Origin of the sequence: Dorea ammoniilytica (assembly GCF_025567415.1) — a bacterium.
Classification (GTDB): Bacteria; Bacillota; Clostridia; order Lachnospirales; family Lachnospiraceae; genus Claveliimonas; species Claveliimonas ammoniilytica.
Genome location: NZ_JAOQJV010000004.1, coordinates 115344 through 199909, shown reverse-complemented (window position 1 = coordinate 199909; position 84566 = coordinate 115344). Strand labels below are relative to the sequence as shown.

The window sequence follows — 84566 nt, the reverse complement described above, 5'->3', positions numbered from 1 at the left end:
CTGGGAATTCCAGAACACTATGCGGCAACAATAGCAAATAGTCGCAGAAAGTATTGGTACATCAGTAATAACAAAGCTGTGATTTGGGCGCTGAATAAAGAAAGACTGATAAACAGTGGCTTTTATGATCTAGCCACAGCCTATCAGTCTGTGCACATCAACTATTGAAAGCGCCGTATACCGAACGGTACGTACGGTGCTGTGAGAGGACGGCGGTTAGTCACCGCCTCCTACTCGATTTAAATAATTGGTGTATTTGTTTTAATTATTTGTGGTTTTGCGCGCTTCACGCTTTGCCTCCAGATTGGAGACAATGACGGTACAGGCTGCATCACCGGTGATGTTGACGGTTGTACGTCCCATATCAAAGATACGGTCTACTCCGGCTACCAAAGCAATGCCATCAACAGGAAGACCAACAGAAGTAAGTACCATAGCCAGCATGACCATACCTGCACCCGGTACTCCGGCGGTTCCGATAGATGCCAGTGTAGCGGTAAGAACGATGGTCAACATCTGTGGAAGAGTGAGCTGGATGCCGTAGCAGGAAGCAATGAAGATAGCACAGACACCCTGGTAAATGGCTGTACCGTCCATGTTGATCGTCGCTCCCAGAGGCAGTACGAAAGAAGCAACTTCTCGTCTGGCACCGAGCTTTTCAGTGCACTCCATGTTGATCGGCAGAGTTCCTACAGAAGATGCACTGGAAAATGCAAACATGATTGCCGGAAGCATGCCTTTAAAGAATTTCAGTGGACTTAAACCGCCCATAGTTTTTACCGTCAGTGAGTACACGAATACTGCATGTACAATGTAACAAATATATGCTGCCAGAAGCACCATTGCAAGAGAACCGATAATAGCAGGTCCGTTGGATGCGATGACCGGGCACAGTAAACAGAAGACACCGATCGGTGACAGCTTCAGAATCATTTCCATACATTTCATAAAAATGTCATTTAGATCGTTGAATGCATTTACGACACGGATATTTTTCTCACCTACAAGGATAATCGCAAATCCAAGAAGAACAGCCATGACGATGATCTGCAGCATGTTAGCTTCTACCATAGGAGATACGAAGTTGGATGGGAACATATTCACAAGTGTATCCATAAAGGATGTGGCTTCGGTTGCTTCATAAGTCAGATCCGTAGTAGCAACTACCGGGAACAGACTTTTAAAAAGATTACCGCCGGTCAGACCGATCGTAACAGCAAATGCAGTCGTGCAAAGATAGAAAATAACCGTTTTCAGACCAATGGCGCCCACCTTTTTGATATCACTCATAGAAATGATACCGCACATGATGGAGAATAATACAATAGGAACGACGATGAATTTAACAAGGTTCAAGAATATCGTTCCGAAGGGTTTGATGTAGGATTCGGCAAAGTCTGCGTGACTCTGCAAGAGTAATCCTGCAATGATGGCCAGTACAAGTGCAATAAATATCTGCATGGCCAAAGACATTTTTTTCTTTTCTTTCATTTTATCAATTCCTCTCTTTGAAAAAGAGACACTGCGCCTACTGCAATGTCTCCGTTGACGATTAATTATACCATGATACATTTATAAAAACAATTCCTTTCAAAAATTTCAAAATATTCCAAAAAATTCAAAAAAATAAATAATATTTACAGCTGTGTCAGAAAAGTATATAATAAATCTCAGCAGATAATGTTACTGCAATTACAACTCGATATAGAATCAATAAGTCTTTGTGGCAGGGTGAGAGTCCCTACCGATGGTATAGTCCATGACCCGCGAGAGCGGCTGATCTGGTGACCTTTATGGAATTCCAGAACCGACGGTATAGTCCGGATGAGAAAAGACATTTTCTGCAAAAATAAAGCCCGGAGCGTAGATGTTCCGGGTTATTTTTATAGGAGGATCCGATATGAACGGAAATGAACAAGAAGTAACAACAGTAAGTAATCAGGTACACAGCGCATCGAGGATGAAGGTGAAAAAGATTGCATTTATAGGTCTTATGGGAGCTGTCAGTGCAGTACTTATGCTTATGCGATTCCCGATTCCATTTATGCCGCCATTTCTTTCGTTTGATCTGTCTGGTGTGATGGAGATTATGGGAGGCCTAATGTTTGGACCGGTAGAAGCACTGTGCATTATCGTTGTGAAGATATTGCTTCAGCTTGTGATGCAGGGAACGATGTCGCTTGGTACCGGAGAACTGCAGAATTTTCTGTTAAGTTCTGCTTATGTGTTGCCGGCAGTGTTTATTTATCACAGAAAGAAGACAAGAAAAAGTGCTGCTCTCGGAATGGCTGTCAGCTGCTGTGTGGTAGCTGTAGTTGCAGTTCTTACTAATTTATATCTTATTATACCGTTTTATGTGAAATTATTCGGTATGTCCATGGGTGATATTATTGCAATGTGTAATGCTGTCAATCCAGCCATGAAGGATACGGTAAGCCTTGTTATTTTTGGACTGCTTCCATTTAATCTGATCAAATATGGGGCAACATCGGTGGTTACATTTATTATTTATAAGAGATTAAGTGGTGTGATAAGAGGAATCATTAACAGATAAAGAGGAGATTAGGGATGAAATTTACATTAGATAAAGACATTATATACGAACAGGCTGTTGAAAGAATGTTTGAAATGCTGGGAGACTGGAAGATTATGGCTTTGGCTTCCAGCGTGAATGACTATGTAATGGTAAGAAACGTAAGCTGCCTGTTTTATGATGAGAAAATCTGGTTTAAGACAGACAAGAATTTCCGGAAAACAAAACAGCTTCTGGAAAATCCGCATGTAGCATTGTGCTGGAGTGGAGTACAGGTGGAAGGAATTGCGATTAATAAAGGATTGGTGGTAGATGAGCCAGACAGACGTTTTGAAAAAGGATATAAAGAACATCTGTGGGAAAGTTATAACAAATACAGTCATGAAGATACAGAAATCCTGATTGAAATAGAGCCAAAGTATGTGGAAATCTGGGATACCAGTGATGAGGGTTACGCATTCCAGCTGTTTATAGATTTTGAAAACAAAACGGTAGAACCTAAAATTTACGATCAAAAATAAATCAAAAATAATAATAAATTTCAAAAAAAGCTTGCATATTTTAAAACAGTATGCTAACATTAAATGCGGTCACCATGGAAGTGGTGATAGCATAAGGCTCCATGGTCAAGCGGTCAAGACATCGCCCTTTCACGGCGGTAACCCGGGTTCGATTCCCGGTGGAGTCATTTGATTGAAGAATTCAATCTTGCAACACATCATGCCGATGTGGCTCAATTCGGTAAGATTGACCACGTCAATCGCAGGCAGAGCTGATGATTACAAATCAGCTGCTTGCAACACATCATGCCGATGTGGCTCAATTGGCAGAGCAGCTGATTTGTAATCAGCAGGTTATCGGTTCGAGTCCGATCATCGGCTTAGTCCTTTAAGGGACGTCATATGGACCTTTAGCTCAGCTGGTTAGAGCAATCGGCTCATAACCGATCGGTCCTGGGTTCGAGTCCCCGAAGGTCCACTAATCCAGCACAAGAGCGTCTGGTATAGACGCTGGGTGCATGGTGATTTAATTTAATATTTGGCCCAGTGGCTCAGTTGGTTAGAGCGCCGCCCTGTCACGGCGGAGGTCGAGAGTTCGAGTCTCTTCTGGGTCGTTTTGGGATCTTAGCTCAGCTGGGAGAGCATCTGCCTTACAAGCAGAGGGTCACAGGTTCGAGCCCTGTAGGTCCCATTCGCAACAAAGTTGCGAATCACAATTGAATGCCGCAGTGGCGGAACTGGCAGACGCACAGGACTTAAAATCCTGCGGGACTAACCTCTCGTACCGGTTCGATTCCGGTCTGCGGCATTAAGTAAAAATAAGAGAACCGTTGAAATTACAGCGTTTCTCTTATTTTTTATAATAAGAAGCAAAGTTTGGAGAGTCGAGCATTTGCCTATAACGGAAAGATTGGACCATATCAAGAATATGAATGGGCTTCGCCGATTGGTCGAGAACAGTGGTAGTTGGAGGATTTATTTAAATGGGGAAACATGAAAAGGAAAGAGATGGATTCAAGAGCAGGACAGGGTTTGTCCTGGCCTGCATCGGGTCTGCGGTTGGTATGGGAAATATCTGGCGATTCCCATATATGGTGTCAGACTGGGGCGGCATGACATTTCTGCTGCCATATATTTTGTTTGTAATATTGATTGCGTCTACCGGAGTGATTGAAGAGATGGCGCTGGGACGGGCAGCGAAAGGTGGTCCGATTATAGCATTTGGCAATTGCACGGAGATGCGAACTGGTAATGCGAAAGTGGGAAACACAATCGGCTGGATTCCGGTGTTGGGATCGCTTGCCATGGCAATCGGATATACAGTGATAGTCGGATGGATTTTTAAATATACATTTCTTGCGATCACGGGTCAGATTGCAGACATGGGTCAGGATATGGATGTGATCGGAGGAGTGTTCGGAAGAACCGCAGCAGCATTTGGAAATAATTTCTGGCTGGTTATTGCTGTACTTATAACAGCTGTTATTATGGCAATGGGAATTGCCGGGGGAATCGAACGTGCCAATGGTGTCATGATGCCGCTGCTGTTTGTGTTGTTTGTCGGTCTGGGAATTTATATTTTTACATTGCCGGGAGCGGTCGGTGGATATCGCTATATATTTACGATTAATCCAAGTGGACTTTTGGATCCTAAACTTTGGATCTACGCGTTTGGACAGGCGTTTTTTTCATTGTCTATTGCCGGTAACGGAACTGTGATTTATGGATCGTATCTGAGTGAGTCGGAAGATCTTGTGAGTTCAGCACGTAATGTGGCGATTTTTGATACGATTGCAGCGATGCTTGCGGCGTTGGTGATCATACCTGGTATGGCAGTTGGCGGTGCGGAATTGTCGTCGGGTGGTCCGGGACTAATGTTTATTTATTTGATCAATGTATTTAATGGTATGGCAGGTGGCAAAATAGTAGGAATTGTATTCTATATTTGTGTGCTGTTTGCTGGTTTAAGTTCTCTTGTGAATCTGTATGAAGCGCCAATTGCTGCTATGCAGGAGATATTTGGAATGAAGCGTGCGACTGCAGTGGGAAGTATTGCAGGATTCGGATGTATCAGTGCGCTTATGATCCAGGGGATCGTTTCGGGGTGGATGGACGCGGTATCAATCTATGTCTGCCCGCTGGGTGCGATGCTTGCAGCAATCATGTTTTTCTGGGTGGCTGACAGAGAGTTTGCACTGAAAGCTGTGAATACCGGACGAGAGAAAAAGATTGGAGCGTGGTTTCTGGTGCTCGGAAAGTACGTGCTTGTTCCGCTGGCATTTGTGGCATTAGTTGCAGGGGCACTGCTTGGTGGTATAGGATAAAGTGGTGGAAATAAACCCACAGGGGAATGCAGATATTTTATGCGGCAAGAAAGGTGTAATACCTGAATTGGTGTATTGGATTGAAAAAGAAAATAATGAAATAAATTGGAATCTCATACTGCGATGATGTGGTATGAGATTTTTTTGCTTTACAGGAAATTGCTTTCCTGTAAAGTAAAAAACGCTCCGCGAGAATGTGCCAAGGCACATTCTTTGTTATTGTGAAGAGGTAGTTGTGTTAAAAAAGGAAAATAGTAAATAAAAACTGTGCAAAACAACTAAAAAATATGTAATTACACATGAAGTATTGACAAAATGACGGTAAAAGCTGTAGTATTGTAGTACAGATTTAAGGGAAACGGAATAAAACTAGAAGATGGTTTTATCCAAAAGTCATGCAAAAGGAGGAAAGGACATGAAAAAAATGAAGAGAGTTGTAGCAATGTTACTGGCTGTAGTGATGGTGTTTGGTCTGGCTGCTTGTGGAAGTAAGAAGAGCGGTGATGACAGTGGTAAGGAGGAAAAGAGTAACTATCCAGAAAAACAGATCACACTTATTTGTCCATTGGCAGCAGGTGGCGGATCAGATACGATCAGCAGATTGTTTGCAGCAGCTATGGAGAAAGAATTAGGTGTATCAGTTGTTGTTGAGAATAAGCCGGGTGCAGGAGCAGGTGTTGGATTGGAAGCAATTGCATCTTCGAATCCGGACGGATATACAATTGGATATATCCCAGCGGAAGTTACGACTGTAGAGGCAATGGGTAATGCGACTGTTACACCAGAAGATTTTGAGTACATTTGTACAGCAATGAAGATTAGTGCATTAATCTGTGTTCCGGCTGACAGTGAATGGGATAGCCTTGATGACTTGATTGCAGCTGCAAAAGAGAATCCAGGTTCAATTACAATTGGAACAGCAGGTGTTGGTAATGCATATGAGTTAGGCCTTAGATCTATGCTCGAAGCAGCAGGTATTGAATTAAATATTGTCAATTTCAGTGGCGGAACAGCTGAGGCAATTACAGCTATGATGGGTGGTAATGTCCAGTGCTGTACAGCTGGAACAGCAGAAGCAATTTCATATGTTAATTCTGGAGAATTTAAGGTTTTGTGTAACCTTTCTTCTGAGCCGTCAGAATTACTTCCGGATGTACCAACAGCTACAGAGCTTGGTTATGAATGCAATGGTGGATCATGGGGAGCATTTGCGGTACCGGCAGGAACACCGGATGATGTGATTGAAGTTCTTCGCAAGGCTGGTGAAAAGGTTATGAATGCAGATGACTTCAAAAAAACATTATCAGAAAAAGGATTTGATGAATATCATGTAGATGGCGCAGAATTTAAAAAAGATGCTATGGAAATGTATAAGACAAATTCTGATATTATTAAGGAATTTAATTTGTCTGCGAATTAATAACTATTGAATTAAGTAGAAAAGAGATTGTTTTTTGTAGGAACAGAGACTGTTTGAACTTGAAGAAGAGGGGCAGGGGCTTATAATAAGTGCCTGCCCGATGCGGCAAAATAAAGGGGGTTCTTACTGTGATTAAAAAAGGTGATACGATTCCTGGAATATTTTCGTTGATCATAGGTGGATTTACATTGATTTATATTCACCAGAATCCAAAGATGGTTGTTCTTGGTGGAACAGATGGTGCGGGTGTAGGACCGGGATTCTTTCCGTTCATTTGTGCGGTTGCGTTGATCATATGTGGCGTATTGCTCACAATACGTGGAATACGTCAGCACGGAGAAGTTGATTATTTTATGCTTACGGAAGAAAAAAAGAATAATTTGAAAATAGGTGCATTGTTGACGGGATTTATTTTAATCTTCTTGATTGCATGGAAGATAAGTGAAATGTTTTTCCTGATTCTTCCGGTCTATGTGTTTGCAGTAAATAAATTATTTAGACGTAGCATGATTTTTTCATTACTTTTTACAATAGGCATGACTCTTTTTGTCTATGGTTTGTTTGCTAAAGGTTTTACGATTCGTTTTATGCCGTAAAGGAGGTGAGAGAATGTCCGCACATATATTAGCATCAGCTTTTGTGGAATTATTAACGCCATCGGTAGTTCTTTATCTGGCAATTGGAGTACTTCTTGGAACGATGATAGGTGCGCTACCGGGTTTGTCAGCAACAATGGGGGTGGCACTTATTACGCCGATTACATTTTGGCTGGATAAGGTAGATGGATTTGCAATGTTAATGGGGCTTTGGAATGCTGCAATTTTTGCGGGTGGAATTACTGCAATTTTGATTAATACACCGGGAACACCGGCTTCCATTACGCAGGCATGGGATGGCTATCCTTTGTACAAAGAAGGAAAAGGTGGTTTGGCACTTGGGATCAACGTAGTGTTCTCTTTTATAGGTGGTATGATCTCCATTATTTTACTGATTTTGTTAGCAGATCCGATCGCAAAGATAACAATTAAGTTTGGACCGGCGGAATATGCGATGGTTGCCCTGTTTGGAATGACTATGATGATCGCAGTTTCTAACGGAAAAGTGTTGAAAGGCATTATGTTAGGCTTCTTAGGACTGCTGTTATCCACAGTAGGACTTTGCCCGATATCTGGTCTGCAAAGATTTACGTTTGGTTCAATTCAATTGCAGTCAGGTATTAATTTTATCCCGGTTATGATAGGATTGCTTGGTCTCGGAGAAGTGTTTTTCCAGGTTTATGAATACAATGAGGAAAAAGCGAAGGCCGAGATGGAGGCGCGTAAGGTCAGCCAGTCATTAGGGCGTGTGCTTCCATCTCTTAGCGAAATGAAAAAATGGACACCACGCTGTGTCCTTGCAGGTATTGCAGCTACGATTATCGGTGCTATTCCGGCAGCCGGCGGAGATATTTCAGCTATTATCTGTTGGGGTAATTCGAAGAGATTCAGTAAAGAAGGAGAAAAATACGGTCACGGTTCAGCTGAAGGACTGGCGGTATCGTCAAGTGCCAATAATGGTGTAATTGGTGGGGCAATGTGTACAATGCTGACGCTTGGAATTCCGGGAGATGCAGTTACGGCGGTATTACTGGGTTCTCTGATGATGTATGGAATGACTCCAGGTCATGCGATGTTTAATGAGCAGATTGGTTTTACGGCACAGATTATGGTGTTGATGATTTTGGCTAATCTGGCATTTCTTGTCATAGGTCTTGGAACGGCTAAGATTTCAGCGAAGCTTTTAAATATGAGCCAGCCGACCGTGTGGGCAGCAGTTGGAGTATTGTGCATTGTGGGCTCTTACTGCATTAACAATAGCTTTTTGGATGTTGTTGTTATGTTTATTATGGGAATTTTGGGCTTCTTTTTGAAAGTTTATGATTTTCCGTCGGGACCTCTTGTGTTGGGATTGCTGTTGGGCAGTACGGTAGAGAAAAATGTTCGAACGGCATTAGTGATATCACGGGGAGATGTGAGCTGTTTTGTGACTCGTCCGATTAGTCTGATCTTATTAATTTTAATTATTGCTTCTTTCTTAGTACCTATTATTCAAACGACGATTAAGAAGAATAAAGCAAGAAAGGCATGATGGTGATTTGACATGAAATATGTAAATAAATTAAGAGAAAAAATAGCGAAAGGACAGTTGAATTTTGGTACACACTGTTCCTGTACAGATTTGTCTTTTTATGAATTATGTGGACAATTGGATTATGATTATGTTTGGATTGATGCGGAACATGGTGCTATGAGTAATCCGATGATAATCAATGCAATCCTGGCTACGAATGCTGGTGGAAATGCAGCTATTGTGCGAGTGGTAGATCATTCCGTTGGGAATATAAAACCAGTATTGGAAAATGGGCCGGATGGTATAATATTTCCGTTAGTGAATACAGCAGAAGATGCCAGAAAATGTATTGAAGTATGTAAGTATCCGCCAGAAGGAATTCGTGGGTATGGACCTAGACGTTCTCAGTGGTATGGTGGCATGAGTGATGCGGAATATTTTAAGCAGGCCAATGATAGTATTATGCTTTTGATGCAGTGTGAACGAAAAGAAGCAGTGGATAATCTGGATGAAATTCTGGCAGTGCCAGGAGTGGATGGAGTAATCTGTGGATTGAATGATCTTTCAGCATCTATAGGAAAATTTGGTCAGGTGAATGATCCGGAGATGATAGATTTGATGGAACAGATGATTGCAAAATGTAAAAAGGCCGGAAAACCATTTGGTGCTTCTATCGGAGTGAATTATGATGTGGCAAGATTTTGGATGGAAAGAGGAGCTTCTTTCCTTTCAATAGGATTTCCGCAAGATTATTATATGACATTGGGTAAGGAAGTGATTCAAAATATCCGTACAATTGAGAATGAACGGATGGTATAGAAAGGATGATATTTTTTGATCTATGCAAATATTAAGGATGCGATGCGGTATCAGGGGATTCATCCAGGATTGGATATAGCATTAAAATATGTGAATGACGAGTTCTTGTCAACATTAGGACGCGAACGGGTATCAATAAAGGGTGATGATGTCTATGCGTTTAAAGTTGATCTGCGAACGAAGTCAGAAACGGAAACATTTTTTGAAAATCATCATGAGTATATAGATATTCATGTTGTGTTAGAAGGAGCAGAGAGAATGGATATTGAGATTCCGGATAAACTTAAATTGTATGAAGAACATCCGGAAACAGATGCTTACTTTTTTCATGGACAAGGAGGACAATCGGTGATTCTGACGCCAGGCAAATTTCTGGTTGCATTCCCGGAGGATGCACATAAGACTTGCGGCATGATTGAAATACCTCAGAAGTTCATAAAAGCGGTATATAAAATACGTTTATAATAGGTTTGCTGACAGGCTGTGGCACTAAAATTAGTGTGACAGCCTGTTGATTATAACAACACATTTGCGAGAGAGTGTGATATAATAAAACAAGTGTGAACTGTTTGGTAGTTTTTGGAAAATAGTTAATGATATGAGGAGAAACAGTATGAATGGAATGCCGGTTGGAAATGTTCTACAGAAAGACCATTTGTATGAACAGGTGGCAGATCTGTTGGAACAACAGATATTGAATAATTATGAGGATGGAGCAAGATTGCCATCGGAACAACATCTTGCAGAGGAATATAGTGTCAGTAGAACAATTATTCGGGAATCTTTAAAACTTTTAAAAGAAAGAGGTTTAATTGATTCTAAGACCGGTAGCGGATCGTATGTAACCAGACCGGAGGCGCAGAATATTGCAGATGTAGTATATCGGATTATTCAAATGGATCAGATTGATTATGTAAGTGTGTTCGATATGCGAATGATTTTAGAAATGGAATCCATAAGTCGTGCGGTTAATCATGTGACGACTGCGGAAATGAAAGAGATGGAGCATTTGCTGGAACTTCTGAAGGATCCGAAACTGTCTAATGAAAAACGTTCAAAATATGACTTTTCATTTCATTATATGATTGCAAAAGCATCTGGAAATCCATTGCTTGCATTGATGACGGAAGCAATTGGAACGATTTGTCAGGAAATGATTCATAAAGCTTTTTTATTGCAGGATAGTTTGCAGGACAGTATCGCAAGACATAATTTGATTATGAATGCAATTAAGGCAAGAGATGAAAAGGCAGCGAAAGAGGCAATGCGTGGACATCTGGAGCGTTCAAAACGTAATTATGAAGAATATCTGCAGAGACAGCAGGAAGGATAAAAGGAGATAGCGTAGAACGACTGAGGATAAAGTAATGGGATTACTTTTGTGTATAAAATAAAAGACATGGAATTACTTGACACTTTAATCTGAATATACTATATTAGGAAATGAGTTAGGAATAGCCAACTCATTTCTTTTAATCAACGGTTAGATAAAACTAATCCAAATGTGTCAAAACTAACTTATGGGTTTAAAGAAAAAGAATAATTCATGCAGAATGGGTGACACTAAAAGAACTGAAAAGTGTCTGACAGGCTGAAAGGAGACCTCGGAATGGAAAGATATCTGGTGGAGAACTGTTCTCCAACGCTTGCTTCGCTGAAAACCGGGAATTTATTTTCATATAAATACGATTCGCTGGAAGAAGTAGAATTCTATGTGGAATTCTGGAATCAGTGTATGGCAGAGAAAGGGGTATCCGTATGTATTCTGAAGATCCGAAAGCAGACGGCATTGATCTACGTATTCAGAAAAAACTTTCTTGAGCGTGATATGAAGCGTCCGGGAGTGGCGGAACTTCTGAAAAAATGTGGATACGAAAGTACTGATGCAGACTATGCGCTCAGACATTTGCGAGGACGTCTGGAAAATAATGAGGATTTTCCACACGAAATCGGTCTGTTTCTTGGTTATCCGCTTGGAGATGTGATTGGATTCGTGGAGAATGAAGGACGTAATTCTTTGTGCTGTGGGTGCTGGAAGGTGTATTGCAATGAATGTGAAGCGTTGCAGACGTTTCAGAAATTCAAAAAGTGTACAGAGGTTTATACTCAGCTGTGGAATCAGGGAAAGAGTGTTTTGCAGCTCACGGTAGCTGCTTGACATAAGTTCAAATTTTAAGGAGGATATCATTATGAGCAAAATTGCAGTTGTATATTGGAGTGGAACAGGTAATACAGAGGCTATGGCAAATGCTGTGCTGGAAGGTGTGAAAGAAGCAGGAGCGGAAGGAGAACTTCTGAATTGTGGAGAATTTGATGCGACGAAAGTGGCTGACTATGATGCAATCGCATTTGGATGCCCGGCTATGGGAGATGAAGTGCTGGAAGAAGGCGAATTTGAGCCAATGTTTGAGGGATGCGTGTCAGCACTGAAGGATAAGAAAATCGCACTGTTTGGTTCTTACGGATGGGGAGACGGCGAGTGGATGAGAAACTGGGAAGATGAATGCCGTAATGCAGGAGCTGTACTTGCGTGTGACAGTGTAACATGCAATGATGCACCGGATTCTGATTGTGAATCTGCTTGTAGAACACTTGGGAAACGGTTGGCATAATTGAAGTGAAAAATGTATTCAAAAATATACATTTTTAAATGCGTTGGAGATTGACAAGAGAGTTGATTTGACGTTAGAATGATTGAAGCAGAACAGGGGACTGCGGGAAATATACTTTTAGGAGGAAGTTATGGAACAGGAATGGAATTCATTTGTTGGAGGAGTTTGGCAGAAAGAAATTAATGTCCGTGATTTTATTCAAAAGAATTATACACCATATGAAGGTGATGATTCTTTCCTGGCTGGTCCGACACAGGCTACAAAGGATCTGTGGGATCAGGTAATGGAACTGTCGGCTGAAGAGCGTGCTAAGGGCGGAGTTCTTGACATGGACACTAAGATTATCTCAGGTATTACATCTCATGGACCTGGATATCTGAATAAGGATAAAGAGAAGATCGTAGGTTTTCAGACAGATAAGCCGTTTAAACGTTCACTTCAGCCGTATGGTGGTATCCGTATGGCAGTTAAGGCCTGCGAAGATAATGGTTATCATGTGGATCCACAGATCGTTGATTTTTTCCAGAAACACAGAAAGACTCATAACGATGGAGTGTTTGACGCATATACACCGGAGATGCGTGCATGCCGTTCCAGCCACATTATTACCGGCCTTCCGGATGCTTACGGACGTGGACGAATCATTGGCGATTACAGACGAGTAGCTCTGTACGGAGTGGATCGCCTGATCGAGGATAAGCAGAGACAGAAAGACGGTACCAGAGTGATCATGTATTCTGATGTTACCAGACAGAGAGAAGAGCTTTCAGAGCAGATCAAAGCACTGAAAGAGCTGAAAGAGTTGGGTAATATTTATGGATACGACATTTCAAAGCCGGCTTCTAATGTAAAAGAAGCAATCCAGTGGCTGTATTTCGGTTACCTTGCTGCTGTTAAGGAGCAGAATGGTGCAGCAATGTCACTGGGAAGAACTTCTACATTTATTGATATTTATGCAGAAAGAGACCTGAAGAATGGCACATTCACAGAGGAAGAGATTCAGGAATTTGTTGATCACTTCATTATGAAGCTTCGCCTGGTTAAATTTGCCAGAACACCGGAGTATAATGCACTGTTCTCAGGTGATCCGACATGGGTAACAGAGTCTATCGGTGGTATGGGTATCGATGGTCGTACAATGGTAACTAAGATGTCATTCCGTTACCTGCATACACTGGAGAATCTTGGAACAGCACCGGAGCCGAATATGACCGTACTGTGGTCAACAAGACTGCCGAAGAACTTCAAGAGATTCTGTGCTAAGACATCCATTGCATCATCATCTATCCAGTATGAGAATGATGATCTGATGCGAGTAACACACGGAGACGATTATGCAATTGCTTGTTGTGTATCTTCTATGCGTGTCGGTAAAGAAATGCAGTTCTTTGGCGCTCGTGCGAACCTGGCTAAGTGCCTGCTCTACGCTATCAACGGTGGTGTGGATGAGGTGTCTAAGAAACAGGTTGGACCAAAATACCGCCCGATTACTTCAGAGTATCTGGATTACGATGAGGTTATGGATCGTTTCCAGGATATGATGAAATGGCTGGCACAGGTATATGTTAATGCACTGAATATCATTCACTATATGCATGACAAATACTGCTATGAGCGTATTCAGATGGCACTTCATGATAAGCAGGTAAAACGCTGGTTTGCAACCGGTATCGCAGGTCTTTCAGTTGTTGCCGATTCGCTGTCAGCGATCAAATATGCAAAGGTTAAGACGATCCGCGATGAAAATGGAATCGTTGTTGACTATAAAGTAGAGGGAGATTTCCCGAAATATGGTAACGATGATGACCGTGTAGATGACATCGCTTACACTGTAGTAAAAGAGTTCATGCATTATATTAAGAGTAATCATACTTACCGTGGAAGTATTCCTACAACATCAATCCTTACGATTACATCCAATGTTGTATATGGTAAAAATACAGGATCCACACCAGACGGAAGAAAAGCAGGTGAGGCATTTGCTCCGGGAGCTAACCCGATGCACAAGAGAGACAGCCACGGTGCAGTAGCATCTCTGAGCTCTGTATCTAAGCTTCCATTTAAAGATGCACAGGATGGTATTTCTAATACATTTTCTATCATTCCTGGAGCGCTTGGTAAAGAAGATGCAGTATATATGAGCGATATCAGCCTGGATGACTTGAGTTTCTCTATGGAGCCAGACTGCGCTTGTGAGGAACCGAACCTTACAGATGACAGAGAGGAGGAAATGTAATATGAATATCAGCGAATCACAGATTGATAATTTGGTAAACCTTCTGGATGGCTATGCAGAAAAAGGTGGACACCATCTCAATGTTAATGTATTTACGAGAGAGAAACTCCTGGATGCACAGGCACATCCGGAAAAATATCCGCAGCTTACCGTCAGAGTATCCGGTTATGCAGTAAACTTTAATAAACTGACGAAAGAGCAGCAGGATGAGATCATCGCAAGAACTTTCCATGAGAGCATGTAAGGTTCTGGCGGGGAGAATCAATTGACAGGATATATTCATTCCACAGAGAGCTTCGGGACCGTAGATGGTCCCGGAGTTCGTTTTGTAATATTCTTTCAGGGATGTCCTATGCGTTGTAAGTACTGCCACAATCCGGATACGTGGGAGATCAATGCGGGCACGGAAGTGACCGTAGAAGAACTCTTGGAGCGCTATGAAAGAAATAAAGAATTCTACCGCAAGGGTGGGATTACAGCTACAGGCGGAGAACCGCTGCTGCAGATTGGATTTCTGACGGAGCTTTTTACAGAAGCGAAGAAGCGTGGAATCCATACCTGTCTGGATACATCTGGCATTATGTACAGTAAGGAAAAGCAGGGCGAATTCGAGCGGTTATTCCATGTGACAGATCTGGTGCTGTTGGATATTAAACACAGCGATCCGGCAGGACATGTGGAACTTACCGGAAGAAAGCAGGAAGCGGTACTTCAGTTCATGAAAGCTCTTGAAAGGTCAGAGATACCGGTGGTAATTCGACATGTGGTAGTGCCGGGGATTACTGACGGTGAAAAGGAACTGACAGATACCGGACATCTGATCGGAGGTCTGCGTAATCTGGTGGGATTAGAGATCCTGCCATACCATACGATGGGAATTAATAAGTATAAAAATATGGGCAAAGAATACCCTCTGGAAGGTGTGCCAGAGATGAAACCGGAGCAGGCAAAGAAAGCGCGTATGACCATATTGAGAGCAATACAGGAAGTGAGGAGAAATTTGTAGGAATTTCTCCTTTCTCTTTATGTTATAATAAGATGTCAGGAAAAATACGAGGCAATCCACAGGCATCATAATAAGAAAAGAAAAAGGATGGAATAAGTATGAATACAGAGGCACAATTAAGAGAGCAGTTGAACAGGATTAATCGCAGAAGCTATCCTGCGTATAAAGATCTGAGAGGAAGTTATCAGTTTCCGGGATACATTCTGCATATTGACCATGTGCAGGGAGATCCATTTGCAGCTCCATCTAAAGTGAGTGTTGAAGTTATGCAGAAAATGGCAGAGTTTCCAAAGGCACTTTTTAGTGAACCACATAGGAGAATAGCGTTACAAGATCATCTGATTCGTGAATTTGGAAAGGTAATGAGCGGATATATGTTTCAGGCAAAAGGTTCCGGCAAAAGTGGTCTGATGAGTATATCAAAATGCGGTCAGCAGGTGCTGGAACGAACCGCTTTGACAATGGATGACAGGCGGATTCTGGTGAGATTTGAAGTGGGCTTTCCGGCAAATGGACGTACGATCAATGCGCCGGAACTGGAGAAGATACTTTTTCGTTTTGTCCCGGAATGTGTGAAACGGGCATTATACTATAGTAATATGGATGCGAAGAAGATTCAGGAAATCGTGGAATTGGCAGATGATCAGCAGGCAATCAGGGAACAGCTTCCAGAGCGCGGGCTTGTGGCGTTTGTGGCAAATGGTGCGATGCTCCCACGAGAAAGTGGTGTGTCAGATCGACCAATGCGAGGAGCAGTGCCATTTGAATCGCCGGAATCAATGGAAGTAGAACTTACACTTCCGCATAAAGGTAAAATCAAAGGCATGGGAATTCCCGAAGGGATCACCTTGATCGTTGGCGGTGGCTATCATGGTAAATCTACTCTTTTGAAAGCACTGGAACTTGGAGTATATAATCACATTAAGGGAGACGGAAGAGAATATGTGATTACTGATCACACGGCGATGAAGATACGTGCGGAAGATGGACGGGCTGTGTCTCATGTTAATATATCTCCATTTATTAATAATCTTCCAAATGGAAAAGATACGGTGGATTTCTCGACAGAAGATGCCAGTGGATCAACTTCGCAGGCTGCGAATGTAGTGGAGGCAGTAAATGCAGGCGCAAAAGCATTATTGATTGATGAAGATACTTCTGCAACTAACTTTATGGTGAGAGATGAATTGATGCAGTCAGTGATCGCTAAGGATAAAGAGCCAATCACGCCATTTATCGATCAGGCAAGGAATCTTTATAAAAATCAGGGCGTATCAGTTATTTTGGTTGCCGGAAGTTCCGGGGCGTATTTTCATATCGCAGATAAGGTCATACAGATGGATACATATCGTACATTGGATATTACAGAAAAAGTCAGAGCCATCTGTGAGAGAACACCGGAAAAGGAGGGCGGTGTTCATGAACTGGCGTTGAGTATGCTGGGCAATAATCTCTGGAAACAGAATGACAGAGTTCTTACAGCGTATAAGGTGGAAAAGAAACATGATCAGATTAAGGTGAAACAGTTTGGAAAAGACAGTTTTTCCATCGGTAAAAGTGCAGTAGAATTAAAGTATGTAGAGCAGATCTCAGATGTAGAGCAGACTACAACTTTGAGTTATGTGATGAAATACGTATTGGAACAACTGGAAAAGAACCCGAACACAGAGATTCACGAATTGTTGGAAACCATATGTGACAGGATCAATGAGAAGGGACCTGGAGCAGTGTGTGGCAGAAATGTGCCGGGAAATCTGGCAGAAGTGCGCAGACAGGAAATCTATGCCTGTGTGAATCGATACCGTGGATTCAGAATATAGAACCCATAGGAGCTATGTAGAAAAAAGTTTGAAAAAAGTGTTGACAAAACAGATGCTTTGCTATAAAATAAATTTTGTTGTGAGCGAGATAATTACTCACAACAATGTGTGGGCGTAGCTCAGCTGGATAGAGCGTTTGGCTACGGACCAAAAGGTCGGGAGTTCGAATCTTCTCGCCCACGTACTTGAGCCTGTAGGTGTTTGCCTACAGGTTTTTTTGTGCAATAAGCCGTCGTGCAGAAATCGTGCTTGCACGAATTTCTATAGGACGGCCAATGTTCATCGAGCCGATAGGCGAGATGGCATTGATTGCACGTTTGAGCAGACGATAGGATGCTCAAGTATTGCTTAGAGTTTGCTTGGAAGTGGCTTTGAACGATTGCAGAATAAGAAGGAGGAAGGTAGTATGGAGCAGAAGTTAACAGATATTATGAAACAGGCGTTTCAAAGAGAACAGGAGACGATTCTGGCGACAGGCGAGTGGATGGATCCGGAAGCTTTTGAGCGGCCGGATTTATGCAGTCTGGTGATGTATTAGTATGGGCATCCAGAGGCGGTAAGACTGATGAATTATTTCCGATATTAGACATTTGCCATAAGAAATCTGTGACCGTAATTGGTATTACAGAGAGGCCGGAATCAGAACTTGCCAAAGAGTCAGATATTATACTTCCGATTCGTGTAACGGAAGAGACGGATAAATATAATTGTCAGGGGACATCAAGCTTTGTGGCTGTAACAGCAGTGTTTGGCGCGCTTCAGGCAGCGGTGATTGAAGAGACGGGATATCAGAATGAACAGTTTGCTTTGATTCATCCAGGCGGAGCAGTAGGAAAAAGATTAGCGGAAAAACGGTAAATTCGGGAATAAAAATAAGGTAAAAAAATAGAAACAGCACTATATACATAATAATGTGTATAGTGCTGTTATTTTTTCTCAAAATAAAATAAATGAAAATAGATATTGACATAACAAACAAAACGAGTTAGCATAATAATAAACTTATGTAAAATTAAAAAAGGAGATGGGGAATTGGAAGAAAAAAGGAACTATGAGATTCTGAAATTTGTAATGCATGGTGACAAATGTTATATGAGTACGGATATTGTGAAGGGAAAACCGTTGATCGTATGGCTGAAATATCATGCGCACATTACAAAAGAACAGTTTTATGAATGGGCTCGGCAGATTATTGCTGATCTGGATCACTTTCACAGATGTCGTGGTAATCCTTGCTATCAGTATGTGAATCCATATAGCGTAATCGTTGGGGAGGATAGGAAGGTATATTTGTTGGATCTTGCAAGCAAAGAGCAGGAAGACATGATGCATCTTATGCAGCGGCGCTATGTGAGGGAGAATTTCCTGTCGCCAGAGAACCAGTATTATCAGAAGTCAGAAGAGAAGGAAGATATCTATGGTTTTGGCAAGATGATACAGTATGTTTTATCGTCAGTTGAGCTGGAACCTGAACTCAAATTTCTGGAAAGCGTACGTATTCAGAAGATTATAACCAGATGTCTGGATAAGCAGGGCAAGAAGAGGTATCAGAAATTATCAGATCTTTCAGGACAGTTTTCTTTGTCAGAAAAAAGAAATGGAAGTAAAAAGATAATGTATGTGATGATTGCGTTGGCAGTAATAGGACTGCTGGTCTTGTCAGGAAACAGGATTGTTTCATGCATATCCGGACAGAGCCGCCGACAGGGCGGACAGGATACAAAACTTGCTGATACAGAACGGAAAGAGGACATGAAGGCGCAGGCGTATCAGGAACAGTTTCAGGAGTTAAAGGAACAGTGGGAGACGGAAAGAAAAGAATTGCAGGATGAAAGTAGCAAGCGGGAGCAGGAATTGCTGTATGATCTGGCATTTGTGTATTTCAGTCAGATGAAAGATTATGAAGTGTGCAGCAGATACCTGGAAGAGATGAAAGAGCCGGATGCATTTGCGAAGGATATGGTCAGATTATGCGGGATGATGAGCAGGGCAGACGGAGAAGACGATAATACAGAGAAGCGGACTGAGGATGAAGAAGAGTCGGTGGAAATGTTATTGGAGCGTATGCGTCAGGAAATTCCGGATGAAGAGGATGAAAGGTATGCGGAGTGTATTGAATTCGCAAAAGAGCAGCTGCAGAAGGAGGATGTTGTGGAAAAACAGACATCCGGGGAAGAAAGTTAAGTACGAGGAGGCAGGAGTATGTATATAAAATCTAGCATCGAAGAAATGAAGAACCGAAAGAGAGAACTAGGATGGACGAACCAGAAGCTTGCAGATCAGGCCGGGATACCGGTGGGGACACTGAATAAGATTTTCAGCGGTATGACAAGATATCCAAGAGACAAGACGATGAATGCGCTGATTCAGGCACTGGGTATGGACTATTACACCATGGGAGGTGGTATAGAATTGTCCATGGCAAGAGAACAAGGCGTCTATCAGTCTGGAAAGCCGGAACGAAGAATTCCGAGAAGTGCTTATGACGCACTTCCGGATGAATTGAAGGCAGAATTGATTGATGGAAAACTTTATTACCGCAGGTCTCCGTCTGTGAGACATCAGGAACTTCTGGTAATGCTTGCATCAGAGCTTATGTATTATATGCATAGCCATGGAGGAGGCAGAAAAGTACTGGCAGCTCCGTGTAACGTATGCCTGGAAGGAGATGATTATACGGTTCTGCAGCCAGACATTTTTGTGGCACAGCGTAAGGAAATGCTTCGGGATGGCAAGAACTGTATGGGTGCGCCGGAACTGATCATGGAGATTGTATCAGCAGAAGATTCCAATCATGAGTATGAACTGAAGCGCCACAAATATCAGAGTGCAGGAGTGAACGAATACTGGATCATTGATCCGGCGAAAATGAGGATTGTAGTGTACGCAGAGGAACGGGACGCCCTGCCGGCAATTTATACGTTTGATGAATGTGTAGAATCTGTTTTGTATGAAGGATTTCAGGTGGATTTTTCAAAAATGAAATACTGCTAGAAAATTTGTGATATAGGATTGGCATTAACAGGTTGACTTGCGTGTTATTAGTTTATTATACTCAAAGTAAGATTATGAGAGAAGAGGGCATGTTTATGTTTGGAATCTACTATTATTATCGCAATTTAATTCTTCTTGCAGTTGTACCGGCAATCATTCTTTTGGTAAAAGTATATCAAAAGGACAAAGTTGAAAAAGAGTCTCCCAAGATGTTAGTGACACTGATTATGTGTGGAATATTCTCTGCGTTTCCGGCATTGCTGGTGGAGATGGCAGGGGATTGGGTGTTACAGAGCTTTCTGTCTGAAAACAGTCTGGTCTATCATCTGATTACCTGTATGATAATTGTGGCATATGCAGAAGAGGGTTCAAAATACATAATGTTAAAATTAAGAACCTGGAAATCAATAGAGTTTAACTGCCTGTATGATGGAATGTTGTATGCTGTGTACATTTCTCTTGGCTTTGCAGTGTTGGAGAATATTAGTTATTCCATCGGTTATGGATGGGGGACAGCGTTAATCCGTGCTGTGACAGCTGTTCCGGGACATGCATGCTTTGGCGTGTTTATGGGTGCGTTTTATGGATTTGCAAAGCAATATGAACGCATAGGACGAATAGATCTTTCCAGACGGTATCGAAAGTTTGCTGTTGTAGTGTCGGCATTTATCCATGGCTGCTATGATCTGATTCTTACGGTGGAACTTCCGACGATTGCATTCTATACATATACAATCGCAATGTTTGTGTTGGCATTTCGGTTACTTCGAAAGATGTCAGATATGGATCGGTACATATAGAATGAAAAAGAGTCCTAAAAGGGAGGATGCCGGGTCACCGCTTTCGCGGGCCCGGCACGTATTATGAAAAAGTTTTATCTATGTTAATTTACTTATCGTCTATCTTCTATCTCCTGTTGATGATTATAGTATAGCCGTTATCTGTGAAAAAATAAGGTTTAATAAGTGAAGTATTTTTGAAAGAAAAATGAACAAACTGTGAACAACTGGAGTTATGACGGCATATTTACGACCTTTTCGGACATTTTTTGGTAAAAAAGGCGAATTGGAAAAAGTGATAAAATGGGATATACTATTATGGTATCTATTGAATGAAGTGAAAGGATAGATTTATGAAGTATATTTCATTTGCAATTCCCTGTTATAATTCGCAGGAATACATGGCGCATGCGATTGAGACCATTCTTACCGGCGGGGAAGATGTAGAGATTATTATTGTGAATGATGGATCAAAAGATAATACATCTAAGATTGGACATGAGTATGCAGAAAAGTATCCAGATATTATCCGCGTGATTGACAAAGAGAATGGTGGACATGGTGACGCAGTTAATTATGGACTTGCCAATGCCGAGGGAAAATATTTTAAAGTTGTAGACAGTGATGACTGGGTTAATACAGAATCATTACAGAATATTTTGAATGTACTGAAGAAGATGGAAGAACATGGCGAAGAAGTAGATATGCTTATAGCCAATTATGTATATGAAAAAGAGGGAGTATCGCATAAGAAAGTGATCCATTACCGTAATGTACTGCCTCAGAACCAGATTTTTAAATGGTCAGATGTGGGCAGATTCCACATTGATCAGTATATTTTGATGCATTCGGTTATTTATCGTACTGATATGCTGAAACTGTGTCAGCTTACATTACCGAAGCATACGTTCTATGTGGATAATATCTATGTATATTATCCGCTTCCACATGTACGTAAGATGTATTATATGGATGAGGATTTCTACAGATATTATATTGGACGAGAAGATCAGTCGGTCAATGAAAAGGTCATGATCAAGCGTGTTGACCAGCAGATATTTGTAACCAGAACGATGATCGATATGTACCAGATGCGTCAGATTTCTAATAAAAAACTGCGCGCATATATGGAGAAATATCTGGCAATCATGATGACCGTTTCTTCTATTTTGTGCATTCGCTCCAAAGATCCGGAGAATATGGAGAAGAAGAAGGAGCTCTGGAAATATCTGAGACAGAAGGATAAGAAGACATTTGTGCGTATTCGATATGGCATTCTTGGTCAGAGTATGAATCTTCCGGGCAAGTCCGGACGTAAGATTTCTTCACTGGCATATCTGCTTGCAAGAAAGATTATTGGATTTAATTAAAATATTTGAAGAGTGTGTGTATTTATGGTAAAATACGTGAGGAACCGAATGGGTTAATTAATAAACATTATAATAAAGGAGAAATGATTATGAAAATTTCACCACTTCAGAAGGCAAGATATGAGTATACTCCAAAACTTCCTGGAATGCTCAGAAATGGTATCGCAGAGATCAGCGTAAAAGAAGGAGAAGCAACTCAGAGCGTTGCTGATCAGGAGAAGATCGCAGAGCTTTTCCCTAACACATATGGAAAGCCGGAGATCACATTTATAAAAGGACAGAACACAGCTGCAGATAAGAAGCAGGTTGTAGGTGTTATCCTGTCAGGTGGACAGGCTCCTGGCGGACACAACGTAGTAAGTGGTCTGTATGATGCACTGAAGGCTACTAACAAGGACAATGTCCTTCTTGGATTCAAGGGTGGTCCGAGCGGACTTCTGGAAGATAAATACATTGAGATGACAGACGAGTACATCGATCAGTACAGAAATACTGGTGGATTTGATATCATCGGTTCAGGAAGAACGAAACTTGAGACTCCGGAGCAGTTTGCAGTAGCAGCAGAGGTATGCAAGAAGCACGGAATCACAGCTATCGTTATCATCGGTGGAGACGATTCTAATACAAATGCATGTACACTTGCTGAGTATATGGCAGCTAATAACACAGGTGTTCAGGTAATCGGATGCCCTAAGACAATCGACGGAGACCTTAAGAATGAAGACATCGAGTGCTCATTTGGTTTTGATACAGCAACTAAGACATACAGTGAGTTGATCGGTAACATTGAGAGAGATGCTAATTCAGCTAAGAAATACTGGCATTTCATTAAGGTTATGGGACGTTCAGCTTCTCACGTAGCACTGGAGTGTGCACTTGAGACTCAGCCGAACATCTGCCTGATCGGTGAGGAAGTAGCAGCTAAGAAGATGTCACTGTCTGAGATCGCTGATTATATTGCAGATTCTGTAGAGAAGAGAGCAGCTAACGGAGATAACTTTGGTGTAGCTATTATCCCAGAGGGTATCGTAGAGTTCGTTCCTGAATTTTCTGTACTGATCGCTGAGATCAATGAGCTTCTTGCGGGTGAGAAGACAGAAGAGTTCAATGCACTTCCATCATGGGATGCTAAATATGAATTCATCAAGGCTGGACTTACAAAAGAGTCTATGTCTGTATTTGAGATTCTGCCACAGGGAATCCAGCAGCAGCTGTTCCTTGAGAGAGATCCGCACGGTAACGTACAGGTATCTCTGATTGAGTCTGAGAAGTTATTTGCAGCATTGGTAGCTGACAAGCTTGCTGAGAGAAAAGCAGCAGGAACATACACAGGTAAATTCGCTACACAGCATCACTTCTTCGGATACGAAGGAAGATGTGCATTCCCATCTAACTTCGATGCTGACTACTGCTATTCACTTGGATACAATGCATTCATGCTGATCCAGTATGGCTTCAATGGATATCTTTCTAAGGTATCTAACCTGTCTAAGCCAGCTGAAGAGTGGGTTGCAGGTGGTATGCCGATCACTAAGATGATGAACATGGAAAGAAGAAATGGTAAAGATAAGCCGGTTATCAGAAAAGCACTTACAGAGCTTGATGGAGCTCCATTCAAGTACTTTGAGGCACACAGAGATCAGTGGGCTGTTGAGACTGCATTCTTATTCCCAGGTGCTATCCAGTACTACGGACCAGCTTCTGTATGTGATATCACAACAAGAACACTTGCACTTGAAAAAGGCGAAGAGATCTAATTAGATTTGAATAATGATATATTATTGTAAGGCGCACGGATTGACCGTGCGCCTTATTTTATGCAATAAAGCATCATTAACAGGTTATTCATTTCATAGATATGAGAATAAAAGCGTGAACGTGTGGAGCGAAGTGTGAATAATCAGAAGCTGGAGAATTTATTAAACTTAGCATTAGATGCAGACGAGAATGAAAGAGAACGGTCTGAGATTCTGGATGTGGGCTATGATCCCATTGAAAAAGAGTGGGAGCTGATCGTAAAATATTCCGGAGATATAGATATGATCCGTCCACTGGTTGTGGACATGACAGTGCTTTTGAATGAGTATATGATTGTGACAGTGCGAGAGTCTGTGATTGATCAATTGTCTGCGATTCCACAGGTAGAATATATAGAAAAGCCGAAACGATTATATTTTCAGATCGCAAATGGAAAGAGAGTGTCTTGTATTGATTCAGTACAAGGTTCCCGGTTTGGGTTATCCGGAAAGGGAGTGCTGATCGGTATGATAGATTCCGGGATTGATTATAGTTTGGATGCATTTCTCAAAGCGGATGGAAGCACAAGAATCCGTTACCTGTGGGATCAGACAAATGGAAAAGAATATATTTCGGAAGAAATTAATCAAGCACTAAGCGCAGGAAATTTAGCAGAACGATATCGTATAGTACCAAGCGTTGACAGTTCCGGACACGGAACAGCAGTTGCTGGAATTGCAGCAGAGGTAGCATCGGAGAGTGAACTAATCGTGGTGAAAATGGGACTGCCAAGGCAAGAAGGATTCCCAAGGACAACGGAACTGATGCGAGGTGTAGACTATGTGATTCGGAAAAGTATAGAACTTGGCATGCCTGTGGCAGTGAATATCAGTTTCGGCAATTCATACGGTGCACACAACGGACAGTCGCTGGTTGAGCGTTATCTGGACAGCGTGGCGGGACTGGGACGATGCTGCATCTGTGTGGGAGCAGGCAATGAAGGCGTCGGAGCAGGGCATGCTTCCGGCATAGTAAGAACCGGTGAGGAACAACGGACAGAACTGGCGGTACAGGAAAAAGAAGCAGGATTAAATGTACAGATCTGGAAGAATTACACGGATGAAATGAGCATTACGCTTGTGAATCCGTCAGGTGTACAGATCGGACCATTGCAGGAAGTGCTTGGACCACAGCGATTTCGTGTAGGACAGACAGAACTGTTTTTATACTATGGCATGCCAGCTCCTTACAGCACAAGACAGGAAATCTTTATTGATTTTCTGGCAGTAAACGATTATATTGCTTCTGGGCTGTGGCAGATCATTCTGACTGGCAATCGAGTGGTAGATGGAAGATATGACCTTTGGCTTCCGGGAGGTAGTGTGCTAAATAGTGGAACCGGATTTATCAGGCCAAGTGCACAGGCAACCATGACCATACCGGCAACGGCAAGTCGGGTGATCACCATTGGTGCATATGATGCAAGAACATTTACCTATGCGGATTTCTCCGGACGTGGTCCGGCGGACGAAAACACCTTTTGGGAAACTGCAAAGCCAGATCTTGTGGCACCGGGAGTAGCAGTGAGAAGTATAGAGGCAGGCGGCGGATATGGAGAGTATACTGGTACTTCGTTTGCAGTGCCTTTCGCAACAGGAAGCGCAGCACTACTGATGGAATGGGGAATCATAAAAGAAAATGATCCCTATCTGTATGGGGAGAAAGTAAAGGCATATCTTAGAAGAGGGGCGAGAGAGCTGCCGGGATTTGCAGAATATCCCAATAATCAGGTGGGGTATGGGAGATTGTGTTTGGAGAGAAGCCTGCCAGATTAAAATATTGTATTTATAGGAAAGGAACGGCACAGAAGCTGAAAGAGAAGATTTTTACATATTTTACATAGATTTAACCTAAATCTGCAAAGATAATCATATTTCTCTGATAATGTTTACTTGATAAAGAAAGAGGAAACACATAGGAAATGAGGAGAATGTGATGAATGAAGTATGTAAGGTAGTATTTGGACTGGCTGGCGGTCTGGCACTGTTTTTGTATGGGATGAACAGTATGAGTGATGCGCTGCAGAAGGCTGCCGGAGAGAAAATGAAGAAGATTTTGGAGTTCCTGACTAAGAATCCGATTATGGGAGTGCTGGCAGGAGCGCTGGTTACAGCGGTGCTGCAGAGCAGTTCTGCAACTACAGTTATGGTGATTGGCTTTGTCAGCGCCGGACTGATGAGTTTGCCACAGGCAATTTCTGTTATTTTTGGTGCCAATATTGGTACAACAATGACTGCGCAGCTTATGGCATTTAAGATTACAGACTATATATATCCGATTATTTTTGTTGGCTTTATGCTTTACTTTGCTTCTAAGAAAGAAAAGGTAAAGAATGTTGGTCTGGTTATTTTTTCTTTTGGTCTGTTGTTTGAAGGCATTGAGATCATGGGAAGTGTTATGAAGCCGCTTGCAAACAGCCCGATTTTTGTGGAACTTATGGCGAAAGTATCAGATATTCCAGTGCTTGGTGTTCTGCTTGGTGCAGTGATGACGTTGGTTGTACAGAGCAGTTCAGCTACGATTGCGGTGCTGCAGAATTTTGCGTCACAGCCTGGACCGGATGGAGTAACCAGTGTGATTGGTCTGGCAGGAGCAATTCCAATCCTGTTTGGTGATAACATTGGTACAACGATCACAGCATTGTTAGCATCCATCGGACAGTCTAAGAATGCCAAGAGAACTGCGCTTGCACACAGTATTTTTAATATTACAGGAAGCATAGTATTTCTGTTCCTGATTCCGGTGCTGGCGAAGTTTGTACAGTTCATTTCGCCAAAAGGACCGGAAGTGGAGGTGATATCCAGACAGATTGCCAATGCACATACCACATTTAATGTAGTTTGTACATTAGTATGGCTTCCGTTGATTCCGGTGATGGTGAAGATTGTAACAACGATCGTACGCGGAGATGATACGAAGAAAGTACATTCTTACGAACCACAGTATCTGGATGATAAGATGATTAATCAGCCGATTCCGGCAATGTATATGGTTTCTAATGAGATCAACCGTATTGCAACATCTACAGAAAAGATGTTGAAGATTTTGAAAGAAATCGTATCAGGAGATAATAAGGAAGAAATAAAATCGTTATTTAAAAAACATCACGATGCAGTCAAGACGTTGCAGGATGCAATCGTGACGTACATCTCAAAGCTGTTTACTGGTGGTGCACTGACGGAAGTGCAGGCAGAGCGGGTTGCAGGATATCTTGCGATTGCCAATAACATCGATCGTATTGCAGACCGATGTGGAGATGTGGTAGATATTTATGAGCGTATCGGTACATCAGAGAAGATTTTGTCAGATCAGGCAAAAGAAGAACTGGCACAGTGTGTGACTATTGCAGAAGAATTGTTTGAACAGGCAATTACAGCGGTGGCAACAGACAATGTGGATCAGGCTGAACAGGTGATTCAGGATAAGAAGCGTATGCGCAAGGCACAGAAGAAGAGCACCAAGAAGCATCTGGAACGTCTGCAGGAGAAGCAGTGTGATCCGGAGCTTACCAGAGCATATTCAGGTATCCTGCTGAATCTTGACCGTGTGGCAGATAACTGTACCGGTATTGCAGAAGAAGCATTGGATCGTGTGACTTATGTGAGATTTGATACAGAAGAAAATGCACAGCAGAATGCAATAGCAGCAAATGCATAAACAATTGACATTTCGGATGCGACTCCATATAATAGTTACTGGAGTTCATAAGTAATGAATGAAGACAGGGGAGCTTGTGAGACAGGCTGAGAGGAAACAGGAGTTTCGACCCTTTGACCTGATGCGGATAATGCCGCCGTAGGAATCAATATGTGATTTTTTTCGGAGACACCTGCATGGGGGTCTCCTTTTTGTGCAGTAAATTGTTGTGCTAAAATCGTGCTTGCACAAATTTCTATAATCATTTAATGAAAGAAGGAAAATGTATGGTAGGAAAATACCTGGAACAAGTCAGAACGAAAGCACCGCTGATCCACAATATTACTAATTACGTTACGGTTAATGATGTGGCGAATGTGCTTCTGGCATGTGGCGGAAGCCCGATCATGTCTGACGAACCGGCGGATATTATTGATATTACTTCTATATGTAATGGGTTGAATATTAATATTGGTACGCTGAATGTGAGAACGATTGAGGCAATGTATGCTGCCGGTGAGAAATCGAATGAATTGAACCATGCAGTGCTGCTTGACCCAGTGGGTGCCGGAGCGAGTAAGCTGCGGACCGATACTGCGCTTGGTTTGATTGAAAAGATTCATTTTGATGTGATCCGTGGAAATATTTCAGAGATTAAGACACTGGCACTCGGCAATGGAACAACGAAGGGCGTAGATGCTGATATGGCAGATGCAGTTACAGATGAGAATCTGGATCAGGCAGTAGCATTTGTGAAAGGCTACGCGGCTCAGAGTGGCAGTGTGATTGCAATCACCGGAGCAATCGATCTGATCAGTGACGGCAAGATCTGCTATGTAGTACACAATGGACGTCCGGAAATGGGACGGATCACAGGTACGGGATGCCAGTTGTCCGGCATGATGACTGCATTTCTGGCAGCCAATCCAGATGATATATGTGGTGCGGCAACAGCAGCAGTGTGTACGATGGGTCTTGCAGGTGAGATCGCATATGACTATATGCAGCAGGGAGACGGGAATGCGACATATCGCAACCGGATCATTGATGCTATTTATAATATGACTCCGGAGATGTTGGAGAAAGGAGCAAAATATGAAGTTCGATAGAGAAGATCTGTTGCTTTATGCAGTAACAGACAGCAGATGGCTGAATGGGGAACGCCTGTATGAACAGGTGGAGAAAGCACTGAAAGGCGGGGCAACATTTATTCAGCTTCGTGAAAAAGAACTGGATCAGGAGCATTTCTTTGAGGAAGCAGTAGAGATCAAAGAACTGTGTGCCAGATATCACGTTCCGTTTGTGATCAATGATAATGTAGAGATCGCACTGAAAATGGATGCAGATGGCGTGCATGTGGGACAGGATGATATGGAAGCCGGAGATGTAAGAGCGAAGCTTGGCCCGAATAAGATCATCGGCGTGTCTGCACATACCGTAGAGGAGGCACTTCTTGCAGAAGAGCGCGGAGCCGATTATCTGGGAGTAGGAGCTGTATTCCCGACCGGGTCGAAGACGGATGTAGATGTATTGGACGGAGGGATGATCCGCGAGATCACAGAGGCGGTACATATTCCGGTCATTGCCATTGGCGGGATTGGCAAAGACAATGTAGAAAAACTTGCCGGAAATGGGCTGGACGGTGTGGCTGTGATCAGTGCCATTTTTGCTCAGAAAGATATTACTGAGGCTACGAGGGAATTGAAGGAAGCGGTATTCAGGATGGTGAATGCATGATCCGCGGGGCAATCTTTGACGTAGATGGAACACTTTTGGATTCTATGGGAATCTGGGAAGTGGCAGGTGTCCGGTATCTGGAGAATATTCAGGTAGAACCGGAACCGGGACTGAGTAAGATTCTGTATCCGATGACGATAGAAGAGGGCGTGGCATATACGAAAGAGCATTATAATTTACCACAGTCCGCAGAAGAGATTACACAGGGGCTTCTGATGGTAGTCAGAGACTTCTATTACAAAGAAGTACAGGCAAAAGAAGATGCGATAAAGTTTCTTGAGAAACTATATACGAATAAAATTCCTATGATAATTGCTACGGCGGGTCATAAGGAATATGCAGAGGCAGCATTGAAGCGACTTGGCATGGATCATTATTTTCAGGAAATCCTGACCTGCTCTGAACTTGGCAGGGGTAAGCATGAGCCGGAGATTTATCTGCAGTGTGCATCTGTACTGGGCAGAAAGCCGGAAGAAATAATGGTATTTGAGGATGCCGGATATGCGATTGAGACTGCAAAGAATGCAGGTTTTATTACGGTTGGTATCCGGGATATGAGCAATGGAGATGACTGGAAGCAGATCCGGGAAACGGCAGATTATGTGTTGGAAGACTGGTCTGAGGCAGGAAAACTGCCGCTATAAGACGATATAGTTACGGGAGTAATCCGACGGCTGATTGGGGGCACCACCTTCAGTCGTCCCGCAGTAAGCGGAAAAATTAATGCATAGATAGATACAGAAGAAAGGAAGAATGAGGTATGAGAACAGCATTAACAATCGCTGGAAGTGATTCCAGTGGAGGCGCCGGAATTCAGGCAGATATTAAGACAATGATCAGCAATGGCGTATACGCTATGAGTGCGATCACAGCTCTGACTGCACAGAATACAACCGGAGTCACAGGTATTATGGAAGTAACGCCAGAATTTCTGGAAGATCAGATGGATAATATATTTACCGATATTTATCCGAATGCAGTGAAGATTGGTATGGTATCTTCGGATGCATTGATCAATAAGATTGCAGATAAGCTGGAAGAATATAAAGCAAAGAACATCGTAGTAGATCCGGTTATGGTAGCTACCAGTGGAGCAAAACTGATCTGTGATGAAGCAGTTGATGCATTGAAAAAGCGTTTGCTTCCGATCGCAACCGTGTTGACTCCGAATATTCCGGAGGCAGAAGTGTTGTCTGGTATGGAGATCCATACAGAAGAAGACATGATCAAGGCAGCAGAGAAGATTGGAACAGAATATCACTGTGCAGTACTCTGCAAAGGAGGACATCAGTTAAACGATGCCAATGACCTGCTGTGGAGAGACGGCGAATATAAATGGTTCTACGGAGAGCGTATTGATAATCCGAATACGCATGGAACCGGCTGTACACTGTCCAGCGCGATTGCATCGAATCTGGCAAAAGGATATGATCTGGATACTTCAGTTGAGCGTGCAAAGAAATACATTTCCGGTGCGCTGGCAGCAATGCTTGATCTGGGTAAAGGCAGTGGTCCGATGAATCACGGATTTGCAATTAAAAATGAATATACTGAATGCGCAAAGGAGGAAGCCTAAGATGAAGGAAAAGAGAACCTCAATCTTTGAGAATGGTCTGATCTGGTTTGGCGCAGGCGTATCGCTGGCAGAGATCCTTACCGGTACAGCATTTGCACCGCTTGGATTCCAGAAAGGTATTCTGGCAATCATTATCGGTCACATTATCGGATGTACCATGTTATTCCTGGCAGGTGTGATCGGCGGTAAGACCAGAAGAAGTGCAATGGAAACGGTTAAAATGAGTTTTGGACAGAACGGCGGAGTATTCTTTTCTTTTTTAAATGTCCTTCAGCTGGTTGGCTGGACGGCGATCATGATCTATGATGGTGCGTTGGCAGCAGATGGCGTATTGAATACCGGAAGATGGGTGTGGTGTCTGGTAATCGGAGCATTGATCATTGTGTGGATTCTGGTAGGGATTACCAATCTTGGCAAGATCAATACCATTGCAATGGCAGCTTTGTTTATCCTGACACTGGTACTTTGCAAGGTAATCTTCTTCAGTGGAGCGGCAGGAAATGTGGATACAAGTGAGGCAATGTCCTTTGGCGCAGCTGTAGAGCTGGCGGTAGCGATGCCGTTATCATGGCTTCCGCTGAGCAGTGACTATACAAGAGAAGCAGAGGAGCCGGTGAAAGCAACAGCAGTCAGTGCTGTTGTTTATGGTATCATCAGCTGCTGGATGTACGTGATCGGTATGGGTGCGGCGATTTACACCGGAGAGTATGATATTGCTCAGATCATGGTGAAAGCAGGACTTGGAATCGCAGGACTGTTGATCATTGTATTTTCAACAGTAACTACTACATTCCTGGATGCGTATTCCGCAGGCATTTCTGCTGAATCTGTATTTTCCAAACTGAATGGAAAATATGCAGCCGTAGCAGTGACCGTGATCGGTACTGTTGGGGCGATCGTATATCCGATGGATAATATTACGGATTTCCTGTATCTGATCGGTTCTGTGTTTGCACCGATGATCGCAATCCAGATCGCAGACTTCTTTATCCTGAAACGTGCAGACAGTCTGTCAGATGCGATTGATGTGACAAACATTGTGATCTGGATTGTAGGATTTGTATTATATCGATACTTAATGGGTGTGGATATTCCGGTAGGAAATACACTTCCGGATATGGCGGTGACCATTGTGATCTGTGTCATTATCCGGAAATGCATGGGAAGCAAGAAAGCTTAATCGGCATCCAGCGCTTCCTGCATGTCATCTGGGAGAGGAGCGGTGAAAGACATTATTTCTCCAGTGATCGGATGACAAAATGAAAGTTTATGAGAATGAAGAGCCTGACGACCAATGTGGCGCATGTCCGGATTGTAGAGATAATCTCCGATCAGTGGATATCCCAGATGCTTCATATGAATGCGGATCTGGTGTGTGCGTCCGGTCTCAAGCTTCAATGCGACCAGACTGTAATGTCTGGTCGTTTTTACAACATGATAATGGGTGATAGCGGTTTCGCCGTTATCCCAGTCCACCATACGCTCGATGATGGTGCCGGGTTTTCTGCCGAGTGGGGCAGAGATGGTGCCAGCTTCGGGCGTTACGTGTCCAGAGGCAATGGCAAGGTATTCCCTGTGGACTTCCCTGCGTCCGGTCATCGAAGAGAGAATTCCGGCACTGACCAGATGCTTTGCCACGACAGTAAGTCCGGAGGTATCCCGATCCAGTCTGTTACAGCACCGGAAGATAAATGGCTTGTCCTGCTCTTGGTAGTACCACGCCAGTGCATTGGCCATTGTATTATAGTAATTATTCAGGGAAGGATGGATTGGCATGCCGGCCGGTTTGTTCAGGACAATGATATCCTCGTCTTCATAGACAATATTTAAAGGTAATTCTACCGGTGGGATTTTGTCAGAGCATTTGGTCTCACTGATGCGGACACTTAAACAGTCCCCTTCGGCAAGTTCCTGCCGCATATAATAATGGACGCCGTTCACCAGAATGCTTTCTGGCATATGCTTAATGGAAGAGATATTCTGGGAAGAATATCCCTTACGTTTCAAAAACTGTTCCACGCGGAGTCCGGCGGCAGTCTTATCTATCTGATAATTTATCGTTCGATTCATTGCATTTCCTCCTAAATTCCGATAAACTAATCATAGCACATTTGAAAAGCTTTGGAAAACAGGAGAAAAGCATGGAATCCTTAAGTACACTTTGTTATATTGAAAATGATGGAAAATATCTGATGCTTCACCGCAATGTGAAGGAGAACGATGTCAATGAAGGTAAGTGGATCGGCGTAGGCGGTCATTTTGAAGCGGATGAAAGTCCGGAGGAATGCCTGCTCAGGGAAGTAAAAGAAGAGACCGGGTATACACTGACATCTTATCGGTTCCGGGGCATCGTGACCTTTGTATCAGGAAGCGGTGTGACGGAATATATGTCGTTGTTTACGGCCGATGGATTTAAAGGCGAAGAGATTCCGTGTGATGAGGGAGATCTGGAATGGGTAGAGATCGACCGGATCGGAGAATTGAATCTATGGGAAGGTGATCGCATTTTTCTGAGACTTCTGGTGGAAAGGGAGTCATTTTTCTCACTGAAGCTGGTCTATGATGGACACGACCGATTAGTCAGTGCGGCTCTGGACGGGAAACCGATGGAGTTATAAGAAAGATATAGAAGGAGATAAGAACATGAAAGATGGAGTAATTGCAGTTGTTGCAGGAAAAGAGATTAAACAGGAAGAATTTGATTTATTTGTAGAGAATCTGCCGCAGGACAAAAAGGCATATCTGCAGTATCCGGGATTCAGGGAGAGACTGCTGGATCAGTATCTGGCGTTGTATACTTTTTCAGTGGATGCAGTTGAGCAGGGACTGGATAAGACTGAGGAATTTGCACGTATTCTGGAGAATACCAGACGCGATATTCTGGCACAGCTTGCCATGCGCGAGGCAGTGAAGAATGTAAAGGTGACGGAAGAGGAAGCCAAAGAGTATTACGAAGCGAATCCGAATAAATTTAAGAAAGAAGAGACCGTGCAGGCGAAGCATATTCTGGTAGAGGATGAGGATAAATGCACCGACATCCTGAATAGTATTGTAAGTGGAGAGATTTCTTTTGAAGAAGCAGCAAAGCAGCATTCTACCTGTCCATCCGGACAGCAGGGGGGAGACCTTGGAGAATTCGGGCATGGTCAGATGGTCAAAGAGTTTGATGAGGCAGCATTCGCGGCAGAACCGGGCAAGGTTGTAGGACCGGTAAAGACACAGTTTGGATATCACCTGATCCGTGTGGAGAAGAAAAATGAAGCTGAGGTACAGCCATTTGAAGCTGTGAAAGCAACCATCGTGAACACACTTTTTCAGAAGAAACAGAATGACGCATACGAAGCAAAAGAAAAAGAGTTGAAAGAAAAATATGTCGAAATGTAAGTTGACGGCAGGAATTCTGGCGCACGTGGATTCCGGTAAGACGACACTGGCAGAGAGCATACTTTTTCAGACGGGAAAGATCCGTAAGCTCGGAAGAGTCGATCATGGGGATGCCTATCTGGATAATTATGAACTGGAGCAGAGCCGTGGCATTACGATATTTTCCAAACAGGCGGAGATCATGCTGGGTGACCGTCCGGTGACACTTCTTGATACGCCGGGACATGTAGATTTTGCGGCAGAAATGGAACGTACATTACAGGTGTTGGATTATGCAATTCTGGTGGTAAATGGAGCTGATGGTGTGCAGGGACACACGGAGACTCTGTGGCGGTTGCTCGCCAGATATCAGATTCCGACCTTCATCTTTGTAAATAAGATGGATCAGGCAGGAACGGATCCGGAAAAAGTGTTGACAGAATTACAGGACAGGCTGTCAGAAGGCTGCACAGCATTTCCAGGATCAGCCGGTCTGACTGAAGGCAATGCAAGGGTAGCGGTGTCAGAGAGTGAATGGCTGGAGAGCATGGCGATGTTAGAAGAAACTGCTATGGAAGAATATCTGGAAACAGATACGTTGTCGGCAGATACGATACGACGCCTGATACGCAGCAGACGTCTGTTTCCATGTTATTTTGGTTCTGCTTTAAAACAGGAAGGAATCGAAGCTTTTCTTCAGGGACTGGAAGCGTATACGGAATCACCGGTTTATTCGAATGTGTTTGGCGCGAGAGTCTATAAGATATCCAGAGATCCGTCAGGCAACCGGCTGACACATATGAAGATTACCGGAGGCAGTCTGAAAGTAAAAGAAGCACTGTTTGCTGAAGAAACAAATGAAGAACAAAAGAAAGAAAAAGTTAACCAGATTCGTATTTATTCGGGAGAAAAGTACGAGCTTGTGCAGGAAGCGGAAGCTGGCACTGTCTGCGCAGTGACTGGTCTCGCATTTACCAGACCAGGCATGACACTTGGTGATGAGAAGGCTGTTTCGGCACCAATGCTGGAACCGGTACTCAGCTACCGTGTGCAGTATCCACGAGAAGTGGATGCGCATACCATGCTTGGTTATCTGAAGCAGTTGGAAGAAGAAGATCCGATGCTGCGGATTGTATGGAAGGAAGAAAATGGTGAGATCGGTGTTCAACTCATGGGCGAGATCCAGATTGAGATCTTAAGAAGCCTGATCGAAGAGCGATTTGGTATTGCGGTTACATTTGATGCAGGAAGTATCGTGTATAAAGAAACAATCCGCAATACGGTAGAAGGAGTGGGACATTATGAACCGCTCCGCCATTATTCGGAAGTACATCTGATCATGGAACCGGGTGAACCAGGCAGTGGTGTGGTGTGTGACACGGAGTGCAGTGAAGATATCCTGGATAAGAACTGGCAGAGACTGATTCTGACACATCTGTATGAGAAGCAGCACCGGGGCGTGCTGACAGGCTCTGTGATTACGGATGTTCATATTACACTGGCAGCAGGAAGAGCACATCTCAAGCATACGGAGGGCGGAGATTTCCGGCAGGCAGTATACCGTGCAGTGCGGCAGGGACTGATGCAGGCAGATAATGTGCTGTTGGAACCGTATTATTCATTTGCTATGGAGATCCCGGCAGAGAATGTGGGAAGAGCTCTGAATGACATTCAGAAGATGCATGGCGAATTTGAACCGCCGGAAACGGACGGTGATATGACAGTAATCACAGGAATGGCGCCGGTATCTGCTATGCGGGATTATCAGATGGAAGTGACGACCTATACTAGAGGTAGGGGACGGCTGTTTTGTACATTAGACGGTTATCGTCCGTGTGCAGATCAGGATACTGTGATAGAAGAAATTGGCTATGATCCGGAAGCAGATATGGAGAATCCGGCTGGTTCTGTATTCTGTTCCCATGGAGCAGGATATTATGTGCCATGGAATGAAGTGTTCTCGCATATGCATATCGAGAGTCAACTGAAAAAGCGGCAGGAGATTCAGAAGAACATGACAACTGATATGGCTTCTGCACGCCGTAAGGACCGTATGACCGGAAAGAAAGCACCGTCTTCGGCTGATATAGGATGGAATGCCAAAGAAGAAAAAGAGCTGGAAGATATCTTTATCCGTACGTATGGCAAGATCGAGCGAAGGAATGCACCTGTCGGCCAGACGGTAGTGACGGTGGACAGTAAGCCGAAAAAGCATCGTGATGACGGAATAGAGTATCTGCTGGTAGATGGTTATAATGTAATCTTTGCCTGGGATGAGTTAAAAGAACTGGCAAAAGATAACATTGAGGCGGCGAGAAATAAATTGATGGATGTGCTGAGCAATTATCAGGGCTTCCGCAGATGTGTGCTCATTCTGGTATTCGATGCCTATAAGGTAGACGGTGAGGCACTGGAAATCCAACGTTATCACAATATTCATGTGGTGTTTACCAAGGAAGCTGAGACTGCCGATCAGTATATCGAAAAAGTAGTCCATGAGATTGGAAGAAAACGACATGTGACGGTTGTGACCTCAGATGGAGTGGAGCAGGTGATCACAACCAGCCAGGGGGCACATCTGATCTCAGCCAGAGAATTTCGTGAAGAGATCGCATTTACAGAGAGGCAGATCCGGGAAGAATGGGACAGACACAGAGAATCTGATCGCAACTATCTGTTTGACCATATGGATGAAAATCTGATGCGCCATATGGAAGAAGTGAGGCTTGGAAGGAAGAATTTGAAGTGAGATATTCATTAGATCTTAAATAGGGTTAATGAGATTTTTTTGTGAGGATATATTGGGGAAAAACAGTGATATTTTTTCAGGTATCGTGTATAATCTGATCAGGAACTTACAAACTATCTAAAAAAGAAAAGAGGATAAATATATGGCAGCAATACATGTAACAGCAGAACATTTTAAAGATGTAGTATTAAAGGCAGATAAGCCGGTATTGGTAGATTTCTGGGCACAGTGGTGCGGACCGTGTCAGAATATGGGACCGATCGTAGAAGAAATCGCAGATGAGTATCCGGATATTAGGGTGTGCAAGCTGGATATTGACAGTGCCATGGATATTGCCAGAGAATACCGCGTTATGTCTATTCCTACTTTTCTCATTTTTGAGAATGGAGAGGTTGTGAAACGTACAGTTGGAGAGCAGACAAAGCAGGAATTGTTGACTTTTGTCGGTAAATAAAATAGTTACGCTGTAATCTTTAATTGAAATATCTTCCAGAAGTGCTATAATAATTTCTGTTACATCAGAGGTCAGACAGAATGGGACAGCACATAAGTGTAGATAGAATATAGTATTTGGAGGATTTGTCATGGCAAGAACTAAGAAGACGGCTGGTAAGAATGTTGCAGCAGAGGCACAGGCAGCAGCAAGAAAGGCTGTGTCTGAAGCACAGGCAGTAGCAAGAAAGGTTGCAGCAGTTGAAAAGGCTGCTGAGACTTCAAAAAAGGCTGAGCCGGGTACAGAAGAAAAAGAAACCAAGACAGCAGCGGCAGTGAAGAATGCAGCAGCAGAAGTTAAGCCGGCAGCCAAGAAAGCGGTAAAAGAGACAAAAGCGGCAGCTAAGACAGCAGCAAAAGAGACAAAAGCAGCAGCTAAGACAGTTGTAGAAGAAACTAAAAAAGCTGCAAAGAAAGCAACTACAAGAAGAAGCAAAAAAGACATGAAGGTAAATGCTTACGTAGAATACTATGGCAAGCAGGTACATGAGAATACAATGATTGCTGATGTAAAGAAAGCATGGAAAAAGTCCGGTCACAAGATCGGTGAGATCAAGACTATGGATCTTTATATTAAACCGGAAGAAAGCAAAGTATACTATGTGATCAACGAAACAGAGAGTGGATCAGTAGAATTCTAATCGGCTCACCGGAAGATGCAGTCATGAAGGAGTAACACAAAGGAGAAGTAGTATGAGTGATATGATGACCCAGGTAAATCAGATAGTGGGCAATGGTTTGTCCTTTCTGCAGAGTACGGTTATACTGGCGGTTACGATTTGTATCGGATTGATCATCGGTCTGTTTGGATTGAAACTGGCACGTGTGTGGGCAGCATTGGTAGGACTGGTTCTGGGAGTGGCAGCAGGGGGCATCGTTTCTGTTGTGGCAGGACTGAATGGAATGGCTTCTGTGGGAGCTATGGCAGGAGGCGCAGTGATACTGGCGATTCTTGTATGTGTATTTTACAGAGTTGGTATATTTTTCTTTGTATGGCTGGCAATATTCAGCATGGGAGTATCGGCTATCAATCAGCAGGTTATACCGGTGATTGCTGTATGTGGCGTGTTAGGATTGGTTCTCGCGATCGTTACGATGAAGATGTTTGATCCATTGGTAATTATTATCACATCCATTTATGGTGGTTACATGGCAGGTAATGCAGCTGTTTCCATGTTGGGGTTAGGTAATTATCTGGCAGCAGTGATTGGAGTGCCGGTAGTGCTTATTGCAATCTGTGTGGCAGTACAGTTCATCATGCGATCCAGACAGGTTGGCAGGAAGCAGGTCAAGAAAGCCGGAGAGCACAGAGAAAAAGAATCCAGAGAAGCAGAAGTAGAGCAGGCACGAATGTTGCTTGACGATGATAATATGGATGATACAGAAGCAACCGATCTGGAAGATGACGATGATCTGGAGACAGATTACGACGATGTTCTAGACAGCGAGGACAGTCTGGATGGAGATTATGATGAGGATGAAGGATATCTTGATGATGATCTGGAATCCGGATATGATAATCTTGACTTTGATGATGATTTTAAGATCATAGAGTGATTTAAATGAAGTAGAAGGCAGTTTGTCAGTGACAGCAGAGACTGTGGCGGGCAGACTGCCTTTGTTGTATTTTGGCAGTAACGTGGTATAATAAAGAAAAAATGACAAAGGAGGCTTACACATGAAGATAGATATGCATTGTCATGTGCATGAAGGCTCGATTGACAGCCGGGTAAGCCTGGATGAATATATTACTGTTCTGAAAGAAAAAGGCTTTGATGGAATGCTGATCACGGACCACGACAGTTATCATGGTTACAGGCATTGGAAATACGAAATGAAAGGGAAAGCTCACCAGGATTTCGTAGTTTTGAAAGGCATTGAGTATGATACACTGGATGCAGGACATATGCTCTGCATTATGCCGGAGGGCGTTCGTATGAGGCTGTTGGAGTTAAAAGGTCTTCCGGTATCGATGCTGATTGAATTCGTACACAGGCATGGAGGTATCCTTGGCCCGGCGCATCCGTATGGAGCTAAATATATGAGTATGACCAATACAAAAAGGTATCGGAAGTCACAGGAATTTGTGAAAAGATTTGATTTTATAGAGGTGTTTAACGCATGCGAATCACAGGAGTCTAATGACAGTGCAGCCAGACTTGCGGCTGAATACGGGAAACCTGGAGTTGGTGGAAGTGATGCCCACAAGACAGACTGTATCGGGACAGGCTATACGATACTTCCGGAGATGGTTACCTGTGAGACGGAGCTTATTAATCTGATTCGGGAAAAGGCAGCAATTCAGGCCGGAGGTGTTCTGTATGGCAGAACTACCAAGGAGAAAATGGGAGCATTTCACAAGATACTGGCAGATCTGTTCTGGTTCTATAACCGGGGAGGAGCTATGCTGAAGTATTTCAAACGGAGAAGAAAAGATAAGATTGAGAACCCGGTGACTCCGGTAGATCCGATCGAGATCCCATATCTTAAAAAAGCAAAAAAATTCCGCTCAAAGAAATAGGTGTACGGATTATTGGACACCTTGCTTGCTATATTGATTACAGGAAGTGAGGTGTTCTTTTATGAGAAAATTAGGAAAGAAATTAGTAGCAGTGGCAGGTGTGATTGCGATGCTCATGATTATTCTGGTATATGGATTTGCAGAGACAAGGATACCGGGCATTGTATATCTGGCGATGTGGTGTGTGTGCGCAGCAGCAATCTGTTATGGCACCGACACACAGCTTGCCATCTGAGATAGTTGAAATAGGAGAACATTATGATGGAGTATAAGAGTATGCTGCATACGCAGAGAGCGTATTTTCAAACAGGTGATACTAAGGATGTGGAGTTTCGTATCCGCCAGTTAAAGAAGCTGTATCAGTGGATCACAGTACATGAACAGGAGATTATGGATGCACTTTATATGGATCTGAATAAATCAAATTTTGAAGCTTATGCTACTGAGATTGGTATAGTAAAAGAAGAGATTCGATATACATTAAAGCATCTTCGAAAATGGGCAGCACCGAAGAGAGTGCCTACACCGATCACGCAATTTCCATCGAAGTCTTTTATATATCCGGAACCGTATGGCATCGTGTTAATCATGTCACCTTGGAATTATCCGTTCCAGCTTACGATCGCACCACTTGTGGGGGCAATTTGTGCAGGTAATTGTGCAGTAGTGAAGCCATCTGCGTATTCACCACATACTACAAAGGTTATTGCAGATATGTTGAGAGAATTGTTTCAGGAGAAATATATCGCTGTAGTAGAAGGTGGCAGACAGGAGAATCAGGCACTTTTGAATGAAAAGTTTGACTATATCTTCTTTACAGGAAGTGTAAATGTTGGTAAATACGTCATGGAGAAGGCATCTGCACATCTGACACCGGTGAGTCTGGAACTTGGCGGCAAGAGTCCTTGTATTGTAGACGAGACTGCAGATCTGAAGCTGGCGGCAAAGCGTATTGTCTGGGGTAAGTTCCTGAATAGTGGGCAGACCTGTGTGGCACCAGATTATATTCTGGTACAGAACAGTGTGAAAGACAAGCTCGTTCGTTATATGGAAAAATATATTCGTAAGATGTTTGGAAAGGATCCGATGCAGAATCCGGATTATCCGAAGATGATCAATGAAAAGCATTTTAACCGTGTACTGGGGCTGACGGAGCGGGCACATATAGTATGTGGTGGTGGATCTGATGTGGACATGCTTAAGATTGAGCCGACCGTGTTGGATCAGGTGACCTGGGAGAGCCCGGTAATGCAGGAGGAGATTTTCGGACCGCTGCTTCCGGTTCTTACATTTTATGATATTGAAGAGGCGATTCAAATGGTCAATGCCAGACCGAGGCCGTTAGCATTGTATTACTTCACGAAAGATAAGCAAAGAGAAGCCATGATGCTCAAACAGGTGTCTTATGGCGGTGGCTGCATCAATGATACGATTGTACATCTGGCAACGTCCCATATGCCATTCGGCGGCGTGGGCAACAGTGGAATGGGTGGCTATCATGGAAAGGACAGCTTTGACACATTTACACATAAAAAGAGCATCATGAAGAAATCGGTACTTCTGGATATTCCAATCCGATATGCACCGTTCAAGAACAAATTGAATATATTAAAGAAGCTGATGTAGGCCATTATGGATAGATACGGAAAGATATAAAGAAAAAGAAAGGCAGCGGGAGCAATCCCGATGCCTTTCCTGTTTCACTTTGTATTTATCCTATTAACAGAAAGATATGATAGAACAGAAAACTCATGATCCAGGCAACACAGAGCTGGAACAGTACAAAGAGAATGGTAAGCTTTCTGCTTTCGGTTTCACGACGGATCGTAGCAATTGTTGCAGTACATGGAACATACAGCAGACAGAATACCATCAGCGCCAGAGCATTGGCAGTACCGAATCCAATACTGTTTAAGGCAACCAGCGCAGTGCTCATGCCATGTGCAGTAGCAATGTTTGAGATACCGAAGAGAACTCCACAGCTGGAGACTACTACTTCCTTGGCAGCGATTCCTGCGATCAGCGCAACGATGATCTGCCAGTATCCAAGACCTGCCGGTGCGAAGACAGGTACGATGGCTCTGCCGATATAGGAACCGAAGCTCTGGCTGATGTCTGTTACATACCCATTCGGGCCAAAGTTTAAAAGTACCCACATAACAACGGACGCCAGGAAAATGACGGTTCCTGCACGTGTCAGGTAATCCTTGACCTTTTCCCACACATAGATGGCTATGGTTCTGGCATTTGGTGTCTTGTATTCCGGAAGCTCGATCAACAGCGCATGTTCTGCTTTGCTGTTGTCAATCCGGGACAGGATGAATGCAGTTAAGATTGCCACGATGATACCCAGAAGATACATGCCATAGCAGACCAACATCGCATATTTTCCAAAAAACATAGAGGAAAATAATACATAGATCGGAAGTCTGGCACTGCAGGACATAAATGGTGTGATCAGGATAGTCTTTAACCGGTCTTTCCTGTGTTCCAGAGCCCTGGAGGCCATGACTGCTGGAACGGAACATCCGAATCCGAGCAGAAGTGGGATAAATGCGCGTCCGGAGAGCCCAAGCCCGCTCATGATGTCATCCATGACAAAGGCAACTCTGGACATATATCCGCTGTCTTCCAGAAATGCGAGGGCAAGGAACAGAATGAATATATTGGGCAGGAAGGTGAGAATACCACCTACACCTGCGATGATACCATCCACCACAAGGGACTGAAGCATCGGATAGGTATGTATGGAAGCCAGACCATTGGCTACCGCCGAAGAAAACAGATCCAATGCGATCTCAAAATATCCTTTCAGGAAATCGCCTACCGTAAAGGTCAGGAAAAATACCATTGCCATAATAAGTAAGAAGATTGGAAGACCGGTGTATTTGCCGGTGAGCCATCGATCAATCCGGTCTGTACGCTCTTCACGGCTGGATTTATTGACCAGTGTTTCGCCTATGATTTCTTCAATAAAATCATATTTTTGATTAATTAAATCTTTTTCATAGCTGCAATCCAGAATATCAGAGGTGTCAAGTGGCCATTGTTCGGAAGCACTGGTATCCTTTTCCAGGTACTTAATGGCTAACCATCTTTTGTTCGGAAAGTCCGGATATGTATGCGTGATTCGTTCAATCAGAATATCAATTTTATCTTCAATATCATCTGTGTACACCATCGTATACTCCGCATGATGGTCATGGCGGTGCTTGCTGTGCAGTCCCGGATGATGATGAATCAGAGGATCCTGATGTAATACATCTTTGTGATGTGCAACGGCGTGCATTAATATGGAAAGCCCGGTTTTCTTTCTGGCAGATACCGGAATCACCGGGATGCCCAGCATTTCCGGGAGCCGGTGCAGGTCAATCTCCATGCCGCGTTCCTCTACAATATCCATCATATTCAGAGCAAGAATCACCGGTTTGCCAAGTTCGATCAACTGCAGTGTCAGATACAGGTTTCGCTCCAGGCTGGATGCGTCAGCTACATCGATGATCACATCGACTTCGTCGCTCAGGATACATTCGCGGGAGACTTTCTCTTCCATAGTATAGGAAGTCAGGCTATAGATACCCGGAAGATCGATCAGCGTATAATCCTGTCCTTCGTAGGTAGTATGTCCTTCTTTCTTTTCTACTGTAACGCCCGGCCAGTTGGCAACCTTGAGGTTGGCGCCGGTATAAGCGTTAAACAGTGTGGTTTTACCGCAGTTAGGATTGCCGATAAAACCGACGGTAACAGAGTTATTCATGTGTGTGCACCTCCTCAATCTCAATGTGATCAGCAATACGTCTGCCAAGAGCAAAGCGTGTGCCGCGGAACTTGACAGTAAGTGCACCGTGCTTGTCATTATTTAATATAGTAATCAGACTGCCGTCTGTCAGACCGAGTGCTTCCAGCCGACGCTCCAATTGGAGCTCGATCTGTATGGACAGCACACGATAAGTGTGTCCATTTAAGCCTTCTTTTAAAACCATAGTAATCCTCACTTTAATCTTATTGATAATTATTATCTATTATTTGAAAAAGTATAGCACCAATTGACGAAATTTACAACTTCACATATAATAGTCGATAAGACTTAAATGGGAAATTAGATTGCTGGGAAAGGAATAAAATATGGGAATCTATGAAATACTGGCGTACTTTTTTGTGTACGGTGTACTTGGATGGTGCGTGGAGGTCGCATTTGCGGCAGTAAAAGAAGGAAGGTTTGTCAACAGAGGATTTTTGAATGGTCCGATCTGTCCGATTTATGGAGTCGGAGTTGTATCGGTAATATTTTCATTACAGGGATTTTCAGAAAGTCTGTTAATATTATATTTGGCATCGGCTGTACTTGTAACATTTATCGAATGGCTGACAGGATATGTAATGGACCGGATCTTTCATCAGAAATGGTGGGATTATTCCGGACAGCCGCTTAATATCGGCGGTTATGTGTGCCTGCCATTTTCGCTGATCTGGGGTGTGTTCTGTGTGTTCATTGTTAAGTGTTTTCAACCGCTTGTTGCACATCTGATCGGGTACATCCCTCATATTGCAGGGATCGTAATACTGGTAATATTAAGTATTGCGATGCTCGCAGATCTCTATGTAACTGCATCTGCAATCCTGAAACTGAACAAACGTCTTGAAGCAATGGAAAAGATTGCTGCGGAGCTGCGGGAATTCTCTGACCGCATGGGTGAGAACATCTATGAAAATGTCAAAGACGGGATGGAGAAAGAAGAACAGCTTAAGAGTAAAGTGGCTAGTATGAAAGAAGTCAGAAAAGAATTGCGTGCTGAATACAGTGCCGGTAAGGAAGAATGGTACAAGAGTCAGCAGCAGAAGCTGGATGAACTGAAAGGACGTTATGACAGTCTGGTTAATGGACTTGGAAGTGTCGGCGAACGTCTGGTAAAGGCATTCCCGAATATGGAATCACGTATCCATAAGGATGCATTGAGAGAAGTCAAGAAACGGGTGGCAATGCGTCGGAATAAAAGGAAATAAATGGTAAAAAAGAGGCTTTACGGTCTCTTTTTTTTACCGAAAAACGGGTTGAAATAAAACTTTAAAAATGTGTTGACAAAGATACTCCGGAAGAGTTATTATGTCGATACTCGAAGCGGAGAGATATTAAAAATTGGAGGAAAGGATACATGAAGAAGATAAGAGATAATAAGGGCAGAGCAGGTAGAATCATGCCACTTGCGGTTGCTGTTGTTGTATTTATCCTGTCATTCTGGGGGTGTGTGGGAGCGATATCAGTACGGGCAGAAGAACGCGAAGAAGAGAGCGATATAGAAGATGTTGCAGAACAGAACAGTGTGACACAGCGCCAGGCGGGCGGCACACATGTACTGACTTACTATGACACCAGGTACAACGACGGATTACTAAGAGTGGGATATTTTGAAATCGATGGTGGAACAACAGCAATGTGTGTGTGTCATGAGATGGAACCACCGACACAGACAGGAAGTACATTAACTACAGTAGCGGAGTATACGGCAGAAAATCGGGGGAACGAGCAGCTCCGGAAGATATATTACTATGGCTGGAAAGGCCCTGGAGATGTTGGAGCCAGCTATGTGGAAACATGTCTTGCCGGATCGGTAGCTAATGGTCATGATGATAATTATTATGGCTATGGACAGGCATTTATCAACCGGATCGCCGGACTTCCGGCAGCGCCGAAAGGATTTACGGTATATCTGCTGTCAGACGGAGCGGCGGCACATCAGAACCTGGGATATTGGGAATATCACCCGACAGGGTATGCAAGACTTAAAAAGACAGCGGAGGATAACGAATTGACGGAGGACAATCGCTGTTACACCCTTCAGGGGGCAGAATATGGTGTGTATGCAGACGAAAGCTGTACGGATCAGAAGGCGGTGCTTAAGACGGATGCGAATGGAGAAACGACGGCAGTAGAACTTGCACCGGGCAATTATTACGTAAAAGAAAAGCAGGCACCTTTTGGGTATCGGCTGAATACGAATGTATATCCTGTGACAGTGGAAGCGGAGAAGACTGCTGTGGCAGAAGTAAAGGATATACCGGTGTGGAATAAGGCAGAAGTGTCAATCTGCAAAGTAGATGCCGAAACTGGTGAAAGTCAGGCACTTGGTGGAGCGGATCTTGCCGGTGCGAAAATGCGTGTGAATTATTATGCAGGATATTATGAGACAGATAATCTTCCGGAGGTTCCGGAACGGAGCTGGGTATTGGAGACAAAGGAAGAAAAGGGAGAGTCCGATAGCGCATATGTATGTCGGCTGGATGAAGTACATCTTATAGAGGGTGATGCCTTCTATATGATGAATGATCAGGTGATACTGCCACTTGGAACGATCACGGTGGAAGAGATTGAGGCACCGAAAGGATATCTGCTGGATGGAATGCAGTTTCAGGATGAATCCGGGGAAGTACAGGAAGGCAGATATCTGACACAGATACGGCCGGACGGAGATACGGCTGTACTCACCGGGGGCAATGCGCATAAAGCATCAGATCATGTGATCCGTGGGGATCTGGAACTTATCAAGATTGCAGACGGCACCCATAAGAGACTTTCGAAAGTACCATTTAAGATTACCAGTAATACAACCGGGGAATCCCATGTGATCGTGACAGATGAGAACGGCTATGCATCAACGTCGGCAGAGTGGAATCTGCATACGTCAAATACGAATTGCGGAGAGAACATGGAGGATGGAGTCTGGTTTGGAATCGATACAGAGGGAACTCTGATTGCACCGGATGACTGCAAAGGTGCACTTCCGTATGATACTTATACGATTGAAGAGCTGAGGTGTGAGGCAAATCAGAATCATGAACTGATTCCACCTTTCGAAGTGACGATTAAAAAGGATCATGTGACGGTGGATCTTGGTACGATGACGGATGATAAGCCAGAGGTCCCGGAAGAACTGAATAAACCGGAGAAGGAGAAACAGGAAACTCCCGGACAGACTGTAAAAGCTCAGACAGTAAGAACCGGAGATGGAGCGAATTTATCAAATTGGATGCTTGTATGCATTCTTTCTTGCGTGGCTGTTATTGTGTGTGTTATGATTACACGTATGAAGAAAAGATAAAGGAGGCACATTCATCATGGGAATGACGATGACACAGAAGATTCTGGCTGCACATGCAGGTCTGGATCATGTGGAAGCAGGACAGCTTATTATGGCGAAGCTTGATATCGTTATGGCGAATGACATCACCGGACCAATGGCGCTGCCGATCTTCAGACAGATGGCAGATAAAGTGTTTGATAAAGATAAGGTTGTTCTGGTACCAGATCATTTTACACCGAATAAAGATATTAAGTCAGCAGAGAACTCCAAGGCAATTCGTGAGTTTGCGAAGGATCAAGGTCTCAGCTGGTATTTTGAACAGGGCAAATCAGGAGTAGAGCATGCGATTCTTCCGGAGGCAGGAGTGGTTACAGCAGGAGAATGCATCATTGGTGCAGATTCGCATACCTGTACATACGGAGCATTGGGAGCGTTCTCTACAGGCGTAGGTACGACCGACATTTCTACCGGTATGGCTACCGGAGAACTTTGGTTCAAGGTGCCGAGTGCGATCAAGTTTGTACTGAAGGGAGAACCGTCTGAGTTTGTAAGCGGTAAGGATATCATTATCCATATCATTGGTAAGATCGGCGTAGATGGAGCTCTGTATAAATCAATGGAATTTACAGGAGAAGGTGTGTCACATCTTTCCATGGATGACAGATTTACGATTGCTAACATGGCAATCGAAGCAGGTGCCAAGAATGGTATCTTCCCGGTAGATGAGCAGACAAAGGCTTATCTGGCAGAGCACTGCAAGAAGGAATACCATGTATATGAAGCAGATGAGGATGCTGTATACGAGGATGTGATCGAGATTGATCTTTCAGAAGTCCGTCCGACCGTTGCATTCCCACATCTTCCGGGCAATGCTAAGACAATCGACGAAGTAGAGGCTATGGAGCCTATTAAGATCGACCAGGTAGTGATCGGTTCCTGTACAAATGGACGTATGTCTGACCTGAGAAAGGCGGCAGCTATCCTCAAAGGACATACCGTACATCCGGATGTACGTGTTATGGTAGTTCCTGCTACACAGAAGATCTACAAGCAGTGTATCGCAGAAGGACTTCTGGACATCTTTGTAGATGCAGGATGTGCAGTTAATACACCAAGCTGCGGACCATGTATGGGAGGTCATATGGGTGTTATGGCAGCAGGTGAGAAATGTGTATCTACCACCAACCGTAACTTCGTTGGCCGTATGGGACATGTAGATTCTCTGATCTATCTTGCATCTCCGGAAGTGGCAGCAGCAAGTGCGATCGCCGGATGCATTGCGAATCCGGAAAAAGTAGGGGGTGACAGATAATGAAAGCATTAGGACATGTGTTTAAATATGGAGATAACGTAGATACAGACGTTATTATACCGGCCAGATATCTGAACTCTTTTGATCCACAGGAGCTGGCGAGCCATGCGATGGTAGATATTGATCCGGAATTTGCCGGGAAGGTACAGCCGGGAGATATTATCGTAGCGAGAAAGAACTTTGGCTGCGGATCTTCCAGAGAGCATGCACCGCTGTGTCTGAAGACTGCAGGCGTAAGCTGTGTTATCGCAGATACATTTGCACGAATCTTCTATCGTAATGCGATCAATATCGGACTTCCGATCATCGAATGTCCGGAAGCGGCAGAAGGAATTGACGCCGGAGATCAGGTTGAGATTGATTTTGACAGTGGACGTATATATAATCGTACCAAGGGTACTGAGTTCCAGGGACAGGCATTTCCTCCATTTATGCAGGAACTGATCTCTGCAGGTGGCCTGGTTAATTACATCAACAGCAAAAAGAACAAATAGTATATAACAGGAGAAATGATGATGGATGTACGATACAGAAGCACAAGAAATTCAGAGGTAACAGTAACAGCATCGCAGGCAATCTTAAAAGGTCTTGCGGATGATGGCGGTCTGTTTGTGCCGGATCATCTTCCAAAGTTATCTGTGTCTATGGAAGAATTAAAGGGAATGACATATCAGGAGACAGCTTATGCTGTAATGAAGGAATTCCTTACCGATTTTACTGAAGAAGAGCTGAAGAATTGTATTCAGAAGGCTTATGACAGTAAATTTGACACGGAAGAGATCGCACCATTAGTAAAAGTAGATGGCACATATTTTATTGAACTGTTTCACGGAGCAACGATCGCATTTAAAGATATGGCACTTTCCATTCTTCCACATCTTCTTACTACATCAGCTAAGAAGAATCACGTGAAGAATGAGATCGTGATCCTGACAGCAACTTCGGGAGATACCGGTAAGGCTGCTATGGCAGGTTTTGCCAATGTAGAAGGTACACGGATCATTGTGTTCTATCCGAAGAACGGAGTCAGCAAGGTACAGGAGATGCAGATGGTGACTCAGACCGGAGATAACGTAGACGTTGTAGCAATTCACGGCAACTTTGACAATGCGCAGAGCGGCGTGAAAGCAATGTTTGAAGATAAGAAGCTTGCAGAAGAGCTGGATAAGCATGGCTATCAGTTTTCATCTGCCAATTCAATCAACATCGGACGTCTGGTGCCGCAGGTGGTGTACTATGTATATGCCTATGCGAAGCTTTTGGATAATGAAGAAATACAGCCGGGAGAACAGATCAATGTTGTAGTTCCTACCGGTAACTTTGGCAATATTCTTGCTGCATACTATGCAAAGAATATGGGCGTTCCGATCGCAAAGCTGATCTGTGCATCCAATGAAAATAAAGTGCTGTTTGATTTCTTCCAGACTGGTGTGTATGACCGCAAGGACAGAGAGTTCAAACTGACTACATCACCATCTATGGATATTCTGATTTCCAGCAATCTTGAGAGACTGATCTATCAGATCGCAGGATGTGATGATAAGAAGAATGCAGAGTTGATGCAGGCATTGAAGAGTGAAGGTGTGTATGAGATTACTGACGCAATGAAAGCAGGATTGAAAGACTTTGCAGCGGGGTATGCAACAGAAGCGCAGACGGCAGAGACTATTCATGATGTTTATAAAAAGACAGGGTATGTAATGGATACACATACTGCAGTAGCGGCACATGTGTGTCAGGAATATCAGGAGAACTCAGGAGACAAGACAAAGTGTGTAGTTGCCTCCACAGCCAGCCCATACAAATTTGCAGGCAGCGTTATGGCAGCAATCGATGAGAAGTATGCATCTGTAGATGAATTCGATTTATTGAAAGAATTGAGTCAGGTATCTAACACAGAGATGCCGAATGCGATCAAGGAGATTCTGAATGCGAACATTCTTCACACACTGGAATGTGATGTTGATAAGATGGAAGATACTGTAAAGGCGATTCTCGAGTTATAGAAGAATATTTGTAATTTTATATATTTTTTACTAAAATAGTGGAAAAAAATATATGATTGGGTTATAATAACTACAGTGACCTGGGATGAGCGACAACTTCTGTTGTTTTGAACCTACATTACTTTAAACGGGACTCTTATATCTCCGTAATATGTCAGGCCTCCAGATACGCAGGGGAAGGCAGAAAAGCGGATGCGGACACCCACCTAGCAGCAGCTAGGAGTCAAGAGACAGAAACCGGCATTTCGGGATATACAAAAGATAAAAGAACGGCTGCAAAGCCGTTCTTTTTATGCCCAAAGGGGTATTATTTCTCGTCCGTGAGGCGGCTCGAATAGAGACGCCGCCCATGCATGAGCAAAATTAGCTGCGTAGCAGCGGAAAAGCACGAAGCATCGTGCGGTTTTGCGAATGCATGGGCGGGGTTCAAAAATGGGGTGGGGTTCTAAACCCACTACGAAGTTTCATACATTAGAGAAAGTAGTCTTGGAAAGAGATAAGAATACAAATATGAGAAGACAGAATCGATATATTTTATACATCATCAGTTTTATGGCGGTGCTTAGTCTGGTACTAGCGGGAATGCGTCTGGTACATCCGGAACGGATCGGAAATGGCAGATCCGGAGAGCAGACGGAGAGTAAATTGAAAGGACAGAGTGGAGAAACGGATCAGAATACCGGAATGGTGGAGAATCAGAATATCCGCGTGGCATTGATGATAAGCGGTTATGGAAGCGTGCTACACAGTTCGGTCAGTCTGGCAGCAGACAGTGGCCTGAGGCTAAAATATGATGGGCGGGAAGAAGATTGGACAGGAGGCGTGCTGACGCTTCTGGCAGATGATGTGCGGCTAAAGAATGGACATCTTTCGGCAGAACCGCTGAATCCGGATGAAGAGATCCGGGTGGAAAGTATTGAACGTGGCCGGGGAATACCATCTTATCAGGGAAAGATTGAAGTGTGGTCCGGTGAAGAAGGTATGACTGTGATTAATGAACTGCCGATGGAAAGCTATCTGTGCAGAGTTGTGCCGAGTGAGATGCCGGCGTCTTATGAAATGGAAGCATTGAAGGCGCAGGCGGTGTGTGCCAGAAGCTATGCAGTGCGACAGATGCAGGATTATGCATATCCGGAATATCAGGCACATGTCAATGACAGTGTAGAGTATCAGGTGTACAATAACAGTTATCCGGCAGATACAGCTACGCAGGCGGTAAAAGATACAACAGGGCAGGTGGTCTGGTATCAGGGAAACGTGGCTTCTACATATTATTTTTCGACTTCATGTGGAGAGACAACGGATATGACAGCCTGGGGCGGTGAGGTCAATGAAAGTAATGCATATCTTCAAAGTATATCTGTGTGTGGAGATGTCGGAGATTATGAAAAAGATCTGCCCTGGTATCAGTGGACGGCGGAGATATCATCAGAGCGAATGGCAGCACTTCTCAGTAATTATGCCGGTAAGGATCTGGGAACACTGGAGAGTGTGGAAGTAACCAGGCGAGGTGACGGCGATGTGGCAGCAGAATTGACGGCGGTTGGAACCGGAGGGAGTATTACGGTGGAGACAGAGAATAAGATTCGGACAGCCCTGGGAGGAAGCGGATATTCGATTGTAAGAAATGATGGACAGACCGTAGATAGTCAGAGATTACTTCCAAGTGCATTTATTTCTATAGAGAAGAAAGCGAATAGCTATGTGATCAGAGGCGGCGGCTATGGGCATGGTATCGGTATGAGCCAGAATGGAGCCAATGAAATGGCTAAGAATGGTAAAAATTACATGGAGATACTGAAATTATTTTATCAAAATGTAGAAATCCGATAGCGGAGAAACGGCTATTTGATATTTTTACTTGAAATAATTAAATGAAAATGGTATGATGCACATACTGATTTACGGAGGTTAGTATGAAAAGAGAGACCATAGAGAGGGTAATGAGAATTCCCAAGGATATGGGGAGACATCATGTTGGGGCATATGCAGCTCAGGCTGCATATTTCTTTATGTTATCGCTGATTCCGATTATATTGCTTTTGCTTACTATGGTAAGATATACGCCGGTTACGAAAGCAGATGTAATGACAGCAGTAGTGCAGGTATTTCCTACCAGTGTAGATTCCTTGATCACGTCAATTGTGAATCAGGTATATAACCAGTCAAGTACTATCATCCCGATTACAGTTATTGTGGCACTGTGGTCTGCCGGCAAGGGTGTATTATCAATTTCTACCGGATTTAATACAATTTATGGATGCCCAGAGACACGTAACTATATTTATCTGCGTTTTAGAGCGACATTTTATACAGTGCTGTTCCTGATTGCAATCATATTATTGCTGGTTATGTCGGTATTCGGTAATTCGCTGAATATATTTATCACGTCTCATATACCTGCCATTAAGCATGTGGCAAATAAATTGATGGAATTGAGGATGGCGATTACGCCGGTTGTGGTAATCGGTTTTTTACTTCTTATATATAAGTTTTTACCAAACCGAAAAGATCTGTTCCGCAAGCAGATTCCGGGAGCGATATTTACAGCGATTGGCTGGTTGGTCATATCTTGGGTATTTTCTGTATACCTGGATATTTTCAAAGGATTTTCGGATATGTACGGTAGTCTGACTACAATCGTGCTGATCATGCTCTGGCTGTATTTCTGTATGTACTGTGTGTTGTTTGGAGCACAACTTAATATCTATATGAAAGATGTACTCTTTACCGGAGCAGATAAAAAGGAAACTGCTGAAGAGAAGGCAGATATTACAGAAGGAGCTTCGGAAACAGCTTCAGAAACAGATTCAGAAACGTAAGAATCGGCTTGACATTAAAAAAGTCAGTGAGTATAATGGCTTTGTATTGTTTAAATCAAAGATAAAAGTGATGACCGTGTCAGTAGAGAACTGTTTTCCATCAGAGAGGGGCATACCACAGGCTGAAAGTAGCTCCGGGTTCAGGCAGGGATCGAATTTCCCACGTTAGCTGCATGTTTGAATATTTCGATATATGATGATTCGATAGTAGGACATGCCGTATTCGTACGTTACACGAACATGAGTGCCTGTCGTAAGATAGGAATCAGGGTGGTACCGCGAGTTAACCTCGTCCCTTTTGGGATGAGGTTTTTTTTACTTTACAGGAAATTGTTTTCCTGTAAAGTAAAAACCGCTCCGCGAGGATGCGCACTGCGGCGGATAAGGTAGATGTCGCAAGCGACCGCCGCAGGCGCGAGAATGTGCCTTGGCACATTCTTTGTTCTATTCGTTCAGTGACTCTGAACGATATAGATATTTAAGGAAGAGGAAACATAGTCATTTAATTATTTATGAAAGAGAAAGGAAGAGAAGGATGAAAGAAAGATTGGAAAGCATCCGCAGAGAAGCCATTGAAGCAATTCAGTCTGCTGATGTACCGGAGAAATTGAACGAAGCCCGCGTCAGATTCCTTGGTAAAAAAGGAGAACTGACTGCTGTTCTTAAAGGAATGAAAGATGTAGCACCGGAAGAAAGACCGAAAGTAGGTCAGATGGTTAATGAGACACGTGCAGCCATCGAAGAGATTCTGGAAGAAAGCAAGCAGAAAATGGAGCGTGCGATCCGCGAAGAAAAGATGAAACAGGAAGTTATCGACGTTACACTGCCGGCTAAGAAGAACATGGTAGGACACCGTCATCCGAATACGATCGCACTGGAAGAAGTAGAACGTATTTTCATCGGTATGGGATACGAAGTAGTAGAAGGACCGGAAGTAGAATACGATCTGTATAACTTTGAGAAACTGAATATTCCGGCAGATCATCCGGCAAAGGATGAGCAGGATACTTTCTATATCAATGATGATATTGTGCTGAGAACACAGACATCACCGGTACAGGCCCGTGTAATGGAACAGGGCAAGCTGCCAATCCGTATGATCGCACCTGGACGAGTATTCCGTTCAGATGAAGTGGATGCAACACATTCACCATCCTTCCATCAGATCGAAGGACTGGTTATCGATAAGAACATTTCATTCGCAGACCTGAAAGGAACACTGGAAGTATTTGCAAAGGAACTGTTCGGTGAAGATACCAAGACAAAGTTCCGCCCACATCATTTCCCATTCACAGAGCCAAGCGCTGAGGTAGATGTAAGCTGCTTCAAGTGCGGCGGTAAGGGATGCCGTTTCTGTAAAGGATCCGGATGGATCGAGATTCTGGGATGCGGAATGGTACATCCACACGTACTCGAAATGTGCGGAATTGATCCGGAAGAATACACAGGATTCGCATTTGGTGTAGGACTGGAAAGAATCGCACTTCTGAAATACGAAATCGACGACATGAGATTACTGTACGAAAACGATATCAGATTCTTGAAACAGTTCTAGTGAGCACACAACAGAAGGAAGCACGAATAAGTGTTACATTGAAAGGAGATTATAATGGATACTTCATTATCATGGATAAAAGCATATGTGCCGGATCTGGATGTGACAGCGCAGGAATATACCGATGCGATGACACTTTCCGGTACAAAAGTAGAAGGATTTGAAAAAATGGATGCAGATCTGGACCGCATCGTAGTAGGTCAGATCGACAAGATTGAGAAGCATCCGGATGCAGATAAACTGATCATTTGTCAGGTAAATATCGGAACTGAGACGATTCAGATCGTTACAGGTGCTCCGAATGTAAAAGAAGGAGACAAAGTGCCGGTTGTTCTGGACGGCGGACGTGTAGCCGGAGGTCACGAGCCTGGACAGCGCGTTGCCGGCGGCATCAAGATTAAGAAAGGCAAGCTTCGCGGTGTGCCGAGTAACGGTATGATGTGTTCCATCGAAGAATTGGGATCTAACCGTGATATGTACCCGGAGGCACCAGAATACGGTATCTACATTTTCCAGAAAGATGTAGAAGTAGGAAGCAGTGCGATCAGCGCGCTGGGACTGGATGATGTGGTATTTGAATATGAGATTACATCCAACCGTGTAGACTGCTACAGCGTGATCGGTATTGCAAGAGAAGCAGCAGCTACATTCCGCAAGGAATTCCATCCGCCGGTTGTAACACCGACTGGCAATGACGAGGATGTCAATGACTATGTAAAGGTTACAGTCAAGGATCAGGAACTCTGCCCGAGATATACAGCAAGAGTTGTAAAAAATATTAAGATCGGACCGTCACCGGAGTGGATGCAGAGAAGACTGGCATCTGTTGGAATCCGCCCGATTAACAATCTGGTAGATATTACCAACTATGTAATGGAAGAATATGGACAGCCGATGCATGCGTATGATCTGGATACGATCGCAGGCCGCGAGATCGTAGTGCGCCGTGCAGAAGATGGTGAGAAATTCGTAACTCTGGATGGACAGGAAAGAGAGATGGACAGCTCTGTACTGATGATCTGTGATGGCGAAAAATCGATCGGTGTAGCAGGTATCATGGGTGGCGAGAACTCTATGATTACAGATAATGTTAAGACAATGCTGTTCGAAGCTGCATGCTTCAACGGAACCAACATCCGTAAATCAGCTAAGAAGATCGGACTTCGTACCGATGCATCCGGAAAATTCGAGAAAGGTCTGGATCCGGAAAATGCACAGGCAGCCATCGACCGCGCATGCCAGTTAGTAGAAGAAATGGGTGCCGGAGAAGTTGTAGGCGGAATGGTAGACGTCTATGCGGAGAAGAGAGAGCCGTCAAGAGTTACATTTGACGCAGAGAAGATCAATGCACTTCTCGGAACAGATCTGACGAAAGAACAGATGCTTGGCTATCTGAAGTTAGTAGAACTGGAATATGATGAGACTACGAATGAGATCGTAGCTCCGACCTTCCGTCAGGATATCCACCGTCTGGCAGACGTGGCAGAGGAAGTGGCAAGATTCTTCGGATATGACAATATTCCGACCACACTTCCAAGCGGAGAAGCTACGACAGGTAAACTGTCTTACAAGCTGCGTATTGAAGAGGTGGCAAGAAATATCGCAGAATTCTGCGGATTCAGCCAGGGTATGTCATACTCCTTCGAGAGCCCGAAGGTATTTGATAAATTATTACTGCCGGAGGATTCCAAGCTTCGTCAGGCAATTGAGATCCGTAACCCGCTGGGTGAGGATTACAGCGTGATGAGAACGACATCCCTGAACGGTATGCTGACATCACTTGCTACCAACTACAACCGTAGAAATAAAAATGTAAAATTATACGAACTTGGAAATGTATATCTGCCAAAGGCACTTCCATTGACAGAACTTCCGGATGAGCGTATGCAGTTCACTCTGGGTATGTACGGAGAAGGCGATTTCTTCAGCATGAAGGGTGTCGTAGAAGAGTTCTTTGACAAGATCGGACTGCGAGGGAAAGAGACTTACGATCCAAACGCAGGCAAGACATTCCTGCATCCGGGACGTCAGGCTAATATCATTTACGATGGAACCGTAGTCGGATATCTGGGAGAAGTACATCCGGACGTTGCAGATATCTACGGAATCGGAGAGAGAGCATACATCGCAGTAATTGATATGCCGGAGATCGTAGCGCGTGCTACATTTGACCGTAAGTACGAGGGAATTGCCAAGTTCCCGGCTGTAAACCGTGACCTTAGTATGGTAGTGCCGAAGAACATCATGGTAGGACAGATTGAAGAAGTAATTGAGAAAAATGGCGGAGCTCATCTGGAGAGCTACTCACTGTTTGACCTGTACGAAGGAGCTCAGATCAAACCGGGATTCAAGTCTGTAGCTTACTCTATTACATTCCGTGCAAAAGACAGAACACTGGAAGAGTCAGATATATCTAAAGCAATGGATAAGATTCTTGCTGGTCTGGAAGCAATGGGAATTGAGCTTCGTAAATAGAACGGAGAGATAAGATAATATGAAACGACAGGATTTTTATTTTGATTTGCCGGAAGAATTGATCGCACAGGATCCGCTGGAGGACCGCTCCAGCTCCAGGCTCCTGGTGTTAGATAAAGAGACTGGCGAGACCTCTCATCACATTTTTAAAGAAATCGTGGATTATCTGAACCCGGGAGACTGTCTGGTGATCAATGACACCAAGGTAATTCCGGCCAGACTGATCGGTGCCCGTGAGGGAACCGGAGCCAAGATTGAAGTGCTTCTGCTGAAGCGTAAAGAGAACAATGTGTGGGAGACGCTGGTAAAACCTGGCAAGAAAGCAAGACCAGGCACACGGATCGTGTTCGGCGAAGGTCTGCTGGTTGGTGAAGTCATCGATGTCGTAGAGGAAGGCAACCGCCTGATCAAGTTTGAGTACGAAGGAATCTTTGAGGAGATTCTGGATCAGCTCGGACAGATGCCATTACCGCCGTATATCACGCATCAGCTTGAGGACAAGAATCGTTACCAGACCGTATATGCCAAGCATACCGGATCTGCGGCTGCACCGACAGCGGGACTGCATTTTACACCGGAACTGCTGAAGCAGATCGAGGAAAAAGGTATAGATATTGCCAGAGTTACACTGCATGTAGGACTTGGAACCTTCCGCCCGGTTAAGGTAGATGACATTCTGGAGCATCACATGCATTCAGAATTTTACCATATTGATGCCGAAGCGGCTGAGAAGATTAACCGTGCCAAGGACAATGGCGGACGCGTGATCTGCGTGGGAACCACAAGCTGCAGAACCGTAGAGTCAGCAGCAGATGAGAACGGACGCCTCAGAGAATGCAGCGGATGGACAGAGATCTTCATTTATCCGGGATACAAGTTCAAGATTCTGGATGCACTGATCACGAATTTCCATCTGCCGGAGTCTACACTGATCATGCTGGTATCCGCACTGGCAGGCAGAGAGCATGTGCTGAATGCATATCAGGAAGCAATCCAGAAGAGATATCGATTCTTCTCCTTTGGGGATGCGATGTTTATAAAGTAGAATATAAACAGAAAAGGATCTGTTGCTTTACGATTGAGAAATCGTGAAGTGGCAGATTTTTTTGTATTGCGATGAGTAAAAGTTTGAGTTGGATCAGGACCTTGACAATCGCATACAATCTTGGAATGTGTTTTTTGATACTTACGAAGATTATTTTTTGATGATGATTTATGTTTTGGGAATTTGTCTGCCAGAAAATATTCATGGGCAGAAAATATATAATTCATGGTCAATATTTCGAAGCGATGATAAAATTATGTTATAATTTGTAACAAAAAATCTCCTTTTATTGTATTATTATATCAGAATGGCAAGCAGTATACATTTGTATGGAGGGAGAATATTGATAAATATCGCAATAGTGGATAATGAGAAAAGCGTCTTGGAAAATATCCGTGGAATTTTGTTAAATCTGTCGGGGGAATTCAAAGATGTACATATAGACACGTATGAGAAAGCGGAGGATTTCCTAGTGGCATTTGAAACAATCAGATACCAGATTTTGATTTCTGATGTGGATATGCCGGAGATAAACGGTATTGAAATGGGCAAAAAAGCGCGCGATCGTGATCCGAATATTTATATTATTTTTCTTACGGCTTATGTGGAATATGCAATTGAAAGCTATCGTATGGAAGCATACCAGTATATTCTAAAAGAGGATGTTGAAGAAAGACTGCCGGAAATAATGGAGAGACTGATTGAGATTGTGCGGAATCATTCGATAAAGTATTGCTATATAGGTTCGGAGACACAGAGAGTGAAAATGTGTCAGGATGATATTATCTATATACAAAAAGCGAAAGGAACAAAGTATACGAGCTTTTTTACCGTGAAAGGTGAAGTACGTGAACGAATCAGTATTGAGAATGTTTTGGAAAAATTAATGAGTGATGAATTTGTAATAGTCGATAGGAGCAGTGTGGTTAATTTAAGGCATATTATGAAAGTCAGGGATAATGTGATTTATCTGAGCAATGGAGATGCTGTTGAAGCAAGTCATGCAAGGATCAAAAAAGTAAAAGAAAATATTCGGAAATACTGGGAGGAGCGATAGCTGTGGGGAGTGTATGTTTTATCCTGTTGTTCGTAGTTTCTTTGGTGGAAGTTATAACAGGCTATTATTTGATGTTATATACCATTTTTGACAGAAAAAAGATGAACAGATGTTATAAAGGTATTCTAGTAGTGAGTTCTCTGTTTATTTCTGTTTTACTGACTGCAAACAGGCGTTTATGGTTCTTTTCGAGAACTATGTTCCTGGTGGAGGTCATTTTATTTTGTCTTGTTATATTTGTCATAAGGAAAAAAGGATATTTGTTTATATTCAGCTATGTTTGGCTGTATTATGGAGTGCTTACATTGTTGGATTTCATAATAGCTTTTTTTAGTATGACATTGTTGGGAGAGAAGTTTTTGCCAAGAGTTTTTTTGAATGCAGTATCTTTGGAACAAATTGTTATCTTTACATTATCACGAATAATTCTTATATGGTTAGCGATATTGATCATAAAATATAAGTGGAAGATTAATGAAGAGTATACAGGATATTTTGTGTTGATTGACATGATTATATCTCTTTTGATACTTAGGTATCAGAAAAAACTGGTTGAAATGGCTATAGGAGAAATATCCATGAACGGGTTGGATAGTGGCTTTTCGCTCCTTGTTGTATTGGCGATTATTACAATAATCGTGCTCATCTTCCTGAAAAATCGCCTTATGGCAAAAGACCAGAAGATACTGGAATTACATGATAGTATTTTGGAACAAAGATACCAAGCTTTGTTAGAGAGTACAGAAAATAGCTGGCGTGCAGTACATGATATAAGACATCACCTGCTGGGGCTGCGTATGATGGTTCGAAAGGGGGAATGGCAGCGAATAGAAGATTATTTGAATGAACTTGATCAGGAATATCTTGAGGTGAAAGGTGTAGTATGGACCGGAAATTACTTTCTTGATTTTATATTGACACAGAAGAAACAAAAAGCGGAAGAAAAAGGAATACGTTTTGATATAGAAACGGAGATGGTGACGATCGGTGGTCTGACAGAAGCAGAACAAAGCATACTGTTTGGAAATCTGATTGATCATGCGATTGAGAACTGTGAAGAAGCAGATGAACAAGGCAACTGGATACGTGTTGAAATAAAAAAGCGGATGGATATGACTTTAATAAAAATCAGTAATAATGTTGTGAAACGACCGTTATTTTTGAAAAAAAGACTAATCAGCGGTGCGGCAAATTCGTCTGTGCATGGATATGGAATGAAAAGCGTAGAACGAATCGTGGATCGTCATGACGGGGAACTGGTTCAGGAGACCTTAGAAGATCGATATTGTGTAATGGTCAGTTTTTTTGATAATATATGAAGGAGGGAGAAAATGAAGGAGCAAGAAATGATGAACTATGGCGGTGATATTTTAAAAGAACTACAGGAATATAATATGCTAATGGATGAAGCGGAACAAGTAGTTGTGTATGCTACACAGTCAGGCAATTGTTCGGGATTTTTGACAATCATATGTTGTTAGGGAATGAGCGGAATGAGAAACATTCCGCTTTTGTTATATAAAACGCTTAATATGGAATTAAGAGGATAAGAAAAGAAATGAGAAAAAATATAGAGAAAGAAGAAATATTGTTTGATGAATTTTATAGATTTTTTTTAAGAAAAACAATGGATCAATTAAATGAGAAAATAGAGTGTTATAGAGAATATACATCTGATCGGGTAATTGAAAGATTTAGACAATATGCCAAGATGTGTTTACAGGGAATCGCGGTTAGGACTTTGATTGTCGAAATGCATATATGTAAAGAAAAAGGTTTGTTAGGAAATGGAAATGCAGAAGAACAATATAAAGTGTTTTGTAAAGCTATAGTAGGAAAAGCAGAATTCATCACATATATGAAAAAGAAGTATCCAGTGTTATTTGAATGTATAGAAGCTAGATTAGAAATGGCAAGAGATTGTTACATAGAAATAATTATGCATTTTAAGAAAGACATCCTTCAGCTTCAAAAGGCAATAAAGGATGATACTGTGTGGCGTATAGAAGATATCTGCAGTAGTGACTCAGATTTTCACAATTGCGGAAAGCAAGTATTTGTAATTGAATTAGATAATGGAAAGAAAATAATATACAAACCCCATTCTATGGAAAATGAAATGGAATATATGACTTTATTACGGTGGATTTCAGAAGGTATCGGAATAGAACAATATCAATATTCAATTATAAGTCGTGAAAACTATAGCTGGTGTGAAGTAGTTTCTTATGAAAATTGCGTGCAGGAATGGGAGTTACAACAATATTATAAAAGATTAGGAATACAGTTATTTTTAGTATACTTATTAGGAACAAAAGATCTTCATTCTGAAAATTTGATAGCTCATGGAGAATATCCTGTTTTTGTGGATTTAGAAACATTGGTAAATATCCAATACAATCAAAAGCGTGAAACGGCTTTTCAAGAGATTTGCTATCAATTGTCAAATTCAGTGTTGTATACAGGAATATTGCCATTTTATCATTTTAATCAAAAAGGAAAAGGAATTAATGCCAGTGGAATTAATGGTACGGAGAATCAAAAATATCCAATACAAGTACCTGTGGTTATGGATCCATATACTTCAGATATGAAGATTGGTTATATACATCCCCGCAGCAAACGAACACACAACTTAGCTTTATTAAGAGGAGAATTTGTTGCACCGATACAGTATATAGAAAATATGAAAGAAGGATTTAGTCTTGCATATAAGTATGCTTTAAGAAAAAAGAACGAGTTTGCAAAAAAAATGCAAAAACTTAAATATTTGCAGAGTCGATATTTACTTCAAGATACACAGAGATATAGCATGTTGGTGTCAGCTTCGTATCATCCAAGCTTATTGCTGAATAGAAGCAAAAGAGAGAAATTTTTAAGTCAAATCAAAAACGGAAGAAATTGTGAACGAAAAGAAATTCTCAAAGTGGAAGAAAAAGCGTTATGGAGAGGTGATATTCCATATTTTAGTTATTTATTAAATGATACAGCATTAGTTTCAGCAGATGGAGAGAGAATAGAAAATTACTTTGAAAAAACTCCATTAGATCTTGTCTATGAGAAACTGGATAAGTTAGGTGAGGCGGATTTAGAAAAACAATGTGAATTTATCCAATATTCAATGAGATTAACGGTGGAGAACAGAGGGAATGTAGAAAATAGTTATTACGAGGTGGATTGTATCAAAAATCATGACGTAAAGAATCAAAAATATATACAGAAAATAATTGAAGAATTATCCAAGAGGCTTCAGGGTTACGCGGTGTGGAATGATAAACATACAGAGGTTAGCTGGTTTACAGTACAAATGTTTTCATTTGGTAAACCGACATGGGACATTCAACCGATGAATATGTATCTGTATGATGGATTGTCTGGAATGCTTCTAATTATGTATGAGATGCAAAAGAAAAATAAACAGAAATTTTATGAGTATTATGACACGCTTCGAAACATGTTGTGGAAATATACTGACTATATGTATGAGAATCTCGGTAGCGGGAATGTAAGAAATACAGGATTATATGATGGCGAAGGCTCAGTATTGTATACGTATTGTCTTTTGTGCAAACGAGGGGAAAGAGAATATCTATGGTATGCAAAAAAACATGCTATGGTTGTGAGAAAAATGCTAAAATATGATCAAAAATGTGACTTATTAAACGGAAATGCAGGAGGAGCACTGGCATTAATAAACTTATATGAGTTGACTGGTGATCATATATATCTGTCATATGCAGAAGAAGCAGTTGTGTTATTAGAGGATAATGCAATAGAGATGGAACAAGGAATAGGATGGATTGTAGAAAGTGAATATCCACCTTTTACAGGTATGGCACATGGGAATAGTGGATTTATATTGCCGGTCGCCTCACTATTGCAGTATACAGGAAAAGAAAAATATAATCTTTTATGCCACAAAATATTAAATTATGAAAATTCATTATATGATGAAAGATTAGGAAATTGGCGTGATGTACGAGGTGGTACAATGGAGAATACAATTGATTCAGTGTCATGGTGCCATGGAGCTGGTGGAATTCTTTTATCTAGGGTATATTGCTATGAAAAAATACAAAACGAAGAGATAAGAAAAATACTGGAAAGAGATATTGTTCGATCATATCAGAAGCTGCGGGGATATGGAAGACGTGAAAGCTGGATTCTTTGTCATGGAATTTGCGGTAATACATGGATTTTGAAAAGAACTCGAAAAATTGTAGAGCAGATTGTCGGAAAAGAAGAAGTTATAGATATAACTGAAAGGCGAGAAAAAATATCACTTTTACCACAGGAAAGTTTGAATCCTGGATTAATGAATGGGTATGGAGGTATTTTATTGTATTTACTAGTAAACGAATAAAGAGAATGATTTGTTTATGGTCACAAACTAAATTACTGAAGGTCAAAGCATTTGTATTTCAATGAATATCTGGTATCTAATGATAGTGGAGGAATCACTTATATTGATGGAAGTGAGAAGAATTAATAAAGGGCTAAATAGAAACTGTTCATGGACAAACGGTTGAGAAATAAAAAGAGTTTTCGTATGATCGAGATATATTTAGATACTTAAATGAATAATAATTGAGGAAAGGGAGGAAAATTGAATGAAACGAATGATAAGCGGAATAGTGGCATGGTTGTTAGTGTTATGTGTGATGTTGGACATGCCAGTAAATGCAAAAGACAATGTGGATGATGATTTGATTAAATTTACTGAGGCGGATGCTGTAGAAGCTGCTGAAATTTTTGTGAAAAATAATTGCATAGACGGAGAAATTGTTGGAATGAATCCAATTAAATTCTATAATATAGAGAATCGACCAATCGGATATATTATAGAAATATATAACGAAAATATATTATATGGATATGTTATTTTTGATTCAACATGTGAAGGACTTATAAGTGAATATAGTATTGGAGAAAATGTTAAATCTCCATATGCAAATGCTTTGGAGGAAAGTGAAATTTCTTCATATGCACTTCGAGAAACAAAAGTATATAAGCTGGATGCACTTACATATGGAATATATGATACAGATAAGGATGATATAGAAACGAATACAGGAGAGAGTATTGAGGCAGAATCTATTATTCCTAGAGAAAGTGCGAGAAGTGGTGCAACACATGAGTGGGATGATATTTTTATAAATAAGGATTCTATAAGCTTATATTATATATTAGAGGCAGCAAATTATACTGATATTTTTTGTGCGTTTACGGAATCATACGTAGAAAATATGACAGGTAAATATGCCTGTGGGGTATCTGCGATGGGAGCTTGTGCAGATTATTTTGGCGTTTGGGATTGGAGTGATTTCGCTGGAGATTATCAAAGATTATGGGATTTATCTGGAACATATGCTATAAAAAATGAGAATGGAATAATATATGGATCAACTTCTTATTACAATATAGGTCCAGCATTTAAAACATTTTGCGCAGAAAATGGGTTAAGTATTAGTGTGAATGCAACATATGCACCAACATATTCTTTTTTTAAAAACTGTATTGATAATGGAGGAATTGGAGTTTTTGGATGCAATATCAACACTACAAGTGGAAATCTTGGACACATTATGGCAATGGAAGGATATTATCAATATATAAGCAAGGAAACGAATACTCGTTTACATTTATTAAAAGTAGCAGATGGATGGGGGACATCACCGAGATATGTGAATTTTGATTTTTCTGATTATACATATGTTGCGGGAGTTTCTTTTGTGGAATAATTGAAGTGCGGAGTAATGGAAAATGAAAAAAGAGTGGAAAGTTACAATTCTTGTGATACTAGTAGAAGTATTGTTTGCTTGGATTTGTTATACAGCACCAGGAACAGGAAGAAGAAATCCACTGCTTTTAGAGGAAAAAGGTGAGATAATAAATGTTGATTTATACAAACAACAAATCACTGTTCAACTAGATGGTTTGAATAATTATTATGATGGATTGAAATTGCAACCATATGATAACAATCCAATAGTTTTGAATTGTAGGTGGATGGAAGATAGTGCATCAGTTTTAAAAGAAATAAAAAATGGCGATGAAGTGATATATATGCATTATGATAATAAGCCGGATAGAGTTGAAAGATTAGAAGTTTTATATGAAGAACAAGCTGTTGTAACAGGAGTTTTTTTGTACCGTAATGAAATTAAAGTAAAACTTAGACCGCATAAATCTATATATGATTTTTATGCAAAAGAGGAGGTGCTATTGGATTGTAAATATATATATCAAGAGAACAATGTTTTAAATTCTTTGGAGGTGTCAGATGAAATTAGATTTACACATTTTTATAACGAACCATATGAAATAAAAACTATAGAACGGGAGGAGTGATATTTGTGAAAAAAATTATAAGAATGTTAATTTGTGTACAATTATTGTTAGTATTAATAGCACAGACGGTTTTTGCTCAAGATACTGGAAAAGGAGCAGATATACAAAGTAAAAAGAATTATTTGATTGAAAAAGGATATGATGAAGAAATATTATCTTATTTATCAGATGACAATATAAATTCTGTATATCACAAATTAAAATATGATTTTCATGGAAAAGCAAAAGTATCTGCGCAGATTAATCGTTCAGGTGAAATGATAAGCAATTATGCAACAAGAGCTGCTATAAATAAAACACAATTAGAAATAAAAAGCATTGTTAATAATTATATGTATGACTCAGGAGAAATATTGGGATGTGAATTGATTCTCTCTTATGAATGGTTAGTAACTCCAACAACTAATGGAAAAGATGCAATTACTGTAAATTGGGATCCTACATATTTTTCTCTTGCAGAAATGGGAGGGTTTAATGGTTCTTCTTCTATAATTAATTCGGCAACAGAGAATGAAGAATTTTTCAATTTTGGAATGACAGTTAATGCTTTAAATACTGGAGGAGCCGGATGGAATATTGATGTTTTTAAATCGGATACAGAAAAAACACTACAAACGAATCCGAAAGGTCAGATGACACTTTTCTTTGAACCAAATTATTCATTTAACGCTTCTGATGATGTGGTAATGCGATTTACTACAATGTATTATCAAAATAAAGCAACAGATGATTCGTTGATTAATTTTTCTACGAATGGAACTGGAGTGCAGGCTGTAGGAACATCAACAGACACTATGAGAAATATTGTACAATATATTTCTAACATGGTTGATGTGACTGGCTAAAATGCATAATTTAAGTAGTTACTGACTGAAAGCTGTTAAAAAACTGACCTGCCGCATCTTTTTACAAATGCGGCAGGTCTTTTGTCGTTCGGTTCATAATCGTAATAACGAATGCATATGTCCCTTACAGAAAGTATATTACATATCAATCAGAAACGAGCTCGGTCCTATTCAGAACTATTTAGCGATTATGGTCGACCTGATCCATGTACTGGATAAGGCGCATTACCTGACTGGTATAGCCCCATTCATTGTCATAGAAACAGATCACCTTGAAAAAGTGGGAATTCACCTGAATGCCCTGTCGTGCGTCGAAGATGGAAGCATGAGAATCTCCGATGAAATCAGAAGATACTACTTCATCATCCACATAATCCAGAATACCGGACAAATATGTCATAGAGGCTTCCTGAACTTTTTTGCAGATTTCTTCGTAAGATGCCGATTTCTTCAAAGCTACGTTTAAGTCAACAACAGATACATCTGAAGTAGGTACGCGATAAGAGATGCCACTCATTTTGTCCTTCAATGAAGGAATTACGAGGGAGATCGCTTTAGCTGCTCCGGTGGTAGATGGGATTAGATTGCCAAATGCAGAACGGCCGGTTCTCCAGTCCTTCTGAGAACGGCTGTCAACAACCTTCTGCTTAGCAGTAGCTGCGTGGATCGTGGACATGAGTCCGTATTCAATACCGTAATTGTCTTCTAGAATCTTGCAGATCGGTGCCAGACAGTTCGTCGTGCAGGATGCGTTAGAAACTACGGGCATATCACTGTTGTATTCGGTATGGTTTACACCCATGATAAAAGTAGGTGTCTCTTCATCTTTTGCAGGAGCAGATATAATAACCTTTTTAGCCCCGCCTTGCAGATGATCCATAGCTTTCTGCGTTGTGCAGTAGGCACCGGTTGCATCAATGATATATTCAGCACCACAGCTGTCCCATGGGATCAGAGAAGCGTCCGATTCAGAGAACACAGGAATCTTCTGACCATTGATGATCAGACCCTGCTCATATGTGTCAAGCTCCCCCTGGAAACGTCCGAATGTTGAATCATAGCGGACCATATATTTCATGTAGTCCAGATCAGCATTACGCACGTTGATCCCACAAAGTTTAAAAGTATCTGGTTGACTGATGGCAATACGGAGAGCGACGCGTCCGATGCGTCCAAATCCGTTGATGCCAATTGAAATTGCCATTTTACAATTACCTCCTATAAGTCATATTAAATGCATAGAGCACCCGCAGATATCCTGGGTGCGGTTATTCTGACCGAGCAATGTAACTGGCTTTTTCTGATTTGATGTAATTTACTGTCAGTGTAACATAGAATAATGAAAAATACTATATATAGAAGAGTAATTAAAATATTAACGAAAATACATACAAGATAGCTGACTGATTGAAAACTTTGTGAAGAAATGTTATGATTTTAAGCAGAAATAATACATATGGGAGGCTGTTATGAGAGAGGAACGTTTTAAGATGGAGCGCCCGGGTTTGGTAGAAGAAGGACAGGAAGTTGTGATTAGCGAACGAAGTCCGAGCACCGGGAGATATACTTATCTGGTAGAACCATCCATTGCCATGTCGGGAATATACCGCACAGCGGAGCGGATCCGGGACAGGAAAGGCGTGATCAGGAAGATTGAGGAGACTGACCGGGGATTTTATCTGATTGTGGAGATAGAGCAGTAATAAGAGAGCTTTTGCAGGGAGAATATACTTGCGAAAGTTCTCTTTTTTTACTTTACAGGAAATTGCTTTCCTGTAAAGTAAAAAACGCTCCGCGAGGATGCGCACTGCGGCGGATGAGGTAGATGTCGCAAGCGACCGCCGCAGGCGCGAGAATGTGCCAAGGCACATTCTTTGTTCTATTTATGGTTTGACAAAAAATGCACAAGTTAATTGATAATAATTCAAACAAACTATAAATAGCAACGAAAAAATAGAAAATTAATGAGAAAAATTATAGATATTAGACAATTTGTGTGCTAATATAATAAATAACTTGTGTGAAAATCGATAAATTCAAATGGAGGTAAAGCTATGCTTTCAAAAAAATCTGCAGTTCCGTTTAGAGGAACGAAGGAGCAGGAAGAAGAACTGCTTAAGGTGATCGAAGAATTGAAAGATGAAAAAGGCGCTTTGATGCCGATCATGCAGAGAGCGCAGGACATCTATGGATATCTGCCGATCGAGGTCCAGAAGATTATCTCAGACCAGACGGGAATCCCGTTAGAGAAGATTTATGGAGTGGCAACATTTTATGCACAGTTTAATCTGAGTCCGAAGGGACGATATCAGATATCTGTCTGTCTTGGCACGGCATGCTATGTAAAGGGATCCGGCGATATTTATAACAAGCTGATGGAAAAGCTTGGTATCGTGGGCGGAGAGTGTACGCCGGATGGAAGATTTTCGCTGGATGCGTGCCGTTGTATCGGGGCCTGTGGGCTGGCGCCGGTCATGACGATCAATGAAGAAGTATACGGACGCCTGAAGGTGGAGGATATAGATGATATCCTTGCGAAATACGAGTAGTGGTTAACTTGATTAGAAGTGGAGGGACAGAATGAAATCTCTGGAAGAATTACGGGTAATTAGAGAGCGTATGCAGGGAACAGTGGCATACCGCTCAGAACACGAATCTCTGGAAGAGGCTGTAGCTTCTGAGCACGGCAAGTACCGCACTCATGTGCTGGTATGCGGAGGAACAGGATGTACATCATCCGGCAGCCAGAAGATCAGAGAACGTCTGGATGAAGAGATTCGGAAGAACGGACTGGAAGAGGAAGTATGTGTGATCAAGACAGGCTGTTTTGGCCTGTGTGCGCTGGGACCGATTATGATCGTGTATCCGGAGGGCGCGTTTTATTCTATGATTAAGGAAGAAGACATTCCTGAGATTGTAGAAGAGCATTTGGCAAAGGGCAATGTAGTGAAGAGACTGCTTTATGATGAGACGGTGAAGGGAGAAGATGTACTTCCGCTGCAGGAGACGAATTTCTATAAGAAGCAGCACCGTGTGGCACTGCGTAACTGTGGCGTGATCAGTCCGGAGAATATTGACGAATACATAGGTACAAGAGGATATGAGGCGTTAGGTAAGGTGCTGACCGAGATGACACCTGCAGAAGTTATTCAGGTGATGCTTGACAGCGGACTCAGAGGAAGAGGCGGTGCAGGTTTCCCAACCGGTATGAAATGGAAATTCGCGGCAGCGAATGAAGCAGATCAGAAATACGTCTGTTGTAACGCCGATGAGGGTGACCCGGGTGCATTTATGGATAGATCCGTACTGGAAGGTGATCCGCACGTTGTACTGGAAGCCATGGCGATCGCAGGCTATGCCATTGGGGCGTCACAGGGATATATCTACGTGCGTGCAGAGTATCCAATCGCAGTAGAACGTCTGAATATTGCGATTAAGCAGGCAAGAGAATACGGACTGCTTGGCGAAGATATATTTGGATCAGGATTTGATTTTGATATTGAGCTTCGTCTGGGAGCAGGAGCATTTGTCTGCGGAGAAGAGACCGCACTGATGACTTCGATCGAGGGTAACCGAGGAGAACCGAGACCGCGTCCGCCATTCCCAGCATTAAAGGGACTGTTCCAGAAGCCGACAATTCTGAATAACGTAGAGACGCTGGCGAATATCCCACAGATTATCCTGAACGGACCGGAATGGTTTGCATCGATGGGAACAGAGAAGTCCAAAGGAACCAAGGTATTTGCTCTGGGAGGCAAGGTCAATAATACCGGTCTGGTAGAGATTCCGATGGGAACGACTCTGCGGGAGATTGTAGAAGAGATCGGCGGAGGCATTCCGAAGGGCAAGAAGTTCAAGGCTGCGCAGACCGGAGGTCCGTCCGGCGGATGTATTCCGACAGAGAATTTTGATGTACCGATCGACTATGATAACCTGATCGCGATTGGTTCCATGATGGGTTCCGGTGGTCTGATTGTTATGGATGAAGATACCTGTATGGTAGATATTGCCAAATTCTTCCTGGAATTTACTGTGGATGAATCCTGTGGCAAATGTGCACCGTGCCGTATTGGTACCAGACGTATGCTGGAGATCTTAGAGAAGATCACCAAGGGACAGGGAACGATGGAAGATCTGGACCGTCTGGAAGAACTGGCAGCGCATCTGAAGTCGAATTCACTGTGTGCGCTTGGTCAGACAGCACCGAATCCGGTACTCTCCACCTTGCGTTATTTTAAAGATGAATACATTGCCCATATTGTGGATAAGAAATGTCCGGCAGGTGTCTGTAAGGATCTGCTGCAGTACAAGATCAATGCGGACAAATGTAAGGGTTGTACGCTTTGTGCACGTATCTGTCCGAATGGTGCGATCAGCGGTAAAGTAAAAGAACCACATGCGATCAATCCGGAGAAATGTTTGAAATGTGGTGCATGTATGGAAAAATGTCGCTTCGGTGCGATTTATAAGGAATAAGGGAGGATAGAGAATATGGAAACGGTTAATCTTACAATCAATGGACTGAAAGTATCTGCACCGGCCGGCTCTACGATCCTTGAGGCAGCACATGCAGCCGGAATCAGAATTCCTACTCTCTGCTATTTGAAGGAGATCAATGAGATCGGTGCATGTCGTATGTGTGTAGTAGAAGTAAAAGGAGCCCGTAATCTGGTAGCTGCCTGTGTACATCCGGTCAGTGAAGGGATGGAAGTGTATACGAATACACCGAAGCTGATTTCATCCAGAAAGAAGACATTACAGCTTCTGCTGTCGAATCACGATAAGAAATGTCTGTCCTGTGTGCGCAGCGGTAACTGTGAATTACAGCAGCTCTGCAGGGAATATGGCGTGGATGATGAGAATTATTTTGCAGGTGAGAGTAATCACTATGAGTTGGATGATTCCGCAGCGCATATGATCCGTGACAATAACAAATGTATCTTGTGCCGCAGATGCGTGGCTGTCTGTGAGAAAGTTCAGGGAGTCGGCGTGATCGGAACCAATAACCGTGGATTTGCGACCTTTATCGGTTCTGCATTTGACATGGGACTTGGAGAGACCAGTTGTGTATCCTGTGGACAGTGTATCGCAGTCTGTCCGACCGGTGCATTATATGAAAAAGATTATACAGATAAGATTATAGAAGCAATCGCTGATCCGGAGAAATACGTGGTCGTTCAGACTGCACCATCTGTCAGAGCCGCGCTTGGCGAAGAATTCGGTTATCCGATGGGAACGGATGTGGAAGGCAAGATGGTAGCAGCGCTCAGAAGAATCGGATTTGACCGTGTATTTGATACGGACTGGGCAGCAGACCTGACGATTATGGAAGAGGCACATGAGCTTCTGGATCGTGTACAGAATGGTGGAAAGCTTCCGCTGATCACATCCTGCTCGCCTGGATGGATCAAATACTGCGAGCACTATTTCCCGGATATGACAGAGAATCTGTCCAGCTGCAAATCGCCGCAGCAGATGTTTGGGGCGATGGTGAAGACTTACTTTGCCGAGAAGCAGGGTATCGATCCGAAGAATATCGTATCGGTCAGCGTGATGCCATGTACGGCCAAGAAGTTCGAGATCGGAAGAGATCATCAGAATGCAGCCGGAGTACCGGATGTGGATATTGCCATCACTACCAGGGAACTGGCACGACTGATCCGTCGTTGTGGTATAGAATTTACTGCACTTCCGGAGGAAGGCTTTGATGATCCGATGGGTGAGTCTACGGGAGCGGCAGTAATCTTTGGAGCGACCGGCGGTGTTATGGAAGCAGCTCTTCGTACTGCGGTGGAGACATTGACGGGAGAAGAACTTGCTAATCTGGAATTTACAGATGTGCGTGGCACAAAGGGCATCAAAGAGGCTGAATATCAGGTGGCAGGCATGGATATTCGTGTGGCAGTTGCTTCGGGACTTGGCAATGCAAGAGAACTTCTGGAGCAGGTGAAATCTGGTGAGAAACAGTATCACTTTATCGAGATCATGGGATGTCCGGGCGGATGTGTCAACGGAGGCGGTCAGCCGCAGGTATCCGGTGATGTGCGTAATTTCACTGATGTACGTAGTATTCGTGCAAGCGTACTGTATCGCAATGATCAGGCGAAGGTAATCCGTAAATCGCATGAGAATCCGGCAATCAAGAAACTGTATGAAGAGTATCTGGGAGAACCGGGAAGCAAGAAAGCACATGAGACATTGCATACAACCTATGTAAAACGCACAGTTAATTAAGGATAGCCCATAATATTTTAGAAGGGTGGAAATGCATTGCATTTCTGCCCTTTCTTCTATACAATAAAAGCAGAATATCTTTGATGTCTGACATCAATGAGGGAGGCTGTAATGGGAAACTATCAATATTATTTATTCGATCTGGATGGTACGCTGACGGATTCAGGAGAAGGAATTATGAATTCAATCCGTCATGCTTTGCATAAATTTGGAATTACAGAGTATGAGGAAACGACATTGCGTAAGTTTATCGGACCACCGCTTGCAGAGTGCTTTCAGAAGTATTTTGATCTGTCACCGGAGGAAGCACGCAAGGGAATCGATTATTACCGGGAATATTATACTGACGGGGGAATGTTTGAAAATGAGGTCTATCATGGCGTAAAAGAGCTGTTAGAGGGCTTGAATGCGAAAGGAAAGACATTGATTGTTGCTACGTCAAAGCCTGAGTTATTTGCGGAGCAGATTCTGGAACATTTTGATCTGGCGAAGTATTTTGCCTGTATTGCCGGAGCGTCTATGGACGAGACCAGAGTGCATAAAGATGATGTGATTGCTTATGCATTGCAGAAGTATAAAGGAATTGATCATAAAAAAGCGGTGATGATCGGCGATCGTTCGCATGATATTATGGGCGGTAAAGCGAATGGCATGGATACGATCGGAGTGCTTTATGGATTTGGAAACCGGGAAGAATTAGAAGAAGCCGGAGCTGATATTATTGTGGAGACACCAGAAGAAATATTGAGATATTAAGGTATGTGAGGAGGGCTTTGCATGAAGGTCATTGATTTTAAGGATGCCAAATGCAGACATTGTTACAAATGTGTCCGTTATTGTGAGGTAAAGGCAATTTCAGTACAGAATGAACAGGCGCATATTATGGAGGATCACTGTATTCACTGTGGACAGTGCCTGGAAGTCTGTCCGCAGAATGCCAAGACATTTGCCAGCGATATGGAACGGGTGAAGGGATATCTTCAGAGAGGTGTGCGTACGGTGCTTTCACTTGCACCGTCATATCTCAGTGTACTTGACTTTGATCAGCCCGGACAGGTGGTAGATGCACTTATGAGGCTTGGGTTTGATGAAGTGCGGGAAACAGCAGAAGGTGCAGCATTAGTCACAGAAGAGTATCAAAAGCTACTTAAAAGTGGACAGATGACGAACATCATCTCTACTTGTTGTCCAAGTATTAATGATTTGATCGAGAAATATTATCCATCATTAGTCCCGATGATGGCTCCTGTTGTATCTCCGATGATTGCACATGGACGTCTGATTAAGCAGATGTATGGACCAGATGTGAAAGTCGTCTTTCTGGGACCTTGTATTGCTAAAAAAGCAGAAGCAGTTGGAGATGAGCGGGTAGAGGGAGCAATTAATGCCATTTTGACATTTGAAGAGGTTATTCGTTGGTGGAGAGAAGAAGGTATCAGGGTTAAGGAATGCGAAGACAAGCCGATGGGTAATCCGGATCCGGGGGTGAACCGGTTGTATCCAATAGGCGGAGGTGTGATTACCTCCGTGTTGACAGAAGGACCGGAAGATCATTATGAGAAATTTCATGCAGAGGGAATTAAGACATGTATGGAATTGCTGGATGAACTGACACGTGGAGAGGTAAAAGGCGGATTTTTTGAACTAAATGTATGTAAAGGTGGATGTGTAAAAGGACCGGCTGCTGAGCGGTGGAAGCGTTCTATGCTAAAAGCAAGGCTGGATCTGGAGCATCAGGTGAAATATACGGAAGAAGCTGTGCATATAGAACATGAGCCAATTCTTCTGGATAAGGTATTTGAAGATCGTTACATCCAGGATAATCAGCCAACAGAACGAGAGCTTACAGAAGTGCTTCGCGCCATGGGAAAATATACAAGACAGGATGAACTGAATTGCGGAGCGTGTGGATATGCTACCTGCAGAGCCAAAGCAGAAGCTGTATATCAGGGCAAGGCAGAGATCAGTATGTGTCTGCCACACGCAGTGGCACAGGCTGAATCCATGTCGAATCTGGTGATGGACGCGACACCGAACATGGTCTTGATTGTTGATCGGGATATGCATATAAGGGAATGTAATAAAAGAATGCTGGATAAGCTGGGAATTTCCCGAGAAGAGGCACTGGAGCGATATATTTTTGAATTTATTGAGGTTGAAGATATTGAACAGGTGCTGGAAGATAAAAAATCCATTTTAAGGAAACGAATTCAGTTAGAAACACTTGATGTTATTGCTAAAGAAACGATTGTGTATATAGAGTCGGTGGATTCGGCATTGGTTGTCTATCAGGATGTGAGCAAAGAGGAAAAGGCGAGAGAACAGCACATGAATCTGAAGATGGAGACGATTGATATCGCGCAGAAGGTCATTGATAAGCAGATGATGGTAGCACAGGAAATTGCCGGACTGCTGGGAGAGACTACAGCAGAGACCAAAGTGACGCTTTCTAAGTTGAGAGATTCGATTCTGGATGACGGAGAGGATTAAGATGAGTGTAAGTGTAGATATTTGCTGGAAAAGTTTTAACAAGAATCGTGAAGAATTGTGTGGAGATAAAGTCGAAGTACTGAAAACAGAAGATTCCAGTATTATTATTCTTGCAGATGGTATGGGAAGTGGAGTAAAAGCGAATATTCTTGCAACGCTGACGTCTAAGATTCTGGGAACTATGTTTCGGGAAGGGGCTGCAATTGATGCCTGTGTTGAGACAATTGCCCGTACACTGCCTATCTGTAAAGAACGGGAAGTAGCATATGCAACCTTTAGTATCCTGCAGATTTTTCGAGACGGAGAAGCCTATCTGGTAGAATATGATAATCCAAAATGCGTGTTTATACGCAACAAAGAAATAATAAACTATCCTTACCAGGAACGCGTAATTGAAGGAAAGAAGATTCGTGAGTATCGTTTTCATGTAGAACTCAATGATTGTTTCGTACTGATGAGTGATGGGGCAATCTGGGCCGGCGAAGAAGAAACTATGAACTATAACTGGGAGTGGGATGACATGGCAGCTTATACGCTAAAATGTACGAACGAGACATTGTCGGCAGCAAGACTGGCAGCTATGCTCAGCCAGGTGTGTTACGACCTGTATGGACAGAAGCCGGGAGATGATACAACCGTTGCAGTAACCAGAGTTATCCGCAGACAGGTGGTCAATATCTTCACAGGTCCACCGTCCAGAAAGGAAGATGATGAGCGGGTTGTACATGATTTTATGAAGCAGGAAGGCAAGAAAGTTATTTGTGGCGGTACCAGTGCCAATGTGGCATCTCGTGTATTAAAACGGGAGATCGTAACGCTGGTCAAGCATGCAGATCCAAAGATTCCGCCAATGGCAACAATGGAAGGTCTGGATCTGGTAACGGAAGGCGTATTGACCATAGGAAGTGCGCTGGATCTCCTGCACCGCTATGAAAATGATGATTTTGATGAAGCATTTTTTGATACACTGGATGCAGAGAACGGTGCAGCCAAGCTTGCAAGGCTGTTGATCGAAGAGTGTACGGATCTGAATCTTTTTGTAGGAAAAGCACTAAATCCTGCACACCAGAATTCCAATTTGCCATTCGATCTCAGTGTGCGTATGAATCTGGTAGAACAGCTGAAGGATTGTGCAGAGCGGATGGGTAAACATGTGACAGTGAAGTATTATTAGACTGTATTGAAAAAGAATTATTAAAAGTAGTAAAATGGCAGGTGATATTATGAAGGTCGAAGAAGTTATAAGTGAGGTTGCAAAACTTTGCAGAAACTTTCATGCTAAAGAAGTGATTTTATATGGATCAAGAGCAAAAGGGACTGCGAGAGAGCGAAGTGATATAGATATCGCGGTCACGGGAGTAAAGAATTTTGATATACTTGAGGAAAAGATAGAAGAATTGCCAACATTGTATAGTGTTGATTTGTTGAATATGGATACTTGTAGAAATGATTTGTTAAAGGAGGATATCAGACAGTATGGACGAGAAATTTAACAGACGTTTTGTGTCTTTTACTAAATCCCTGGATGCATTGGCAGAAGCCAGGGAAAGAGACCTTTCAGACTCTTTTGTGCTGAGCGGGACCAGTGCTAAATTCAGTATAACATTTGATCTGGCATGGAAAGTAATGAAAGACATATTGATTCAATATTATGCAATTATTGGATTTGTATCAGGATCTCCGAGAGAAGTACTTAGAGAAGCTTTTAAAGCAAATCTGATTTCAGATGAAGTATGGATGGAAATGTTGAAAGTAAGAAATGAACTTACACATGATTATGATTGTGAGATCGTGAAGGCTCATTGTAATACGATTGTAGAAAAATATATTGATTTATTCTATGATTTCAAAAATGTGGTAAATGAATTAATGTTATAAAATAGAGGGAATGAGTATGATAGCTTTTGGTTATGAAAAAGATAATGATGAAGAAAAACTGATGAAATTGAGTGAAACTACGTTACAATGCAACAACGAAGAACTGGATAGAATTATAGATTTTCTAAATCGGATTAAGAATACAAATTATGAAGCAGGAGATCATTATCACTACAGAGATTTTAATAAGAAGTGGACTTCAGAAGAATCGGATTTTATTATTTTTTTAGAAGAAGATGTAGAAAGTTCGAGATAAACATATTTAATAGTAGATATGTTATATTTGACATTTTACTCTGACTTTGCTAAAATACTCACCTGTGAACAAAAATTCTAAGAATTTAATATGATAGAGCGTTGATTTTCAATGCTACGGTTGGACATCCATAATCCATAATTCGGGTTATGGATGTTTTGATGTATGGTGGAATAATATTGACAGTGGAAAATCGGAAAGGAGAAGTATGGAGAACGAATTATTTGAACAGACATCAGTGCCGAAAGCTTATATGAAGCTTGCGTTTCCCGTGGTAATGAGTATGATGGTTTCGCTGGTTTATAATATGGTGGATACATATTTTATCGCATTGACAGGAGTGCAGGAACTGGTGGCGGGAGTGTCGTTGGCGGCACCGATATTTACGATGATGATTGCGTTTGGAGATATCTTTGGACTTGGTGGAAGTTCGGTAATCTCCCGGCTGTTTGGACAGAAGAGAAATATGGATGCGAAGAGAGTCAGTGCATTCTGTGTCTGGGGATCGATTGTATTTGGCATCTGTGTGACGATCATACTGTTATTGTTCCGGCCGCAGATTCTTCGGGTATTGGGAGCAAATGATGTGACAATGCAGTATGCCAGTGGATATTATACATGGATTGCGATAGGAGCAGTGTTTATCATATTTGGACTTGTGCCGACCAATATTCTCCGCACGGAAGGACTGGCTGCACAGGCAATGCTTGGTTCTATTATCGGTTCTATCGTGAATATTATTCTTGATCCGGTATTTATCTTTGGATTGAAACAAGGGGCGGCAGGAGCTGCAATCGCAACGGTGCTTGGCAATATGGCAGCGGATCTTTATTATATGTATGCGATGATGAAAAAGGCAAACCGTTTGTCAGTGGCAATTACGGAGACCAGAATTTCCGGGCATATGATAGGTAACATTCTGTTAATTGGCATTCCGGCATCAATCACAAATCTCATGCAGAGCTTTATGGTCATGCTGACGAATCATTTCCTGCTGGAGTACGGAACGGACAAAGTCGCAGCCATGGGAATTGCATTAAAAGCCAATATGCTCACGGCTCTGATACTGGTCGGATTTGCATTTGGCGGTCAGCCGCTTGTAGGATATAATTATGGCGCAAAAAACGAAAAAAGATTAAAAGAAATATTAAAGTTTGCATATTTGTTTGAGATGGGAACCGGACTTGGATTTGCAGTACTTGTCAGTATCTTTGCACCTACAGTTATCCGAGTATTTATGAATGATCCGGGGATTGTAAATAATGGAGCTATGATGCTTCGGTATCAGCAGTTCGGTATGATGTTCATGGCAGTAACGCTGGTATCAACCTGTGTCTGCCAGTCTGTGGGAAATGCGTCGGGAGCACTTGTGCTGTCGATCAGCAGACAGGGCGTAGTTTATGCCATGACGATTGTTGTTCTGTCCAAAATATTTAGATATACAGGAGTGCTGGCGGCACAGGCATGTGCAGATGTGCTGACGGCGGTGATGGCCGGACTTATTATCAGGCATATCTTTTTCCGACATAAAGATCATAACGTATAATACAAAAATCATGCCTGTCACAGCAGAGAAGCTGGCAGGCATGATTGAAGATGCGATCGCAGGCAGGCTGGATTAATTAGCGTTCGACTTTTACTTTTTTTAATTCTACGCAGGATCTGTTATAGGTCAGTGCCAGGATTATCTGAGTGATTCCGACTACAAGGATTGCCAGGACACCTGTGTGGAAGAACAGATGTGACAGCATGGTGAGAAGAAGCAGGAAACTAAGACATTTACTTGTAAATGAAAATGCTTTATATGCGCTCTGGTAAATGACTTCTTTTTCGGCTTCGTCACAGCTTTCCAACCATTGCTGCTGGAATTTCATAGAAGATACATCCCCTTTCTTTTCTGGATGTGTCTTCTGCAGCAGCTTTATATAGCGTGCCTGCATAATACCGTCATAGAAGACGCAGATTAAAAATGTGAGGCAGGCACCGAGTGCGATGCTGTGGTGCAGATAATCCATAGAATAACCAAATGCTAATAGTACGATGCCTCCTATATAAGACAGCAGGTTGCTGGTCATCAGCATGGCACCGGTCTTTTCTTCTTTATAATCTAATTCATCAAATTCTTCGTCATCAGCATTCGCGAGACTGTTGCAGATGTTCTTTAATCTGGAATAATAGATCTCCTGCAATATAATTGAAAGTACAGTGATCAGAAGCAGTCCCGGAAAGATCATATTCTGAATACCTGAGATTAATTTCTGCGCAGCCTGATTGAACAAATTTCCGTTGTTAATCGAGAGCAATACAGCTGCTGAAGCACCCAATATAGCACCGACGATGGCACCGGCAGCCATTTTTAATGTCAGTTTGCTAAGACTGGTTGTTTTTAGGTTATCTTTATTTTTCATGGGTTTCATCCTCCTCATATTCAAATATATCTTCAACTTTTACATTACAGATCATTGCAAGCTTTAATGCCAGTGTTACAGAGGGCGAGTAGTCTCCGCGTTCGATTAGACTGATGGTCTGTCTGGATACTCCGGCAAGTTTTCCAAGCTCTGTCTGGTTCATGCCTAATTTGGATCTATGTTCTTTTAAGCGGTTCAGTAACGGCAATCTAAGATCCTCCTTTATGATAAAATGACAACTTTATTTGTCAAAAATAGGATAGCATTGACAACTATCTTTGTCAATATGTTTTGACAACTTTTCTTGTCATTATAAACTATGCATATTATTTGATATGTGTGAAAACTATGTTATACTTATCAAAACAATACTTTGAAATCAAGGAGGTGCAGCCATGAGGTTTGAGGATGAGAAGGATTATATCATGCGTATGATCAAAGAAATGGTCAGTGTGCTGTTTTCTATTTTGCTCGGCAAGCAATATGTATCCGTGGATGAAGAGAGGAAGAATGGATATGAAGTGTCGGGAACAGATTTGAATGATCTGCTGGATATGATCGACAATGGACAGATTAATGAGGCGGAGAATCTCATGCTGGATGACATTGATTACAGTGATAAAAAGGAACTGGCGGCAGCGTTGCTATTCTATCAATATCTTTCTGAAAAGAAGAAAGATTTTCTGTGGGATCATGATTATTCGGACGAAGAAATCCTGGATGGTGCGAAACAGATATTGCAAAAAGCGGGATATGGGAATATCGTAAAGATTATGGAATAGAATTATATATGATTGAGAGGCAGTATGATGAACGAAAGAAATTACAGTAAAGTACCAGTATTTGAGAATGGAATGGCGCAGCCGGTATTTCCATTTACGGATGGCAAGACAGGTGCAGATTATAATCCGGAGACTTCGAGTATTGTGAGATATGCGGTATATGTGGAGTCTGATTATGATATGGACGGAGATGGAAAGCGAGACCTGGTCAAAGCAGTTGTACAGGTTCCAAGAAGTGCGGTGGAGGGAAATTACAAAGCCGCAACATTATTTGAAGCTCGTCCGTACTGTGCAGGTGTGAATGAAGATGGATATCCTCATATGAAAGAAGTGGCAGAAAAGGAATACCGCTATTTTGATTTTGCAGACCTTGAGCGAGAGGTTCCGGCACGTGTTCCGACTGGAAGTATCGGTGCAATGGAGCTTGCCCTTCAAGCTAATCCGTCAGACTGGTATTATCCGGATAAAGGTAATAACGATAGCATGGTCTATAGCAATCTGGATACTTTTAATTATTACCTTGTTCGTGGCTTTGCGGTTGTGCTGTGTGGTGGATTCGGTACGCTTGGTTCAGATGGATTCAACTATGTGGGATCCGATTATGAGAGAGATGCATTCAAATTCGTGGTAGAATGGCTGCATGGAGACCGCGTGGCATATGCGAATCGTGAGGGAACGATCCAGACGAAGGCAGACTGGTCGAATGGCAATGTTGCAATGACCGGAAGGTCTTATGCGGGAACTATGCCATTTGCGGTGGCAACAACAGGAGTGGAAGGTTTGAAGACGATCATTCCAATCGCAGGAATTGCAGACTGGTATTCCCAGCAGAATATGCAGGGAGCACAGCGTTACTGGCCGAAAGAAGTATTGAACAGTTTTCTCGCTTACTACTGTTCCAGCCGTTATCATGACGAATCATTATCTGAAAAACAGTTGGATGATATGGCAGCATTTCACCATGAACTTAGTCTTCGGCAGTTAAAGTGTGGATTTGACTACGATGAGGAATTCTGGGGAAGCGGTAATTACTGCCTGAATGCAGATAAGATCCGATGCACCGCATTGATCGTGCATGGACTGAATGATGAAAATGTGTCTACCAAGCAGTTTGAAATGATGTACAAGTCCTTTAAAAAGGCAGGTCGGAATGTGAAGCTGTTACTGCATCAGGGTGCGCATATTACACCGACCATGTCAAACAGGGAATATGGAATCCTGGTGGATGGACAATTCTATGATGACATTGTTAACAAATGGATTTCTTATTATCTGTATGATGTGGATAATCATGCTGAGGATATGCCGGCAGTATTGGTACAGACGAATTACGATCAGAAGAAATGGGAGACGGCAGAGTCCTGGGAGACGGCATATGCCATGAATCTTGCATGTGAAGAGACGGGAACGACTGTCATCGATACAGATTGGGAAGCAGCAGGTGTCAGTGCCGAAAACTTTGATGAGCGGATGGCATTGCAGTCCGGCAATATGAACAGACGATATATGACTTCTGCTTTTGAGGAAGCAGTAACCATACAGGGAACCGTGTGCGTGAAGCTTAAGGCGGCATTAAAAGACGGTGATGCAGAGCAGGACTTCCATCCGGAGAACAGAAATGATGTGGATACATTGACCATGAAGCTTGGTGATTCCAGCATTTCCGGAAAGATGGACGATGTGGAGGTTGCATTGCTGCTCTGTGATGTATGTGATGAGAAGTTTGACAGCATCCAGAGTGTGGATCCGGAAAGAAATACGATTCCGGTAGAAAAAGTGAAAGCAGGTGGCGTGATTAACGGCGGAGATATTCCGGCATTTGATGAAGTTGAATTTGCCACTGTACATAAGAACTATCGTGTGATCACTCGTGCGTTTGCGGACCTCTGTAATCCGGAAGCCGGTTATGATCCGGTAACAGCAACGAACAGTATCGAGCTGAAAAAGGGCGAATATCATGACTATCACATCTATATGAATGCGACCAGATACACAGTCGAGTCTGGACACAGACTTGCGCTTGTAATTGCAACCGAAGATCCGGTGAATTGCCTGATCCATAAGACCTATGCGGTTGAGATAGAGAATGCTTCAGTAGAAGCGAAAGTACCGGTGACAAAGGATACAGATGATAGGCTGATCAAAGCAGACGAATAAAGAGAAAGATAAGGGCGTGTAAAAATGAAGAATCATTTTTACACGCCTTTTTATTACGGTTATCTCAACTGTGCAATTGTCTTGAAAAATGCCGGATAGGACACATCCACGCACTGGCTGTCTCCGATTACGGTATCCCCTTCAGCAACCAGTCCTGCAATGGCAAATGCCATAGCAATCCGGTGATCTAGATGACTGTTGATATGTGCACCTTTTAATGCGCCGGTGCCTTCGATGATCATACCGTCATCGGTCGGAGTGACGGTGCCGCCCATTGCCCGGAGGTTTTGGACTACGGTGTCGATGCGGTTGGTCTCTTTGACTTTCAACTCAGCAGCATCCCGGATGATGGTAGTGCCTTCGGCAAAGGCGGCCATGATGGCGATCACTGGGATCTCGTCGATCAGTGTCGGGATGATGCTTCCTTCTACGACGGTTGCCTTGAGCGGTGAATAACGCACGAGAAGGTCAGCGGTCGGTTCGCCGCCGGCAGAAGTCTCGTTTAGATAAGTAATATCAGCCCCCATAGCTTCGCAGACCTTTAAGATACCGGCGCGGGTAGGATTGATACCTACATTTTTGACCAGGATCTCGGAACCCGGTACCAGAAGTCCGGCTGCGATAAAGTATGCGGCGGATGAAATGTCACCCGGAACCTGGATCTTCTGTGCATAAAGCTCTTCGCATGGGGTGATGGATGCAGTAGCAGTTCCGTCTGCGTGTGTCTCGGATGCAATATTGGCACCGAAGCCTGTTAACATCAGCTCTGTGTGATTACGCGACAGCACCGGTTCTGTGACAGCGGTTGTGTCATCTGCGTATAATCCAGCCAACAGGATCGCGGATTTGACCTGCGCAGAAGCAACTTTGGAATGATAATGGATACTGTGAAGTGTGCCCGGTTCAATGCGGAGTGGCGCACAGTTATTTCCATCGATACTTGTTATCTTGGCACCCATGGAATTCAGCGGCTCCATGATACGTGCCATCGGTCTGGAATTTAAGGAGTCATCACCGGAAAGGATGCTGCTAAAATTCTGCCCCGCCAGAATACCGGAAATCAGTCTGGTGGTAGTGCCGCTGTTGCCGGTGTCCAGTGTGGAATCCGGGGCAGACAGACCGTGCAGGCCTTTGCCGTGTACAAGGATCCGTTCCGGTGTATTCTCAATCTCGATTCCCATTTTGCGGAAACAGCTGATCGTTGACAGACAGTCTGCTCCCTGCAGGAAATTCGTAATCTCTGTGGTGGCTTTGGCAAGTGCTCCGAACATCACAGAACGGTGGGAGATGGATTTGTCTCCCGGTATGATAACGCTCCCTTTTAATCCGGTTGACGGAGCGGTAATCGTTGCTTCTTTCATAGTATGCTATCCTTTCTGCTGAGTATATATGATCTGTGCCTTAACGTACGTATACCACAT

General features: G+C 42.7%; 77 protein-coding genes, 7 tRNA genes, 1 other RNA gene, 1 pseudogene, 2 riboswitches and 1 other annotated feature (1 of these 89 only partly in view). Of the genes and pseudogenes, 77 read left to right on the top strand and 9 right to left on the bottom strand.

Annotated elements, in window-relative coordinates:
- Positions 1-168 (top strand): annotated as a pseudogene (locus OCV65_RS13415) (group II intron reverse transcriptase/maturase); the annotation flags it as partial.
- Between the two features lie 93 nt (positions 169-261).
- On the opposite strand, the gene OCV65_RS05515 reads toward OCV65_RS13415, so the two are convergent.
- Positions 262-1491: a dicarboxylate/amino acid:cation symporter gene (locus tag OCV65_RS05515; RefSeq protein ID WP_262581245.1), complete on the bottom strand. Its 1230-nt coding sequence runs from the start codon at positions 1489-1491 to the stop codon at positions 262-264.
- 222 nt (positions 1492-1713) lie between these two features.
- Positions 1714-1840: riboswitch (FMN riboswitch) on the top strand.
- Between the two features lie 60 nt (positions 1841-1900).
- Between OCV65_RS05515 and OCV65_RS05510 the strand changes: the two genes are divergently transcribed.
- From OCV65_RS05510 to cytX, 36 genes are all read left to right on the top strand, one after another.
- Positions 1901-2554, top strand: coding sequence for an ECF transporter S component (locus tag OCV65_RS05510; protein WP_262581244.1), 654 nt, complete (start codon positions 1901-1903; stop codon positions 2552-2554).
- 14 nt (positions 2555-2568) lie between these two features.
- The gene (locus tag OCV65_RS05505; RefSeq protein ID WP_262581243.1) at positions 2569-3054 is read left to right on the top strand and encodes a pyridoxamine 5'-phosphate oxidase family protein; all 486 of its coding nucleotides are present in this window, start codon (positions 2569-2571) and stop codon (positions 3052-3054) included.
- Positions 3055-3149: 95 nt separating this feature from the next.
- Positions 3150-3221, top strand: a tRNA-Glu gene (locus tag OCV65_RS05500).
- Positions 3222-3341: 120 nt separating this feature from the next.
- Positions 3342-3414: transfer RNA gene (locus OCV65_RS05495), tRNA-Thr, on the top strand.
- Positions 3415-3437: 23 nt separating this feature from the next.
- A tRNA-Ile gene (locus OCV65_RS05490) sits at positions 3438-3511 on the top strand.
- A 62-nt stretch (positions 3512-3573) separates the two neighbouring features.
- Positions 3574-3647 (top strand) — tRNA-Asp (locus OCV65_RS05485).
- A 4-nt stretch (positions 3648-3651) separates the two neighbouring features.
- A tRNA-Val gene (locus OCV65_RS05480) sits at positions 3652-3724 on the top strand.
- 31 nt (positions 3725-3755) lie between these two features.
- A tRNA-Leu gene (locus tag OCV65_RS05475) sits at positions 3756-3841 on the top strand.
- Between the two features lie 175 nt (positions 3842-4016).
- Complete coding sequence (locus OCV65_RS05470) at positions 4017-5357, top strand: sodium-dependent transporter (RefSeq protein WP_262581242.1); 1341 nt, start codon at positions 4017-4019, stop codon at positions 5355-5357.
- Between the two features lie 415 nt (positions 5358-5772).
- Positions 5773-6777 carry a tripartite tricarboxylate transporter substrate-binding protein gene (locus tag OCV65_RS05465; RefSeq protein ID WP_262581241.1) on the top strand — a complete coding sequence of 335 codons (1005 nt, stop codon included), beginning with the start codon at positions 5773-5775 and terminating at the stop codon, positions 6775-6777.
- 128 nt (positions 6778-6905) lie between these two features.
- Positions 6906-7373 (top strand): tripartite tricarboxylate transporter TctB family protein, encoded by a 468-nt coding sequence (locus tag OCV65_RS05460; protein WP_262581240.1) that lies wholly within the window; start codon positions 6906-6908, stop codon positions 7371-7373.
- 13 nt (positions 7374-7386) lie between these two features.
- Positions 7387-8904: a tripartite tricarboxylate transporter permease gene (locus OCV65_RS05455; RefSeq protein WP_262581239.1), complete on the top strand. Its 1518-nt coding sequence runs from the start codon at positions 7387-7389 to the stop codon at positions 8902-8904.
- Between the two features lie 12 nt (positions 8905-8916).
- Positions 8917-9705, top strand: a complete 789-nt coding sequence (locus OCV65_RS05450; RefSeq protein WP_262581238.1) for an HpcH/HpaI aldolase family protein — start codon at positions 8917-8919, stop codon at positions 9703-9705.
- Positions 9706-9720: 15 nt separating this feature from the next.
- Positions 9721-10170, top strand: coding sequence for a NanQ anomerase/TabA/YiaL family protein (locus tag OCV65_RS05445; protein ID WP_262581237.1), 450 nt, complete (start codon positions 9721-9723; stop codon positions 10168-10170).
- Between the two features lie 148 nt (positions 10171-10318).
- Positions 10319-11038, top strand: coding sequence for a FadR/GntR family transcriptional regulator (locus tag OCV65_RS05440; protein ID WP_262581236.1), 720 nt, complete (start codon positions 10319-10321; stop codon positions 11036-11038).
- A 276-nt stretch (positions 11039-11314) separates the two neighbouring features.
- Positions 11315-11863, top strand: coding sequence for a DUF3793 family protein (locus tag OCV65_RS05435; protein WP_262581235.1), 549 nt, complete (start codon positions 11315-11317; stop codon positions 11861-11863).
- Positions 11864-11894: 31 nt separating this feature from the next.
- Positions 11895-12317, top strand: a complete 423-nt coding sequence (locus OCV65_RS05430; protein WP_262581234.1) for a flavodoxin — start codon at positions 11895-11897, stop codon at positions 12315-12317.
- A 130-nt stretch (positions 12318-12447) separates the two neighbouring features.
- Positions 12448-14553 carry a formate C-acetyltransferase gene (pflB, locus tag OCV65_RS05425; protein ID WP_118453110.1) on the top strand — a complete coding sequence of 702 codons (2106 nt, stop codon included), beginning with the start codon at positions 12448-12450 and terminating at the stop codon, positions 14551-14553.
- A 1-nt stretch (position 14554) separates the two neighbouring features.
- Positions 14555-14797, top strand: a complete 243-nt coding sequence (gene grcA3, locus OCV65_RS05420; protein WP_118383670.1) for an autonomous glycyl radical cofactor GrcA3 — start codon at positions 14555-14557, stop codon at positions 14795-14797.
- Between the two features lie 21 nt (positions 14798-14818).
- Complete coding sequence (pflA, locus tag OCV65_RS05415) at positions 14819-15559, top strand: pyruvate formate-lyase-activating protein (protein WP_262581232.1); 741 nt, start codon at positions 14819-14821, stop codon at positions 15557-15559.
- Between the two features lie 98 nt (positions 15560-15657).
- Entirely contained in the window at positions 15658-17379 is a 1722-nt protein-coding gene (locus OCV65_RS05410; RefSeq protein WP_262581231.1) for an ABC-ATPase domain-containing protein, read from the top strand.
- 108 nt (positions 17380-17487) lie between these two features.
- Positions 17488-17561 (top strand) — tRNA-Arg (locus tag OCV65_RS05405).
- 224 nt (positions 17562-17785) lie between these two features.
- Positions 17786-17917 carry a hypothetical protein gene (locus OCV65_RS05400; protein WP_262581230.1) on the top strand — a complete coding sequence of 44 codons (132 nt, stop codon included), beginning with the start codon at positions 17786-17788 and terminating at the stop codon, positions 17915-17917.
- The gene (locus OCV65_RS05395) at positions 17896-18237 is read left to right on the top strand and encodes an SIS domain-containing protein (RefSeq protein WP_262581229.1); all 342 of its coding nucleotides are present in this window, start codon (positions 17896-17898) and stop codon (positions 18235-18237) included. Before OCV65_RS05400 ends, OCV65_RS05395 begins: the two co-directional genes overlap by 22 nt.
- 174 nt (positions 18238-18411) lie before the next feature.
- On the top strand, positions 18412-19563 hold the full coding sequence (locus tag OCV65_RS05390) for a protein kinase family protein (RefSeq protein WP_262581228.1): 1152 nt from the start codon (positions 18412-18414) through the stop codon (positions 19561-19563).
- 18 nt (positions 19564-19581) lie between these two features.
- Positions 19582-20373, top strand: coding sequence for a Uma2 family endonuclease (locus tag OCV65_RS05385; RefSeq protein WP_262581227.1), 792 nt, complete (start codon positions 19582-19584; stop codon positions 20371-20373).
- 95 nt (positions 20374-20468) lie between these two features.
- Positions 20469-21173, top strand: a complete 705-nt coding sequence (locus tag OCV65_RS05380) for a PrsW family intramembrane metalloprotease (RefSeq protein ID WP_262581226.1) — start codon at positions 20469-20471, stop codon at positions 21171-21173.
- Between the two features lie 332 nt (positions 21174-21505).
- The gene (locus OCV65_RS05375; protein ID WP_118453107.1) at positions 21506-22522 is read left to right on the top strand and encodes a glycosyltransferase family 2 protein; all 1017 of its coding nucleotides are present in this window, start codon (positions 21506-21508) and stop codon (positions 22520-22522) included.
- A gap of 89 nt (positions 22523-22611) precedes the next feature.
- Positions 22612-24279, top strand: a complete 1668-nt coding sequence (locus tag OCV65_RS05370) for a diphosphate--fructose-6-phosphate 1-phosphotransferase (protein ID WP_262581225.1) — start codon at positions 22612-22614, stop codon at positions 24277-24279.
- Between the two features lie 135 nt (positions 24280-24414).
- Positions 24415-26094: a S8 family peptidase gene (locus OCV65_RS05365; protein ID WP_262581224.1), complete on the top strand. Its 1680-nt coding sequence runs from the start codon at positions 24415-24417 to the stop codon at positions 26092-26094.
- 160 nt (positions 26095-26254) lie between these two features.
- Positions 26255-27976: a Na/Pi cotransporter family protein gene (locus OCV65_RS05360; RefSeq protein WP_262581223.1), complete on the top strand. Its 1722-nt coding sequence runs from the start codon at positions 26255-26257 to the stop codon at positions 27974-27976.
- Between the two features lie 56 nt (positions 27977-28032).
- A riboswitch (TPP riboswitch) is annotated at positions 28033-28138 on the top strand.
- Between the two features lie 104 nt (positions 28139-28242).
- Complete coding sequence (thiM, locus tag OCV65_RS05355) at positions 28243-29064, top strand: hydroxyethylthiazole kinase (RefSeq protein ID WP_262581222.1); 822 nt, start codon at positions 28243-28245, stop codon at positions 29062-29064.
- Complete coding sequence (gene thiE / locus OCV65_RS05350; protein ID WP_262581221.1) at positions 29051-29692, top strand: thiamine phosphate synthase; 642 nt, start codon at positions 29051-29053, stop codon at positions 29690-29692. The genes thiM and thiE overlap by 14 nt, the downstream gene beginning before the upstream one ends.
- Positions 29689-30336, top strand: coding sequence for an HAD family hydrolase (locus OCV65_RS05345; protein ID WP_262581220.1), 648 nt, complete (start codon positions 29689-29691; stop codon positions 30334-30336). The genes thiE and OCV65_RS05345 overlap by 4 nt, the downstream gene beginning before the upstream one ends.
- Positions 30337-30452: 116 nt before the next feature.
- Positions 30453-31268, top strand: coding sequence for a bifunctional hydroxymethylpyrimidine kinase/phosphomethylpyrimidine kinase (gene thiD, locus OCV65_RS05340; RefSeq protein WP_262581219.1), 816 nt, complete (start codon positions 30453-30455; stop codon positions 31266-31268).
- 1 nt (position 31269) lies between these two features.
- Positions 31270-32448, top strand: coding sequence for a putative hydroxymethylpyrimidine transporter CytX (gene cytX / locus OCV65_RS05335; RefSeq protein WP_262581218.1), 1179 nt, complete (start codon positions 31270-31272; stop codon positions 32446-32448).
- On the opposite strand, the gene OCV65_RS05330 is transcribed toward cytX, so the two are convergent.
- Entirely contained in the window at positions 32445-33338 is an 894-nt protein-coding gene (locus OCV65_RS05330) for an RluA family pseudouridine synthase (protein ID WP_262581217.1), read from the bottom strand. The genes cytX and OCV65_RS05330 overlap by 4 nt on opposite strands.
- Positions 33339-33409: 71 nt before the next feature.
- Between OCV65_RS05330 and OCV65_RS05325 the strand changes: the two genes are divergently transcribed.
- The 9 genes from OCV65_RS05325 (at position 33410) to OCV65_RS05285 (ending at position 42019) form a co-directional block, all read left to right on the top strand.
- Entirely contained in the window at positions 33410-33886 is a 477-nt protein-coding gene (locus OCV65_RS05325) for an NUDIX hydrolase (RefSeq protein WP_118384013.1), read from the top strand.
- A gap of 25 nt (positions 33887-33911) precedes the next feature.
- Positions 33912-34652, top strand: coding sequence for a peptidylprolyl isomerase (locus OCV65_RS05320; protein ID WP_262581216.1), 741 nt, complete (start codon positions 33912-33914; stop codon positions 34650-34652).
- On the top strand, positions 34639-37380 hold the full coding sequence (locus tag OCV65_RS05315; protein WP_262581215.1) for a translation factor GTPase family protein: 2742 nt from the start codon (positions 34639-34641) through the stop codon (positions 37378-37380). The genes OCV65_RS05320 and OCV65_RS05315 overlap by 14 nt, the downstream gene beginning before the upstream one ends.
- A gap of 142 nt (positions 37381-37522) precedes the next feature.
- Complete coding sequence (gene trxA, locus OCV65_RS05310) at positions 37523-37834, top strand: thioredoxin (protein ID WP_118384014.1); 312 nt, start codon at positions 37523-37525, stop codon at positions 37832-37834.
- 130 nt (positions 37835-37964) lie between these two features.
- Entirely contained in the window at positions 37965-38513 is a 549-nt protein-coding gene (locus tag OCV65_RS05305; RefSeq protein ID WP_262581214.1) for a DUF6465 family protein, read from the top strand.
- Between the two features lie 52 nt (positions 38514-38565).
- Positions 38566-39429 (top strand): TMEM198/TM7SF3 family protein, encoded by an 864-nt coding sequence (locus tag OCV65_RS05300; protein ID WP_262581213.1) that lies wholly within the window; start codon positions 38566-38568, stop codon positions 39427-39429.
- 121 nt (positions 39430-39550) lie between these two features.
- Positions 39551-40393 carry a PHP domain-containing protein gene (locus OCV65_RS05295; protein WP_262581212.1) on the top strand — a complete coding sequence of 281 codons (843 nt, stop codon included), beginning with the start codon at positions 39551-39553 and terminating at the stop codon, positions 40391-40393.
- Between the two features lie 61 nt (positions 40394-40454).
- Positions 40455-40628 carry a hypothetical protein gene (locus OCV65_RS05290; RefSeq protein WP_262581211.1) on the top strand — a complete coding sequence of 58 codons (174 nt, stop codon included), beginning with the start codon at positions 40455-40457 and terminating at the stop codon, positions 40626-40628.
- A gap of 26 nt (positions 40629-40654) precedes the next feature.
- Entirely contained in the window at positions 40655-42019 is a 1365-nt protein-coding gene (locus OCV65_RS05285; RefSeq protein ID WP_416810575.1) for an aldehyde dehydrogenase, read from the top strand.
- 85 nt (positions 42020-42104) lie between these two features.
- Here OCV65_RS05285 and feoB read toward each other — a convergent pair whose 3' ends face one another.
- Together feoB and OCV65_RS05275 are read right to left on the bottom strand one after the other, a co-directional pair.
- Positions 42105-44150, bottom strand: a complete 2046-nt coding sequence (feoB, locus tag OCV65_RS05280) for a ferrous iron transport protein B (RefSeq protein WP_262581209.1) — start codon at positions 44148-44150, stop codon at positions 42105-42107.
- A complete protein-coding gene (locus OCV65_RS05275; protein ID WP_118384020.1) occupies positions 44143-44376 on the bottom strand; it encodes a FeoA family protein in 234 nt (77 codons plus the stop codon). Before OCV65_RS05275 ends, feoB begins: the two co-directional genes overlap by 8 nt.
- A gap of 142 nt (positions 44377-44518) precedes the next feature.
- On the opposite strand from OCV65_RS05275, the gene OCV65_RS05270 reads away from it, so the two are divergent.
- The 18 genes from OCV65_RS05270 to OCV65_RS05185 all read left to right on the top strand — a co-directional run bounded on the left by OCV65_RS05270 (position 44519) and on the right by OCV65_RS05185 (position 66940).
- A complete protein-coding gene (locus tag OCV65_RS05270) occupies positions 44519-45397 on the top strand; it encodes a putative ABC transporter permease (protein WP_118384021.1) in 879 nt (292 codons plus the stop codon).
- Positions 45398-45546: 149 nt separating this feature from the next.
- Positions 45547-47490, top strand: coding sequence for an MSCRAMM family protein (locus OCV65_RS05265; RefSeq protein WP_262581208.1), 1944 nt, complete (start codon positions 45547-45549; stop codon positions 47488-47490).
- Between the two features lie 16 nt (positions 47491-47506).
- The gene (leuC, locus tag OCV65_RS05260) at positions 47507-48784 is read left to right on the top strand and encodes a 3-isopropylmalate dehydratase large subunit (protein ID WP_118384023.1); all 1278 of its coding nucleotides are present in this window, start codon (positions 47507-47509) and stop codon (positions 48782-48784) included.
- Positions 48784-49278, top strand: coding sequence for a 3-isopropylmalate dehydratase small subunit (locus OCV65_RS05255; RefSeq protein WP_118384024.1), 495 nt, complete (start codon positions 48784-48786; stop codon positions 49276-49278). The genes leuC and OCV65_RS05255 overlap by 1 nt, the downstream gene beginning before the upstream one ends.
- Before the next feature lie 21 nt (positions 49279-49299).
- Positions 49300-50790: a threonine synthase gene (thrC, locus tag OCV65_RS05250; protein WP_262581207.1), complete on the top strand. Its 1491-nt coding sequence runs from the start codon at positions 49300-49302 to the stop codon at positions 50788-50790.
- 74 nt (positions 50791-50864) lie between these two features.
- Positions 50865-51046, top strand: a non-coding RNA gene (ssrS, locus tag OCV65_RS05245) — 6S RNA.
- A gap of 254 nt (positions 51047-51300) precedes the next feature.
- Positions 51301-52623 (top strand): SpoIID/LytB domain-containing protein, encoded by a 1323-nt coding sequence (locus OCV65_RS05240; RefSeq protein WP_262581206.1) that lies wholly within the window; start codon positions 51301-51303, stop codon positions 52621-52623.
- An 83-nt stretch (positions 52624-52706) separates the two neighbouring features.
- Positions 52707-53612: a YihY/virulence factor BrkB family protein gene (locus tag OCV65_RS05235; RefSeq protein WP_118384026.1), complete on the top strand. Its 906-nt coding sequence runs from the start codon at positions 52707-52709 to the stop codon at positions 53610-53612.
- A 61-nt stretch (positions 53613-53673) separates the two neighbouring features.
- Positions 53674-53912 (top strand) — a binding site (T-box leader).
- A 235-nt stretch (positions 53913-54147) separates the two neighbouring features.
- Entirely contained in the window at positions 54148-55167 is a 1020-nt protein-coding gene (pheS, locus tag OCV65_RS05230) for a phenylalanine--tRNA ligase subunit alpha (protein WP_118384027.1), read from the top strand.
- A 54-nt stretch (positions 55168-55221) separates the two neighbouring features.
- Positions 55222-57642, top strand: coding sequence for a phenylalanine--tRNA ligase subunit beta (gene pheT, locus OCV65_RS05225; protein ID WP_262581205.1), 2421 nt, complete (start codon positions 55222-55224; stop codon positions 57640-57642).
- Positions 57643-57661: 19 nt separating this feature from the next.
- Complete coding sequence (gene queA / locus OCV65_RS05220; protein WP_262581204.1) at positions 57662-58687, top strand: tRNA preQ1(34) S-adenosylmethionine ribosyltransferase-isomerase QueA; 1026 nt, start codon at positions 57662-57664, stop codon at positions 58685-58687.
- Between the two features lie 307 nt (positions 58688-58994).
- A complete protein-coding gene (locus tag OCV65_RS05215; protein ID WP_262581203.1) occupies positions 58995-59744 on the top strand; it encodes a LytR/AlgR family response regulator transcription factor in 750 nt (249 codons plus the stop codon).
- Positions 59745-59746: 2 nt separating this feature from the next.
- Positions 59747-61063, top strand: coding sequence for a sensor histidine kinase (locus tag OCV65_RS05210; RefSeq protein WP_262581201.1), 1317 nt, complete (start codon positions 59747-59749; stop codon positions 61061-61063).
- A 12-nt stretch (positions 61064-61075) separates the two neighbouring features.
- Positions 61076-61225 carry a hypothetical protein gene (locus OCV65_RS05205; protein WP_262581199.1) on the top strand — a complete coding sequence of 50 codons (150 nt, stop codon included), beginning with the start codon at positions 61076-61078 and terminating at the stop codon, positions 61223-61225.
- 77 nt (positions 61226-61302) lie between these two features.
- Positions 61303-64107 carry a type 2 lanthipeptide synthetase LanM gene (gene lanM, locus OCV65_RS05200; RefSeq protein WP_262581197.1) on the top strand — a complete coding sequence of 935 codons (2805 nt, stop codon included), beginning with the start codon at positions 61303-61305 and terminating at the stop codon, positions 64105-64107.
- 247 nt (positions 64108-64354) lie between these two features.
- Positions 64355-65485 (top strand): hypothetical protein, encoded by a 1131-nt coding sequence (locus tag OCV65_RS05195; RefSeq protein ID WP_262581196.1) that lies wholly within the window; start codon positions 64355-64357, stop codon positions 65483-65485.
- 22 nt (positions 65486-65507) lie between these two features.
- On the top strand, positions 65508-66095 hold the full coding sequence (locus OCV65_RS05190; protein ID WP_262581194.1) for a hypothetical protein: 588 nt from the start codon (positions 65508-65510) through the stop codon (positions 66093-66095).
- A gap of 5 nt (positions 66096-66100) precedes the next feature.
- Complete coding sequence (locus tag OCV65_RS05185; RefSeq protein WP_262581192.1) at positions 66101-66940, top strand: hypothetical protein; 840 nt, start codon at positions 66101-66103, stop codon at positions 66938-66940.
- A 181-nt stretch (positions 66941-67121) separates the two neighbouring features.
- Here the strand turns inward: OCV65_RS05185 and gap are convergent, their stop codons facing one another.
- A complete protein-coding gene (gap, locus tag OCV65_RS05180) occupies positions 67122-68144 on the bottom strand; it encodes a type I glyceraldehyde-3-phosphate dehydrogenase (protein WP_262581190.1) in 1023 nt (340 codons plus the stop codon).
- A gap of 265 nt (positions 68145-68409) precedes the next feature.
- On the opposite strand from gap, the gene OCV65_RS05175 reads away from it, so the two are divergent.
- From OCV65_RS05175 to OCV65_RS05125, 11 genes are all read left to right on the top strand, one after another.
- On the top strand, positions 68410-68643 hold the full coding sequence (locus OCV65_RS05175) for a hypothetical protein (RefSeq protein ID WP_118384039.1): 234 nt from the start codon (positions 68410-68412) through the stop codon (positions 68641-68643).
- Between the two features lie 351 nt (positions 68644-68994).
- Entirely contained in the window at positions 68995-69489 is a 495-nt protein-coding gene (locus OCV65_RS05170; protein WP_118384040.1) for an NADH-quinone oxidoreductase subunit NuoE family protein, read from the top strand.
- A 31-nt stretch (positions 69490-69520) separates the two neighbouring features.
- Positions 69521-71416: an NADH-quinone oxidoreductase subunit NuoF gene (gene nuoF / locus OCV65_RS05165; RefSeq protein ID WP_262581188.1), complete on the top strand. Its 1896-nt coding sequence runs from the start codon at positions 69521-69523 to the stop codon at positions 71414-71416.
- Positions 71417-71431: 15 nt separating this feature from the next.
- Positions 71432-73174, top strand: coding sequence for an NADH-dependent [FeFe] hydrogenase, group A6 (locus OCV65_RS05160; protein ID WP_262581186.1), 1743 nt, complete (start codon positions 71432-71434; stop codon positions 73172-73174).
- A 111-nt stretch (positions 73175-73285) separates the two neighbouring features.
- A complete protein-coding gene (locus OCV65_RS05155; RefSeq protein WP_118384043.1) occupies positions 73286-73930 on the top strand; it encodes an HAD family hydrolase in 645 nt (214 codons plus the stop codon).
- A gap of 21 nt (positions 73931-73951) precedes the next feature.
- Positions 73952-75664 (top strand): [Fe-Fe] hydrogenase large subunit C-terminal domain-containing protein, encoded by a 1713-nt coding sequence (locus OCV65_RS05150; RefSeq protein ID WP_262581185.1) that lies wholly within the window; start codon positions 73952-73954, stop codon positions 75662-75664.
- Between the two features lies 1 nt (position 75665).
- Positions 75666-76838 carry a serine/threonine-protein phosphatase gene (locus OCV65_RS05145; RefSeq protein WP_262581183.1) on the top strand — a complete coding sequence of 391 codons (1173 nt, stop codon included), beginning with the start codon at positions 75666-75668 and terminating at the stop codon, positions 76836-76838.
- A 49-nt stretch (positions 76839-76887) separates the two neighbouring features.
- Positions 76888-77157: a nucleotidyltransferase family protein gene (locus tag OCV65_RS05140; RefSeq protein WP_118384056.1), complete on the top strand. Its 270-nt coding sequence runs from the start codon at positions 76888-76890 to the stop codon at positions 77155-77157.
- Positions 77141-77542, top strand: coding sequence for a nucleotidyltransferase substrate binding protein (locus OCV65_RS05135; RefSeq protein WP_262581180.1), 402 nt, complete (start codon positions 77141-77143; stop codon positions 77540-77542). The genes OCV65_RS05140 and OCV65_RS05135 overlap by 17 nt, the downstream gene beginning before the upstream one ends.
- Before the next feature lie 16 nt (positions 77543-77558).
- Positions 77559-77798 (top strand): Imm32 family immunity protein, encoded by a 240-nt coding sequence (locus tag OCV65_RS05130; RefSeq protein ID WP_118384046.1) that lies wholly within the window; start codon positions 77559-77561, stop codon positions 77796-77798.
- 208 nt (positions 77799-78006) lie between these two features.
- The gene (locus OCV65_RS05125; protein WP_262581179.1) at positions 78007-79344 is read left to right on the top strand and encodes an MATE family efflux transporter; all 1338 of its coding nucleotides are present in this window, start codon (positions 78007-78009) and stop codon (positions 79342-79344) included.
- 76 nt (positions 79345-79420) lie between these two features.
- Here OCV65_RS05125 and OCV65_RS05120 read toward each other — a convergent pair whose 3' ends face one another.
- Positions 79421-80206: a DUF3169 family protein gene (locus OCV65_RS05120; protein WP_262581177.1), complete on the bottom strand. Its 786-nt coding sequence runs from the start codon at positions 80204-80206 to the stop codon at positions 79421-79423.
- Entirely contained in the window at positions 80196-80414 is a 219-nt protein-coding gene (locus OCV65_RS05115) for a helix-turn-helix transcriptional regulator (RefSeq protein WP_118384049.1), read from the bottom strand. Before OCV65_RS05115 ends, OCV65_RS05120 begins: the two co-directional genes overlap by 11 nt.
- Positions 80415-80601: 187 nt before the next feature.
- On the opposite strand from OCV65_RS05115, the gene OCV65_RS05110 reads away from it, so the two are divergent.
- Together OCV65_RS05110 and OCV65_RS05105 are read left to right on the top strand one after the other, a co-directional pair.
- Positions 80602-80988, top strand: coding sequence for a DUF6483 family protein (locus OCV65_RS05110; protein ID WP_118384050.1), 387 nt, complete (start codon positions 80602-80604; stop codon positions 80986-80988).
- A gap of 24 nt (positions 80989-81012) precedes the next feature.
- The gene (locus OCV65_RS05105; protein ID WP_262581175.1) at positions 81013-83145 is read left to right on the top strand and encodes a CocE/NonD family hydrolase; all 2133 of its coding nucleotides are present in this window, start codon (positions 81013-81015) and stop codon (positions 83143-83145) included.
- A 59-nt stretch (positions 83146-83204) separates the two neighbouring features.
- Here the strand turns inward: OCV65_RS05105 and aroA are convergent, their stop codons facing one another.
- Both aroA and OCV65_RS05095 read right to left on the bottom strand, forming a co-directional pair.
- Positions 83205-84506, bottom strand: a complete 1302-nt coding sequence (gene aroA / locus OCV65_RS05100) for a 3-phosphoshikimate 1-carboxyvinyltransferase (protein ID WP_262581174.1) — start codon at positions 84504-84506, stop codon at positions 83205-83207.
- A 40-nt stretch (positions 84507-84546) separates the two neighbouring features.
- A protein-coding gene (locus OCV65_RS05095; RefSeq protein WP_262581172.1) for a prephenate dehydrogenase crosses the window boundary here: on the bottom strand, positions 84547-84566 show its 3' end. It continues 1075 nt past the right edge of the window; only the last 20 of its 1095 coding nucleotides appear in the window; its start codon lies off the right edge, out of view; the stop codon is at positions 84547-84549.

Excerpts from the sequence above, each read along its gene's own strand:
- OCV65_RS05325 (WP_118384013.1), top strand. The coding sequence starts at position 33,410 with ATGGAATCCTTAAGTACACTTTGTTATATTGAAAATGATGGAAAATAT.
- pheS (WP_118384027.1), top strand. The coding sequence starts at position 54,148 with ATGAAAGAAAGATTGGAAAGCATCCGCAGAGAAGCCATTGAAGCAATT.
- OCV65_RS05440 (WP_262581236.1), top strand. The coding sequence starts at position 10,319 with ATGAATGGAATGCCGGTTGGAAATGTTCTACAGAAAGACCATTTGTAT.
- OCV65_RS05300 (WP_262581213.1), top strand. The coding sequence starts at position 38,566 with ATGAGTGATATGATGACCCAGGTAAATCAGATAGTGGGCAATGGTTTG.
- trxA (WP_118384014.1), top strand. The coding sequence starts at position 37,523 with ATGGCAGCAATACATGTAACAGCAGAACATTTTAAAGATGTAGTATTA.
- OCV65_RS05160 (WP_262581186.1), top strand. The coding sequence starts at position 71,432 with ATGGAAACGGTTAATCTTACAATCAATGGACTGAAAGTATCTGCACCG.
- aroA (WP_262581174.1), bottom strand. The coding sequence starts at position 84,506 with ATGAAAGAAGCAACGATTACCGCTCCGTCAACCGGATTAAAAGGGAGC.
- OCV65_RS05235 (WP_118384026.1), top strand. The coding sequence starts at position 52,707 with ATGAAAAGAGAGACCATAGAGAGGGTAATGAGAATTCCCAAGGATATG.
- OCV65_RS05510 (WP_262581244.1), top strand. The coding sequence starts at position 1,901 with ATGAACGGAAATGAACAAGAAGTAACAACAGTAAGTAATCAGGTACAC.
- OCV65_RS05240 (WP_262581206.1), top strand. The coding sequence starts at position 51,301 with ATGAGAAGACAGAATCGATATATTTTATACATCATCAGTTTTATGGCG.
- OCV65_RS05470 (WP_262581242.1), top strand. The coding sequence starts at position 4,017 with ATGGGGAAACATGAAAAGGAAAGAGATGGATTCAAGAGCAGGACAGGG.
- feoB (WP_262581209.1), bottom strand. The coding sequence starts at position 44,150 with ATGAATAACTCTGTTACCGTCGGTTTTATCGGCAATCCTAACTGCGGT.
- OCV65_RS05265 (WP_262581208.1), top strand. The coding sequence starts at position 45,547 with ATGAAGAAGATAAGAGATAATAAGGGCAGAGCAGGTAGAATCATGCCA.
- OCV65_RS05275 (WP_118384020.1), bottom strand. The coding sequence starts at position 44,376 with ATGGTTTTAAAAGAAGGCTTAAATGGACACACTTATCGTGTGCTGTCC.
- OCV65_RS05385 (WP_262581227.1), top strand. The coding sequence starts at position 19,582 with ATGTATATAAAATCTAGCATCGAAGAAATGAAGAACCGAAAGAGAGAA.
- grcA3 (WP_118383670.1), top strand. The coding sequence starts at position 14,555 with ATGAATATCAGCGAATCACAGATTGATAATTTGGTAAACCTTCTGGAT.
- OCV65_RS05345 (WP_262581220.1), top strand. The coding sequence starts at position 29,689 with ATGATCCGCGGGGCAATCTTTGACGTAGATGGAACACTTTTGGATTCT.
- OCV65_RS05215 (WP_262581203.1), top strand. The coding sequence starts at position 58,995 with ATGGCAAGCAGTATACATTTGTATGGAGGGAGAATATTGATAAATATC.
- OCV65_RS05110 (WP_118384050.1), top strand. The coding sequence starts at position 80,602 with ATGAGGTTTGAGGATGAGAAGGATTATATCATGCGTATGATCAAAGAA.
- OCV65_RS05290 (WP_262581211.1), top strand. The coding sequence starts at position 40,455 with ATGAGAAAATTAGGAAAGAAATTAGTAGCAGTGGCAGGTGTGATTGCG.
- OCV65_RS05435 (WP_262581235.1), top strand. The coding sequence starts at position 11,315 with ATGGAAAGATATCTGGTGGAGAACTGTTCTCCAACGCTTGCTTCGCTG.
- OCV65_RS05375 (WP_118453107.1), top strand. The coding sequence starts at position 21,506 with ATGAAGTATATTTCATTTGCAATTCCCTGTTATAATTCGCAGGAATAC.
- OCV65_RS05370 (WP_262581225.1), top strand. The coding sequence starts at position 22,612 with ATGAAAATTTCACCACTTCAGAAGGCAAGATATGAGTATACTCCAAAA.
- gap (WP_262581190.1), bottom strand. The coding sequence starts at position 68,144 with ATGGCAATTTCAATTGGCATCAACGGATTTGGACGCATCGGACGCGTC.
- lanM (WP_262581197.1), top strand. The coding sequence starts at position 61,303 with ATGAGAAAAAATATAGAGAAAGAAGAAATATTGTTTGATGAATTTTAT.
- OCV65_RS05195 (WP_262581196.1), top strand. The coding sequence starts at position 64,355 with ATGAAACGAATGATAAGCGGAATAGTGGCATGGTTGTTAGTGTTATGT.
- OCV65_RS05410 (WP_262581231.1), top strand. The coding sequence starts at position 15,658 with ATGAATACAGAGGCACAATTAAGAGAGCAGTTGAACAGGATTAATCGC.
- OCV65_RS05430 (WP_262581234.1), top strand. The coding sequence starts at position 11,895 with ATGAGCAAAATTGCAGTTGTATATTGGAGTGGAACAGGTAATACAGAG.
- OCV65_RS05205 (WP_262581199.1), top strand. The coding sequence starts at position 61,076 with ATGAAGGAGCAAGAAATGATGAACTATGGCGGTGATATTTTAAAAGAA.
- OCV65_RS05170 (WP_118384040.1), top strand. The coding sequence starts at position 68,995 with ATGCTTTCAAAAAAATCTGCAGTTCCGTTTAGAGGAACGAAGGAGCAG.
- OCV65_RS05380 (WP_262581226.1), top strand. The coding sequence starts at position 20,469 with ATGTTTGGAATCTACTATTATTATCGCAATTTAATTCTTCTTGCAGTT.
- OCV65_RS05140 (WP_118384056.1), top strand. The coding sequence starts at position 76,888 with ATGAAGGTCGAAGAAGTTATAAGTGAGGTTGCAAAACTTTGCAGAAAC.
- OCV65_RS05255 (WP_118384024.1), top strand. The coding sequence starts at position 48,784 with ATGAAAGCATTAGGACATGTGTTTAAATATGGAGATAACGTAGATACA.
- OCV65_RS05270 (WP_118384021.1), top strand. The coding sequence starts at position 44,519 with ATGGGAATCTATGAAATACTGGCGTACTTTTTTGTGTACGGTGTACTT.
- OCV65_RS05330 (WP_262581217.1), bottom strand. The coding sequence starts at position 33,338 with ATGAATCGAACGATAAATTATCAGATAGATAAGACTGCCGCCGGACTC.
- cytX (WP_262581218.1), top strand. The coding sequence starts at position 31,270 with ATGAAGGAAAAGAGAACCTCAATCTTTGAGAATGGTCTGATCTGGTTT.
- thiD (WP_262581219.1), top strand. The coding sequence starts at position 30,453 with ATGAGAACAGCATTAACAATCGCTGGAAGTGATTCCAGTGGAGGCGCC.
- OCV65_RS05130 (WP_118384046.1), top strand. The coding sequence starts at position 77,559 with ATGATAGCTTTTGGTTATGAAAAAGATAATGATGAAGAAAAACTGATG.
- OCV65_RS05320 (WP_262581216.1), top strand. The coding sequence starts at position 33,912 with ATGAAAGATGGAGTAATTGCAGTTGTTGCAGGAAAAGAGATTAAACAG.
- OCV65_RS05150 (WP_262581185.1), top strand. The coding sequence starts at position 73,952 with ATGAAGGTCATTGATTTTAAGGATGCCAAATGCAGACATTGTTACAAA.
- thiM (WP_262581222.1), top strand. The coding sequence starts at position 28,243 with ATGGTAGGAAAATACCTGGAACAAGTCAGAACGAAAGCACCGCTGATC.
- OCV65_RS05190 (WP_262581194.1), top strand. The coding sequence starts at position 65,508 with ATGAAAAAAGAGTGGAAAGTTACAATTCTTGTGATACTAGTAGAAGTA.
- OCV65_RS05400 (WP_262581230.1), top strand. The coding sequence starts at position 17,786 with ATGGAGCAGAAGTTAACAGATATTATGAAACAGGCGTTTCAAAGAGAA.
- thrC (WP_262581207.1), top strand. The coding sequence starts at position 49,300 with ATGGATGTACGATACAGAAGCACAAGAAATTCAGAGGTAACAGTAACA.
- OCV65_RS05315 (WP_262581215.1), top strand. The coding sequence starts at position 34,639 with ATGTCGAAATGTAAGTTGACGGCAGGAATTCTGGCGCACGTGGATTCC.
- OCV65_RS05515 (WP_262581245.1), bottom strand. The coding sequence starts at position 1,491 with ATGAAAGAAAAGAAAAAAATGTCTTTGGCCATGCAGATATTTATTGCA.
- OCV65_RS05360 (WP_262581223.1), top strand. The coding sequence starts at position 26,255 with ATGAATGAAGTATGTAAGGTAGTATTTGGACTGGCTGGCGGTCTGGCA.
- OCV65_RS05120 (WP_262581177.1), bottom strand. The coding sequence starts at position 80,206 with ATGAAAAATAAAGATAACCTAAAAACAACCAGTCTTAGCAAACTGACA.
- OCV65_RS05505 (WP_262581243.1), top strand. The coding sequence starts at position 2,569 with ATGAAATTTACATTAGATAAAGACATTATATACGAACAGGCTGTTGAA.
- pflB (WP_118453110.1), top strand. The coding sequence starts at position 12,448 with ATGGAACAGGAATGGAATTCATTTGTTGGAGGAGTTTGGCAGAAAGAA.
- OCV65_RS05455 (WP_262581239.1), top strand. The coding sequence starts at position 7,387 with ATGTCCGCACATATATTAGCATCAGCTTTTGTGGAATTATTAACGCCA.
- OCV65_RS05145 (WP_262581183.1), top strand. The coding sequence starts at position 75,666 with ATGAGTGTAAGTGTAGATATTTGCTGGAAAAGTTTTAACAAGAATCGT.
- nuoF (WP_262581188.1), top strand. The coding sequence starts at position 69,521 with ATGAAATCTCTGGAAGAATTACGGGTAATTAGAGAGCGTATGCAGGGA.
- thiE (WP_262581221.1), top strand. The coding sequence starts at position 29,051 with ATGAAGTTCGATAGAGAAGATCTGTTGCTTTATGCAGTAACAGACAGC.
- pheT (WP_262581205.1), top strand. The coding sequence starts at position 55,222 with ATGGATACTTCATTATCATGGATAAAAGCATATGTGCCGGATCTGGAT.
- OCV65_RS05395 (WP_262581229.1), top strand. The coding sequence starts at position 17,896 with ATGCAGTCTGGTGATGTATTAGTATGGGCATCCAGAGGCGGTAAGACT.
- OCV65_RS05135 (WP_262581180.1), top strand. The coding sequence starts at position 77,141 with ATGGACGAGAAATTTAACAGACGTTTTGTGTCTTTTACTAAATCCCTG.
- queA (WP_262581204.1), top strand. The coding sequence starts at position 57,662 with ATGAAACGACAGGATTTTTATTTTGATTTGCCGGAAGAATTGATCGCA.
- OCV65_RS05125 (WP_262581179.1), top strand. The coding sequence starts at position 78,007 with ATGGAGAACGAATTATTTGAACAGACATCAGTGCCGAAAGCTTATATG.
- OCV65_RS05295 (WP_262581212.1), top strand. The coding sequence starts at position 39,551 with ATGAAGATAGATATGCATTGTCATGTGCATGAAGGCTCGATTGACAGC.
- OCV65_RS05285 (WP_416810575.1), top strand. The coding sequence starts at position 40,655 with ATGGAGTATAAGAGTATGCTGCATACGCAGAGAGCGTATTTTCAAACA.
- OCV65_RS05465 (WP_262581241.1), top strand. The coding sequence starts at position 5,773 with ATGAAAAAAATGAAGAGAGTTGTAGCAATGTTACTGGCTGTAGTGATG.
- leuC (WP_118384023.1), top strand. The coding sequence starts at position 47,507 with ATGGGAATGACGATGACACAGAAGATTCTGGCTGCACATGCAGGTCTG.
- OCV65_RS05450 (WP_262581238.1), top strand. The coding sequence starts at position 8,917 with ATGAAATATGTAAATAAATTAAGAGAAAAAATAGCGAAAGGACAGTTG.
- OCV65_RS05175 (WP_118384039.1), top strand. The coding sequence starts at position 68,410 with ATGAGAGAGGAACGTTTTAAGATGGAGCGCCCGGGTTTGGTAGAAGAA.
- OCV65_RS05155 (WP_118384043.1), top strand. The coding sequence starts at position 73,286 with ATGGGAAACTATCAATATTATTTATTCGATCTGGATGGTACGCTGACG.
- OCV65_RS05105 (WP_262581175.1), top strand. The coding sequence starts at position 81,013 with ATGATGAACGAAAGAAATTACAGTAAAGTACCAGTATTTGAGAATGGA.
- OCV65_RS05305 (WP_262581214.1), top strand. The coding sequence starts at position 37,965 with ATGGCAAGAACTAAGAAGACGGCTGGTAAGAATGTTGCAGCAGAGGCA.